Annotated in this window: 80 protein-coding genes and 1 riboswitch (1 of these 81 running past the window's edge); of the genes, 31 read left to right on the top strand and 49 right to left on the bottom strand. The window is 61.3% G+C overall.

Features of this window, described 5'->3' with window-relative positions:
* Nucleotides 1–101: 101 nt before the first annotated feature.
* The 5 genes from rhlE2 to ahcY all read right to left on the bottom strand — a co-directional run bounded on the left by rhlE2 (nucleotide 102) and on the right by ahcY (nucleotide 6,639).
* Entirely contained in the window at nucleotides 102–1,979 is a 1,878-nt protein-coding gene (rhlE2, locus tag QRN10_RS07020; protein WP_181080665.1) for an RNA helicase RhlE2, read from the bottom strand.
* Nucleotides 1,980–2,201: 222 nt separating this feature from the next.
* The gene (locus QRN10_RS07015) at nucleotides 2,202–2,993 is read right to left on the bottom strand and encodes a substrate-binding periplasmic protein (protein ID WP_285428074.1); all 792 of its coding nucleotides are present in this window, start codon (nucleotides 2,991–2,993) and stop codon (nucleotides 2,202–2,204) included.
* Nucleotides 2,994–3,056: 63 nt separating this feature from the next.
* The gene (locus QRN10_RS07010; protein WP_253509680.1) at nucleotides 3,057–4,136 is read right to left on the bottom strand and encodes a hypothetical protein; all 1,080 of its coding nucleotides are present in this window, start codon (nucleotides 4,134–4,136) and stop codon (nucleotides 3,057–3,059) included.
* A 78-nt stretch (nucleotides 4,137–4,214) separates the two neighbouring features.
* On the bottom strand, nucleotides 4,215–5,060 hold the full coding sequence (gene metF, locus QRN10_RS07005) for a methylenetetrahydrofolate reductase [NAD(P)H] (protein WP_181080668.1): 846 nt from the start codon (nucleotides 5,058–5,060) through the stop codon (nucleotides 4,215–4,217).
* A 169-nt stretch (nucleotides 5,061–5,229) separates the two neighbouring features.
* Nucleotides 5,230–6,639, bottom strand: a complete 1,410-nt coding sequence (gene ahcY, locus QRN10_RS07000) for an adenosylhomocysteinase (protein ID WP_181080669.1) — start codon at nucleotides 6,637–6,639, stop codon at nucleotides 5,230–5,232.
* 21 nt (nucleotides 6,640–6,660) lie between these two features.
* A riboswitch (S-adenosyl-L-homocysteine riboswitch) is annotated at nucleotides 6,661–6,768 on the bottom strand.
* Nucleotides 6,769–6,952: 184 nt separating this feature from the next.
* Here ahcY and QRN10_RS06995 point away from each other — a divergent pair.
* The 4 genes from QRN10_RS06995 to QRN10_RS06980 all read left to right on the top strand — a co-directional run bounded on the left by QRN10_RS06995 (nucleotide 6,953) and on the right by QRN10_RS06980 (nucleotide 10,864).
* Nucleotides 6,953–7,357 carry an acyl-CoA thioesterase gene (locus QRN10_RS06995; RefSeq protein ID WP_181080670.1) on the top strand — a complete coding sequence of 135 codons (405 nt, stop codon included), beginning with the start codon at nucleotides 6,953–6,955 and terminating at the stop codon, nucleotides 7,355–7,357.
* A 102-nt stretch (nucleotides 7,358–7,459) separates the two neighbouring features.
* Nucleotides 7,460–9,367: a patatin-like phospholipase family protein gene (locus tag QRN10_RS06990; RefSeq protein WP_285428073.1), complete on the top strand. Its 1,908-nt coding sequence runs from the start codon at nucleotides 7,460–7,462 to the stop codon at nucleotides 9,365–9,367.
* 71 nt (nucleotides 9,368–9,438) lie between these two features.
* Nucleotides 9,439–10,326, top strand: a complete 888-nt coding sequence (locus tag QRN10_RS06985) for a formate/nitrite transporter family protein (protein ID WP_181080672.1) — start codon at nucleotides 9,439–9,441, stop codon at nucleotides 10,324–10,326.
* Between the two features lie 151 nt (nucleotides 10,327–10,477).
* Complete coding sequence (locus tag QRN10_RS06980) at nucleotides 10,478–10,864, top strand: MAPEG family protein (RefSeq protein WP_181080673.1); 387 nt, start codon at nucleotides 10,478–10,480, stop codon at nucleotides 10,862–10,864.
* Between the two features lie 65 nt (nucleotides 10,865–10,929).
* On the opposite strand, the gene mltA is transcribed toward QRN10_RS06980, so the two are convergent.
* Complete coding sequence (mltA, locus tag QRN10_RS06975; protein WP_181080674.1) at nucleotides 10,930–12,126, bottom strand: murein transglycosylase A; 1,197 nt, start codon at nucleotides 12,124–12,126, stop codon at nucleotides 10,930–10,932.
* A gap of 128 nt (nucleotides 12,127–12,254) precedes the next feature.
* On the opposite strand from mltA, the gene QRN10_RS06970 reads away from it, so the two are divergent.
* A complete protein-coding gene (locus QRN10_RS06970; protein ID WP_253509678.1) occupies nucleotides 12,255–12,704 on the top strand; it encodes a c-type cytochrome in 450 nt (149 codons plus the stop codon).
* Between the two features lie 6 nt (nucleotides 12,705–12,710).
* Here the strand turns inward: QRN10_RS06970 and QRN10_RS06965 are convergent, their stop codons facing one another.
* The 4 genes from QRN10_RS06965 to QRN10_RS06950 form a co-directional block, all read right to left on the bottom strand.
* A complete protein-coding gene (locus QRN10_RS06965; protein WP_181080676.1) occupies nucleotides 12,711–13,106 on the bottom strand; it encodes a DUF1090 domain-containing protein in 396 nt (131 codons plus the stop codon).
* Nucleotides 13,107–13,173: 67 nt separating this feature from the next.
* Nucleotides 13,174–14,835, bottom strand: coding sequence for an NAD-dependent DNA ligase LigB (gene ligB / locus QRN10_RS06960; RefSeq protein ID WP_285428072.1), 1,662 nt, complete (start codon nucleotides 14,833–14,835; stop codon nucleotides 13,174–13,176).
* Nucleotides 14,836–15,134: 299 nt separating this feature from the next.
* Nucleotides 15,135–16,325 (bottom strand): methionine adenosyltransferase, encoded by a 1,191-nt coding sequence (metK, locus tag QRN10_RS06955; protein ID WP_034115338.1) that lies wholly within the window; start codon nucleotides 16,323–16,325, stop codon nucleotides 15,135–15,137.
* Nucleotides 16,326–16,344: 19 nt separating this feature from the next.
* Nucleotides 16,345–17,340, bottom strand: coding sequence for an ArsR/SmtB family transcription factor (locus tag QRN10_RS06950; RefSeq protein WP_181080678.1), 996 nt, complete (start codon nucleotides 17,338–17,340; stop codon nucleotides 16,345–16,347).
* A gap of 257 nt (nucleotides 17,341–17,597) precedes the next feature.
* Here QRN10_RS06950 and tkt point away from each other — a divergent pair, with 257 nt between their 5' ends.
* From tkt to fba, 6 genes are all read left to right on the top strand, one after another.
* Nucleotides 17,598–19,595 carry a transketolase gene (gene tkt, locus QRN10_RS06945; protein WP_181080679.1) on the top strand — a complete coding sequence of 666 codons (1,998 nt, stop codon included), beginning with the start codon at nucleotides 17,598–17,600 and terminating at the stop codon, nucleotides 19,593–19,595.
* 138 nt (nucleotides 19,596–19,733) lie between these two features.
* Nucleotides 19,734–20,789 (top strand): erythrose-4-phosphate dehydrogenase, encoded by a 1,056-nt coding sequence (epd, locus tag QRN10_RS06940; protein ID WP_181080680.1) that lies wholly within the window; start codon nucleotides 19,734–19,736, stop codon nucleotides 20,787–20,789.
* Between the two features lie 17 nt (nucleotides 20,790–20,806).
* A complete protein-coding gene (locus QRN10_RS06935; protein ID WP_253509676.1) occupies nucleotides 20,807–21,970 on the top strand; it encodes a phosphoglycerate kinase in 1,164 nt (387 codons plus the stop codon).
* A 29-nt stretch (nucleotides 21,971–21,999) separates the two neighbouring features.
* Entirely contained in the window at nucleotides 22,000–22,227 is a 228-nt protein-coding gene (locus tag QRN10_RS06930) for a hypothetical protein (RefSeq protein ID WP_253509675.1), read from the top strand.
* A 60-nt stretch (nucleotides 22,228–22,287) separates the two neighbouring features.
* The gene (locus tag QRN10_RS06925) at nucleotides 22,288–22,620 is read left to right on the top strand and encodes an MliC family protein (RefSeq protein WP_181080683.1); all 333 of its coding nucleotides are present in this window, start codon (nucleotides 22,288–22,290) and stop codon (nucleotides 22,618–22,620) included.
* 233 nt (nucleotides 22,621–22,853) lie between these two features.
* Nucleotides 22,854–23,918 (top strand): class II fructose-bisphosphate aldolase, encoded by a 1,065-nt coding sequence (fba, locus tag QRN10_RS06920; protein ID WP_003177554.1) that lies wholly within the window; start codon nucleotides 22,854–22,856, stop codon nucleotides 23,916–23,918.
* Nucleotides 23,919–24,055: 137 nt separating this feature from the next.
* Here fba and QRN10_RS06915 read toward each other — a convergent pair whose 3' ends face one another.
* Nucleotides 24,056–24,721: a polysaccharide lyase family 7 protein gene (locus QRN10_RS06915; protein WP_181080686.1), complete on the bottom strand. Its 666-nt coding sequence runs from the start codon at nucleotides 24,719–24,721 to the stop codon at nucleotides 24,056–24,058.
* A gap of 312 nt (nucleotides 24,722–25,033) precedes the next feature.
* Here QRN10_RS06915 and QRN10_RS06910 point away from each other — a divergent pair, with 312 nt between their 5' ends.
* Genes QRN10_RS06910 through QRN10_RS06900 form a run of 3 tightly spaced genes read left to right on the top strand, consistent with a single transcriptional unit; the run spans nucleotide 25,034 to nucleotide 27,997 of the window.
* Nucleotides 25,034–27,139, top strand: coding sequence for a putative bifunctional diguanylate cyclase/phosphodiesterase (locus tag QRN10_RS06910; RefSeq protein ID WP_181080687.1), 2,106 nt, complete (start codon nucleotides 25,034–25,036; stop codon nucleotides 27,137–27,139).
* Between the two features lie 41 nt (nucleotides 27,140–27,180).
* A complete protein-coding gene (locus QRN10_RS06905; RefSeq protein WP_181080688.1) occupies nucleotides 27,181–27,681 on the top strand; it encodes a M48 metallopeptidase family protein in 501 nt (166 codons plus the stop codon).
* A 19-nt stretch (nucleotides 27,682–27,700) separates the two neighbouring features.
* Nucleotides 27,701–27,997 (top strand): winged helix-turn-helix domain-containing protein, encoded by a 297-nt coding sequence (locus tag QRN10_RS06900; RefSeq protein ID WP_181080689.1) that lies wholly within the window; start codon nucleotides 27,701–27,703, stop codon nucleotides 27,995–27,997.
* Here the strand turns inward: QRN10_RS06900 and QRN10_RS06895 are convergent.
* Nucleotides 27,988–28,458, bottom strand: a complete 471-nt coding sequence (locus tag QRN10_RS06895) for a GNAT family N-acetyltransferase (protein ID WP_253509672.1) — start codon at nucleotides 28,456–28,458, stop codon at nucleotides 27,988–27,990. The two genes, QRN10_RS06900 and QRN10_RS06895, sit on opposite strands and share 10 nt — an antisense overlap.
* Nucleotides 28,459–28,648: 190 nt before the next feature.
* Here QRN10_RS06895 and QRN10_RS06890 point away from each other — a divergent pair, with 190 nt between their 5' ends.
* Nucleotides 28,649–29,386: a substrate-binding periplasmic protein gene (locus tag QRN10_RS06890; protein ID WP_285428071.1), complete on the top strand. Its 738-nt coding sequence runs from the start codon at nucleotides 28,649–28,651 to the stop codon at nucleotides 29,384–29,386.
* Nucleotides 29,387–29,389: 3 nt separating this feature from the next.
* Here the strand turns inward: QRN10_RS06890 and yccS are convergent, their stop codons facing one another.
* The 10 genes from yccS to betI all read right to left on the bottom strand — a co-directional run bounded on the left by yccS (nucleotide 29,390) and on the right by betI (nucleotide 44,114).
* Nucleotides 29,390–31,573: a YccS family putative transporter gene (gene yccS / locus QRN10_RS06885; protein ID WP_181080692.1), complete on the bottom strand. Its 2,184-nt coding sequence runs from the start codon at nucleotides 31,571–31,573 to the stop codon at nucleotides 29,390–29,392.
* Between the two features lie 154 nt (nucleotides 31,574–31,727).
* Nucleotides 31,728–32,906: a BaiN/RdsA family NAD(P)/FAD-dependent oxidoreductase gene (locus QRN10_RS06880; RefSeq protein WP_181080693.1), complete on the bottom strand. Its 1,179-nt coding sequence runs from the start codon at nucleotides 32,904–32,906 to the stop codon at nucleotides 31,728–31,730.
* 99 nt (nucleotides 32,907–33,005) lie between these two features.
* Nucleotides 33,006–34,343 (bottom strand): ATP-dependent RNA helicase DbpA, encoded by a 1,338-nt coding sequence (dbpA, locus tag QRN10_RS06875; protein WP_232289440.1) that lies wholly within the window; start codon nucleotides 34,341–34,343, stop codon nucleotides 33,006–33,008.
* A gap of 186 nt (nucleotides 34,344–34,529) precedes the next feature.
* A complete protein-coding gene (gene mdtD / locus QRN10_RS06870) occupies nucleotides 34,530–35,936 on the bottom strand; it encodes a multidrug transporter subunit MdtD (RefSeq protein WP_181080694.1) in 1,407 nt (468 codons plus the stop codon).
* Between the two features lie 35 nt (nucleotides 35,937–35,971).
* Nucleotides 35,972–36,862: an alpha/beta fold hydrolase gene (locus QRN10_RS06865; protein ID WP_253509669.1), complete on the bottom strand. Its 891-nt coding sequence runs from the start codon at nucleotides 36,860–36,862 to the stop codon at nucleotides 35,972–35,974.
* Nucleotides 36,863–37,156: 294 nt separating this feature from the next.
* Entirely contained in the window at nucleotides 37,157–38,473 is a 1,317-nt protein-coding gene (locus tag QRN10_RS06860) for a TldD/PmbA family protein (protein WP_285428070.1), read from the bottom strand.
* Nucleotides 38,473–39,915, bottom strand: a complete 1,443-nt coding sequence (locus tag QRN10_RS06855) for a TldD/PmbA family protein (RefSeq protein ID WP_285428069.1) — start codon at nucleotides 39,913–39,915, stop codon at nucleotides 38,473–38,475. The genes QRN10_RS06860 and QRN10_RS06855 overlap by 1 nt, the downstream gene beginning before the upstream one ends.
* Nucleotides 39,916–40,120: 205 nt before the next feature.
* Complete coding sequence (gene betA / locus QRN10_RS06850; protein ID WP_181080698.1) at nucleotides 40,121–41,824, bottom strand: choline dehydrogenase; 1,704 nt, start codon at nucleotides 41,822–41,824, stop codon at nucleotides 40,121–40,123.
* A gap of 114 nt (nucleotides 41,825–41,938) precedes the next feature.
* A complete protein-coding gene (gene betB, locus QRN10_RS06845) occupies nucleotides 41,939–43,411 on the bottom strand; it encodes a betaine-aldehyde dehydrogenase (protein WP_285428068.1) in 1,473 nt (490 codons plus the stop codon).
* Nucleotides 43,412–43,520: 109 nt separating this feature from the next.
* Nucleotides 43,521–44,114, bottom strand: a complete 594-nt coding sequence (gene betI, locus QRN10_RS06840; RefSeq protein ID WP_181080700.1) for a transcriptional regulator BetI — start codon at nucleotides 44,112–44,114, stop codon at nucleotides 43,521–43,523.
* Nucleotides 44,115–44,500: 386 nt separating this feature from the next.
* Here betI and QRN10_RS06835 point away from each other — a divergent pair, with 386 nt between their 5' ends.
* Nucleotides 44,501–46,435 (top strand): BCCT family transporter, encoded by a 1,935-nt coding sequence (locus QRN10_RS06835; protein WP_266247539.1) that lies wholly within the window; start codon nucleotides 44,501–44,503, stop codon nucleotides 46,433–46,435.
* 152 nt (nucleotides 46,436–46,587) lie between these two features.
* Here QRN10_RS06835 and choV read toward each other — a convergent pair whose 3' ends face one another.
* The 3 genes from choV to QRN10_RS06820 all read right to left on the bottom strand — a co-directional run bounded on the left by choV (nucleotide 46,588) and on the right by QRN10_RS06820 (nucleotide 49,625).
* Nucleotides 46,588–47,766, bottom strand: a complete 1,179-nt coding sequence (gene choV, locus QRN10_RS06830) for a choline ABC transporter ATP-binding protein (protein ID WP_266247203.1) — start codon at nucleotides 47,764–47,766, stop codon at nucleotides 46,588–46,590.
* Entirely contained in the window at nucleotides 47,763–48,608 is an 846-nt protein-coding gene (choW, locus tag QRN10_RS06825; protein WP_016972877.1) for a choline ABC transporter permease subunit, read from the bottom strand. Before choW ends, choV begins: the two co-directional genes overlap by 4 nt.
* Nucleotides 48,609–48,677: 69 nt before the next feature.
* Nucleotides 48,678–49,625 carry a choline ABC transporter substrate-binding protein gene (locus QRN10_RS06820; RefSeq protein WP_253509665.1) on the bottom strand — a complete coding sequence of 316 codons (948 nt, stop codon included), beginning with the start codon at nucleotides 49,623–49,625 and terminating at the stop codon, nucleotides 48,678–48,680.
* A gap of 416 nt (nucleotides 49,626–50,041) precedes the next feature.
* Here QRN10_RS06820 and QRN10_RS06815 point away from each other — a divergent pair, with 416 nt between their 5' ends.
* Entirely contained in the window at nucleotides 50,042–51,418 is a 1,377-nt protein-coding gene (locus QRN10_RS06815; protein ID WP_181080704.1) for an L-serine ammonia-lyase, read from the top strand.
* Between the two features lie 509 nt (nucleotides 51,419–51,927).
* Complete coding sequence (gbdR, locus tag QRN10_RS06810) at nucleotides 51,928–53,031, top strand: choline metabolism transcriptional regulator GbdR (protein ID WP_060753382.1); 1,104 nt, start codon at nucleotides 51,928–51,930, stop codon at nucleotides 53,029–53,031.
* Between the two features lie 95 nt (nucleotides 53,032–53,126).
* On the opposite strand, the gene QRN10_RS06805 is transcribed toward gbdR, so the two are convergent.
* From QRN10_RS06805 to QRN10_RS06785, 5 genes are all read right to left on the bottom strand, one after another.
* On the bottom strand, nucleotides 53,127–53,390 hold the full coding sequence (locus QRN10_RS06805) for a hypothetical protein (RefSeq protein WP_181080705.1): 264 nt from the start codon (nucleotides 53,388–53,390) through the stop codon (nucleotides 53,127–53,129).
* A 251-nt stretch (nucleotides 53,391–53,641) separates the two neighbouring features.
* Nucleotides 53,642–54,118: a thioesterase family protein gene (locus QRN10_RS06800; protein ID WP_253509662.1), complete on the bottom strand. Its 477-nt coding sequence runs from the start codon at nucleotides 54,116–54,118 to the stop codon at nucleotides 53,642–53,644.
* 13 nt (nucleotides 54,119–54,131) lie between these two features.
* Nucleotides 54,132–55,097: an L-carnitine dehydrogenase gene (locus QRN10_RS06795; protein ID WP_253509661.1), complete on the bottom strand. Its 966-nt coding sequence runs from the start codon at nucleotides 55,095–55,097 to the stop codon at nucleotides 54,132–54,134.
* Between the two features lie 48 nt (nucleotides 55,098–55,145).
* Nucleotides 55,146–56,033 carry a 3-dehydrocarnitine:acetyl-CoA trimethylamine transferase CdhC gene (gene cdhC, locus QRN10_RS06790; RefSeq protein ID WP_181080708.1) on the bottom strand — a complete coding sequence of 296 codons (888 nt, stop codon included), beginning with the start codon at nucleotides 56,031–56,033 and terminating at the stop codon, nucleotides 55,146–55,148.
* Nucleotides 56,034–56,107: 74 nt separating this feature from the next.
* Entirely contained in the window at nucleotides 56,108–57,052 is a 945-nt protein-coding gene (locus QRN10_RS06785) for a choline ABC transporter substrate-binding protein (RefSeq protein WP_253509660.1), read from the bottom strand.
* A 193-nt stretch (nucleotides 57,053–57,245) separates the two neighbouring features.
* On the opposite strand from QRN10_RS06785, the gene QRN10_RS06780 reads away from it, so the two are divergent.
* Together QRN10_RS06780 and QRN10_RS06775 are read left to right on the top strand one after the other, a co-directional pair.
* A complete protein-coding gene (locus tag QRN10_RS06780) occupies nucleotides 57,246–58,190 on the top strand; it encodes a GlxA family transcriptional regulator (protein ID WP_285428064.1) in 945 nt (314 codons plus the stop codon).
* 67 nt (nucleotides 58,191–58,257) lie between these two features.
* Nucleotides 58,258–59,436 carry an AAA family ATPase gene (locus tag QRN10_RS06775; protein WP_285428062.1) on the top strand — a complete coding sequence of 393 codons (1,179 nt, stop codon included), beginning with the start codon at nucleotides 58,258–58,260 and terminating at the stop codon, nucleotides 59,434–59,436.
* A gap of 123 nt (nucleotides 59,437–59,559) precedes the next feature.
* On the opposite strand, the gene QRN10_RS06770 is transcribed toward QRN10_RS06775, so the two are convergent.
* Nucleotides 59,560–59,976 (bottom strand): DUF3010 family protein, encoded by a 417-nt coding sequence (locus QRN10_RS06770; RefSeq protein WP_285428061.1) that lies wholly within the window; start codon nucleotides 59,974–59,976, stop codon nucleotides 59,560–59,562.
* 193 nt (nucleotides 59,977–60,169) lie between these two features.
* Here QRN10_RS06770 and QRN10_RS06765 point away from each other — a divergent pair, with 193 nt between their 5' ends.
* Complete coding sequence (locus tag QRN10_RS06765; RefSeq protein ID WP_181080712.1) at nucleotides 60,170–61,132, top strand: tyrosinase family protein; 963 nt, start codon at nucleotides 60,170–60,172, stop codon at nucleotides 61,130–61,132.
* 42 nt (nucleotides 61,133–61,174) lie between these two features.
* Here the strand turns inward: QRN10_RS06765 and QRN10_RS06760 are convergent, their stop codons facing one another.
* On the bottom strand, nucleotides 61,175–61,576 hold the full coding sequence (locus QRN10_RS06760; protein WP_181080713.1) for a lysozyme inhibitor LprI family protein: 402 nt from the start codon (nucleotides 61,574–61,576) through the stop codon (nucleotides 61,175–61,177).
* 219 nt (nucleotides 61,577–61,795) lie between these two features.
* Here QRN10_RS06760 and QRN10_RS06755 point away from each other — a divergent pair, with 219 nt between their 5' ends.
* From QRN10_RS06755 to etfB, 6 genes are all read left to right on the top strand, one after another.
* Nucleotides 61,796–62,773: a dipeptidase gene (locus tag QRN10_RS06755; protein ID WP_015373138.1), complete on the top strand. Its 978-nt coding sequence runs from the start codon at nucleotides 61,796–61,798 to the stop codon at nucleotides 62,771–62,773.
* Between the two features lie 78 nt (nucleotides 62,774–62,851).
* On the top strand, nucleotides 62,852–63,382 hold the full coding sequence (locus tag QRN10_RS06750) for a DUF5943 domain-containing protein (protein WP_008083165.1): 531 nt from the start codon (nucleotides 62,852–62,854) through the stop codon (nucleotides 63,380–63,382).
* 15 nt (nucleotides 63,383–63,397) lie between these two features.
* Nucleotides 63,398–65,458 (top strand): dimethylglycine demethylation protein DgcA, encoded by a 2,061-nt coding sequence (gene dgcA / locus QRN10_RS06745; protein WP_285428060.1) that lies wholly within the window; start codon nucleotides 63,398–63,400, stop codon nucleotides 65,456–65,458.
* Nucleotides 65,459–65,560: 102 nt separating this feature from the next.
* Nucleotides 65,561–67,504 (top strand): dimethylglycine demethylation protein DgcB, encoded by a 1,944-nt coding sequence (gene dgcB, locus QRN10_RS06740; protein ID WP_285428059.1) that lies wholly within the window; start codon nucleotides 65,561–65,563, stop codon nucleotides 67,502–67,504.
* A complete protein-coding gene (gene etfA, locus QRN10_RS06735; RefSeq protein ID WP_266247182.1) occupies nucleotides 67,504–68,724 on the top strand; it encodes an electron transfer flavoprotein subunit alpha in 1,221 nt (406 codons plus the stop codon). Before dgcB ends, etfA begins: the two co-directional genes overlap by 1 nt.
* 10 nt (nucleotides 68,725–68,734) lie before the next feature.
* Nucleotides 68,735–69,505, top strand: coding sequence for an electron transfer flavoprotein subunit beta (gene etfB, locus QRN10_RS06730; protein WP_285428058.1), 771 nt, complete (start codon nucleotides 68,735–68,737; stop codon nucleotides 69,503–69,505).
* 336 nt (nucleotides 69,506–69,841) lie between these two features.
* On the opposite strand, the gene QRN10_RS06725 is transcribed toward etfB, so the two are convergent.
* The 14 genes from QRN10_RS06725 to gbca all read right to left on the bottom strand — a co-directional run bounded on the left by QRN10_RS06725 (nucleotide 69,842) and on the right by gbca (nucleotide 83,046).
* Nucleotides 69,842–71,758 (bottom strand): secretin GspD/PilQ domain-containing protein, encoded by a 1,917-nt coding sequence (locus QRN10_RS06725; RefSeq protein WP_285428057.1) that lies wholly within the window; start codon nucleotides 71,756–71,758, stop codon nucleotides 69,842–69,844.
* A gap of 18 nt (nucleotides 71,759–71,776) precedes the next feature.
* On the bottom strand, nucleotides 71,777–72,265 hold the full coding sequence (locus tag QRN10_RS06720; protein ID WP_285428056.1) for a hypothetical protein: 489 nt from the start codon (nucleotides 72,263–72,265) through the stop codon (nucleotides 71,777–71,779).
* Entirely contained in the window at nucleotides 72,262–72,798 is a 537-nt protein-coding gene (locus QRN10_RS06715) for a hypothetical protein (protein WP_285428055.1), read from the bottom strand. The genes QRN10_RS06720 and QRN10_RS06715 overlap by 4 nt, the downstream gene beginning before the upstream one ends.
* A 6-nt stretch (nucleotides 72,799–72,804) precedes the next feature.
* The gene (locus QRN10_RS06710; protein ID WP_253509652.1) at nucleotides 72,805–73,359 is read right to left on the bottom strand and encodes a hypothetical protein; all 555 of its coding nucleotides are present in this window, start codon (nucleotides 73,357–73,359) and stop codon (nucleotides 72,805–72,807) included.
* Nucleotides 73,356–74,081: a hypothetical protein gene (locus tag QRN10_RS06705; protein ID WP_285428054.1), complete on the bottom strand. Its 726-nt coding sequence runs from the start codon at nucleotides 74,079–74,081 to the stop codon at nucleotides 73,356–73,358. The genes QRN10_RS06710 and QRN10_RS06705 overlap by 4 nt, the downstream gene beginning before the upstream one ends.
* Complete coding sequence (locus QRN10_RS06700; RefSeq protein ID WP_285428053.1) at nucleotides 74,062–75,699, bottom strand: GspE/PulE family protein; 1,638 nt, start codon at nucleotides 75,697–75,699, stop codon at nucleotides 74,062–74,064. Before QRN10_RS06700 ends, QRN10_RS06705 begins: the two co-directional genes overlap by 20 nt.
* Nucleotides 75,700–75,703: 4 nt before the next feature.
* Entirely contained in the window at nucleotides 75,704–76,888 is a 1,185-nt protein-coding gene (locus tag QRN10_RS06695) for a type II secretion system F family protein (protein ID WP_253509650.1), read from the bottom strand.
* Nucleotides 76,885–77,349 carry a transglycosylase SLT domain-containing protein gene (locus QRN10_RS06690; RefSeq protein WP_181080725.1) on the bottom strand — a complete coding sequence of 155 codons (465 nt, stop codon included), beginning with the start codon at nucleotides 77,347–77,349 and terminating at the stop codon, nucleotides 76,885–76,887. Before QRN10_RS06690 ends, QRN10_RS06695 begins: the two co-directional genes overlap by 4 nt.
* A gap of 1 nt (nucleotide 77,350) precedes the next feature.
* Nucleotides 77,351–77,782, bottom strand: coding sequence for a type II secretion system major pseudopilin GspG (gene gspG / locus QRN10_RS06685; RefSeq protein ID WP_285428052.1), 432 nt, complete (start codon nucleotides 77,780–77,782; stop codon nucleotides 77,351–77,353).
* A 181-nt stretch (nucleotides 77,783–77,963) separates the two neighbouring features.
* Complete coding sequence (locus tag QRN10_RS06680; protein WP_253509648.1) at nucleotides 77,964–79,541, bottom strand: lytic polysaccharide monooxygenase; 1,578 nt, start codon at nucleotides 79,539–79,541, stop codon at nucleotides 77,964–77,966.
* Between the two features lie 73 nt (nucleotides 79,542–79,614).
* Nucleotides 79,615–80,121 (bottom strand): type II secretion system protein, encoded by a 507-nt coding sequence (locus tag QRN10_RS06675; RefSeq protein ID WP_266247166.1) that lies wholly within the window; start codon nucleotides 80,119–80,121, stop codon nucleotides 79,615–79,617.
* On the bottom strand, nucleotides 80,108–80,488 hold the full coding sequence (locus tag QRN10_RS06670) for a type II secretion system protein (RefSeq protein ID WP_181080729.1): 381 nt from the start codon (nucleotides 80,486–80,488) through the stop codon (nucleotides 80,108–80,110). Before QRN10_RS06670 ends, QRN10_RS06675 begins: the two co-directional genes overlap by 14 nt.
* Complete coding sequence (locus QRN10_RS06665; protein WP_285428051.1) at nucleotides 80,463–80,957, bottom strand: prepilin-type N-terminal cleavage/methylation domain-containing protein; 495 nt, start codon at nucleotides 80,955–80,957, stop codon at nucleotides 80,463–80,465. Before QRN10_RS06665 ends, QRN10_RS06670 begins: the two co-directional genes overlap by 26 nt.
* Nucleotides 80,958–81,750: 793 nt before the next feature.
* Nucleotides 81,751–83,046, bottom strand: a complete 1,296-nt coding sequence (gene gbca / locus QRN10_RS06660) for a glycine betaine monooxygenase oxygenase subunit (RefSeq protein WP_253509646.1) — start codon at nucleotides 83,044–83,046, stop codon at nucleotides 81,751–81,753.
* A gap of 281 nt (nucleotides 83,047–83,327) precedes the next feature.
* On the opposite strand from gbca, the gene gbcB reads away from it, so the two are divergent.
* A complete protein-coding gene (gbcB, locus tag QRN10_RS06655) occupies nucleotides 83,328–84,428 on the top strand; it encodes a glycine betaine monooxygenase reductase subunit (protein WP_181080731.1) in 1,101 nt (366 codons plus the stop codon).
* An 857-nt stretch (nucleotides 84,429–85,285) separates the two neighbouring features.
* Here gbcB and QRN10_RS06650 read toward each other — a convergent pair.
* The 3 genes from QRN10_RS06650 to QRN10_RS06640 form a co-directional block, all read right to left on the bottom strand.
* On the bottom strand, nucleotides 85,286–85,819 hold the full coding sequence (locus QRN10_RS06650) for an REP-associated tyrosine transposase (protein ID WP_285428050.1): 534 nt from the start codon (nucleotides 85,817–85,819) through the stop codon (nucleotides 85,286–85,288).
* 85 nt (nucleotides 85,820–85,904) lie between these two features.
* Nucleotides 85,905–86,105: a hypothetical protein gene (locus QRN10_RS06645; RefSeq protein ID WP_181080173.1), complete on the bottom strand. Its 201-nt coding sequence runs from the start codon at nucleotides 86,103–86,105 to the stop codon at nucleotides 85,905–85,907.
* 182 nt (nucleotides 86,106–86,287) lie between these two features.
* Nucleotides 86,288–87,328, bottom strand: coding sequence for a threonine aldolase family protein (locus QRN10_RS06640; protein ID WP_253509645.1), 1,041 nt, complete (start codon nucleotides 87,326–87,328; stop codon nucleotides 86,288–86,290).
* A gap of 90 nt (nucleotides 87,329–87,418) precedes the next feature.
* Here QRN10_RS06640 and QRN10_RS06635 point away from each other — a divergent pair, with 90 nt between their 5' ends.
* The 3 genes from QRN10_RS06635 to QRN10_RS06625 all read left to right on the top strand — a co-directional run.
* Nucleotides 87,419–88,147 carry a TraX family protein gene (locus tag QRN10_RS06635; RefSeq protein WP_285428049.1) on the top strand — a complete coding sequence of 243 codons (729 nt, stop codon included), beginning with the start codon at nucleotides 87,419–87,421 and terminating at the stop codon, nucleotides 88,145–88,147.
* A gap of 154 nt (nucleotides 88,148–88,301) precedes the next feature.
* Nucleotides 88,302–89,555: a serine hydroxymethyltransferase gene (gene glyA, locus QRN10_RS06630; protein WP_181080176.1), complete on the top strand. Its 1,254-nt coding sequence runs from the start codon at nucleotides 88,302–88,304 to the stop codon at nucleotides 89,553–89,555.
* 22 nt (nucleotides 89,556–89,577) lie between these two features.
* Nucleotides 89,578–90,460: the 5' portion of a sarcosine oxidase subunit beta gene (locus QRN10_RS06625; RefSeq protein WP_010207084.1), read on the top strand. 368 nt of this gene lie beyond the right edge of the window; 883 of the gene's 1,251 nt are visible here — the first part of the coding sequence; it begins with the start codon at nucleotides 89,578–89,580; its stop codon lies off the right edge, out of view.

The raw sequence follows: 90,460 nt of genomic DNA, 5'->3' as shown, positions 1-90,460 counted from the left end.
TTTTTCATGAAGATCAAGAGCGTCTTTCCCGGCAATCCGTGAAGAACCAAAAAAATGCCCCGTCTCGAGAGAGCGGGGCATTTTTTATGCTGCGTAGAAACTCAGCGGTTGCGGGTCAGCAACGCTGGTTTCTCACCACGAGGGCGGCCTGGCAATTGATCCAACTGCTCTGGGGTCGGGAAGCGATCGACTTTCGACTCCTTGTGGATAATCTTCGGCGCCGGGCCACCGCGCGGGTTCTGCACGGCGGGCTCGGAGGAGCGTGGCTGGTCGTCACGGGCTGGACGGCGATTGCGCGAGTCTTCGCGACGGGCCTGGCCATCACGCGGTGCGCCGTTACGCGGGCCGCTGCGTTTGGCAGGTGGGGTGCCGGTGGTACCGCCGCTGCTGTTGCGTGGGCCATTCTGCCGTGCGCCCTGTGGCTGACCGCCACGAGGAGCGCCTGCACCCGCGCCCTGTGCCGGAGCACCTGGACGGCGGCCACGGCCCTGGGCCGGCTTGGCCTGGGGCACATAGTCAACGCGGTTACCGAAGTTATCCACATCGTCGTCGAGGAATTCGTCCGGGGCTCGGTCGGCGGCGGCGCGCGGTGGCTGGCTCGGCTGGCGCTGTTCGCGCGCCGGGCTGCCTTCACGGGGCTTCTGCTCACGGGCCGGGCGTTCGCCACGGCTGCTGCCGGCGGTTTTTTCCTTGCCCTTGTCCTTGCCTTTGTCGCGACGACCACCACCACCGCCGCCACCGTTCGGGCCATCGCCCTTCGGACCGCGTGGGTTGCGTGGGTTGCGCACATCCGGACGCTCGCGCGCTTCAGGCTTCTCGGCCTCCACGGTGCTGGCATCGAAGCCCATCAGGTCGCCGTCGGCGATTTTCTGCTTGGTCATGCGCTCGATGCTTTTCAGCAATTTTTCTTCGTCCGGTGCCACCAGGGAGATGGCTTCGCCCGAGCGACCCGCACGGCCGGTACGACCGATACGGTGCACGTAATCTTCATCGACGTTCGGCAGCTCGAAGTTGACGACGTGTGGCAACTGGTCGATATCCAGGCCGCGGGCGGCAATATCGGTGGCGACCAGAATGCGCACAGTGCCGGCCTTGAAATCGGCCAGGGCTTTGGTGCGCGCGTTCTGGCTCTTGTTACCGTGGATGGCCACGGCGGTCAGGCCGTGCTTGTCCAGGTACTCGGCCAGGCGGTTGGCGCCGTGTTTGGTGCGGGTGAACACCAGGACCTGTTCCCACGCGCCGGCGGTGATCAGGTGAGCCAGCAGCGCACGTTTGTGGCTGGCGGGCAGGCGGAACACGCGTTGCTCGATACGCTCGACCGTGGTGTTCGGCGGCGTGACTTCGATGCGCTCCGGGTTATGCAGCAGCTTGCCGGCCAGGGCAGTGATGTCCTGGGAGAACGTTGCCGAGAACAGCAGGTTCTGACGTTTGGCCGGCAGACGGGCAAGCACTTTTTTCACGTCATGGACAAAGCCCATGTCGAGCATGCGGTCGGCTTCGTCCAGTACGAGGATTTCCACGTGGGACAGATCGACGCTGCCCTGGCCACACAGGTCGAGCAAACGACCGGGGCAGGCCACCAGCACGTCGACACCGCGGGACATGGCCTGAACCTGTGGGTTCATGCCGACGCCGCCGAAGATGCAGGCGCTGACGAACTTCAAATCGCGGGCATACAGCTTGAAGCTGTCATGGACCTGGGCGGCAAGTTCGCGGGTAGGGGTCAGGACCAGGACGCGCGGTTGGCGCGGGCCGTGACGCTGGGATTTGTCCGGATGACCGTTGGGGAACAACCGCTCCAGGATAGGGAGGGCGAAACCGCCGGTTTTACCAGTACCTGTCTGGGCTGCAACCATCAGGTCGCGACCTTGCAACACGGCGGGAATGGCCCGCTGTTGCACGGGAGTAGGCTCGGTATAGCCCGCTGCCTCGATGGCGCGGACTAAAGCCTCGGAGAGACCGAGGGAAGCAAAGGACATGAGTAATCCTGTTTTAGTTAGGGCTTGGCCCAAAGGGATAATCTTGCCGGGCGTGAATGGCGCTTAGGGGAGCGAAATCCCGTCCGGTCCTGCTGCGTCCGGCGAGCACTCCACCGGCTCGCGCGGGCTGCAAAGCTGCGCTGTAGGGGGGTTGGGTGCCTTTTCCAGGACCTCAGCGGCCGGGCGTAAGCCTGGCGGAAAGGCCGGAGTATAACAGAGCAATCACGGCGCGCTGCTTTCCTGCTGCTCAACGGTGCGTTCTGCCGCTGCAATGCCGGCGTTTGTGCCGTACCTGGCGCTCAGTGCAGCGTAGCCTGGTTCTTGCTTGAAACGTTTTAATTCAGCGGCAAACCGCTGCACCAGCAGGTCCAGGCCCGCGCCACGGCGTACGGCAAGGTACTGCGGCTGGCGGCTGACCACCAGCGGGGCCTGGCTGACCTTGCCTTCCAGGCCCAATGTCTTGATCAAATGCTGGCCAACCCGGCGATCGGTGATCAGTAGATCGATGCGTCCGAGCAATAATTTGCCGAAGTTCGCCTCATGGCTGGGCGCCGATTCGCGGTAGAACAGCGCCGAATCGCTGAAATGAGCGCCGTACATGTAGCCCGGCGAGGTGCCGACCGTCAGTCCACGCAGGTCGTCCAGGCGCTGCGCCGGGTGAGGTCGCTCGTTGGCATAGAACAGCACGAAGTCCACGTCGGACAACGGTTCGCTGGGGTACAGCAACTGGGCGTCGCGCGCCTGGCTGTGGAAAATATCCAGCGCGCCATCAGCGTGGCCTTGATCCAGCATGGCCAGGCAGCGTTTCCAGGGCAGGAATTGCCACTGCACCTCGACCCCCAGGCGCTGGAACACGATGACGGTGGTTTCGTAGTCCAGCCCGCGCATGGTGCCTTGGTCTTCGTACACGTAGGGCGCCCACGGCTCGGTGACAATGCGCAGTTTCTCGCCGTAAGCGGCCAGGCTAAGGCAAGTGAAAAGCACAGCAGTCAACAACTTGAGAATGACGGGCATGCCCTGAGGTTACGATGCTGGCGCATTAAAGAGAAGCTCTGGCATGCGCATCCGCGGCGGCTGCTATTTGGCTGGCGATGTCATCAAGTGTTCGTAGATCGCCGTGCGCCGCTCGCCGAGAATCAGGCGTACCAGCGGGTTGGCAAACCAATGTTCCAGCTGGTGGGCATCGATTGGGCGTTTCTGCCGCTCCTCCTGGTTCTGTCGCGCCTTGTCCCACCACACCGGGCCGCATGCCTGGTCGAACTCATTCTTGTGCTCGTAGCAGCCGTAAAGAATTTCGCGGATGAACTGCTGCTGGTGCTTGGGCAGCGCCAGCGTGATCAACTTGTACATCAGGCGCTGCGCACGCGGTGGGCGCGGCAGGTGCGCGGAGACCTGGCGGGTGTCAGCCAGGGCCTGAGGGCTGGTGGGGGCCGCCTGGTGCTTGGCGATCCATGCCTTGACCTTGGCACGAAACAGTTGCTTGCGGCTCCAGTAGTGATGAATCAGGTCCGGACACTCCCGCACGTTGACCGTGCGGTAGGCGGCGATCGACAGGCAGAACTCTTCCAGGGTGTACGCGCCCTGAGCATGGGGGAACAGTTCGTCCATCAAGGCAATGGAGCGATCCAGGATAGGCGCGTCCTGCTGGGTCAGGCCCATGACGCCGGAGTTGAGCGTCATCATGTCATCGTCGGCCACTCCCATGTCCAACAGGCGCTGGCGCAGGGCGGTATAGAGGATGCTTTCGTGGTTATCGCCGTAGCGGGTGTAGAAGGCGTTGCACAGCAGCGTACCGGGCTGCACGCGTTCGAACAGTTCCAGGGGCGAGTGGTGGAAAAAGGTATCGGTGTCTATCAGCAGTGCTACCGGCGATTCTTGCAGTACCTGGCGCAACGCTACATGTTTGGTGCGGAAGTGATAGCCATGAGGTTCGCTCCAGCGTTTACGCGTGGCCTCGTCCAGCGGGCGGACGCGTACGGGCAGCAGGCGATAGGGCTCGGGGTCATCGCTGAATACCTGAATATCCACGGCATCGGGGGTTTCCTGCAGAAACGCCAGGGCACTGGCGATGCTGAACACGGCTTCCTGGTGGTAGGTCTGCGCACCGAAAACCAGATAGACCAGCTGCGGGCGGGAGGTCGTGGGCACTGTATTCATGGACTGCGGGTTTCCGTGGACATGTAAAACGACAAAGGCCCTCGTCGAAACGAGGGCCCTGGCTCAGCTGGGCAAACGTCAGCGTGGCAGCTTGAGGTTGTTCCAGATGGCAAGGCTGGGTTCAGCCTGGTTCAGGGTATAGAAGTGCAACCCTGGCGCGCCACCTTGTAACAAGCGCTCACACATTTCGGTGATGACGTGCTCGCCGAACGCCTGGATGCTCTTGACGTCGTCGCCATAGGCTTCCAATTGCTTGCGTACCCAGCGAGGGATCTCTGCGCCGCAGGCGTCGGAGAAACGCGCCAACTTGCTGTAGTTGGTGATCGGCATGATGCCCGGCACGATCGGGATGTTCACACCCATGGCCTGCACGCGCTCGACAAAGTAGAAGTAGCTGTCGGCGTTGAAGAAGTATTGGGTGATCGCGCTGTTGGCGCCGGCGTTGGCTTTGCGCACGAAGTTCTTCAAATCTTCTTCGAAATTGCGCGCCTGGGGATGCATTTCCGGGTAAGCCGCCACTTCAATATGGAAGTGATCGCCGCTTTCTTCGCGGATGAAACTCACCAGGTCATTGGCGTAGCGCAGCTCGCCGCTGGCCATGCCCATACCGGACGGCAAGTCGCCGCGCAGGGCGACAATACGCTTGATGCCAGCGCCTTTGTACTGGGTCAGCAGGCCGCGCAGGTCGGCCTTGCTGTCGCCCACGCACGACAAATGCGGCGCGGCGGGAATATTGACTTCGCTTTCCAGCTGCAACACGGTGTTGATCGTGCGGTCGCGGGTGGAACCGCCGGCACCGTAAGTGCAGGAGAAGAAATCGGGGTTGTAGCTGGCCAACTGCTTGGCAGTCGCCATGAGCTTTTCATGCCCAGCATCGGTCTTGGTCGGGAAGAACTCGAAGCTGAAGCGACGGTCTTGGGACATGGAGGCGGTCTCCAGCTGCAAGTTGCGAGCTTCAAGTTGCAAGAGGGCGGTGCGCCTGTTCTTGTAGCATGAAGCTCCCAACCCACAACTGCTTAAAGAGCAAGGAAGTAGCAAGCCTTCACACAAACGCTTTTACTTGCCGCTTGTAGTTGAAAGCTTGCCGCTGCTGTCAGTACCTATATGCGTGGGGCTTGAACGGACCTTCAACGGTCACGCCGATATAGTCGGCCTGGGTCTTGGTCAGTTGGGTCACCACGCCGCCGAAGCCGCGGACCATTTCCAGGGCTACTTCTTCGTCGAGTTTCTTCGGCAGTACTTCCACGGTCAGGCGCTCGGCTTTCTGCGCAGGCGACAGATCGGCGTACTTCTGTTGGAACAGGAAGATCTGCGCCAGCACCTGGTTGGCGAACGAACCGTCCATGATGCGGCTTGGGTGGCCGGTGGCGTTGCCCAGGTTAACCAGACGGCCTTCGGCCAGCAGGATCAGGTAGTCGTCGTTCTGCGGGTCGAAATCGCCGGCGCCGGTGCGGTGAACCTTGTGCACCTGCGGCTTCACTTCTTCCCATGCCCAGTTCTTGCGCATGAAAGCGGTGTCTATCTCGTTGTCGAAGTGACCGATGTTGCACACCACGGCACGCTTTTTCAGGGCCTTGAGCATGTTGGCGTCGCACACATTCACGTTGCCGGTGGTGGTCACGATCAGGTCGATCTTGCCCAGCAGGGCCTTGTCGATGCTGGCCTCGGTGCCGTCATTGACGCCGTCGATGAACGGCGAAACCACTTCGAAACCGTCCATGCAGGCTTGCATGGCGCAGATCGGGTCGACTTCGGACACTTTAACGATCATGCCTTCCTGACGCAGGGACTGGGACGAACCCTTGCCCACGTCACCGTAGCCGATTACCAGGGCTTGCTTGCCCGACAACAGGTGGTCGGTGCCGCGCTTGATGGCGTCGTTGAGGCTGTGACGGCAGCCGTACTTGTTGTCGTTCTTGCTCTTGGTCACCGAGTCGTTGACGTTGATGGCCGGGATTTTCAGCTCGCCCTTGGCCAGCATGTCCAGCAGACGGTGTACGCCGGTGGTGGTCTCTTCGGTCACGCCATGGACGCGGTCGAGGATCTGCGGGTATTTCTTGTGCAGCAGCTCGGTCAGGTCGCCGCCGTCGTCAAGGATCATGTTGGCATCCCAAGGCGCGCCATCTTTAAGGATGGTTTGCTCCAGGCACCACTCGTATTCCTCTTCGGTCTCGCCTTTCCAGGCGAACACCGGAATACCGGCGGCAGCGATAGCGGCAGCCGCCTGGTCTTGAGTCGAGAAAATGTTGCAGGACGACCAGCGCACTTCGGCACCCAGGGCAACCAGGGTTTCGATCAGCACGGCGGTCTGAATGGTCATGTGGATGCAACCGAGGATCTTCGCGCCTTTGAGCGGTTGCTCGGCGGCGTACTTGCGACGCAGGCCCATCAGGGCAGGCATTTCGGATTCGGCGATAAAGGTTTCGCGACGGCCCCAGGCAGCGAGGGACATGTCGGCGACTTTGTAGTCGGTGAAATCTGCAGGCGTGTTGACAGCGCTCATGAAGAGCCTCCATTCGTAGTGTGCGAATGGGCGCCGTTGTGCGTTTAGTATCAGGCCAGGGCAACCAGGCCGGACAACGCCCCATCCGAGCCTGACAGGTTGAACCCTGCTGCAGCGCCCCTCGGACAGGTGGCGGGAAAACGGCAGTAGCCGTTCTGAATCGGGGGCGATTATAGCTTTCTTTGGTTGGTTGGTGGCAAGCGACAAGCTGCAAGCTGCAAGCGGCAAGTAAGAGCGAATCGGCTTTTAACTTGCAGCTTGTCGCTTAAAACTTGAAGCTGGCGTCTCTCAAACACCTCGGAGTCCGCCCCCCATGAACTTCCACACCCGCAAATGGGTAAAACCCGAAGACCTCAACCCCAACGGCACGTTGTTCGGCGGCAGCCTGTTGCGCTGGATCGATGAAGAAGCGGCGATCTACGCGATTGTTCAACTGGGCAATCAGCGGGTGGTCACCAAGTACATCTCCGAAATCAACTTCGTCAGCGCCTCGCGCCAGGGCGATATCATCGAGCTGGGCATTACCGCCACTGAATTCGGCCGCACCTCCATTAGCCTGACGTGCGAAGTGCGCAACAAGATCACCCGCAAAAGCATCCTTACCGTGGAAAAAATGGTGTTCGTCAACCTTGGCGAAGATGGGTTGCCGGCGCCGCACGGGCGCACCGAGATTAAATACGTGAAGGACCAGTTCAAGGACGACACGCTTGCTGAGTAACGCCTTGGCGGGCGTCAGTTAAGTTACTGAATTATTCCGGATGGACTTTTTTGCGGCGTTCTGCTCACTCAGGATGACAACTGAAGTGAAAGGAGTCCGTATATGAAAGTGTCCAGCCCGCTCGTTCAGCATCAACCAACATTGCCCGCAAACATCGATCGGCATGCCCATGCGCCGTTAATCGTGGGGGCAGGTCCGCGCAAATTGGATCTCTATCGCGATGCCGGTGGTCGGGTGGATGTGTTTTTATCGCCCGCAGCACCTGAGCATCTCGTACTCAGCGGCGGCGGCGCCAAAGGCATTGCCTTTTCCGGCATGATGCGGGCACTTGAGGAGGCCGGGAAGCTGGAAGATATCAGGCTGGTTTCCGGCTCTTCAGCCGGGGCGATTTCCGGTGTGCTGATTGCCAGTGGCATGGGGGGCGACGCATTCGACGACCTGCTGGACCGTATTGACATGCCGAGTCTGCTTAACAGTCCGGACCCCGTAACGGCGTGGTTGCAAAGCGCCAGTTCGACTCTTGGCAACGTTATCCGCCACTTGCCGGGCGGTGGCATTTTGCAGTTGTTCATGACGCTGATGCCGCGTCTGCAGACTGAGGCGCCTGCATTGGAAGCGATGATGCGCGACCAGGCGCGCCAATCGATTCTCACCCATATTGCCGACACGCCCAGGTCTACCCGGCCTGCCGAAGTGATGAAGATTGCCGAGCGGCTGAGCGCCGGAAGCGGCCCTACGTTTGCCGACCTCGCCACGTTGAGTCGCCATATTCCTGCTATCAAGCAACTCAACATCACCGGCACCGGCATGTTCGACGGCCGCCCTCAATTGGTGGTGTTCAATGCCGATCTGACGCCGGACATGGGTATCGCCCGCGCCGCACATATCTCAGGGGCATTGCCTGTGCTGTTCAAGAGCCCGCTTGAGCAGGGGCATGCGTTCCAGGCGGCCACTGACGTCAGCGCTTTTCAGGACGGCGGACTGCTGGTCAACGTTCCGGCACCGGATGTGATTGAGCGTTCGTTTCCAGAATCCCCTCTGAGCAAGGACAAGTCGCTGATTGTTCAATTTGAATCCGAACAACCGTCGGAGCCAACGAGGACCGGCGGATTTTTCAGTCATCTGGTCGATACCTTCAGTGGAACCTCACATACGGCTGCCGACGCGTATCAAAATGATCGACTCATTGCACTTGCCGATCAGACGGTGACATTACCCATGAACACCGCCGAAGGTGACTTTCGCGGCATGCACGGTACTGTCAATTTCACCATGACGCCTGGACAGAAAGACCACTTGCAGGCCCAGGCGTACAAAGCGGTGGCGGCCCACCTCGAAAAGCACGCTACGGTCCGTGAGCATCATCACTTCGCCACATTGGAACAGGCGGTGCTAGCGATGGATGATGAAATGCTGGCCAGCGTGCAAGACTCGCTCAAGAACGAGCCTGCGGCCACGGATATCATGCGTTTTCGCAAGGAGGCGCAGCAGGCGCTGCAGCAACTGGACAGTGCGATTTGCGAGGCCAATCAATCGAGCAACACCCTGACGCTTACATCGAAATTGGCCTGCGCTCTGCGCAACCTGGATGCACTTGCCTGTCGTCCGGAGCGTGTTGAATGGTTGTCACGGCGCCTTAACGTGTCGGGGCAGCGCAATTTTCAGCAGCTTTTGCAAGTGTGTGCCAAGGGCGGATGGGATGACGCACCTCTGTCCAAGGTCATGAGAGCGGCGGTTATTGAAATGGGCAAGCGCGATATCGCGGTGAAGGCCGAGCGCTTCACCCGAGAAGTCATTTATCCCTCGCAATACCGCCTGGGCCAGCCAGACAGTAATGTCGACCTGTTGCAGCAAGCGGCCCGCGAAGTAGCCAAGGCAACCACGCCGGCCGAGTTCAACCAAGTGCTCGACGGCATCATTGGCAATTACAAGGCGCGCAACAAACCTTGGGCGAAACCGGGCAGCGCCACAACGGTTGAGATGGCCAAAGCCTGGCGTGTACCGGTTTAGTTGTCTGGCCACTGAACAGCCACTGTCGCGGCATGTCGTAGCTACAGGCATCCCTTGGACTCTGGTAAATCATGGCCACACACGCAGACGGCAAAACCCCCAACTTGTCGCAGGAAGAGCAGCAGGACGTCGACGACAATCAACCGCCCCGCGCGGCGGTACTGCACGAGATCATCCGCACCCAAGGCGATCAGGAGCTGGAGCGCAGCGTCGCTGCGTTATGGTGGTCGGCGCTGGCCGCCGGCCTGACCATGGGCCTTTCACTGATGGCCATGGGGCTGCTCAATTCGCGGCTGCCCGACGGTGAAGCGTTCAAGGTGATCGCCAGCTTCGGCTACTGCGCGGGCTTCCTGGCGGTGATCCTGGCGCGCCAGCAACTGTTTACGGAAAACACCCTTACGGCCGTGCTGCCGGTGATGAGCAAGCCGACGCTGGCCAACGCCGGTCGCCTGCTTAGGCTGTGGTCGGTGGTGCTGGTGGGTAACCTGTGCGGCACCTTGCTGGTGGCCTACGTGATGCTGCACCTGCCGATCTTCGACACCAAGACCGACCACGCCTTCCTGGAGATCGGGCGCAAGATCATGGAAAACGACGCGGGGCAGATGTTCGCCAAGGGCATCATCTCAGGCTGGATGATCGCCACCATGGTGTGGATGATTCCTTCCATGGAAAGCGCCAAGATGTGGATCATCATCTTGATCACCTACCTGATGGCGCTGGGCGATTTCACCCATATCGTGGTGGGCTCGGCGGAAGTCTCGTACCTGGTGTTTGCCGGCGAATTGTCGTGGCATGACTTCTGGCTGGTGTTCGCCGGACCGACCCTGGCCGGTAACATCATCGGCGGCAGCTTCATTTTTGCCCTGATCAGCCATGCGCAGATTCGCAGCGAAAGCAGTCTGCCGGACAAGAAGGCTGCAGATCCAAGGCATCCGCAGCGCATCGACAAGGGGCAGTGAGCCTGAGTCGTGGCGTGAGGTTGCACGGTCCCAGATAAGTGCGCGATAGAACCTTTCGATGTGCCACGGCTCAGAGCGGGTAGGTGCGGTTTTAAGTTTGTGGTGCTAGAACTTTCATCGCAGCATAAAAAACGACAAAAGGAATTAAGTCATGACAGTCGCTTTCTGGTGTGTGTTGATCGCCATTTTTCTGCCTTACCTGTGCACGGGGGTGGCCAAGTTCAGCGGCGGCAAGTTCGGGTTGCGCCATAACCATGACCCTCGGGCGTTCCTGGACGGCCTGGATGGTGTAGCCAAGCGTGCCCACAGCGCGCAGCTCAATGGTTTTGAAGTTACCCCGGCGTTTGCGGCAGCGGTGATTATTGCCCACCTGGCCGGGACGGCCGAACTGGTGACCATCAACGTGCTGGCGGTGCTGTTTATCACCAGTCGCCTGTTGTACATCATCTGCTACCTGGCGGACTGGGCGATCCTGCGCTCGCTGGTATGGGCGGTGGGGATGGCGTTGATCGCGAGTTTCTTCTTCGTCTCGATCTGAGACGTGGCGCAGATTCCAATGCGGGGAGAGGCTCGCCCCTCCCGCACTGGGTTTTTCAGCCTCGATCAGGACCCGACAGGCGCATCCGGGACCTGTGGCAGCGCAGCGCCCTTGGGCCAGAGCATCCAGATCTGGCCTTGCTGTTTCATATTCCCCGCCAACTCACCCGCCGCTTGGCCCGTGCCCCAGAACAAATCGGCACGGACTTCACCGGTAATGGCGCCTCCGGTGTCCTGGGCGGCGACCGGGCGGGTAATGGGCGAGCCATCCGGCCTGGTGGTCGCCAGCCATAACAGGCTGCCCAACGGAATCACCTTGCGATCCACCGCCACGCTGTAGCCGGCAGTCAGCGGCACATTCAGTGAGCCGCGCGGGCCTTCGTTGCTGTCGGGGCGGGCGCTGAAAAATACGTAGCTGGGGTTGCTCGCCAGCAGTTGCGGAATGCGTTGCGGGTGGGCCTTGGCCCAGGCGCTGATGGCGCCCATGCTGACCTCTTCCTTCTTCAGTTCGCCTTGCTCCACCAGCCAGCGGCCGATAGGACGATAGGGGTAGCCGTTCTGGTCGCCGTAACCGACACGCAGTTGGCGCCCACCCTTGAGTTGAATACGGCCCGAACCCTGGATCTGCAGGAATTGCAGGTCCATCGGGTCGGTGAGCCAGGCGATCGGCTTGGCGGTGGAGCCTTGGCCGTTGATCACACTGGCATCGTCATAAGGCTTGAGTACGCGGCCCTCCAGGCGTCCGCGCAGGCGCTTGCCCTTGAGTTCAGGGTAAATGCTTTCCAGATTGACGATGATCAGGTCATCCGGTACGCCGTACACCGGGACGTGGGCGGCGGCGGTCTGGGTCAGGCTGCCTGGGTAGACGGGCTCGTAGTAGCCGGTGATCAAGCCATCAGGGGTATTGTCGGCCGAGCGCAAGCCGAACACGTCCAGGCGCTCCTTGAGAAACCCCCGCACGGCCGCTGCGTCGCCCGGCACCGTCGCCGCTGCCGCGCAGGTCGTGCCCCAGACCGGGTCGGCCTTGAGGCGCTGGCAGGCGCTGCGCCAGGCTTCGAAGCCGGCCAGTAAATCGCTGTCGGACACCGCCGGCAACGCTTCCCACGGTGCGCTCACATAGGTGGCGACGGCGTGGGGTTTGACGGTTTCGTCCTTGGCTGCTTCTTTACCCGTGTCCTTGCCGGCGTCGCAGCCGGCCAGCAGCGCGACGAGGGGGAGAGCCCACGCCAGGCGGCGGCTCCAGGGTTTCAACGTGATAGTCATCCAAGCAATTCCTGAACTGATTGCCCGCGCCGTAGTGGCGCCGGGCAACCTTATTATTAATAGGGCTATTGGTCTTTAGGGACGGGGCGAGGATACTGGCCGCCGTTTCCCGTGACCTCGAAGCCATCATGACTTTTAAAAGACTGACCGTTGTATTGCTGGCCTGCCTCACTCTGTCCGCCTGTGGCGGGGTGGATCCCAATTCGCCCCTGGGGCTGCGCAAGGCGATCTTCAAGCAGATGCTCAAGACCGGCGAAGACCTGGGCGGCATGTTGCGTGGGCGTATACCGTTCGACGGCGCGAAGTTCGCCGAAGGCGCGACCCGACTCGATGCATTGGCCCATCAACCGTGGCAGCACTTTCCAAGCGTGCGGGAAGAAGACCACACCAGTGCCAAGGACGACGTATGGCAAAAACAGGCGCAGTTTCAGCAATTGGCGCGCGACCTGGAAGCGGCCACCGGCGAACTGGTGATCGCCAGCCAGGTCCTGCCTTACAAAGCCAGCAACCTGGGGCCTGCCGTGCAGAAAGTCGAAGATGCCTGCAGCGCCTGCCATAAACAGTTTCGGGACCATTGACCGGTCTTACTGATCGAGTTCTTCCACGGCGTCCTGCAATTCCTTGCGCGACTCGGCGAGCTTGTCCTTACGTTTGTTGATCTTGTCCGGGTCGCCTTTTTTCATGGCTTTATCGAGATCGGCCTGGCGGCGGCTGACTTCATGCTTGGCGTCGAGCACCTTGTTTTCACGTTCCCTCTTGAGCGATGCGTCGTTGCAGTTGGCGGTGACTTCGCTCAGGGCTTTTTCAAGGCCGGCTTGCTGTTCGCTGTTACCGTGGGCCTTGGCCTGTTCAATCTGAGTGCTGATGGCTTGGCGCTTGGCGGCGCAGCCGGTGAGGGGCTCGGCGTCTTCGGCCGCCAGCAACGGCATGGTCATCAGGCTTGCGACGGTCAATAAGGCAACAGGGGCTAAAAATTTCATCGTGAACTCCAGGGTCGCATGGGGCAGGGTGAATTCTGCCAACTGTTAAAACGGTGGCGGGCCGGGTTCAGAACCCGTCTATCCCGGCCATACGCAATGTTTCAGCCAAGGCCTTTACCTGTGGGTCGTGAAAAAAAGCGCTCAATTGCGCCGCACGCCCCGGGCCGATGCCATCTTCGGCCATCCAGGCTTGGGTGTCGCGGGCGACCAGCGTATGCCAGTCACCCTTGAGGTTGTTACGCGCCACAGGCGGCACGCCCAAGGCCTTGAGCCAGTGTGCGAAAGGCCGCTGCCGGGCGCGGTGGAGACTGTCGAGTACCCGCGCGCGGCTTTGCTCGCCAAAGCCATCAATGTTAGCAAGCTGCGCCGCATCCAGGGTTAACCAATCGAGAAAGCCTGCGATTAGACCGGCCTGGATCAATACGTTCCAGGTCTCTCGCCCCATATGTGGCAAAGCCAGGCCCTGGTTGCTGCTGAGCCAGGTGAGGCGGGCGAGCAATTGCTCTTCGCAGCCAGGGTCGAGCTGCCAGCAGCTCAAGGCATGAAAATTCCGAGGGTCGGGGACGGGCAGCTCGACTCGGGTGGGGTTGCGCAGGACGACCTGGTCCAGCCGTGGAATGACCTGGCCCGCGAGGGTGATGGACACCTGATCGCCGGGGCGAATATCCAAGGTTTGCCAGCGCTTCAAGGAGCCGGCGCTCACGCGGCTGATCTGCCGGTCGTCCAGTCGCACCGGCTCCAGCTCCAGGATCGGCGTGATCCGCCCGGTGCGGCCGATCTTGAACCGAACCTTGCGCACCAGCGCCAGGGCCCTGGTGGCCGGATATTTCCAGGCCACCGCCCAGTAGGGCGCACTGGCCTGCCAACGCTCGGCGGGTGCACGTAAAGCCTGGTGCAACACCACGCCATCGCTGGCGAAGGGCAGAGAATGGTTGTACCAGTAGGTACGCCAATGGGCGGCTTCGTCGAGGCTTTGGATGGGGTGACTGTAGCGCTGACTGTCGGTGAAGCCCCAGCGCGCCAGTGTGGCCAGGCGCTCGCTGAACGTGGCCGTACTGTCGGGCCAGGCCCATACGAACAGGCCGATACCGGCGGCATCGGCGTCGCTCAATTGGCGGCGATTCATCAGCCCGGCCACTTTGCCGCGAGCATTGAGCCCGCCCTGTGCCGATTGCACATGGTCGTCGAGACGCCAGTACAGTTCGCCTTGCAACACCAGATCGATGGGGTCGGGCAATTGCTGGACAATGCTGGGGATTTTACCTGCAGACGTCGACCAATCCTGGCCAAGCACACCGTCGCCACGGCTGATTACCTGCCGCAGGCGGCCCTTGCGGTACACCAGCGTCACCGCGACGCCATCCACCTTGGGTTGGACCCACACATCCTGACGCGTGGCCAGCCAAGCCCCAACGGCCTGGTCATCCAGTAGTTTTTCCAGGCCGGTATGGGCGACGGGATGGCGCAAGGTGCCTCGTGAGCTGGCCAGGGGCTGGTCGTCGGCCGCAGCAGGCGCAGGGAAACACTGGCGCCAATCAGCCAGACGCTGACGGGCTTGGTCATAGAGTTCGTCGCTGACCGGCGATTGGCCGAGGCGGTGGTAACTGTCGTCCCACCTTCGCACTTGTTCGGCCAGGGCATCCGCTTGTTGACGGGCTTCTTGCGGGCATGTTTCCGCTGCCACCCGGAAGGGCAGCGCAACGATGAATAGAGCAACCAGTAAACGCATCAGGAGCATCCTTGCTCGAAAAGGGCGCCCAGCCTAAATGATCCGTTTGCGGACAAAAAAGTCCCGGCCATGCGGGGCTTTTTACCGGGTGTTGCTGTTTGCCGAACAGACCACCGTGGAACCGCATTGCCTGATTACTGGCGGCCTGGTTTTGCTGCCCGATGTCGGCTTTGACGGTGGATTCAGTCAAAGTGTTTCAACTGGTGTAGCGCCTCCGACGGCGCTTTAAGCGTTGGCCGTGGGTGCAATAAAAAGCCCCGCAGGGCGAACCTGGCGGGGCTTTTTGCACATCGCTTCGCTTACAGGCCGGCGGCGGTACGCAGGTCGTTGGCGCGGTCGGTTTTTTCCCAGGTGAAGGTGGTGAAAGTGTCGTCACCCACGGTCTTCTGCTCAGGCGTACGACCGAAGTGGCCGTAGGCTGCGGTTTCCTGGTACATCGGGTGCAGCAGGTCGAGCATGGTCGTGATCGCGTAGGGACGCAGGTCGAAGACTTCGCGTACCAGCTTGACGATCTTGTCATCGCTGATCTTGCCGGTGCCGAAGGTGTTCAGCGAGATCGACGTAGGCTGAGCCACGCCGATAGCGTAGGAAACCTGGATCTCGCAACGCTCGGCCAGGCCGGCGGCCACGATGTTCTTGGCCACATAACGACCGGCGTAGGCGGCCGAACGGTCCACCTTGGACGGATCTTTGCCGGAGAACGCGCCACCGCCGTGACGGGCCATGCCGCCGTAGCTGTCGACAATGATCTTGCGACCGGTCAGGCCGCAGTCGCCCACCGGGCCACCGATGATGAACTGGCCGGTCGGGTTGATGTGGAACTGGGTGTCCTTGCTCAGCAGTTCGGCCGGCAACACGTGTTTGACGATCAGTTCCATCACGCCTTCGCGCAGATCGGCGTAGGACACATCCGGGTTGTGCTGAGTCGACAGCACCACCGCGTCGATGCCGACGACTTTGCCGCCTTCGTAACGGCAGGTTACCTGGGACTTGGCGTCCGGGCGCAGCCACGGCAGCAGGCCGGATTTACGGGCTTCGGCCTGGCGCTTGACCAACTGGTGGGAGAAGGTGATCGGAGCCGGCATCAGCACGTCGGTCTCGTTGCTGGCGTAGCCGAACATCAAGCCCTGATCGCCGGCGCCCTGGTCTTCCGGCTTGGCGCGGTCGACACCCTGGTTGATATCGGGCGATTGCTTGCCAATGATGTTCATCACGCCGCAGGTCGCGCCGTCGAAGCCAACGTCGGAGCTGTTGTAGCCGATGTCGGTGATCACGTCGCGGACCAGTTGTTCCAGGTCGACCCAGGCCGAGGTGGTCACTTCGCCGGCGATGATCGCTACACCGGTCTTCACCAGGGTCTCGCACGCCACGCGGGCGAACTTGTCTTCAGCGATGATGGCGTCCAGCACCGCGTCAGAAATCTGGTCGGCGATTTTGTCCGGATGCCCTTCAGACACGGACTCGGAGGTGAAAAGGGAGTATTCGCTCATCTCGATGTTTTCCTGATATTTACCGATGGTGAGTGTCGCCAGCCGGTCGCTGAAAGTGGCGGACCTGAATCTGGAAACCATTACGTAAACCTACATAGAGGCTTTCCCCGGGAACGAGTCCCGCAGCGGTGGCCCAACGGGCCAGATCGTCCTGTTCAAAACCCAACCAGAGATCACCGCAGGCCTCCCTGGCCCAATTCTGGTTGTGGCTGCATAAATCCGTCACCAGCAGGCTACCGCCGGGGTGCAGTAACCCGGCCATTTGCTTGAGGGCCTCGGCGGGCGCGGCGAAATGATGCAGGACCATATTCAGCACCACGCAGTCGGCTCGCAGGCGGGTGTCGTTCAAGGCATCGGCCAATTGCAGATCGACGTTGCTCAAGGCCTCGCGCTCGCAGAGCTGGCGCGCCAGTTCCAGCATTGCCGGGCTGTTGTCCAATGCCGTGACCTGCTGGAAGCGGCGCGCCAGTTCCGGCAGAAAACCGCCGTCGCCGGGGCCGACTTCCAGCGCCGTGGCCTCTTCACTGAAGCTCAGCTTGTCCAACAACGCCAGCACGCTGTCGCGGTATTGCGGCAAGCCGGCGATCAAATCCTGCTGGGCGCGAAACTTCTCGGCGACCCGTGCGAAAAAGTCCTGGCTGGCCGCAGCACGTTGTCCATGCACCTGGCCGATACGTGCCTGTACGTCGTTGGGCAGGCTCAGGTTATCCACTTCATCCAACAGGGCCGCGTGCAGCTTGCCGCCGAGCAGGTCGGTGTGGGGCAGGGCGCGGCGGTAGAAAATCGCATTACCTTCGCGGCGAGTGGCCACCAGGTCGGCCTGGGACAGCACTTTCAAATGGTGGCTCATGCCCGACTGGCCGATGGCGAAAATCCGCGCCAGCTCCAACACGCCAAAGGAGTCATTGGCCAATGCCCGCAAAACGTTCAGGCGCAAGGGGTCGCCGGCGGCCTTGCACAAGGCGGCCAGCTCTTCACCATCGTCGGAACGCAGGGAGGATGCGGGTAGGTTCATAAGGCCAGCAGTCTAGTGGTGGGACAGGGCGGTCGCAAGGTCAATATCAAAAAGTTTTGATATTGATCGATAAGTGGCGGTTATAAGCAGTCGCTATAGCCTTTCGGCGAACAGGTGAAAGGTTTGCGCAGACGATTGCCGTGCAAACCACAGGAAAAACCGCTTCAAGTGACTATCTGTCATTGCCCGCAGGCGGTGGCTGAGGGAAAATGCCGGTCCTTTTTTCCGTTTCTTTCCCTATCCGCAGGAGAACAGCGATGCCCAGCCGTCGTGAGCGTGCCAACGCCATTCGTGCCCTCAGCATGGATGCCGTGCAAAAAGCCAACAGCGGCCATCCCGGTGCCCCGATGGGCATGGCGGATATCGCCGAAGTGCTTTGGCGTGACTACCTGAAACACAACCCGAGCAACCCATCGTTCGCCGACCGTGACCGCTTCGTGCTGTCCAACGGCCACGGCTCGATGCTGATCTATTCGCTGCTGCACCTGACCGGCTACGACGTCACCATCGACGACCTCAAAAGCTTCCGCCAGCTGCACAGCCGCACCCCGGGCCACCCGGAATTCGGCTACACCCCAGGCGTCGAGACCACCACCGGTCCCCTGGGCCAGGGCCTGGCCAATGCCGTGGGCTTCGCCCTGGCTGAAAAAGTCCTGGGCGCGCAGTTCAACCGCCCCGGCCACGACATCGTCGATCACCACACCTATGTGTTCCTGGGTGATGGCTGCATGATGGAAGGCATTTCCCACGAAGTTGCGTCCCTGGCCGGCACCCTGGGCCTGGGCAAGCTGATCGCCTTCTACGATGACAACGGCATCTCCATCGACGGTGAAGTCGAAGGCTGGTTTACCGATGACACCCCGAAGCGTTTCGAAGCCTACAACTGGCAGGTGATCCGCAACGTCGACGGTCACGACCCGGAAGAGATCAAGACCGCCATCGACACCGCCCGCAAGAGCGCGCAGCCGACCCTGATCTGCTGCAAGACCACCATCGGCTTCGGTTCGCCGAACAAGCAAGGCAAGGAAGACTGCCACGGCGCCCCATTGGGTGACGCGGAAATCGCCCTGACCCGTGAAGCGTTGAAGTGGAACCACGGCCCGTTCGAAATCCCGGCCGACATCTACGCCGAATGGGATGCCAAGGAAAAAGGCCTGGCCACCGAAGCCGAGTGGGACCAGCGCTTCGCTGCCTACTCCGCCGAATTCCCGGAACTGGCCAACGAACTGGTTCGCCGCCTGGCCGGCGACCTGCCTGCCGACTTCTCGGAAAAAGCCTCGGCCTATATCGCCGAAGTCGCGGCCAAGGGCGAAACCATCGCCAGCCGTAAAGCCAGCCAGAACACTCTGAACGCCTTTGGCCCGCTGTTGCCTGAGTTCCTCGGCGGTTCGGCCGACCTGGCCGGGTCCAACCTGACGCTGTGGAAAGGCTGCAAAGGTGTCACGGCCGAAGACGCCAGCGGCAACTACATGTACTACGGCGTGCGCGAGTTCGGCATGAGCGCCATCATGAACGGCGTGTCCCTGCACGGTGGCCTGGTGCCTTACGGCGCAACGTTCCTGATGTTCATGGAATACGCGCGCAATGCCGTGCGCATGGCCGCGCTGATGAAGAAGCGCGTGATCCATGTGTACACCCACGACTCCATCGGCCTGGGCGAAGACGGTCCGACGCACCAGCCGGTCGAGCAATTGACCAGCCTGCGTACCACGCCGAACCTGGATTGCTGGCGCCCAGCCGACGCGGTGGAATCCGCCGTGGCCTGGAAGCACGCCATCGAGCGCAAGGACGGCCCTTCGGCGCTGATCTTCTCGCGCCAGAACCTGCAGCACCAGGCGCGTACCGACGCGCAGATCGCCGACATCAGCCGTGGCGGTTATGTGCTCAAGGACTGCGTGGGCGAGCCGGAGCTGATCCTGATCTCCACCGGTTCCGAAGTGGGCCTGACCGTTCAGGCTTACGACAAGCTGACTGAGCAGGGCCGCAATGTGCGCGTTGTATCCATGCCGTGCACCAGCGTGTTCGAAGCCCAGGACGCCGGCTACAAGCAATCGGTGCTGCCGTTGCAGGTCAGCGCGCGTATCGCCATCGAAGCGGCGCACGCCGACTACTGGTACAAGTACGTGGGCCTGGAAGGCCGCGTGATCGGCATGACCACCTACGGTGAGTCGGCGCCGGCGCCAGCCTTGTTCGAAGAGTTCGGCTTCACCCTGGAAAACATCCTGGGTCAGGCTGAGGAGCTGCTGGAAGACTAAGCCAGTCTGCGTTGTCTGTACTGGCGCTATCGCGGGCAAGCCCGCTTCCACATTTGGATCGCGGTCTGATGTGGGAGGGGGCTTGCCCGCGATGGCGTCAGAACGTTCAACACCGAACTAACCTTGACCGAGAACCCCATGCCCGAACTGCGTCCCTACAAAGTTGCACTCAACGGCTACGGCCGCATTGGTCGTTGCGTCTTGCGTGCTCTGTTCGAGCGAGGGGCGGCAGCCGGGTTTGAAATCGTTGCGATCAATGATCTGGCGGACATGGCCAGCATCGAATACCTGACACGCTTTGACTCCACCCATGGCCGATTCCCCGGCGAAGTGCGGGTCGACGGCGATTGTCTGCATATCAACGGCAACTGCGTGAAAGTGCTGCGCAGTGCCACCCCCGAGGGCATCGACTGGGCGGCGCTGGGCGTCGACCTGGTGTTGGAATGCTCCGGTGCTTATAACACCCGTGCCGATGGCCAGCGTTTTCTCGACGCCGGCGCGCCACGTGTGCTGTTTTCCCAGCCGATGGCCAGCGAGGCGGATGTCGACGCCACCATCGTCTATGGCATCAACCAGGATTGCCTGAGCGGCGATGAGCGGCTGGTGTCCAACGCTTCCTGCACCACCAACTGCAGCGTGCCGCTGTTGCGCCTGCTGGATCAGGCGATCGGCCTGGATTACGTGTCGATCACCACGATTCACTCGGCAATGAACGACCAGCCGGTGATCGACGCCTACCACCACGAAGACCTGCGTCGCACGCGTTCGGCGTTCCAGTCGGTGATTCCGGTGTCCACCGGCCTGGCACGCGGCATCGAACGCTTGTTGCCGGAACTTGCCGGGCGAATTCAGGCCAAAGCCGTACGTGTGCCGACGGTGAACGTGTCCTGCCTGGACATCACCATGCAAACCGTCAGCGACACCGATGCCGTGGAGGTCAACCGGATCCTGCGCGACGCCGCCACCCGCGGCCCGCTCAAAGGCTTGCTGGCCTACACCGAATTGCCTCACGCCAGTTGCGATTTCAACCATGACCCGCATTCGGCGATTGTCGATGCCAGCCAGACCCGTGTTTCCGGCCCCAGGCTGGTGAATATCCTGGCCTGGTTCGACAACGAGTGGGGCTTTGCCAACCGAATGCTGGACGTTGCAGAACACTATCTGCAAGTGGCCTCCAAACAACCTCAACAGTAATTCAGGAACTGCGACCCATGACCGTGTTGAAGATGACCGACCTCGATCTGCAAGGTAAGCGCGTACTGATTCGCGAAGACCTCAACGTCCCCGTCAAGGACGGTGTTGTCACCAGCGATGCGCGAATCCTGGCCTCGCTGCCGACCATCAAGCTGGCCCTGGAAAAAGGCGCGGCCGTGATGGTCTGCTCCCACCTGGGTCGCCCGACCGAAGGTGAGTTCTCCGCCGAAAACAGCCTCAAGCCGGTAGCCGACTACCTGAGCAAGGCCCTGGGCCGTGACGTGCCGCTGGTGGCTGACTACTTGAATGGCGTGGACGTGAAGGCCGGCGACATCGTGCTGTTCGAAAACGTGCGCTTTAACAAAGGCGAGAAAAAGAACAGCGACGAACTGGCCCAGCAATATGCTGGCCTGTGCGATGTGTTCGTGATGGACGCATTCGGCACCGCTCACCGCGCCGAAGGTTCGACCCACGGCGTGGCCAAGTTCGCCAAGGTCGCTGCTGCCGGCCCACTGCTGGCTGCTGAACTGGACGCGCTGGGCAAGGCCCTGGGCGCGCCGGCACAGCCGATGGCGGCCATCGTCGCCGGCTCCAAGGTGTCGACCAAGCTTGACGTGCTCAACAGCCTCAGCCAGATCTGCAACCAACTGATCGTCGGCGGCGGTATTGCCAACACGTTCCTGGCTGCCGCCGGTCATCCGGTGGGCAAGTCGCTGTACGAGCCGGACCTGCTCGACACCGCCCGTGCCATCGCCGCCAAAGTCAGCGTGCCGTTGCCGGTGGATGTGGTGGTGGCCAAGGAATTCGCCGAAAGCGCCGAAGCCACCGTCAAGCTGATCGCTGACGTGGCTGCCGACGACATGATCCTGGATATCGGCCCGCAGACTGCGGCCAATTTCGCTGAACTGTTGAAAGCGTCGCAGACCATTCTGTGGAACGGCCCGGTCGGCGTGTTCGAATTCGACCAATTCGGCAACGGCACCAAAGTGCTGGCCAAGGCCATCGCCGACAGCTCGGCATTCTCCATCGCCGGCGGCGGCGACACCCTGGCGGCCATCGACAAATATGGCGTGGCCGAGCAGATCTCCTACATTTCTACCGGTGGTGGCGCTTTCCTCGAATTCGTCGAAGGTAAAGTGCTGCCGGCCGTGGAAGTGCTGGAAAGCCGAGCCAAAGGCTGAAACGCGTGATCCGGAAAAGGAGCATTCCCATGATCAAGTTATTGGCACTGGTGTTCGCGGCGGGCCTGTTGGGCGGGTGCGGCAGCGCGCCCACTGCGGCATCGGCGCCCGAACAGCCTGCGGCGCAGCAGAAACAGAGCTGCTACCAGGCTGACTGGCAGGCCGAAACCATGCCGGTGATCAACAAGCGCATCGGCAACGAGCGGCTGGAGAAATACGACTCCGCGCCCAACGGTCAGGAACAGGGTTGCCCTTGACGGGTCTGATCAACTAACCGACAGCAGTCGCGGCCCTTGGGTCGCGTTCGAGGATTGGCAATGAAAGGCGTTTTCGCCCTGGCGGCACTGGCTCTGTTGGCGGGTTGCAGCAGCATGAACATGTTCAATAAGGCAGAACCTGCCGATAAGTGGACCACCTGGACCTGCGACAGCAAGGCCGAGGTCAACTGGCGCTTTGCCAATGCGGCCCGCAGCGAGGTGGATGTGCGCCTCGGCGGCTCGGACCAGGTCTACCGCCTTAAACAGGACGTTGCCGCCTCGGGCGTGCTGTACAGCAACGACCAGTTGGCGTTTCACACAAAAGGTGAGGAAGGCTTGGTTTACTGGGTCGCCACCGACGATTTGATCGGGCGTGGCTGCAAGGCCCAATGAGATTTCAAATTTGATGAGATCCAAATGTGGGAGGGGGCTTGCCCCCGATAGCGGTGGATCAGTCAACAGATTCATCACTGACAGGCTGTCATCGGGGGCAAGCCCCCTCCCACACTTGCAATAACGATTCAGCAGGCCAGGCATGTAAAACCTGGCCTGCAATAACTTGAATAGCAGTCGCCGCTACGGCAGGCTTGCACGATTAACGACCCTCGACCGGGAGAGACAACACAATGGCACTTATCAGCATGCGTCAAATGCTGGACCACGCAGCCGAGTTCGGCTATGGCGTCCCAGCCTTTAACGTCAACAACCTCGAGCAGATGCGCGCCATCATGGAAGCCGCTGACAAGACCGACTCCCCCGTGATCGTCCAGGCTTCGGCCGGTGCGCGCAAATACGCCGGTGCCCCGTTCCTGCGTCACCTGATCCTCGCCGCTATCGAAGAGTTCCCACACATCCCGGTGTGCATGCACCAGGACCACGGCACCAGCCCTGACGTGTGCCAGCGCTCCATTCAACTGGGCTTCAGTTCGGTGATGATGGACGGCTCTCTCGGCGAAGACGGCAAGACTCCGACCGACTACGAATACAACGTCCGCGTCACTCAACAAACCGTGGCCATGGCCCACGCCTGCGGCGTTTCGGTTGAAGGCGAGCTGGGCTGCCTGGGTTCCCTGGAAACCGGCATGGCCGGTGAAGAAGACGGCATCGGTGCCGAGGGCGTGCTGGATCACAGCCAGATGCTGACCGACCCGGAAGAGGCTGCCGACTTTGTGAAGAAAACCCAGGTGGACGCCCTGGCCATCGCCATCGGCACCAGCCACGGCGCCTACAAGTTCACCAAGCCACCGACCGGCGACGTACTGGCCATCGACCGCATCAAGGAAATCCACAAGCGCATCCCCAACACCCACCTGGTGATGCACGGTTCGTCCTCGGTACCGCAAGAATGGCTGGCGATCATCAACCAGTACGGCGGCGACATCAAGGAAACCTACGGCGTACCGGTTGAAGAAATCGTCGAAGGCATCAAGTACGGCGTGCGTAAGGTCAACATCGACACCGACCTGCGCCTGGCGTCCACCGGTGCCATGCGCCGCCTGATGGCCACCAACCCAAGCGAATTCGACCCACGCAAATTCTTCGGCGCCACCGTGACCGCCATGCGTGACGTGTGTATCGCTCGTTATGAAGCATTCGGCACGGCCGGCAATGCATCGAAGATCAAGCCGATCTCGTTGGAGGCGATGTACCAGCGTTATTTGAAAGGTGAGTTGAACGCTAAGGTGAACTAAGCCTCAGGCGTTACAAAAGAAGCCCGCAGCGATGCGGGCTTTTTTATGCTGTGAACGTGCGATGCGGTCAAAATGTGGGAGGAGGCTGGCGCCCTATTTCGGTGTGGCCGTCACCCGCTAAGTGAATGAGGCGGCGCTCACTCATGATCAATATCCAGCTTGTCGAACGTCACCTTCGCGCCTTCCTTGCTGTCCCCGCTGTTGTCCTGCACATAGGCGCCGGCCTTGAAGTACAGCGGTTTGGCGCCCCATGCCGCGCCGATGCGTTCGTTCCATTCGCCATCGGCGGCATACACGCTGAGTAATCCGGCCTTGTTGAGGTTGATTACGTAGGTAAAGCTCTTGTCCAGCGGCACGTTGGAGGCGACGGTGATCACGCGGCTTTCGTCCTCATCCGGGCGCATGCGCACTTTGGCGACGATGTTGCCGGTCTGGGTCTTTTCCTTGAATTGGTACTCGAGCTTGATCAGCGGTTTCTGGCTGTCATACGCGTGAATCTGGCCAATGACGATCTTGCCGCTGGAGGGCACCTGGTTGACGGCCAGGGTGGCGCGCAGAAAATTGTCGGCGTCGGGGTAGGTCCAGTTGCGCAAGCGGCCGTCGGCGTAGGTTTCGCGCAATTCGCTGCGGGGGTAGATCGCGTTCTCGGTGCGCGTGCCGGTGACGGGTGTCCAGAATTGCACGTTGCTGCCTTCGGCCTGGAAGTATTGGTCCTTGAAGCCGCTAAGCAGTTTGGGCGTGTCGATGGTCGCGGGGGGCGAGCCGACGGGAATGCTCAGGTTCCAAGTGGAGAGGTCAATCATGGCGTAGGCCTTTTACAGAAGGGTGTAGGCTATGGCCCTCAGGGCCAGTCAGGTTCTTTATAGGTGCTGTGCAGCGGATTGTTAAACAATTGCTGGCAATTTATTGGCGCCAAATGAATGCCAAAAAGCCATGTTGCCCATGAACCGTGGGTTGCAGGCACTGACCGTTAGTCGGCTTCCTGAAAATTGGCGCAATGATGGCACCGAGGTTACTTCTGCTTTTCCAGAACCGGGGCTAGAGTGAGGCCTCAGTGTTTGTCCGGGTTTTCTCTCAGAAATGACCGGAGCAGCGATCTAAGGAAGAGACGTAGCATGGAATGCGCTCCACACCACGGCGATGGCAGTTCGGTTCTTCTGGTGGTCGACGACTACCCGGAAAACCTGATCAGCATGCGTGCGCTTTTGCAGCGTGAGGATTGGCACGTGGTAACCGCCGCTTCCGGTGTGGAAGCCCTGGAGTTGCTGCTGCAGCACGATGTCGACCTGGTATTGCTGGACGTGATGATGCCGGGCATGGATGGCTTTGAAGTCGCCCGCCTGATGCGCGGCAGCCAGCGCACCCGCATGACCCCGATCATCTTTCTGAGCGCCAACGCCCAATCGCCCGCCGCCGTGCTGGAAGGCTACGCCAGTGGCGCCATCGATTACCTGTTCAAGCCGTTCGACCCGCATATTCTTAAACCCAAGGTCCAGGCACTGCTGGAGCACCAGCGTAATCGCCGTGCCTTGCAGCGCCTGAGCCATGACTTGGAGTCGGCTCGCGCGTTCAACGCCTCGGTGCTCGACAACGCCGCCGAAGGCATCCTGGTGGTGGGCGAAGAAGGCGTGATCCAGTACGCCAATCCGGCCATTTCGCGCTTACTCAATGCGACGCTCAACGAATTGCAGGGCCAGACGTTCCTGAGCTTTTTGCAAAAGCCCCACGTGCCCAGCTGGTTGGATTCGCAGATGTACGCCGGTTATCGCACCGGCCAGACCTGGCGCCTGCACGACGCCATGCTGCGCACCGGTCGCGGGCAGCAGGTTCCCGTGGCGTTGTCCTGCGCCCCATTGCCGTCCGAGCAGAAGGCTATGGTGGTGACCGTGCTGGATATGTCTGAAGTGCGCCACCTGCACCAGCAACTGGAGTTCCAGGCCGTTACCGACCCGCTCACCGGCCTGCTCAACCGTCGTGGGTTCTACCAGGCCGTGGAAAGCACCCTGTCGCGCAGCGAGCGCGTCGAGCAATCCCTGGTGCTGCTGTACCTGGACCTCGACGGCTTCAAGCGGGTCAACGACTCCCTGGGCCATGACGCGGGCGACCGGGTACTGCGCTGGGTATCGGAACAACTGCAAGGTTGCCTGCGTTCCTACGACATTGTCGGACGCATGGGCGGCGATGAATTTACCGCATTGCTGGAGCTGGACTTCCCTGAGCAGGCGGCGAAAATTTCGGAAAAACTGATCGAACGGGTGTCAGTCTGCCAACAGGTCGACGGTTTGGATGTGATGCTCGGCGTGAGTATTGGTATCGCCACGTTTCCTGACTGCGGCTCGGATTTGAATGGTCTGCTGCGCGCCGCTGATATTGCAATGTACGAAGCCAAGCGCGCCGGGCGTCAGCAATATCGCTATTTCGACCAGGAAATGAACGGCCGGGCTCGCTCGCGGCTGATGCTTGAAGACAGCGTGCGCACGGCCATTGAAAACAAAGAATTCATCCTGGTCTACCAACCGCAGGTGTCGTTGGAGGACGGGCGTCTGCGCGGCGTCGAGGCGTTGTTGCGTTGGCAGCACCCTAGTGTCGGCGACGTGCCGCCGGGGCTTTTCCTGCCGCTGCTGGAAGAGGCGCGGCTGATCAGCCAATTGAGCATCTGGATCTACCAGCAGGTCGCCGCACAGCGCCAGGCCTGGCACACCACCTTCGACGAGGAGCTGGTGCTGAGTGTGAGTCTGAGCAGCAGCCAGTTCAATATGCCCAACCTGGCCAACCAACTGCAGCAGATGCTGGAGCGCTACGGCTTGCAAGGGCGGCAGTTGGAGGTGGAAATCGGGGAGGACTGCCTGATGAGTAACCGTGAGGAGGCCATCAAACAGCTTAAGTTGCTGCGCCGCATTGGTGTGCGTATCGCCCTGGATGACTTTGGTTCCGGCCAGTGTTCCCTGGCGCACCTGCGTGATCTGGAATTCGACACCTTGAAGCTCGACCCCAAATTGGTGGCGCGTCTGCCGGGCTCGGCACGGGACGCGGCAATGGCGCGCAGCATTATCGAGTTGTGCGGGCATTTCGAGGTGCTGGTGGTGGCCGAAGGTGTGGAAACCCAGGAGCAGGCCCAATGGCTCAAAGCCCAGGGCTGCACGTTTATCCAGGGGCCATGGGCGGCGCAGCCGTTGATAGCCGAGGATGTCGCCGACTGGTCCCGCACCCGCGCACGTTGAATTGGTACACTGGCGCCCTTCAAATCTTGTTGCAGACCCTCATGACCGCGCTGAAATACCTCCAGGCCTACCCGGTTGCACTACAGGAGCAAGTGCGTCAGATGATCGCCACTGACCAGTTGGGCAATTATCTGGAGCAGCGTTATCCCGAGCGCCACGCGGTGCAGAGCGACAAGGCCTTGTACGCCTACGCGCTGGCCTTGAAGCAGGAACACCTGCGCAACGCGCCGGCCATCGACAAGGTCCTGTTCGATAACCGCCTGGACCTGACCCACCGCGCCCTCGGCCTGCACACCACGATTTCAAGGGTGCAGGGCGGCAACCTCAAGGCCAAGAAAGAAATCCGCATCGCCGCCTTGTTCAAAGAGGCCGCACCGGAATTTCTGCGCATGATCGTGGTGCATGAACTGGCGCACTTCAAGGAATCGGACCACAACAAGGCGTTCTATAAACTCTGCCAATACATGATGCCGGACTACCATCAGGTGGAATTCGACCTGCGGGTCTACCTCACGTATCGCGACCTGCTGGGCAAACCCTGACCGCACAAGGCCAATGACCATGGATGTGAGCAAGACCAAAAGCAGTTTCTACCGTCGCCTCTACGTCGCCTACCTGATCGACAGCGGCCAGGCCAGCAATGTACCGGCGCTGACCGACGCGACCGGCATGCCCCGGCGCACGGCCCAGGATACGATAGCGGCGCTCGCCGACCTGGATATTGTGTGTGAGTTCGAGCAGGAGGATGGCGCGCGTAACCATGCCGGGTGCTATCGGATTCGTAACTGGGGCGCGATTGATCGGCGCTGGATCGAGGCCAACCTGGCGTCGATCAAGCGCGTGCTGGGTTATCCCTGAGGGCTTTCTCCGGTGCGCCGCATGCCGATATGAGGAATGTCGTCCTCCAGGTATTGCTCTCCCGCCACCACGAACCCGTACCGCCCGTAGTAACCCTGTAAGTGCGCCTGGGCTGACAGAAAGATCGGGGTTTCAGGCCAGATATCGTCAATCTGCTTAAGGGTTTCTTCCATCATCCGATGGCCTAACCCGGTGCGTCGCGCCAGTGGGGCGATAATCACTCGGCCGATTACCACATCGCCGCCCTGGGACTCCGGGTCCAGCAGGCGCAGGTAGGCCACCAGCTTATCGTCCCGCCAGCCCATCAGGTGGTAGGTGTCACCGCTCAGGTCCTGGTCATCGATGTCCTGGTAGACGCATTTCTGCTCAACCACGAACACTTCGTTACGCAACCGCAGGATGGCGTAAAGCTGCTCCTTGCCCAGGTCATTATGGTGCTTGCAGACCCAATCAACAGTCATGGTGTGTTCTCGCTCGAATGTCTGTGCTTGATAGTAAGCGCGGCGGGCGGCTCTGTCTAAATGGTCTATTGTTGAGGATGAGGTCAATTAGCCACTATTGAGTGCGTGCCCCAGCCGTTTCTTTGTGTAATCTGAGCTACTGTTAACACCTCAGGTCTTGCCTGAGCTAAGCCCGCCAAGGATTTTGAGCATGCCGCGATTGTCTCGTGCCGTTGCTTTAATTGGAGTGTTGCTGCTGGCTCAACCGGCGTTTGCACAGCGTCTGCGCCTGGTCGCGGACGCCTGGCCACCCTTTACCGATGCCACGCTGATCAACGGCGGACTGGCCACCGACATCGTCACCACCGCCCTGGCCCGCGCCGGGTACGCCAGTGATTTCGAACAGGTGCCCTGGGCGCGTGCGTTGATGGGCATAGGCGATGGGCGTTATGACGTGCTGATCAATGCCTGGTACGACGAGGCGCGTACACAGCTGGGAGAATTCTCCAACGAATACCTGCTCAACCGCGTGCGCTTCATCAAGCGCCGCGACGACCCCATCGATTACCAGACGCTTAAGCAACTGCATGACGAACCCATCGCGGTGGTGCGCGGTTATGCCTACTCCGCGGCGTTCGACGGGGACACGCAGCTGCAGAAAGTGCCGGTGCATAACTTCGCCATGGCCGTGCGCATGCTGGCGGCGCAGCGAGTGCGGCTGACGGTGGAGGACGAGTATGTCGCGCGCTATTACCTGGCCCGTGAATCACCCCGGGTGCGCAATGCCATAGAGTTCCTGCCCAAGCCGCTGACTGAAAACAGCCTGCACATTCTGGTCAGCCTCAAGCACCCCGAACATGCACAGATCGTAGCGGGCTTTGACCGGGAGATAGCCAGAATGAAGGCCGATGGCAGTTACGAGCGATTGATGAAGGCCCATGGCATGTAAGGCCTAAGCCGCGCGAGTGTCCTTGATCAAATGCGCGGCCAATGTGCGCAGCGGCCCCAATTGCCGACAAATCAGCGCCAGCTGCGTTTGCACCAAGCGCTGCCCTTCGTCGATCTCATCCGGCATTTGCTCCAGGTCCGCCGCCAAGGCCTCCTCGGCATCGCTCTGAATCGCAATCGGCTGCTTGTTCGCCAGCCCCGTGGCGATTTCATCAATGCTCGCCGCCAGGCTATTGCCGGCGCCGTCGATCAGGTGTTCACGCACTTCGGCGGGCAGTTGCGTGTCACGGTGCGCGCCAAGCCCCGACAAATAGCTGAGCAAGGTGTGCGACAGCACCAGGAAGCGAAAGCCTACGTCGGCTTCTTTGCGAAAGTGCCCCGGCTCCATCAGCATGTTGGCCAAGGTGGTGGACAGCGCCGCATCGGCGTTGTGCGCGTTGCGCCTGGCCAGGCGATAGGCCAGGTCGTCGCTCTTGCCAGCGGCGTACTGCTGCATGATCTGCCGCAGGTAGATGCTGTTGCAGGTCAGGGTGTTGGCCAGCACTTTGTTCAGACGCCGGCCCTGCCAGTCCGGCAGGAACAGGAACACCGCCAGGCCCGCGATCAGGCTGCCGAGCAGGGTATCGAACAGCCGTGGCAGGAATAATCCGTAGCCATCGCCCACCTGGTTGAAGCAGAACAGCACCATCAGCGTGATCGCCGCGGTGGCCAGGGTATAGCGGGTGGTACGGTTGATAAAGAACACCAGGCCGGCGGCGATGGCGAACATCGATTGCACCAGCGGGCTGGGGAACAGGTCGAACAGCGCCCAGGCCACGGTCAGGCCGATGGCGGTGCCGACGATCCGTTGGCCAAGCTTGCGCCGTGTGGCGCCATAGTTGGGCTGGCACACGAACAGAGTGGTGAGGATGATCCAATAACCCTGGGACGCGTGAATCGCGTGCAAGGTGCCGTAGCCGACGGTCAGCGCCAACGACAGGCGCAATGCGTGGCGGAACAGCAACGAGGTCGGGGTCAGTTGAGTACGCAGCCGCGTCCACATTTCCTTGAGGTTGCGCGGGGCGCGATCGAGCAGGTTGCTGTCGGTGGCATCGGCCAGGGCGTCAGGGTTGCTGGCGTCGCCGAGCAGGCGGTCGAGGGTCGACAGGTTGGCCGCCAGGGCGCGCAACGAGCGCAGCAGGCCCCGCCAGGCCGGGTTGCTCTGGATGCGCAGGTGTTCCAGGGAGGCATTCAGGTCACCCAGGGCCTCGGCGAAGCTGTCATCGTAGACGAACGGCTGGCGCAACTGGATTGATTCGGCGAGGGCCTGGCAGGCCTTGCCTTGCTGGCGTAACAGGCGCTGGCAGCGGAACAGCACGTCGCTGTGGAAGAACGCCTCGGCCAGCGCGTTGTAGGGATAGTGCGAGGAGCTGGCGCGCTCGTGGATGTCCTGGGCCAGGAAGTACAACTTCAGGTAGCGGCTGACCTTCGAACCCGGGCGACCATTGCCCACGCGGTGCAGGATGATTTCCTTCGCCGCATTCAGCGCAGCGACTACGCGACCATTCTGCTGGGCCAGTTCCAGGCGACGGGCTTCTACATCCAGTTGGCGGATCGGTTCGAACAGCGACGATTTGAGCTTGAGGTAACGCCCCAACTCGCGGAACAAGCGCGCCAGGCTCTGTTGCACCGGCTGGTTGGAAAACAACACCTGCCACAGCACCGACAACGCGCCATACCAGGCGGCGCCGGCCACCAGCAGCAGCGGCTCGTGCCAGAAGTCCGACACCGCGCCACCACGCTGGTCCACGCCGATCATGGTGTAGACCGACAGAATCAGCGTCGCCGAGGCAATCGCGCCGTAACGCTCGCCAAGGGCGCCGAGCATGGTCAGGCAGAAGCTCGCCAGCGCCAGGGCAATCGCGAACAACCAAGGGTAGGGAAACAGCAATTCCACCGACAGCGCGGCGATGCTGAAGCACACCAGCGTCACCGCCAGGGCATTGAGGCGCCCTTGCCAGCTGTCGTCGGTCTCGGCCAGGGCGCTGGCGATAATCCCCAGGAACAGCGGGATCAGCAGGGTCATTTCATCCTGATACCAGCACAGCGCCATGCTGCCGGTGAGGGCGATGAATACCCGAACGCTATAGCTGAATTTATCCAGCGCCCATAGGCGCCGCATGGACTGCTTGAACGAGGTCGATGACATGAAGGCTGGGGTCTTCCGGGACGATGCCGCTAAATTGAGGCAGTAAGGACGCCACGGCAAGCGTGGTGATCACATCTCACAGCAAATTATTCCCCAGGCACACTACAAAATGGGGAGGGGGCAAGCACCCTTACACATTGTTGATCCGGTCTCGTCAGACGTATTGCGCGGCGGCGTAGCCCGATGCCCACGCCCACTGGAAGTTAAACCCGCCCAAATGCCCGGTCACATCCAGCACTTCCCCAATAAAGTACAGCCCCGGGCTTTTCAGCGACTCCATGGTCTTGGACGAGACTTCCCGCGTGTCTACACCGCCCAGCGTCACCTCGGCGGTGCGATAGCCCTCGGTGCCGGCGGGCACCAGCTGCCAGCTCGACAACTTCTGCGCAATGTCGGCGACTTCGGCATGGGTGTATTGCTTCATCGGCTTGGACGCGAACCAGGTGTCCGCCAGCAGGGTGGCCATTTTCTTGGTGAAGATCTCGCCCAGCAGCGTTTTCAACTCGCTGTTCGGCCGTTCGACCTGTTGTTGTTGCAGCCAGGTGTGGGCGTCGTGGTCGGGCAGCAGGTTGATCTCGACCGTGTCGCCCGGCTCCCAGTACGAGGAAATCTGCAGGATCGCCGGCCCGCTCAGGCCGCGATGAGTAAACAGCAGGTTCTCGCGAAAACTCTGGCCGTTGCAGCTGGCCACGCAGTCCACAGAAGTGCCGGACAACTCGGTACACAGTGCCTTGAGCTGGTCGGTGATGGTGAACGGCACCAATCCGGCGCGGGTCGGCAGCAGTTCATGACCGAATTGCCTGGCCACCTGATAGCCGAACCCGGTGGCGCCCAGGGTTGGGATCGACAGGCCGCCGGTGGCGATTACCAGGGATTCACAGCGCAGCTGACCGAGGGTGGTCTGCAACTGATAACCGCTGTCGAGCCTGGCGATTTCCTGGATGGAGGTGTCCAGGTGCAGGCTCACGCCGGTCTGGATGCACTCATCGAGCAGCATGCCGAGGATGTCGCTGGATTTGTTATCGCAGAACAGCTGGCCGAGCTTCTTCTCGTGGTACGGCACGCCGTGCTTGGCCACCAGGCCGATGAAATCCCACTGGGTGTAGCGAGCCAGGGCGGATTTGCAGAAATGTGCGTTGTGCGAGAGAAAATTGGCCGGCTCGGTGTACATATTGGTGAAATTGCAGCGGCCACCACCGGACATCAGGATCTTTTTGCCGGCCTTGTTCGCATGATCGATCAGCATCACCTTGCGCCCACGCCCGGCGGCGGTCAGTGCGCACATCAAGCCTGCGGCGCCGGCGCCAATGATCACAACTTCGGTCGAGCGCACAGCAATGTCCTCACAAATACGGGTCTGAAATGCAATCAAAACTGTAGGAGGGGGCAAGCCCCCTCCTACATTGGATCTTCATATAGGTCGCAGATCGGGTTACAGGATCCGCACGCGCAACGAGCGGCCCTTGATCTTGCCGTCGTTCAAACGCTGCAACGCCTGCTTGGCGATGCCGCGTTCCACGGCTACGAACGCCTGGAAATCAAAGATCGCGATCTTGCCGACCTGGGCGCCGGGGATACCGGCTTCGCCGGTCAGCGCGCCGAGGATGTCGCCTGGACGAACCTTGTCCTTGCGGCCCGCGGCAATGCACAGGGTGCTCATCTGCGGCAGCAGTGGACCACCGCTTTGCGGCTTGAGGTTGTCCAGTTGGTCCCAGTTCAGCGGCGATTTCTGCAGCTGCTCGATGGCCTGGGCACGGTGCGCCTCGGACGGCGCTACCAGGCTGATGGCAATCCCGGTCTCACCGGCGCGACCGGTACGGCCGACGCGGTGGATGTGGATTTCCGAGTCGCGGGCCAGTTCGACGTTGATCACCATGTCCAGCGAGTCGATGTCCAGGCCCCGTGCGGCGACGTCGGTCGCCACCAGCACTGAGGTGCTGCGGTTGGCGAACATCGCCAGAACCTGGTCACGGTCGCGCTGTTCCAGGTCGCCGTGCAGGCCGACGGCGGAGATGCCCTTGGCTGTCAGGTGGTCGACGGTTTCCTGCACCTGCTGCTTGGTAAAGCAGAACGCCACGCACGAGGCCGGACGGAAGTGCGCCAGGACTTTGGTCACCGCGTCCATGCGCTCTTCCGGGGAGATCTCGTAGAAACGCTGCTCGATCTGATCGTCGGAGTGGAACGCTTCGGCCTTCACTTGCTGCGGCGCGCGCATGAACTTGGATGCCAGTTGCTTGATGCTCACCGGGTAGGTGGCCGAGAACAGCAGGGTCTGGCGGCGCGGCGGAGTCTTGCTGATGATGTCTTCGATGGCGTCGTAGAAACCCATGTCGAGCATGCGGTCGGCTTCATCGAGGATCAGCGTGTTCAAGCCGTCCAGCACCAGCGAACCCTTGCGCAAATGCTGCTGGATGCGGCCCGGAGTGCCGACGATCACGTGGGCGCCGTGTTCCAGGGAGGCGATCTGTGGGCCGAGGGACACGCCGCCGCACAGGGTCAGCACCTTGATGTTGTCTTCGGCGCGGGCCAGGCGACGGATTTCCTTGGCCACCTGGTCGGCCAGCTCGCGGGTCGGGCACATCACCAGCGCCTGGCAACCGAAGTAACGCGGGTTGATCGGGTTCAACAGGCCGATGCCGAAGGCGGCGGTCTTGCCGCTGCCGGTCTTGGCCTGGGCAATCAGGTCCAGCCCCTTGAGGATCACCGGCAAGCTTTGCGCCTGGATCTGCGTCATCTCGACATAACCCAGCGAGTCGAGGTTAGCCAGCATGGCGGCGGACAGGGGCAAAGTATTAAAAGCGGTGGCGATGGTAGTCACGGGACTGGCTCTGCAAAACAAAATGTCGCGCAGTGTAGCAGCCCCCCGTAGGTTTTTTCGCATGGTTCAGACGAGGGGATGGGGGGCAGCGGCAAGTTATGAGCGGCAAGCGGCAAGCTTGAAGCTTTTCTTGCAGCTTCAAGCTTGCCGCTTGAGGCTGCCTTTAGGCTCCAGTTGCAGGAAGATCGCCGCCGCCAGCATTGCCATGACGCCCACGGTGAGGAAGGTCAACTGGAACGCGCCGAGCACGCTGTTGACGCCGTCGTTGCCGGCTTCGGCGGTGAACCCGCCCAGCAGCGCACCGGCGCAGGCCACGCCGAGGCTCAGGGACAGTTGCGCCACCACCGACAGCAGGCTGTTGCCGCTGCTGGCCTGGGCATCGTCAAGGTCGATCAGGGTCACGGTGTTCATCGCGGTGAACTGCAGGGAGTTGATCGCCCCGAGCACTGCCAGCATGCCCAGCAGCAGAGGGTAGGGTGTCTGCTCGCTGACCAGGCCCATGCTCGCCAGCATGATGCCCAGCGCCAATGTGTTGCCGGTCAGCACCACCCGATAGCCCAGGCGTTCGATCAGCGGCCGCGCCACGGACTTGGCGAACATCGCGGCCGCCGCCAACGGCAGCATGCTCATGCCCGCCTGCGACGGCGAATACCCCAGCGCCACCTGCAACAGTAGCGGCACCAGGAACGGCAGCGCGCCGCTGCCCAGGCGCGCGAACAGGTTGCCCAGAATGCCCACGGCAAAGGTGCGGGTCTTGAACAACACCGGCGAGAACAGCGGGTTGTCGATATGCCCGGCGCGCAGCCAGTACGCCGCCAGGCACGCCAGCCCGCCGAACAGCAGCAACATCACCCGCAGATGCGGCAGGTGCAGTTCGCCCAGGCCCTCCATGGCGATGGTGATCAGCACCATCGCCGCACCAAACAGCACAAAACCCAACCCGTCAAAGCGCGTGCGTTCACTGCCGCGCAGGTCCGGGATGAATTTCCACACGGCATAGCACCCGAGTATGCCCACCGGCAGGTTGATCAGAAAGATCCAGTGCCAGGTCAGGTATTGCACCATCCAGCCGCCCATGGTCGGGCCAAGCAGCGGGCCGAGCAGGCCAGGGATGGTAATGAAGCCCATGATCCGCACCAGCTCGGAGCGCGGGTAGGCGCGCAGCACCACCAGGCGCCCCACCGGCAGCATCAGTGCGCCGCCCAAACCCTGCACCACGCGCGCGCCCACCAGCATGGTCAGGCTGCTGGACAGCGCACACAGCAGCGAGCCGATGCTGAACAGCATGATCGCGCCGAAGAAAATCTTCTTGGTGCCGAAACGGTCGGCGATCCAACCCGACGCCGGGATCAGCAAGGCGACGGTGAGCATGTAGGCGATCACCACCCCCTGCATGCGCAACGGGTTTTCCGCGAGATCCCGGGCCATGGCCGGCAGGGCGGTGTTCAGAATCGTCCCATCCAGCGACTGCATGAAGAAGGCAATCGCCACCACCCAGGGGAGCCATCGGGCGGTCTTGGCATCGAGAGGGGCGCGATCGGGCATGGGGGACCTTTTGTCAGCCGGCTATGTGTCGGCGATTATGCGCCATCCGTGGCGCCTTTTCCCACTGGCGGTTCGTCTAAATCCGACAACACCGCGTGCTTGCCCACCAGGAAATCCAACAGCGCGCGATGCACCGCCAGGGCGGCTTCGCGCGATTCCAGATCCAGCAGGTGACCGGTGTGTTGCGCCACCGAATAGCTGCTGCGCCCCACATACTGCTTGAACAGTTGAGCGTCGGCAGCGGGGGTGTATTCGTCCAGCGCGCCGTTGAGGAAATGCACCGGCGTTTCGATTTGCCGCAGCGCCGGCAGGTAGTTGCCGTCGCCCATCGCCATTACCTGGTGGATATGAAAGCGCGCCTGGCGGTACTCGGTGGTCGCCATGCTCGACAGGTGCCGATGGTTGTTGCGCTTGAGGCGCGGCGACAAGTATTTGCCCACCGTTTCGTTGAGCAAATGGCCGACGGCGGACTTGTCATCGGCCTCGATCAGCACGCGCACGCGGTCCACGTAGTCGAGCATGGCCTGGTTGAGGTTAGGCGCCAGCGCCATCACTACAGAGCTTTTGATGGAGGGTGGGTTATGCGCCAGGGTCAGCAGGGTGGAAATGCCACCCCAGGAGGCCGACACCAGATGGTTGACCTCGAAGCGCTCCACCAGCGCCCGCAGGATCTGCACTTCGTCGTCCTTGGTGACCAGGTCGAGGTTGAGGTTGTGTTCGCGCGAATAACCGGAGAACGGCAGGTCGAACAGCAGCACATTAAAGTGCTCGGCCAGGCACTTGCCGGTACGCGCAAAGGAACGCGTGGTGGCGAGCGCTCCGTTGACCAGCAGGACGGTGTTCTTGTGTGGATCGTTTCCCAGTCGCTCTACGTGGACGTTGTAGTGCTTGTACAGCTGTTCAATGACAAAACTTCCATGGTTCATGTCAACGCTCCAGCTTGTCCTTCCCCGGACAAGGTCATGCAGTGCGTGCAGGCACGCGGGCGAGGTGGCGGGATGCCACTAACCCTTATAGCGAGGTTTTCCACAGGCGACAACAGGCCGCCCGCGCGCACGGTGCGCAAGAGAAATGGCCGTAGGAACGGGTAAAACCGAGCTGTCTGAAATCAGCACAAGACAATCTGGGAGGGTGCTTGCCTCCGACAGCGGCGTGTCAGTCAATGAGCACTTGGTTGAACACCGCTATCGGGAGCAAGCTCCCTCCCACAGGGAGAGTATTTACAACGTCAGGGTCAGACGTTTTATCAGCGCTCCCGGTAACAGATTGGAGGCTGTATTGCGTTGGCCGTAAGTACTGGCCGACAGCAACAACTCTCGCTCGGCGGTCAGTGCTTCCAATTGGGAACCGAGCAGGCTGTAGACGCTGTCATCAAAGCGCATGGTGCTGACGGGCGCCTTGATCTCGCCGTCCTCCACCCAGAACGTGGCGAAGCGTGTCATGCCGGTCAGGCGTGCGGCCGGCAGGTCCGAGTAGTTCAGGTACCACAGGTTGCTGATATACAACCCGGTGCCCAGCTGCTTGAGGATATCGGCCTGGGCCAGGCTTCCCGCCGCCATTTGCAGGGCGCTGGGGGATTCGTCGCTGCTGGCACCGTTGGCGCTCAGGCCGTATTCGGCGGCGCTGCGCGAATTGACCAGTTGGCCGCAGGCTTTACCGGCATTGATCAGCGTCACGTCGCTGCGCGGGTAGCCCTCTGTGGAGAACGCCTGGCTCAGGGAGCCGCTGATCTGTTCGCTTACCGTGACCAGCGGGCTCAGGTGTTGCTCACCGGCGTACAGCCGTTGCAGCGAGCTGCCTTTGCTGGCGATGGCTTGGGCGGAGAACCCGCCCCAGGTGATGATGCTGATGATTTCTTCCAGCGCGGCGGGCGCCAGGTAGGCGCGGTACTGGCCGGGCGGCAACGGGTGCAGCGCACGGTCGAGGAATGCCAATTGCTCGCGCGCCTGCTGCAGGCGCGCGGCGAATTCGACGCTGTCCCAGGTGTGCCCGGCATAGCTGGCTTTGACCGCTTCGCCATTGGCATGGAACAGGCTGAAATCGAAGTTGAAGCTATTGGCCTGGTGCCAGCCGAACGCTCCGTTTGAACTGGCAAAGCCACGACTGATAGGGCCGGCGGCATAGATGCCGACCAGGTCAACACCGTCGGCGGCCTGGCTGATGTCTTGCAGCACCCGAGCCAGCTCGGGCAACGGCCGAGCCTGCTCATTGCTGCTTTGCCAGGCGGTGGGGTTGAGTAGCAGGTACGGGTCCTGCGGCAACAACGGCAAGGTTTCGCGCAGTTGCTGCAAACCTTCGGCGAGGCGCTGACGGTCCAGCGCAGGTTCGCCGGCCAGGGTGATGGCGAGGTCGGCATGCCGGCCGTCGCTGATCAGTTTCAGATTGAGGCTGGCCTGCTGCACCTGCCCTGCCTGGCGCACCTTGGCATGATTGAAACGCACGAACTCGGAGGCTTCCGCCGCGTAGCCGAGGTGAAATTGTTCCTGGTCGGTGAGGGCCTGCTTGAGCCACTCCACCAATGCCTTGAAATCATGCATCAGGCAGCTCCCCCGAATACGTCGACATGACTGAATACGCAGGCCGGCGAGGCATGGCCGACACGAATCACCTGGTTGGGCTCGCCCTTGCCGCAGTTGGGCGTGCCCAGCACCTGGAAGGTACTGGCGTCGCCCACCGCGCTGAGGTTGCGCCAGAACTGCGCCGAAATCGCCCGGTAGTTTGGGTTCTTCACCACGCCTTTGAGTTCGCCGTTTTCGATCAACTGGCCCCATTCGCAGCCGAACTGGAACTTGTTGCGCGCGTCGTCAATGGACCACGAACGGTTGGTCGACATCAGGATGCCGCTTTCGATACCACCAACCAGCTGTGCCAGGCTCTGGTCGCCGGCCTCGATATTCAGGTTGGCCATGCGGTCGATCGGTGGGCGGTTCCAACTGCTGGCGCGGCTGTTGGCCACACCGCCCATGCCGGCGCGCAATTGCGACAACGCCCCGCCCAGCGGCTTGAGCAACAAGCCTTCGCGGATCAGGAATTGTTTGCTGGCGCGGGTGCCGTCGTCGTCATGGCTGTAGCTGGCGAGCTGTTCGGGGATGTTTGGGTCGAACGTCACGTTGAGCAGGCGAGAGCCGTATTGCAGGTGGCCGAAGTCGCTGGCTTTGACGAAGCTGGTGCCGGCGTAATTGCGCTCGTCGCCGAGGATGCGGTCCAGCTCCAGCGGATGGCCGATGGACTCGTGGATCTGCAGGATCATCTGGTCGGGCATCAGCAGCAGGTCGCGCGGGCCCTGGGGCGTATTGGGCGCCAGCAGCAGTTGCAGGGCTTCGTCGGCCACCCGTGGCGCGGCGCCGATCAGGCCGAAGCGGCTGATCACGTCATAACCGCCTTGCTGGCCGAAGTTGCTGCCGCCCAGGGTGCGGGTCTGGCTGTCATTGCTGTCGTAGGCGGTAACGCTCACGCCAGGGAACACAAAACGCTGAGCCTGGCGCAGCTCGGCGCCGGCGCTGTTGAGGTAGATCTGCTCGACGTGGGTCAGGCCGAGGCTGACGTCCCAACTGACCAGGCGATCGTCTTTCGGCACGGCGGCAGACTCGTCGCCCAGCAGTTGGTAGCAGTCGCTCAGGGAAGGGAAGGGCTGGTCGAGTTCGGGAGACAGGTAGTCGGCAACGTCGCTGGACGCGTGCTGGTCGCGCAGGTCGAGCAGCGCATGGGACTTGATCAGCAGGGCCTGTTGTTCGGCGCGTTCAAGAGCGGCTTGCAGGCCGGCCAGGGAAATATCGTGGGTCGCGGCGTAAGCCTCCACACCGTTGAGACGCACGGTGAGCATGACGCCCTCGTCGTGGTTCATGTGCGGCGGTTCGGCGACATTCTTGCGCACCGACAGGTATTGGCCGGACTCGCGTACGTAACGCAGGGAGAAGAAGTCAGCGGTGGTGCGCAGGGCACCGAAATGTTTTTTGAGTGTGGCGTGGTGGTCGAACATGGGGCCTTCCTTGTGGGCGGCTCGGTGCGGGCAGGCAACAGAGTAGGCCCGGGCTGGGGGCTGATCAAGGAAAGGTAATTCTTTGTGGTAAGTGCCCCTTGTGGCGAGCGGGCTTGTCCCGCGTTGGAGTGCGTAGCGCTCCCAAGATTTTTGGGGCCGCTGCGCAGCCCAACGCGGGGCAAGCCCGCTCGCCACAGGGAGTGGGTTACTGCGCAGTCGGCCCCACTTCACGCAACGGCTTGCCACGCACCGGCGCGTCGCCCGCCACGTAGTAGTCGGCGGTGCTGCGCGGCAGCGGCTGGCGGCCACGGATCTTGTCGGCGATTTTCTCGGCGATCATGATCGTCGGCGCGTTCAAGTTGCCGGTGGTGATGATCGGCATGATCGACGCGTCGACTACACGCAGGCCTTGCATGCCATGCACGCGGCCTTCGGCGTCCACCACCGCCATCTCGTCGGTGCCCATCTTGCACGAGCAGGACGGGTGGAAAGCGGTTTCGGCGTGCTCGCGGATGAACTTATCCAGTTGCTCGTCGGTTTGCACGTCGATGCCTGGGCTGATTTCGCGCCCACGGTAAGGGTCCAGCGCCGGCTGCTGCATGATTTCCCGGGTCAGGCGGATGCCGTCGCGGAATTCCTGCCAGTCCTGTTCGGTGGCCATGTAGTTGAAGAGGATGCTCGGGTAGTCCCGTGGGTTCTTCGACTTCAGCTGGACGCGGCCGCGGCTCGGCGAGCGCATGGAACCCATGTGCGCCTGGAAGCCGTGCTCTTTCACACCGTTGCTGCCGTTGTAGTTAATCGCCACCGGCAGGAAGTGGTACTGGATGTTCGGCCATTCGAACTCTTCACGGGTACGGATAAACCCGCCCGCTTCGAACTGGTTGCTGGCGCCGATACCGGTGCCGTTGAACAGCCATTCGGCACCGATGGCCGGCTGGTTGTACCAGAGCAGCGACGGGTACAGCGATACTGGCTGGGTGCAGGCGTATTGCAGGTACAGCTCAAGGTGATCCTGCAGGTTTTCGCCGACGCCGGGCAGGTCGTGGACCACCGGGATATCCAGGCTTTCCAGCAATTTGGCCGGGCCGACGCCGGAGCGTTGCAGCAACTGCGGCGAGGCGATGGCGCCGCTGCATACCAGCACTTCCTTGCGCGCGCGGGCTTCAACGCGTTCTTCGGCGGCGCCGATCAGGTAACGCACGCCCACCGCGCGCTTGCCTTCGAACAAGACTTTGTCGGTGAGGGCGTGAGTGACGATGGTCAGCGTCGAACGCTTTTTAGCCGTGTCCAGGTAACCGCGTGCAGTGCTGGCGCGACGGCCGTTCGGCGTGACGGTACGGTCCATGGGGCCGAAACCTTCCTGCTGGTAACCGTTCAAGTCTTCGGTACGCGGGTAACCGGCCTGCACGCCGGCTTCGACCATGGCGTGGAACAGCGGGTTATTGCCGGCCTTGGGCGTGGTCACGCTGACCGGACCGTCGCCACCGTGGTAATCGTTGGGGCCGATATCGCGGGTTTCGGCCTTGCGGAAGTACGGCAGGCAGTCGAGGTAGGTCCAGTTTTCCAGACCCGGCAGCTTCGCCCAGTTGTCGTAGTCCATGGCGTTGCCGCGGATGTAGCACATGCCGTTGATCAGCGACGAGCCACCCAGGCCCTTGCCGCGACCGCATTCCATCCGGCGGCCGTCCATGTGCGGCTCCGGATCCGTCTCGTAGGCCCAGTTGTAGCGACGGCCCTGCAGCGGGAACGCCAGGGCGGCTGGCATCTGGGTACGGAAATCCAGACGATAATCGGGGCCGCCGGCTTCCAGCAGCAGGACGGTGACGCCTTCGTCTTCGGTCAGGCGGGTTGCTAAAGTGTTGCCCGCAGAACCTGCGCCAACAATGATGTAGTCGTATTCTTGAGTCATGGGGTCTCCTTTAGAGCGGCAAGCTCTAAGCTTCAAGCTGCAAGAAAGAGCAGCGAGCGGTGTATCTGGGAGGTGCGGCGAGCTTGCAGCTTGAAGCTCGCCGCTTGAGGCTCATCAGAACACTGATGCGTAATCGCCCAGCTCAACCTGTACCGATTTGATGCGGGTGAAGTTGTTCAGCGAGCTGATGCCGTTCTCACGACCCACACCCGATTGCTTGTAGCCGCCCACCGGCATCTTCGCGTCGGATTCGCCCCAGGCGTTGATCCAGCAGATGCCCGCTTCCAGTTGATGAATCACGCGGTGGGCGCGGTTCAGGTCCTTGGTCACCAGGCCTGCGGCCAGGCCGAAGTCGGTGTCGTTGGCGCGGCGGATCACTTCTTCTTCGGTCTCGTAGGTGAGGATGCTCATCACCGGGCCGAAGATTTCTTCACGCACGATCACCATGTCATCGGTGCAGTCGGTGAACACGGTCGGAGCCACGAACGCGCCTTTGGCGAAATCGCCGTCGGTCAGGCGATCGCCGCCGCACAGCAGGCGCGCGCCTTGCTCTTTGCCCTTGGCGATGTAGCCCAGCACGCTTTCCATATGGGCGAAGCTGACCAGCGGGCCGAAGTTGGTGTTGTCATCCTGCGGGTCGCCAACACGGATGCGGGCTACGCGCTCGACGATCTTGGCTTCGAATGCCGCCTGCAGGTGCTTGGGCACGAACACGCGGGTGCCGTTGGTGCAGACCTGGCCGGAGCTGTAGAAGTTGGCCATCATCGCGATGTCGGCGGCGCGATCCAGGTCGGCATCGTCGAACACGATCAGCGGCGACTTGCCGCCCAGTTCCATGGTCACTTCCTTGAGCGACGAGCTCGACGCGCTGGCCATGACTTTCTTGCCGGTGTCGGTGCCGCCGGTGAACGAGACTTTCTCGATCCGCGGGTGCTCGGTCAGCCAGGTGCCGACTTCACGGCCGCTGCCGGTCAGTACGTTGAACACACCCGCTGGAACGCCGGCTTCGGTGTAGATCTCGGCCAGTTTCAGGGTGGTCAGGGAGGTGACTTCGCTCGGCTTGAAGATCATCGCGTTGCCGGCGGCCAGGGCCGGGGCGGATTTCCACAGGGCGATCTGAATCGGGTAGTTCCACGCGCCGATACCGGCGACCACGCCCAGTGGCTCGCGGCGGGTGTAGACGAACGAGGTGTCGCGCAGCGGGATCTGCTCGCCTTCGATGGCCGGCACCAGGCCAGCGTAGTACTCCAGCACGTCGGCGCCGGTGACGATGTCGACGTACTTGGTTTCGGAGAAGGCTTTACCGGTGTCCAGGGTTTCCAGTGCGGCCAGTTCATCGTTGCGCTCGCGCAGGATGTCGACGGCACGGCGCAGGATGCGCGAACGCTCCATGGCGGTCATGGCGGCCCAGATTTTCTGGCCTTTTTCAGCGCTGACCACGGCACGTTCAACGTCCTCGAACGTTGCACGTTGCACTTGGGCGAGAACTTCACCGTTAGCCGGGTTGATGGCTTCGAAGGTGGCATCGCTGCCGGCGTCGCTGTAGCCGCCGTCAATGTAGAGTTTTTGCAGGTCGAAACGGGCCATAAAGTCCTCGCAAGTGCATAAGTGGTTGGCGTTACCTGCCGACAGCGGGCCATGAGGGTGTGGCATCACTGCGTGGCAGACGTTCAGGGGTTGAGCATTTATAAGGGCTCTAACTCACCTGCTTGGCCAATTGGAAATCCATGTATTCGTAAGCGATGCGTTGCGCCTGCTCCGTGTCGAAAGCGTCTCCCGACAGGGCGCCGCGCAACCACAAACCGTCGATCAACGCCGCCAGGCCGCGGGCCGCGCTGCGTGCTTGCGGCAGCGGCAGCGCCCGGCGGAACTGGCAGCACAGGTTGGAATACAGACGTTGATCGTTGATCCGCTGCAACCTGTGCAATGACGGGTGGTGCATGCTGGCGGCCCAGAAGGCCAGCCAGGTTTTCATTGCCGGGCCATTGACCTGGCTGGCGTCGAAGTTGCCCGCGACGATCACCTGAAGGTGTGCCCGTGGGCTGTCATCCTCCAACGCAAGCCTGCGCTCGTGGACGTTCTCGATCAGCACGTTCATCAGGTAGCGCATCGTCGCGGCGATCAGGCCGTTCTTGTCCTGAAAGTAGTGACTGATGATGCCGTTCGAGACACCGGCCAGGCGGGCGATCAGCGCAATGCTGGCGTCTGCCATCCCCACTTGATCAATGGCCGTCAACGTGGCTTCGATCAACTGTTGACGGCGTATGGGTTGCATACCGACCTTGGGCATGTAGCACGTCTCCTTAGGCCTGCCGACGGGCGATCACGTCCATCGGCTTGAAGGCCAGTCTATTTTGTTTTGATTGAACGTTCAATCAACAAAGAATAAGCTCTGCGACAAATCGTCGCTGCTGGCAGGTTTTCAGCCCGTTCAGCCAGCGACATCCGACACCTGGAACATCCCTGCAAGGGCCCGCTCAAGGGCCTGCCGCGGTTTTGGCGCAGCGGGGATTTTCGGGGTGTCTTTATAACACCCGTCCGTCGACTGCCGAAAAATCGATGTCCCGGGATAACCGTTGCCTTGTGTTTCTCTTTCGCACTGCCCGGAGCATCTGCGCCATGAGTTCTGCCTCTCTAATAAAGACCCCGCCGGAAAAGGTCCGGGTCAACGGTTGGGTGTTTTACACCTCTACCGCGCTGATTCTGTTGTTGACCATTGTCCTGATCGCCGCCCCGCAGGAGGCCGGGCGCTTGCTCGGGATTGCCCAGGCCTGGCTGTCCAAAAGCTTCGGCTGGTACTACATGGTGGTCATCGCCGCGTACCTGGTGTTTGTGGTCGGGCTGGCGTTTTCGTCCTACGGCAAATTGAAACTGGGCAGCAAGGACGACACCCCGGACTTCAGCTACGGCGCCTGGGCCGGCATGTTGTTCTCCTCGGGGATCGGCATTTCGCTGCTGTACTTCGGTGCCTCGGAGCCGTTGGATCATTACTTCAACCCGCCAGAAGGCGTTGCCGGCAGCAACCTGGCCGCGCGCCAGGCGCTGCAACTGACCTTTCTGCACTGGGGCCTGCACGGCTGGGCGATCTACGCCCTGGTCGGCCTGGCCGTGGCGTATTTCGCGTATCGCCATAACCAGCCGCTGGCCCTGCGTTCGGCGCTCTACCCGCTGGTAGGCGAGCGCTGGGTGAAGGGCGCGGCCGGCCACGCGGTGGACGGTTTCGGCATGTTCGTGACGCTGCTGGGCCTGGTGACCAACCTGGGCATCGGCGCGATGCAGGTGTCGTCCGGCCTGGAGAACCTGTTCGGCATGCAGCACAGCAACACCAACCTGCTGATCGTGATCATCGTGATGAGCACCGTGGCCACCATCGCTGCGGTGTCGGGGGTGGAAAACGGCATCCGTCGCTTGTCCAACCTCAATATCGTGCTGTTCAGCGGTTTGTTGATCTTTGTGCTGTTGTTCGGCCCGACCCTGCACCTGCTCAACGGCTTCGTGCAGAACATCGGCGATTACATGAACGGCCTGGTGTTGAAAACCTTCGACCTGTACGTCTATGAAGGTGACGGCGCCAAGACCGAACGCTGGATGGGCCTGTGGACCCTGTTCTACTGGGCCTGGTGGATTTCCTGGGCGCCATTCGTAGGCATGTTCATTGCGCGGATTTCCCGTGGTCGCACGGTGCGTGAACTGGTGGCCGGGGTGCTGCTGATCCCGCTGGGCTTTACCCTGGCGTGGCTGTCGATCTTCGGCAACTCGGCACTGGATCTGGTGCTTAACCAGGGCGCGGTGGAGCTGGGTAAGACCGCGCTGGAACAGCCGTCCATGGCGATCTACCAGTTGCTGGAGCATTACCCGGCGTCGAAAGTCGTGATCGGTGTGTCGATCTTTGTGGGCTTTGTGCTGTTCCTGACTCCGGCGGATTCCGGCGCGGTGATGATGGCCAATCTGTCGTGCAAGGGCGGCAACGTCGATGAGGATGCGCCGCACTGGCTGCGGATCTTCTGGTCGGCAGTGATTACCCTGGTGACCATCGGCCTGCTGTTCGCCGGCAACTTCGAAGCCATGCAGACCATGGTGGTGCTGGCGGGGCTGCCGTTCTCGGTGGTGCTGGTTTTCTTCATGTTCGGTTTGCACAAGGCCATGCGCCAGGATGTGGCGATCGAACAGGAGCAGGCGCAACTGGCCGAACGCGGGCGTCGTGGGTTCAGCGAGCGTTTGACCGCGCTGGACCTGCAACCGAGCCAGGGCACGGTGCAGCGCTTTATGGACAAGCACGTTACGCCGGCGCTGGAAGAGGCTGCCGTCGCGTTGCGTGAGCAAGGGCTGCAAGTGCAGACGCTGCTGGGTAAATCCAAGCGTTGCATTGGCGTGCGTATCGAGATGGAAGAGGGCAACCCGTTCGTCTATGAGGTGAGCCTGGATGCTTACTCGTCGGCGCCGAGCGATGTGCCCGAAGAAGAGCGCACGCGTTATTACCGCGCCGAGGTGTACCTGCACAATGGGCCTCAGGAATACGACCTGATGGGCTTCACCTTGGAGCAGATCACTCGGGATGTGCTCGATCAGTTTGAAAGCCATCGGCAGCTCCTTGGCCGTGTCTATAGCTGATGTGTTGAAAGCCCGGTGGTGTCACTGACCTCACTGGGAAAAAAATGTGGGAGGGGGCTTGCCCCCGATTGCAGTGTGTCAGTCAGTCCATCTGCTACTGATACACCGCCATCGGGGGCAAGCTCCCTCCCACAGTTGTTTTGCAGTGTGTGTTAGCCCAGATTTTTGCCCAGCAGGGCATGGTAGAGCTCACTGTCGCCGAGGATCCCCACCACCTTGTTGTTGTCATGCAACACCAGCTTGTTCCCCGTCTGGTAACGAATCTGCAACGCATCGCGCATGCCGATATTGGAGTCCACCAAGGTCGGTACGCGGCCCAAACCTTCCACCGCTTGCCCTGGCGCCCAGTTCTGCAGGTTCATCACCACGCCATTCTGGCGCGCGCCCTGGATGGTGTTGCCTTCGGCCAGGTCCAGCCACGAATCGCCGCCCGGGTCCAGGCAGACCGAGCCATTGACCCGTGTGCAGTTATCCAGGGTACGCATCAGGCTGCGGCCGCACAGTACGTTCAGCGGGTTGGTGTGGGCCACGAACGTACGCACGTAGTCGTCCGCCGGGTTCAGCACGATCTCTTCCGGCACGCTGTACTGGATGATCTTGCCGTCCTTCATGATCGCGATACGGCTGCCCAGTTTGAGCGCTTCGTCCAGGTCATGGCTGACAAACACGATGGTCTTGCTCAGCTTGCGTTGCAGTTCCAGCAGCTCGTCCTGCAGGCCTTGGCGGATCAGCGGGTCGAGGGCGGAGAAGGGTTCGTCCATCAGCAGGATGTCGGCGTCCATCGCCAGCGCGCGGGCCAGGCCGACGCGTTGCTGCATGCCGCCGGACAGCTCGTCGGGCTTTTTATTGCGCCACTGGGACAGGCCCACCAGCTCAAGTTTCTCGTCCACCAGCGTGCGCCGTTCTTTCTCCGGGCGGCCCTGCATTTCCAGGCCGAAGCTGATGTTCTCGCGCACCGTCAGCCAAGGCATCAGGGCAAACTTCTGGAACACCATGGCGATGCGCTTGGTGCGCATCATTTTCAGCTCCGCGTCGGTGCAGGAAGCAATGTCGATCTGGCGACCTTCATGCTCCACGAACAGCTGGCCACGGCTGACGGTGTTGAGGCCGTTGATACAGCGCAGCAGGCTCGACTTGCCGGAGCCCGACAGGCCCATCAGCACGCAGATTTCGCCTTTCTCGATGTCCAGGCTGGCTTTTTCGACGCCGACGATCTGGCCGGTCTTTTTCAGGATTTCGTTACGGCTCATGCCCTGGTCCAGCAGCTTGAGCGCTTCGCGTGGGTCTTTGGAGAAGATCACGTCGACTTTGTCGAATCGGATAATGCTCATGCATCACCCCCTACTTTGGCATCGGGTTGTTTGCAGATGCGGTCGAGCATGATGGCCAGCAAGACGATTGCCAGGCCCGCTTCAAAGCCCAGGGCGATGTCGGCGGTGTTGAGTGCGTTGACCACCGGTTTACCGAGGCCGTCGGCGCCCACCAGGGCCGCGATCACCACCATCGACAACGACAGCATGATGCATTGGGTAATGCCGGCGGCAATGCTCGGCATGGCGTGGGGCAGTTCAATGCGCGAGAGCAACTGACGGCGCGAGCAGCCAAAGGCCTTGCCGGCGTCCATCAACTCTTGCGGTACATCGCGGATACCCAGGTAAGTCAGACGGATCGGCGCGGCAATCGCGAACACCACCGTGGAAATCAGCCCGGGCACCACACCCAGCCCGAAGAGGGTCAGGGTAGGGATGAGGTAGACGAAGGTCGGTACGGTCTGCATCAGATCGAGTACCGGCCGCATCATGGTGTAGAACAGTGGCTTGTGCGCGGCAACAATGCCCAGCGGCACGCCGATGACCACGCAGACCAGGGTGGCGAACAGCACCTGTGCGAGGGTCTCCATGGTTTCCTGCCAGTACCCCAGGTTGAGGATCAGCAGGAAGGAGGCGATGACAAAAACAGTCAGGCCCCATTTACGTTGAATAAAGTGAGCCAGCAGCGCAATCAGACCGATCAATGCCAGCGGATTGAACCAGGTCAGCGCAAACGTCACGCCGTGGATCATCGTTTCCAGTGTCGATGCGATTGCGTCGAAGTAGTTGGCGCCGTGTTGGGTCAACCATTCGACGAAGGCAGCGATGTACTGGCCTAGTGGGATTTTCTGTTCAGTCAGCATGGTAGTGAATGTCCACATGCGAAGGGGAAAACATCCCGGGGCAGCGCACCGCCCCGGGGTCAGCGGGTGTTATTTGGCGAGGTAAGCTTTGACGGCCTCAAGGCCGGGTTTGCCGTCGACGGTGTTGACGCCGGCGAGCCAGGTGTCGAGCACTTGCGGGTTCTTCTGCAGCCAGGCCTTGGCGGCGGCGTCGGGCTTCATTTTGTCGTCCAGGACGTTGCCCATCAGCGTGCTTTCCATGTTCAGGGTGAACACCAGGTTTTTCAGCAACTGACCGACATTGCTGCATTCCTGGGTGTAGCCCTTGCGCACGTTGGTGTAGATGGTTGCCTGGCCGTAGTTGGGGCCGAACGAGTCGTCGCCACCGGTCAGGTACTTCATCTTGAAGCGGGTGTTCATCGGGTGCGGTTCCCAGCCGAGGAACACGATGGCCTGGTCGCGCTTGGCGGCGCGGTCCACTTGGGACAGCATGCCGGCTTCGCTGGACTCGACCACCTTGAAACCTGCGTCTTTCAAGCCGAACGCGTTCTTGTCGATCAAGGTCTGGATGGTGCGGTTGCCATCGTTACCCGGCTCGATGCCGTAGATCTTGCCGCCCAGTTGGTCCTTGAACTTGGCAATATCGGCAAAGTCTTTAAGGCCCTTGTCGTACAGCGCCTCGGGCACCGCCAGGGTGTACTTGGCGTTTTCCAGGTTGGCGCGCACGGTTTCCACGGTGCCGGCATCACGGTACGGCTTGATGTCGTTTTCCATGGTCGGCATCCAGTTGCCGAGGAACACGTCCATGTTCTTGCCGTCGGCCAGGGACTTGTAGGTCACCGGTACGGAAATCATCGTGGTTTTGGTTTTGTAGCCGAGGGCCTTGAGGATTTCGCTGGTGGTCGCGGTGGTGACGGTGATGTCGGTCCAGCCGACATCGGAGAAGTTGACGGTCTTGCACTGTTCCGGTTCTGCCGCGTGCGCCAGGACTGGCAGACTCAGCATGGCGGCCAACAACAACGAGGGTGAAGCTTTCATGAGGCTAGACTCCTGTGTTTTTTCTGGCGGCATGTGCCGCGCTTTATCAGTGTTGCGGTTGGAGCGTGCGACGACAGCTCTGGCACGGTGCCTTGCAAACGAGTCGGAACTGATCATGTACCAGTGAAAATCAGACGCCTACAGGGGGCGTCGTATCCAGTACAGGGAGGGTCGTATCCAGTGTCGGTGACGTCGTTTACAGGTTTTTCCCAAGGCAAAACCGTGGATTTTGCCCATCTGCACCGCTAAAAACGGCCAAAACAGGCGATCGCGCGCGGGCGACGCTGGTGAGCATGGTTACGTCGGTGTGAGACGCCGTGGCAGCGAATAAAACCTTGATGATGCCGCCATCTGGGCGAACTGAGCGTAGCAGCTTGTTCATGCCTGGCCTGTGCTCAATGAGGAGTTTCACGGCAATGGCTATCAGCGTTTTCGACCTGTTCAAGATCGGCATCGGACCGTCCAGTTCCCACACCGTCGGGCCTATGCGCGCCGCGGCGTTGTTCGTCCAGGCACTGCGTGAACGTGAACGGTTGGAACAGGTGCGGCGCATCGAAGTTCAGCTCTACGGCTCGCTGTCGGCCACCGGCATCGGCCATGGCAGCGACACCGCCACCATCATGGGCTTGATGGGCGAATGGCCGGACGCGATCGATCCGTCGCAGATCGCCGGTCGCATCAGCACCCTGCGCGAAACCGACACACTGCTGCTCGATGGGCGCCTGCCGGTGCCATTCGTATGGGCGCGGGACATGCGCCTGCTCGACGAAAACCTGCCGTTCCATCCCAACGCCATGACCCTGGTGGCGTATGACGAACACGGCGAATTGCACCGTGATACCTATTATTCGGTCGGTGGCGGTTTCGTCGTGGATCAAGCCCAGGCGCGCAGCGGTGTGGCGGATATGGACCGCACCGAGTTGCCCTATGATTTTTCCAGCGCGGTGGAGCTGTTGCAGCTGTGCAAGACCCACCACTTGCGTGTCGCCGAACTGATGATGGCCAATGAAAAAGTGTGGCGTTCCGAAGAAGAAATCCGCAGCGGCCTGATGAAGCTCTGGCGTGCCATGCAGGACTGTGTGGAGCAGGGGCTCAAGCATGAAGGTATCCTGCCCGGCGGCCTCAACGTGCGCCGCCGCGCCGCCAAGTTGCACCGCAGCCTGCAGGAGTTGAACAAGCCCAATGTGATCGGGTCGACCTTGAGCGCCATGGAGTGGGTCAACCTGTTCGCCCTGGCCGTAAACGAAGAAAACGCCGCCGGCGGGCGGATGGTCACCGCGCCCACCAACGGCGCGGCGGGGATCATTCCGGCCGTGCTGCATTACTTCATGAAGTTCAGTGAAGAAGTCACCGAAGCCAACGTGGTCGACTACCTGCTCGGCGCCGCGGCGGTGGGCATTCTGTGCAAGAAAAACGCCTCCATCTCAGGTGCCGAGGTGGGTTGCCAGGGCGAGGTGGGTTCCGCCTGCGCAATGGCCGCCGCCGGGCTCGCGGAGATCCTCGGCGCGACGCCGGAGCAACTGTGCAACGCCGCCGAAATCGGCCTGGAGCATAACCTCGGCCTGACCTGCGACCCAGTGGGCGGGTTGGTGCAGGTGCCGTGCATCGAGCGCAATGCGATTGCAGCGGTCAAGGCGATCAACGCCGCGCAAATGGCCCTGCGCGGCGACGGCCAGCACTTCATCTCTCTGGACCGGGTGATCCGCACCATGCGCGATACCGGGGCGGATATGCATGACAAGTACAAAGAAACCTCGCGGGGTGGGTTGGCGGTCAGCGCGGTCGAGTGTTGAGACCGAGTCGCCTGCATCGGGGGCAAGCCCCCTCCCACATTTGATTTGTGAACACAGTCAAAGGTTGGAGGGGGCTTACCCCCGATAGCGGCAGTTCAAACAATACTGCTCAAAAAGTGAACACCAGCATCCCCGCGCGCCACCTTTTAGCGCGTCGCAAACAGATAAGTAGCTCGCGAACGATTTCCCCTCCGACCACCTGTCCCCTGTGCGTGCGGTGACAGAGTTTTCCTACGTGCTGAAAGCGCCTTCCCACAAGTGCTACCGATCTGCTCACACCCCTTGAGGGTAGCCGCTCCTACGTCCTTTTCCGGGCATATTCCGTACTTCACGCAAGGGCTACATAGACGCGTCAACAGGTCGTTTTCAGGAGTTATTGAATAGCCATTCAAATTTAGGCACGGCAATTGCTCTATCAATTCAAAGCCTCTCGCCATGTCAGGACGAAGAGTGCAATAACAAGAGCCTCGCCTGAGGCCATCACCCGCTTTGTGTGAGGAGATACCGCGATGACGTCGTTCAACTCAGGGGCCCAACCCCAGAACCGTGCGCCTCAATCCATCGGCTTTTTGCTGTTGGACAATTTCACGCTGATTTCCCTGGCGTCCGCAGTGGAACCCCTGCGCATGGCCAACCAGCTGTCCGGCCGTGAGCTGTACCGCTGGACCACACTGAGCGTCGACGGCAACCAGGTCTGGGCCAGCGACGGCCTGCAGATCACTCCCGACGCCGCCATGCATAAGGCCCCGGCCCTGGACACGGTGATCGTGTGCGGCGGCGTGGGCATCCAGCGCACCGTCACCCGTGAGCACGTGTCGTGGCTGCAAAGCCAGGCACGCCAATCCCGTCGCCTCGGCGCGGTGTGCACCGGCAGCTGGGCGTTGGCCTGTGCCGGCCTGCTGGATGGTTTCGATTGCAGCGTGCACTGGGAATGCCTGGCCTCGATGCAGGAAGCCTTCCCCCGTGTGTCCATGAGCACACGCCTGTTCACCCTCGACCGCAACCGCTTCACCAGTTCCGGCGGCACTGCGCCGTTGGACATGATGCTGCACCTGATCAGCCGCGATCACGGCCGTGAACTGTCGGCCGCGATCTCCGAGATGTTTGTGTACGAACGCATCCGCAACGAACAGGATCACCAGCGCGTGCCGCTCAAGCACATGCTCGGCACCAACCAGCCGAAGCTGCAGGAAATCGTCGCGCTGATGGAAGCCAACCTGGAAGAACCGATCGACCTGGACGAACTGGCGGTCTACGTCGCCGTATCCCGGCGTCAACTGGAGCGGCTGTTCCAGAAATACCTGCACTGTTCGCCGTCACGTTACTACCTCAAGTTGCGCCTGATCCGTGCGCGGCAGTTGCTCAAGCAAACGCCGATGTCGATCATCGAAGTCGCCTCGGTGTGCGGGTTCGTCTCCACGCCGCACTTCTCCAAGTGCTACCGCGAATACTTTGGCATTCCGCCGCGGGATGAGCGCGTAGGCTCCAACACCACCCAGCAGGTGGCGATGATGCCGATTCCGCAGGCGCTGGTGCTTTCACCGTTGTCGGGGCCGATGTCGGCGTTGAGCCAGGCGCGTAATGAGTCGACGTTTGCCAGTGTAAGGCTCTGAACCCAGGCGTCTGTATCGGGGGCAAGCCCCCCTCCCACATTTGATTTGTGAACACAGGCAAAGGTGGGAGGGGGCTTGCCCCCGATAGCCATCTGTCAGGCCCCGGAGTTCTGCTTGAACTGCATCAACGCCGGCAACAACTGCTTGTCGATGGCCTGACGCACCGCCGGCAAAATCGTCGCGCTGCCGCTGTACATCCGCTCGACCATGCCTTTAAGCGCCTTGGCCCGTGCTTCGCTCAAGCCGCGCACCGCGCACTCACACGCCTGTTCGGCGCTGGCGCCGCTGGATACCTCGAAACCCAGCGAGCGCAATTGGCTCAGCAGGTCATCCTGGTCAATCAAATCCGCGTGCATCATGACGTTTATCCTGGTTAGGGGAGCGGGGATCTGCCTGGATTCTGGTAGCCCCCGACCGCATCGGCAAGGGCGCGCCGCGCGGATGCCTCAGATGGCTATGAGCAGGTCGTTTTCGGGCCATTTGCCGATCGCACTAACCGGCACACTGGCCTCAGCAAGCAGCTTGAAGGTTTGGTCACCCTCGATATGCATCGCTCTCACAAGGCCCTCTGCCCCGATCCCGTCACGGCTGGATCGGGGCTTTTTTTGGCCTATTTCCTGGGCGGCAAACCGATGACACGGCCGAGCAGGGCCGGGCGCGGCAGGTCGGCCTGCTCGGTGCATAGGGCCGCGATTTTTTCCAGTGTCGCCTGGGCGAACGGCGCCGAGTGCGGCCCGGCCAGGTCGACATGCAAGAGCATCTGTTCGTTGCCGGCCAGTTCCTGCCCATCCCCGACCCGATGCAAGCTGTGATACAGGTGCAGGCGCTTGGCGTCATGGGCGATCAGTTGCGTATGCACTTCAACCTCGGCACCGAGTGTCACTTCGTGCAGGTAGTTCAAGTGCAGCTCCAGGGTGAACAGAGAATGGCCGCTGGCTTCGCGGTTTTCACTGTCCAGGCCGAGGGTGTCCATCAGTGCGTCGGTGGCGTAGCTGAAGATCAGCAGATAGAACGCGTCGCGCAGGTGGCCGTTGTAGTCCACCCAGTCGGGATGGATCTGTGTGGTGTAGGTCGTGAGTGCGGGCATTGTCTGCATTCCATTATTCGGCGAAGGTCATGCCGTGCCTGGCCTTGGTGGTTTTCACCGCTTCTAGCACCGCCAGCAGGCAATCATCACGATAGCGCTCCAGCGCCGCAATGCTGTGGGTACCCAGTTGAGCGCTGGTGCCATCGACCACGTCGTCGATCAGCTTGTCCGTCAGTTCCGGCGCCGGCAGGTAGGTCCACGGCAACTGCAGCGCCGGGCCGAACTGGGCCATGAAGTGGCGCATGCCCGCATCGCCGCCCGCCAGGGTATAGGTGAGGAAAGTGCCCATGAACGACCAGCGCAGGCCAGCGCCAAAACGGATCGCGTCGTCGATTTCGCCGGTGGTCGCCACGCCGTCGTTCACCAGGTGCAATGCCTCGCGCCACAACGCTTCAAGCAAACGGTCGGCGATAAACCCAGGGACTTCCTTGCGCACATGCAAGGGGCGCATGCCCAGGGATTCATACACCGTGATCGCCGCCTGCACCGCCTCGGGCGCCGTGTGTCTGCCGCCGACCACTTCCACCAGCGGCAGCAGGTAAACCGGGTTGAACGGGTGGCCGACCACGCAGCGCTCCGGGTGGGTCGAGCCCTCGTAGAACTCACTCGGCAACAGCCCCGAGGTGCTCGAACCAATCAGTGCATCGGGTTTGGCCGCCGCGCTGATCTGGCGGTGCAGTTGCAATTTCAGCTCCAGGCGTTCGGGGGCGCTTTCCTGGATGAAGTCGGCGTCTTTCACGCACGCTTCGATGGTGGCGACAAAGCGCAGGCGGTCCTGGGACGCGCCGGGGGCCAGACCGCTTTTCTCCAGAGCGCCCCAGGCATTGGCGACGCGTTTGCGCAACGCGGCTTCGGCGCCGGGCGCCGGGTCCCAGGCCACCACATCCAGCCCGTGAGCCAGGGCGCGGGCCACCCAACCGCTGCCGATAACACCGCTGCCGAGGGCGGCGAAGGTTTTGATCTCAGTGATAAAGCGCATGGCAAATTCCTAAAGAGTTCGATGATCGCGTGTGGCAGGGGCGGTGGGTCAGCCGCGCTGGGTGAGGCCCATCTTCACGCGCCCTTCGGCCGGGGTCATGACCCGCGCACCCAGGCGGCTGAGGATTTCGCCAGCGCGTTCGACCAGCTGGCCGTTGGTGGCGAGCACGCCTTTGTCCAGCCACAGATTGTCTTCCAGGCCTACCCGCACGTTGCCGCCCAGCAGCACCGCTTGGGCGGCCATCGGCATTTGCATGCGGCCGATGCCGAAGCCGGCCCACACCGCGTTGGCGGGCAGGTTGTCGACCATGGCCTTCATGGTGGTGGTGTCGGCCGGTGCGCCCCAGGGAATGCCCAGGCACAGCTGGAACAGCGGGTCGTCGAGCAGGCCTTCCTTGATCATCTGCTTGGCGAACCACAGGTGGCCGGTGTCGAAGATCTCCAGCTCGGCCTTCACGCCCAGTTCCTGGATACGTTTGGCGCCGGCGCGCAGCTGTGCCGGCGTGGACACATAAATCGTGTCGCCATCGCCGAAGTTCAGGGTGCCGCAGTCCAGGGTGCAGATTTCCGGCAACAACTCTTCGACATGGGCCAGACGCGTCAGCGGCCCGACCAGGTCGGTGTTGGGGCCGAATTCCATCGGGTTTTCGCCGCCGCCGATCTCCAGGTCGCCGCCCATGCCGGCGGTGAGGTTGACGATAATATCGATGTCGGCCTCGCGGATGCGCTCCATCACTTCGCGGTACAGCGCCACGTCGCGGCTGAATTTGCCGGTCTGCGGGTCACGCACATGGCAATGCACCACGGTGGCGCCGGCTTTGGCCGCTTCAACCGCCGCCGCGGCGATCTGTTTGGGGGTGACCGGCACGTGGGGGCTTCTGCTGGTCGTGTCGCCAGCACCGGTGAGTGCGCAGGTGATGATGACGTCGTGGTTCATGGGGCAGGTTCCTTACAGGCGTGGTGATGCCGTTCGCGGTCGTCAGTGACCGCGAAACGGTGATTCGAAAAAGGTTATTTGCTGGTCAATTGCAGGTTGGCCGCCGCTGGTTTGCCATCGAAGGTGGTCACGCCTTCCAGCCAGCGCGCCTGGTCCTGCGGGTGGTCCTTGAGCCACTGCCGGGCGGACGTGAGGGCGTCCTTGTGATCCAGCAACGGCTGCATCATCCGGCTCTCGTCGGCGGCGGTGAAGGTCAGGTTGGTCAACAGTTTGTGCACGTTGGGGCATTGTTCGGCGTAGTTGGGCGACGTGACGGTCCACACCGTGGCCATGCCTTCGTTCGGGCCCAGGGCGTCGTCGCTGCCGGTGAGGTAGGTCATGGCAACGTTGACGTTCATTGGGTGCGGCGCCCAGCCGAAGAACACCACGGCTTCCTTGCGGCGCACCGCGCGGTCGACGGCGGCGAGCATGCCGGCCTCGCTGGATTCCACCAGCTGGAACTTGCCCAGGCCGAACTGGTTCTTGGCGATCATCGCCTTGATCTGCGTATTGGCGCCCGAACCGGGCTCGATGCCGTAGATCTTGCCGCCCAGTTCCTTCTCGAACCTGGCGATGTCGGCGAAGCTCTTCAAGCCTTTGTCGGCCAGGTAGGTCGGCACGGCGAGGGTGGCGCGGGCGTCTTGCAGGCTGGGTTTGTCGAGCACCTTGACCTGCTTGGCGTCGACGAATGGGGTGATGGTCTGGGTCATCAACGGGTTCCAGTAACCGAGGAACAGGTCCAGGCGCTGGTCACGGATGCCGGCGAAGATAATTTGCTGGGAGGCGCTGGTTTGCTTGGTGGTGTAGCCGAGGCCATCGAGCAGCACTTGGGTCATGGCGCTGGTGGCGATCACATCGGTCCAGTTCACCACGCCCATGCGCACGTTCTTGCAGGAGGCGGCATCGGCCGCGAGAACGCTGGTGCTCAAGATGGCGCTGGCGCTGAGTGCGAACACGCAGCGGCGAATCAGTCGGTTCATGGTGGAGCCCTCGGCAGGTCGTTATTGTGGTTGCCGGTGTCTTTGTGCACCGTGATGCCACGTTACGCAGCTTGTGAGGCGACAAAACGCACGGCGGCGACCGACTCTTGCACTGCAGCGACCTGCCCCCTTGAAACCACCCCTGAACGGGAGTATCACAGTGCCACGCTGGCCGTCCGATGAGAGCGCCACCATGTCCCAGGATGTCTACTTTTTGCTGATGCCGGGTTTCTCGGCGATGGGCTTTATCTCGGCCCTTGAGCCGCTGCGGGTGGCCAACCGTTTTCGCGGTGAGCTGTACCGCTGGCATGTACTGAGCGCCGACGGCGGCGCGGTGCTGGCGAGCAACGGCATGTCAGTCAACGCCGACGCCGCGTTGGAACCGCTGAAAAAGGGCACCACGCTGCTGGTCGTCGCCGGTTTCGAGCCCCTTCAGTTCGCCACGCCTGCGTTGGCACACTGGCTGCGCCGTCTGGATCAAGACGGCGTGACCCTGGGCGGTATCGACACCGGTGCCTGTGTGCTGGCCGAAGCCGGCTTGCTTGACGGTCACCGCGTGACCCTGCACTGGGAAGCCATCGACGCCTTCAAAGAGTCCTATCCGCACCTGGCGGTGACCCAGGAGCTGTTCGAAATCGACCGGCGCCGCATCACCTGCGCCGGTGGCACCGCTTCCATCGACTTGATGCTCGACCTGATCGCCCAGGCCCACGGCGCCGACCTGGCGATTCAGGTGTCCGAGCAGTTCGTGCTGGGCCGCATTCGCCCACGCAAAGACCACCAGCGCATGCAGATCGCCACGCGCTACGGCATCAACAATCAGAAACTGGTGCAAGTGATCGGCGAGATGGAACAGCACACCGAACCGCCCCTGAGCACATTGGCTCTGGCCGAAGCGATCAAGGTCACGCGGCGGCAGTTGGAGCGATTGTTTCGCCTGCACCTGAACGACACGCCGAGCAACTTTTACCTGGGCCTGCGCCTGGAAAAAGCCCGGCAACTGCTGCGCCAAAGCGGTTTGAGCGTGTTGGAGGTGAGCATTGCCTGCGGGTTTGAGTCGCCGTCGTATTTCACGCGCAGTTACCGGGCGCGGTTTGCCAAATGCCCCAGGGAGGACCGGCGGCGGGAGCCGGTTTGACGGGCAATTATAGTCGATTATACTCGTGGCTATAATTTATAGGCGTTTCAATAATTTGGTATAAGCCATGTCCAAGCTCAGCGGTTTTGTGTTCCGCCGTCCCGCGCTGGCCAGCAGCATTGCCGATGGCCTGGTGGGCGCCGGCCTTCAGGATTTCACTTCTGGCCTGTTTCTCGCCGCGCCACGTCGCACTGGTAAAAGTACGTTCTTGCGCGAAGACCTGATCCCGGAGTGCCAGCTGCGCGGTTGGCTCACCGTGTATGTGGACCTGTGGGCCAACAAAGAAAAAGATCCCGCGGAGTTGATCGCCAGCGCCATTGCCGCCGCGCTTGCACCCTACGAAAAGTGCATTCGCAAGCTGGCCAAAAACCTTGGCATCGAAAGGTTGAGTTTTCTGCGGACCCTGTCCTGGGACTTCAGCAAGCCGCAATTGCCGGTGGGCGCGACCTTGACCCAGGCGTTGGAGTTGCTCCACCACGCGGCGGAAAAACCCGTCGTGCTGGTGATCGATGAAGCCCAGCATGCCTTGACCAGCGATTCGGGGATCAACGCCATGTTCGCGCTCAAGGCCGCCCGGGATCAGCTCAACCAAGGGCGTGACGAGGAGGGCAGCGGTCTGCATTTAGTCTTTACCGGTTCCAACCGCGACAAGCTGGCCTATCTGGTATTGGGTAAAAGCCAGCCGTTTTTTGGCTCCAGCATCACGCCGTTTCCGCTGCTGGGCAAAGCCTTCACCCAGGCGTACACCACACACCTCAACGCGAACCTGGCCCCGACCAACCAATTCAACGCGGCCGATATCGATGAAGCCTTCGAGTTGGTCGGCCGCCGACCTGAGATGCTGCGCACGATCATCGGTGAAGTAGCGCTGGAGTTGGGCGAGGCCAGCAACTTGGGCCAGTTGCTGCACAGTCGCGCCGAACTGCTGCGCGCAGGTGTGTGGACCGAATTCGAAAGCGCCTGGAACGCCCTGACCATCCCGCAACGCGCCGTCCTGCAGGTGATGGTGGAGCGCTCGCTGAACAACGAGCCTTTTGCGCCGTTTACCGACAGCACCCTCACTGCGGTCAGCAAGGCGTTGGAGGATATGGGCAGTGACGTGGTGCCGGGCACCCAGACCATCCAGGCCTGCATCGATGCTCTGCGCGACAAGGAACTGGTGTGGAAATCGGGTCGGGGCGGGTACGCGCTCGAAGACAAATCATTCGGCGAGTGGCTGCGCTACAAGCGCCATACCCAACACTAAAAACAACACATATCCAATGTGGGAGGGGGCTTGCCCCCGATGACGGACTGTCAGCTGATACAACGTTGGCTGACCCACCGCTATCGGGGACAAGCCCCCTCCCACATTGAATTTCGGTGTGGCTTATTTTTTTACCAACGCCGAACACGCAGCCTTATAGGCCTCATGCTGATACTTGTTCAGCGTCGCGGGGAGTTCAAAATTGTGCTTCTTGTTCTGCGCATTGATGGTCTGCGGCGACAGCAGTGTCACCTCCACACCGTCGAGCAACTGAAACACTCCCTCGATCTTGAACGTCGTCGGCCCACCGGCGAATTCACCTTTTTTGCTGCGTTTCTTGATGGCGATGCGAGTAATGGCATTGTCCTGCACAAACGCCTTCGCCTGCGCGGCGAAGGCTTTGACGTTAGTCGCGTCGTCGTCATCTTCCAGAGCGATTTTTTTGGTGGCCAGGGCGACATGGGTCAGCGCCTGGTTGTCGAGGGAGGCGAGGGCGATGATGGCTTCGCTGCCTTTGATTTCGATGCCGCAGAGAGTCATAACGTTGCCTTGGTAAATGTGGGTACCCAAGGTTACCAGGGTTCGCGTGGGCGCAAGACCGTCGGTCGTGAAGTACGTCTGACCTGTTATTTTTGACAGTAGACCGCGTTGCCACAATGCTCGTAGATTTTCTGAGTGAGCCAATTGGTGGCTTTCACGTTGTTCGGTGGCTTTCAGATAAGGGAGTTATGCAATGAACATTCGCAAGGAAATTCGAGCAATGACGGCTGCGGAGAAGCTCGAATTTACATTGACGTTACTGGAGATGAAGAAAAGTGGTGCTTATGACAAATATGTTCATTGGCATCATGAAGTCATGGTCCCCACGGTCTATCCAAATGAACCTCAAGACCCCAACTACCGTAATGGTGCTCATCGTGGCCCGGCATTCTTGCCGTGGCATCGTGAAATGTTGATGCAGTTTGAGAAGGACCTTCAAGCCATCAAGCCAGATATTACGCTGCCTTATTGGAACTGGACCCTGGACGCGCAAGCTCCGGAGCTTTCACCCCTGTGGGACCAGGGCTTCCTGGGTGGCAATGGCGACGCTGCTGATGAGTTTCGGGTGCAGGATGGGGTCTTTGCCCATAAATATGGGAATTGGAACGTGCCTTCTTACCCGAACGAAGGGTTGCCTGGGCCTGGGTTAAAGCGTCAGTTCGGCACAGTGATCGGCTCATTGCCCACCGAAGACGATTTGAGAATGGCTATGAGCGAGGCGCTTTATGACGAGCCGAATTACAATTCGGGGCCGTTCACCCGAGGGTTCAGAAACCGTCTGGAAGGCTGGATCGTGAAACGTGGTGACCCGAATGTCGTTACGCTCGGCTCGCAATTGCATAACCGAGTACATCTTTGGGTAGGGGGCAATATGTTACCCATGACCTCGCCCGACGATCCGGTTTTTTTCCTGCATCACTGCTTCGTCGACAAGATCTGGGCGGACTGGCAGGCGCAGAAAATGCTGGATGAACCGGATCTTGCCCCGCATTACTGCCCCATGGAGCAAGGCCCGCCCGGGCACAACTATGAGGATGTGCTCAAACCATGGACTCGGCGTATCAGCGAAGTGATGGATATTACGACGTTAGGCTACAGCTATGCACCAAGCCGACCATTGACGAAAAGTCCTTTTAAATCGCCTTTCATGGCGTGACCACTGCCTGTCGCTCCCGCGCTTTGGCTGCGGGAGTGGCGCTTACTCCTGCCCGATCGACTCCAAAAATTCCGACCGCTCGTCACTCATCCGCGCCAGGCAGTCGTTCTGCGCAATCGCGTAGTCCTTGGTGCCGGGCTTGGCCGGGAAGGTGTCCACGGCGCAATCGGCATCCCGCAGTTTTTCCCACTTCTGCTGGGCATCCTTCAGACGAGCGGTAATGTCGGCCAGTTGGGTCTTGTTGCTGCCATAGGTCGAACCCATGCGTTCGAGCAGGCTCTGGTAGTTGTCCTTGAGCAATTGCTCGGCGGTGGTCTTGTTGTAAGTGGCGCATTCCAGGGTTTGTTTGTCGTTCTCGATGCCGTCGCAGGGCGTGTTGTCGGTGTCTTCGGCCGCGTGGACGCCGGTTGCGATGAGTGCCAAAGCCAGGAAAATCGATTTCATTGCGCCGTCTCATATCAGTTGATGGCCGAATTCTGGCTCAAGCGTAAGACAAAGAACAGCCACCCGTCAGACGCGTCTATACAGCCTTTGTCGTGGATTGACGCTTTCGGCAATTCCCCTGTCGTTTTTGCACCCGGTCCGTTCAGCCCCTGGGCATATGCTGGCCCCAAAGCGCCGGCAGACGATTCGGCGCATGAATCGCCAATAAGGGGACGCCTGATGAGCCCAGCCGAATTGCACGCCGACAGCATCGTTATCGACGGGCTGATTATTGCCAAGTGGAACCGCGACCTGTTCGAGGACATGCGCAAAGGCGGCCTCACCGCCGCCAACTGCACCGTGTCTGTGTGGGAAGGCTTCCAGGCCACCATCAATAATATCGTGGCCAGCCAGACCCTGATTCGCGAGAACAGCGACCTGGTGATTCCGGTAAAAACCACCGCCGATATCCGCAAAGCCAAAGAGCAGGGCAAGACCGGCATCATCTTCGGCTTCCAGAATGCCCATGCGTTCGAAGATCAGCTCGGCTATGTGGAGATCTTCAAGCAGCTCGGCGTTGGCGTGGTGCAGATGTGCTACAACACCCAGAACCTGGTCGGCACCGGTTGCTACGAGCGCGACGGCGGCCTGTCGGGTTTCGGTCGTGAAATCGTCGGCGAGATGAACCGCGTCGGCATCATGTGCGACCTGTCCCACGTGGGCTCCAAGACCAGCGAAGAAGTCATCCTCGAATCGAAAAAACCGGTGTGCTACTCCCACTGTCTGCCGTCGGGCCTTAAGGAGCACCCGCGCAACAAGTCCGATGAAGAACTGAAGTTCATCGCCGACCATGGCGGTTTTGTCGGCGTGACCATGTTCGCGCCGTTCCTGGCCAAGGGCATCGACTCGACCATCGACGACTACGCCGAAGCCATCGAATACACCATGAACATCGTCGGCGAAGACGCGATCGGCATCGGCACCGACTTCACCCAGGGCCATGGCCAGGATTTCTTCGAAATGCTGACCCATGACAAAGGCTACGCCCGGCGCCTGACCAGCTTCGGCAAGATCATCAACCCGCTGGGCATCCGCACCGTGGGCGAGTTTCCCAACCTCACCGAAACCCTGCTCAAGCGCGGCCACAGCGAGCGCGTAGTGCGCAAGATCATGGGCGAGAACTGGGTCAACGTCCTTAAAGACGTGTGGGGCGAATAAGCCGCCGCTCTCCTTATCCTTAACCCGTTGCCAGTCGCGCAGCGGGCATCAACACGAATTTTCTGGAGTTAAGTTTCCATGGCCAAGATCGCCCCGCAATTGCCTATCGAAGTCGACAGCGAAACCGGTGTCTGGACGTCCGATGCCTTGCCGATGCTGTACGTGCCGCGTCATTTCTTCGTCAACAACCATATGGGCATCGAGGAGGTGCTGGGCGCCGAGGCCTATGCCGAGATCCTCTACAAGGCCGGCTACAAATCCGCCTGGCACTGGTGCGAAAAAGAAGCCGAGTGCCATGGCCTGGAAGGCGTCGCGGTGTTCGAGCACTACATGAAACGCCTGTCGCAGCGTGGCTGGGGCCTGTTCAAAATCCAGGACATCGACCTGGATAAAGGCACCGCCAGCGTCAAGCTGGAGCATTCGGCGTTCGTCTACGTCTACGGCAAGGTCGGGCGCAAGGTCGACTACATGTTCACCGGTTGGTTTGCCGGCGCCATGGACCAGATCCTTGAAGCACGCGGCAGCAAGATCCGCACCGTCGCCGAACAAGTCTACGGAGGCTCCGAAGAGGGCCACGATGATGGTTTGTTCACCGTCAAGCCGTTGTAAGCCGAGGACCGTGCCATGGCTTTCGAAGCAATGTTTGCGCCGATTCAGATCGGCAAACTGACCATCCGCAACCGCGTACTCAGCACTGCCCACGCCGAGGTGTATGCCACCGACGGCGGCATGACCACTGACCGCTATGTGAAGTACTACGAAGAGAAAGCCAAGGGCGGTATCGGCCTGGCGATCTGCGGCGGCTCCTCGGTGGTGGCCATCGACAGCCCCCAGGAATGGTGGAGCTCGGTGAACCTGTCCACCGATCGCATCATCCCGCACTTCCAGAACCTGGCCGACGCCATGCACAAGCATGGCGCCAAGATCATGATCCAGATTACCCACATGGGCCGTCGCTCGCGCTGGGACGGCTTCAACTGGCCGACCCTGATGTCGCCGTCCGGCGTGCGTGAGCCGGTGCACCGTGCCACGTGCAAAACCATCGAGCCGGAAGAGATCTGGCGCGTGATCGGCAACTACGCCCAGGCCGCGCGCCGCGCCAAGGCCGGTGGTCTGGACGGCGTGGAGTTGTCCGCCGTGCACCAGCACATGATCGACCAGTTCTGGAGCCCGCGCGTCAACAAGCGTACCGACGAATGGGGCGGCACTTTCGAAGGCCGCATGAAGTTCGGCCTGGAAGTGTTGAAGGCCGTGCGTGCCGAAGTGGGTGACGACTTCTGCGTGGGCATGCGCCTGTGCGGCGACGAGTTCCACCCGGACGGCCTGTCCCACGAGGACATGAAACAGATCGCCAAGTACTACGACGACACCGGCATGCTCGATTTCATCGGCGTGGTGGGCTCGGGTTGCGATACGCACAACACCCTGGCCAACGTGATCCCGAACATGAGTTACCCGCCGGAGCCGTTCCTGCACCTGGCGGCCGGGATCAAGGAAGTGGTCAAGGTCCCGGTGCTGCACGCGCAGAACATCAAGGACCCGAACCAGGCCACGCGTATCCTCGAAGGCGGCTACGTGGACATGGTCGGCATGACCCGTGCGCACATCGCCGACCCGCACCTGATCGCCAAGATCAAGATGGGCCAGATCGACCAGATCAAGCAGTGCGTCGGCGCCAACTACTGCATCGACCGCCAGTACCAGGGCCTGGACGTACTGTGCATCCAGAACGCCGCGACCTCCCGTGAATACATGGGCGTGCCGCACATCATCGAGAAATCCACCGGGCCGAAACGCAAGGTGGTCGTAGTGGGCGCCGGCCCGGCCGGGATGGAAGCGGCGCGCGTGGCCGCCGAACGTGGCCACGACGTAACCCTGCTGGAGAAAAAAGAATTTATCGGCGGGCAAATCACCACCGCCTCCAAAGCCCCGCAACGCGACCAGATCGCCGGTATTACCCGTTGGTTCCAACTGGAACTGGCGCGCTTGAAAGTCGACCTGCGTCTGGGCGTGGCGGCCGATGCCGAGACCATCCTGGACCTGCGTCCGGACGTGGTGGTGCTGGCCGTCGGCGGGCACCCGTACATCGAACAGAACGAACACTGGGGCGCCGCCGAAGGGTTGGTGGTCAGCAGCTGGGATGTGCTCGATGGCAAAGTCGCGCCGGGCAAGAACGTGCTGGTGTACGACACCATCTGTGAGTTCACCGGCATGTCGGTGGCGGACTTCCTGGCCGACAAAGGCTGCCAGGTGGAAATCGTCACCGACGACATCAAGCCGGGCGTAGCGATTGGCGGTACGTCGTTCCCGACCTACTACCGCAGCATGTACCCCAAGGAAGTGATCATGACCGGCGACATGATGCTGGAAAAGGTCTATCGCGAGGGCGACAAGCTGGTGGCGGTGCTGGAGAACGAATACACCGGCGCCAAAGAGGAGCGGGTGGTCGATCAGGTGGTGGTCGAGAACGGCGTGCGTCCGGACGAAGCCATTTACTACGGGCTCAAGGAAGGTTCGCGCAACAAAGGCCAGATCGACGTGGAAGCCTTGTTCGCGATCAAACCGCAACCGTGCCTGAGCGAACCGGGCGAGGGCTACTTGCTGTTCCGCATCGGTGACTGTGTGGCGCAGCGTAATACCCACGCTGCCATCTATGACGCCCTGCGCCTTTGCAAGGATTTTTAAAAACAGCCGCAAGCCACAAGCTTCAGGCAGCAAGAAAGAGCAATGGGTGACCGCTTTGACTTGCCGCTTGTAGCTTGAAACTTGCCGCTTGAGGCCACCTCAATGTTGAACACCTTGCTGCCTATTCTCTTGTTTGCCGCCCTGGGCCTCGCCGTCCTCGGCGCCCTGCGCCGGGTAAACATGTGGCGCCGTGGCCGCGCGTCCAAGGTCGACCTGCTGGGCGGCCTGCTGGCCATGCCCAAGCGCTACATGGTCGACCTGCACCATGTGGTCGCCCGCGACAAATACATCGCCAACACCCACGTCGCCACGGCGCTGGGCTTTGTGCTGTCGGCGCTGCTGGCGATCCTGGTGCACGGCTTCGGCCTGCACAATCGCATCCTCGGCTACGCCTTGCTGCTGGCTTCGGTGTTGATGTTTGTCGGCGCCACCTTCGTGTACCTGCGGCGGCGCAACCCGCCGTCGCGCCTGTCCAAAGGCCCGTGGATGCGCCTGCCGAAGAGCCTCATGGCATTCTCGGTGAGCTTCTTCCTGGTGACCCTGCCGGTGGCGGGCATCCTGCCGGCGGACTTCGGCGGTTGGTTGCTGGCTGCGCTGCTCAGCGTGGGCGTGCTGTGGGGCGTAAGCGAGATGTTCTTCGGCATGACCTGGGGCGGGCCGATGAAGCACGCCTTCGCCGGTGCCCTGCACCTGGCCTGGCACCGCCGCGCCGAACGCTTCGGCGGCGGTCGCTCCACCGGTTTGAAACCGCTGGACCTTAGCGATAAAACCGCGCCCCTGGGCGTGGAAAAGCCCAAGGATTTCACCTGGAACCAACTGCTCGGTTTCGACGCCTGCGTGCAGTGCGGCAAGTGCGAAGCGGCGTGCCCGGCGTTCGCCGCCGGCCAGCCGCTGAACCCGAAAAAGCTGATCCAGGACATGGTGGTCGGCCTGGCCGGCGGCACCGATGCCAGGTTTGCCGGCAGCCCGTATCCAGGCAAGCCGATTGGCGAACACAGCGGTAACCCGCACCAGCCCATCGTCAATGGCCTGGTGGACGCCGAGACCCTGTGGTCGTGCACCACCTGCCGCGCCTGTGTGGAAGAGTGCCCGATGATGATCGAGCACGTGGACGCCATCGTCGACATGCGCCGCCACCTCACCCTGGAAAAAGGTGCCACGCCGAACAAGGGCGCCGAAGTCCTGGAAAACCTGATCGCCACCGACAACCCCGGCGGTTTCGCCCCGGGCGGTCGCCTGAACTGGGCGGCGGATCTGAACCTGCCGCTGCTCAGCGAAAAAGGCAGCGCCGACGTGCTGTTCTGGGTCGGCGACGGCGCTTTCGACATGCGCAACCAGCGCACGCTGCGTGCGTTCGTCAAAGTGCTGAAAGCGGCCAAGGTCGACTTCGCGGTGCTCGGCCTGGAAGAACGCGACAGCGGCGACGTGGCCCGGCGCCTGGGCGATGAAGCGACCTTCCAACTGCTGGCTTCGCGCAATATCCAGACCCTGGCCAAGTACAGCTTCAAGCGCATCGTCACTTGCGACCCGCACAGTTTCCATGTGCTGAAAAACGAATACGGCGCCTTCAACGGCAACTACCTTGTGCAGCACCACAGTACGTTCATGGCCGAGCTGATCGGCGAGGGCGCGCTGAACCTGGGCCAGCACAAAGGCAACAGTGTGACCTACCACGACCCGTGCTATCTGGGCCGTTACAACGGTGAGTACGAGGCCCCGCGCCAAGTGCTGCGAGCCTTGGGCATTGAGGTCAAGGAGATGCAACGTTCGGGCTTCCGTTCTCGCTGCTGCGGCGGTGGCGGCGGCGCGCCGATTACCGACATCCCAGGCAAGCAACGGATCCCCGACATGCGCATGGAAGACATCCGCGAGACCGGCGCCGAACTGGTGGCGGTAGGGTGCCCGCAATGCACCGCGATGCTCGAAGGGGTGGTCGAGCCGCGCCCATTGATCAAGGACATCGCCGAACTGGTGGCCGACGCCTTGCTTGAGGAGGCTCAACCGGCCAAGTCACCGACCAAGCGTGAACCTGCGGAGGTGCACTGATGAGCGACATAATCCGCCGCGACCCACGGGCCGAATGGATCGCCCGCAACCGCCTGCACCCGCTGCATGCGGCGATGCAGCCGCTGCAACACAGCTGGATGGGGCCTAACGGCGTTATCCGCAAAAACGTTCATGGCGTTGGTTTTATTGGCCCCAACGGCATCAAGCGCATCGACCGCAGCGGCGCCCAGCAGGGCGGCGCCAGCAAGCGTACCGCGGCCGCCGAAGTGCAATTGCCGCTGCATCAGATTGCGGCGCCTGCGTTCTACATCAACGTAGTGCCGGACATGGTCGGCGGCCGCCTGAGCAGTCACGACCGCGACCTGCTTGGCCTGGCGCGGCAACTGGCCGGCAACGACGGCGCGGTGCTGGCGGTGGTATTTGGCGAACACAAGGAAAGCGCGTTTGCCACCGCCGGTGTCGACCGCCTGCTGGTGCTCGACGGTGCCGAATTCGACGGTTATTCGCCGGAACAGCGGGTGCAAGGCCTGCGGGCTGTGGATAACCAATTCAATCCACGCCACTGGCTGCTGCCGGACAGTCGCAGCGGTGGCGGTGAGCTGGGCCGGCGTTTTGCCGCCAGCCTCAAGGAACGCCCGGCCACGCGCGTCTGGCAGATCAAGGACAACACCTGCATCGGCCGCGCCGGTGCCGGCCAGGAGGATTTGGCGCGACCACTGCCACGCCTGGTTCTGGCCGCCGCCGAATGTGCCGACCCGGTCAGCGAAACCCGCCATGAAGTGTTGCCCGTGGAGTTATCCACAACCCTGGCGCGCAGCCTGCCGCGCATCGAGGATCTCGGCGCGGTGGCGGTGGACCCGGCGGCAATCCCCATGGCCGAAGCCGAGTTTATTTTCTCCGGCGGCAACGGCGTCAAGGACTGGGCCCTGTTCCACCAGACCGCCGCCGCCCTGGGTGCCACCGAAGGCGCCTCGCGGGTCGCCGTGGACGATGGCTTTATGGCGCGTGATCGCCAGGTCGGCGCCAGCGGCACCTGGGTAACGGCGCGGGTGTACGTAGCCGTGGGGATTTCCGGGGCGATCCAGCACCTGCAAGGCATCGGTGCCTGCGACAAGGTGGTGGCGATCAACCTCGACCCAGGTTGCGACATGATCAAGCGGGCCGACCTGTCGGTGATCGGCGAGAGCGCCGCGATACTGCATGCCTTGATCGATGCGGTCGAGGCCTACCGCAACGGCGCCAAGCGCGACGCGGCTTGAGGATATGAGCATGACCACGAATGTAATCAGCCTGGTGTCCGTCGGCGCCCACCCCACTTCCGGGCGCCCGCGCCGTGCGGAGCAGGATGCCCGTGCGGTCGAGCTGGGTCTGCAACTGGCTGGGGATAAGTTGCAGGTGCTGCATGCCGGCGACATCGCCGAGCCGACCCTGCGCAGCTACCTGGGCATGGGCTTGCCGCAGTTGCATGTGCTGGAACAACCGGAGGGCAGCGATGCGTTGCCGGCGCTCAGCGAGTACCTGCGCGATGCCGGTGCCCAGGTGGTGCTCACCGGCAGCCAGGCCGAAACCGGCGAAGGCTCGGGTATGTTGCCGTTTCTGCTCGCCGAGCAATTGGGCTGGCCGCTGATTGTCGGGCTGGCGCAGGTGGAATCCATCGACGGGGGCGTGGCCCATGTGCTGCAAGCCTTGCCACGCGGCCAGCGGCGGCGCTTGAAAGTACGCCTGCCGTTTCTGGCCACGGTGGACAACGCCGCGCCCAAACCTCGGCAAAGCGCCTACGGCCCGGCACAGCGCGGTGAGTTGGCAGCCCATGAGGTCGAGGTTCATGCCGATGAGTTATTCACAGGCGCCGTGCTGCAACCGGCCAAGCCTCGTCCAAAACGCCTGAAGGTGATCAAGGCCAAGAGCGGGGCTGACCGCATGAAGGCGGCGACGGCCAAGGCCAGTGGGGGCGGAGGGCAGGTGCTCAAAGGCGTCAGCGCAGAAGAAGGCGCCCAAGCCATCCTCAAACTGCTCATAGAAGAAGGCGTTGTGCGCTGACCCGCTGTGGGAGCCCAGTGAACCTCGTTCCCACGCTCTGCGTGGGAATGCCTCCATGGACGCTCCGCGTCCCGGCAAGCACGCAAGATTTGAACCTTGTGCATCTTGTGACGCAGAGCGTCACGGGCTGCGTTCCCACGCGGAGCGTGGGAACGATCGATGCTCAGAAGCCGAGGACGCTCCGCGTCCCGGCAAGCACGCAAGATTTGAACCTTGTGCATCTTTGTGACGCGGAGCGTCACGGGCTGCATTCCCACGCGGAGCGTGGGAACGATCTGCGCTCAGATACTGAGATTGAGCCCCCTCCCACATTGTGATCTCCATCAGAATCTTAGGTTAAGGGGGGGCTGGCGCAGGCTTGGGTACCAGGTCCGGCAGCGGCGGCGGCAGCGGCTGCCAGGTGGCATCCGGTTGTTGCATCGGCGGTGGCAGCGCCGGCGCAGGGTCGCCCCCAATTGGCTTGAGAATCATTTTTTCGGTGGTGTCGCGCAGGATCATGCCCTGCGTCGAACTGCGCGCCTCGGTGCCGCTGTGAAAGGTGCTGATCTGGGAAATCGGCAGGTCCAGGTTGCGTTCGATTCTCGGGGTCAGCAACAGGATAATCTCGGTTTTCTGCTGAGTGTTCTGGTTGGAGCCAAACAGCTTCTTACCGATCCACGGGATCTGGCTCAACCACGGCAAACCCGAGCCCTCGTCGACGTCCGCCGTGCGAATCAGCCCCGAGACGATCTGGGTTTCATTGTTGCGCGCGGTCAGCAAGGTCTTGGTGGCCCGTGAGCCGAGCTCGAACGTAGCCGGTACATGTTCCGAGCCGGCAATGCGCTTGGTGATATGGCTCATTTCCACGCTCAGCTCCAGGTTCACCTCATCGCTCAGGCTGATATTGGGCTTGACCGTGATCTGCAACCCCACGTCCTGGTAAGACACCGACGAGGTGGTGATCTGGTTGGCGGTGGTGGTGGTGACCACAGGGATCTTGTCACCGATGTTCACCTGGGCTTCTTCACGATTGCGCACCCGCACCCTGGGGTTGGCCAGGGTCACGGTGTTACCGCTGCGTTGCAGCATATTGATGCGTGCCGAGGTGCTGCCCGAGTCGAGCAGGATGTTGTCGCCATTGATCCCCCGCAACGCGCTGATCGGAATGCCCGCCAGCCCGGCAGGTACGTTGGCGAGGTTGCCCACGGATAAGCCGATGCTCTCCGGGTATTGGATGCCCAGGTTCAATTCGTCGGTCAGGCTGACCTCCAGCACCTGGATGTCGATGGTCACTTCCGACTGTGCGATATCGATGGCCTCCACCAGTTTTTCCACGGCGCTCAGGGTGTCGAGGCCGTCGCGCACAATCACGGCGTTCAAACGCTCATCCACCAGCACTTCCTTGGGCTTGAGGGCTTGCTTGATCTCGGCGCCCACCACCTTGGGGTCACTGTGGCTGAGGTAAAACGTGCGCACTGCCAGCTCGCGGTATTCACGTTCTTTGTCCGGGCGGCGCGGGTAGACCAGGATGGTGTTGGCGTTGAGGATCTTCTTCTCCAGGCCCTGGGTGGTCAGCAACAGGTTCAGTGCGTCCTCGGCGGTGGTGCGACTGGCGGTCATGCTGGCCGATGCGCTGGGATTGACGTCCTTGTCGATCACAAAATTGACCCCGGACAGCCGCGCGATCGTCTCGAAAATCGTGGACAGGCTCTGGGCGCTGAACTCCAGGCTCAAAGGTTTGCGCATGGCTTCGGAGAGGTCCGCGCTGAGATAGTCGGCGCTGACCAACTCACGGGTCAGGGCGTTACGAAAGTCCAGGGCCTCTCGGTAGTTAGGCTTTTGCGCGATGATCCGGCGCACCAGGTTGAGCGCTTCCACCGGGTTGGAACGCTTCATGTCATAGGCCCGCGCCAGCTGCGGGCGCAGGTGCTTCATCGCCTGGATGTTCTGGATTTCCTGGCGCGCGCCGAGGTTGCCGGGGTCATATTTGAGGATGGTTTCCAGGGCGCGGATGGCGGCGGTATCGTCGCCACGCATCAGCGCGGTGCTGGCTTCGCGGCTATATTGGGCCACCAGCAGTTCCAGCCTGCTGAACTGCGCGGTGCGCAGCTGAATATCGTCGGGATCCTGTTTGGCTTCGGCCTGCAGCACCTCGACCGAACGCACGATGTCGCCTTGTTTGCGTAACTCATCGCTTTGCCTGATCGCCCGCTGGGTGTCGCACGCACTCAGTGCGAACAGCGCCAGGCTCAAGGGAATCCATCTAAGCGGCATAAGCGTGCCCCTCCCGGGTCAGTGCTTGTCCAGGCGCAGGGTGCTGACCTGCTTCAACGGCAGGTAGGTCAGCACCACGGCGGTGTCGGTGAGTTTGTCCAAGCGGTAGTGGGCGTCCAGCATCTTGCCGGGCACGATGCGCCCGGGCACCGAGCATCGGTTGCACAGGGTGTACTGTTTGCCATTGCCGCTGAGCACGACGATGTTCGCCTGGTTCTCGTAGCGCCATTGCGCGCTGACCGTGAAGGGCAGCGCCGGCGGCGTGGGCGCTGTGTTAACCACCGGCGCGGGAGCAGGCGGTGGCGTCCAGGTTTGTACGGGGAACAAATCGATCTTCGCCAGGGGCGTTTCGGCAATGGCGGCGGGCGCCGGTCCAGTCGGCGCCGGTGTGGCGGTGACAGGGGCCGCAGCGTGGTCGGGAGGTGCGGGTTCGTCCTGCCAGAACAGCCAGGCGCAACCGATCAACGTCAGCAGCAGGAAGAGGCGCAGGTACACCGGCAGCTTCATTCCACCACCCCCAGGACGCTGATTTTAAGGTCGATGATGAGTAGGCCGCTGGCGATGTCCTTGCGCTCCAGGGTCAGGTTTTCGATGCGCACCGCCGGCTCCTTGGCGATATCCGTCAAGGCTTCGCGCAGGAGAAAGTAGGGGCCGGAAAGAGGGATCTGCGCATCCAGGCGCTGCAATCCGGTATCCCCCGGCGTGGAGTAGGCCAGGGTGGTTTGCTCAATGATGAAACCGCGCTGGCTCAGCAGGCCCAGCAGTTTTTCCAGGCGCGGGGCAAAATCGTGTGCCGTGGGTAATGCCTCGACCGCCGCCGGTTCAGTTACCTGAACCGCCTGGGGCTGTTCGTCGATACCCGCTTGCAGCGCCTGGCGTCGCTGGCTGTCGGCGCTGCTTGCCGGCTGAATCACCGCCACCTCAATCAGCAGCGTCGCTGCCATTCCCCCCACGGCCAGCAGGCCCCAGAAGCCCAGGCGCTGGCGCGTTTGCATCAGGTACCAACGCAGGCGCGGCAAGTGGCGAGTGAGGGCATCCATGGGCGGCTAGCCCGCGCCAACGGTGAGTTTGACCTGCACCGGATGCTGCGGGTCTTGGGTCTTCAGTGCGCTTTGTTGCAGGTTCACCTGCACCCCTGGCTGGGCCTTGAGCCGGTCCACGAAGCGAAACGCATCCCCCAGTTGCTTGGCTTCCAGGTCCAGGTGCACGACCTGGGCCTGGGTGTTGACCTCCACGCGGGTCAGGGCGATTTCCTTGGACCAGGCCTGCGCCACGCCATCCATCAGGGCAAACGGCGTGATCTTTTGCCGGGCAAAGCTCGCCAGCTGCTGTTTTTGCTGGGGTGACAAACGGATGGCGGCCTGGATCAGCTGCTCCTGGCGGCGGGTGAGTTGAATAAATTGCTGCTCCAGCACATCGGTCTGTTGCTGCTGCTGCACCATGCGCTGCCAGTGGTGCCAGGTGCTTGACAGCAACAGACCTGCGACCAGCCACAACCCGGCTACCAGGGCACGATGGGTGGGGGTGGGGCGTTGAAAATCAACGCTGGGCGCACGGGGCGCGCGCAGGTGTTGCCAGACACCCGCGAGCCTGGATTTCATGACGGCGACTCCTCCAGCCACGGATGCACGGGCCCCAGGCGATTGTCCACCGGGGCGTTGCTGACAACCCGCGTAGCCGAGGCATGTCGTTCTACCAGCAGGTCGGCGGTGAACAGGTTGTCGTTCAAGGTGCTGCCGGGCAGGGTGGGGATCACGCACACCTGATCGATCATGCCGTGGTGTCGGTACAGGCAACTGAGGCTGCCGGCCTCGGGCACGGCTACCACGCAATCGTCGGGCAGGTGCCGCCAGTACTGCCGGGCGACTGCCGTCAGCACGGGCGCGCAGGTCACCAGCGGCAAGCGGTTGAGCGTGAACAGCTCGCGCAGGTCCTGCAGCACATCCCGTGGCGTGGCGACCGCCAGGCGCGGTTGACCGAAAGGGCTATCGGCGACCTGCACCTGCCAGCGCTCGGCATCGATATTGGCCTGCTGGCCGAACGTCGCCTCGGCGAAGCCTTGCCAGTCCTGTGCGCTGTACAGCTCGGGGTGCCAGGGCAGCATCAGGTAATGCACATGGGGAAAACCCAGCAGCACCGTGGCACGGTCGAGAAACTTCACGCGCCCGCGTGGCGCCTGCTCCAGCAGTTCGGCACAGGCGGCCAGCGGCGCGCCCCGGCGTTGCGCGTGGCAGATGGGCGCGCCGCGCCAGCGGGCCCGCGTGGCCCATTCGGCGGCGTCGCTGTGCAGCCACACCACGTGCTCAATAAAGGGAGATGACACGGTGGACCTCCTTGAGCGTGGTGTCGCCCTGAGCCGCATGGGCCAGGGCAATGTCGCGGATGAACACATGGCCGGCTTCACGCGCCAGTTCACGCAGGGTGGAGGCGGAGCTGCGGTTGAGCAGGCCTTCCTTGATGCGGTCGGTCAGGGTCAATACTTCGGCCAATGCGAGCCGGCCGCGATAGCCGGTGTGGCGACAGGCCTCGCACCCCTTGCCCACGCGGTAATGACCCTGGTTCAACTGAGCCTCGGGCAGTTGGGCGAGGCGGGCAATGTTCGCGTCGGGCGCGGCCTCCTCGGCGCAGTCCGGGCAGACGCGTCGCACCAGGCGTTGGGCGACCACGCCGTTGAGCGCTTCGACGAAACTCGCCGGGTCGACGTCCATGTAGGTAAAACGCTCCAACACGCTGAACGCGCTGTTGGCATGCACCGACGACATCACCAGGTGCCCGGTCAGAGCGGCCTGCACCGCAATGCCGGCGGTTTCACCGTCGCGAATTTCGCCCACCAGGATCGTGTCCGGGTCATGCCGCAGGATCGAGCGCAGGCCGCGGGCGAAGGTCAGGCCCTTCTTGTCGTTGACCGGGATCTGCAGCACGCCGGGCAGTTCGTATTCCACCGGGTCTTCGATGGTGATGATTTTTTTCTCGCCGGTATTGGTCTCCGACAAGGCGGCATACAGCGTGGTGGATTTGCCGCTGCCGGTGGGGCCGGTGACCAGCAGCATGCCGTAGGGCTCGCTGGCCAGGACGCGAATGCGCGCGATAGTGTCGGCGGCCAGGCCCAGGGCCTCCAGGCTCAGGGATTCGCCGCGCTGGGATTTGTCGAGGATGCGCAACACCGCGTCTTCGCCATGAATGCTGGGCATGATCGACACGCGAAAATCCACTTCGCGGCTCTGGATCTTCATTTTGAAGCGCCCGTCCTGGGGCACCCGCCGCTCGCCGATATCCAGCTCCGACAGCACCTTGATCCGCGACAGCGCCTGCTCGGCCATGTCCAGGCCGTTGGCCTGGCCCATCTGCTGCAACACGCCGTCGATGCGGTACTTGATCACCAGGCCGGCGGGACTGGTTTCCACATGGATATCGCTGGCGCGGCTTTGCAGCGCGTCGAACAGCATGGAGTTGACCAGACGCACCACTGGGTTGTCGTCGCGGGCGATGCTGCTCAGGGAAATTTCCTGGGCGGCCTGGCTGATCGGTGCGTCTGGGTCGTCTGCGCCAAACGGCTGCATCACCCGCTGGCTGGCTTCGGCCTTGGTCAACCGGGTCTTGACGGCGCCGGGCAGGCTCATGGCCAGGGGCAATTGGCGCAAGGTGCTGGAGGACTGCAGCCAGTGTCGGCTTGTCAGGGTGAAGGGGTCGCCCAGTACCAGGCACGGCTGGCCCTCGTGGTCCAGGGGCAGCACGTTATGCACCAGTGCCTGAGGCAATGGCAGCAGGTCAAAGCGCCAGTGTTCATCGAGATTTTCCGGGGCAATGGCGAGCATTCCCAAAGTATGGGCGATCGTCGCCAGCTGTTCGGGCGCTGTGTGCAGCACCTCCAGCAGGTAATTGGATACGCTCAACCCGCGTTGCTCTGCGAGAGCCTGCCATTGCCGTGTCTGTTCGCTCATCGCACTACCCCTGAATGGAGCCCGCCAGTTCAAAGATCGGCATGTACAACATGAACACGATCAGGCCAATCAGCCCGCCCACCACCAGCATCAACACCGGCTCGAAGACCTTGCTGAACAGCTCGATGGCGCGCTCCAGCGCCTCATCGTGAAACTGCGCGATGCGCTCGCACATGGCCGCCAATTCGCCGCTTTGTTCACCGACCCGCAGCAGGCGTTCGGCGACGGCGGTGGTCAGTTGGTGACGGGCCAATGACGTGGACAGCGGCTGACCGGACTGGATATCGATCATGGCTTGGCGCAGGGCTGCCTGGCGTTCCACAGGCAGCAGGGCACCGGACAGTTCCACCGCTGTGACCACCGGCATTCCGCCCATCAACAGCATGCCGGCGGTGCGATAAAACCGCGCGAGTACAAACAGCGTGCGCTGGGCGCCCAGGCTGGGAATCTTCCAGAACAGCTCGGCCGCGCGACGTTTGAACGCGGCACTGCGAAACAGCAGCACCAGCGCGACGATTGCCAGCACCAGGCCGATCAGTAACTCCATGCCGCGCGCCTCCACCAGCGCGCCCCACCACACCATCAAACGCGCGGTGGCAGGCAGGTCGTTGACCGCGTCGAACACCGAAGCGAAGCGTGGGATCACGAAGAACAGCAGAAACAGCAGGATCAACGCACCCACGCTGAGCACCACCACGGGGTACATCAGGGCGCCGCTGACGCGTTTTTTCACGCTTTCCAAGTGCGCTTCAAAATGATGGTAGCGGCGCAGGGCCACGGCCAATTGGCCGCTGTGCTCGGAGGACGCCACGGTGGCGATCAACAGCGACGGGAACGTCTGCGGCTTGAGCTGCAGCGCTTTGGATAACGAGTTGCCCTCATACATCGACGCCAGCAGGTCGCTCATCACTTGCCGGTTGATGCCAGGCGGTGCCTTGTCGCGCAGGGTTTCCACGGCTTCCACCAGCACCAGGCCGGCGTCGAGCAGCACCACCAATTCCTGGATGAACAAGCCAAGGGCGAACCTGGACCGCCGGCTCGGTAATTTGAGTTGGCGACGGGCTTTCAACGAGATGACCTGGGCGCCGTCGGCCTGCAATTGCCGGCGCGCCTGGGCCAGGTCGGTGGCTTGCAGATGCAGGGACTGCAAGTGGCCATCGCGGATGATTCGCGCGTCGATGTCGATCATGGCGTTTGCCTGGCCAGTTGCTGGCGCTGCTGCAGCAGCTCGCCGTAATAACGCCACACGGCGCGAGCGTAGCGTGTGCGCCGCGCTTCACGCTCCGGCTTGGCGCCTGCGTTGTAAGCGCCCACGGCCTGCCAGCCATAACCTTTTTCGCGGATGAAACCGGCGAGAATCCATGCGCCGACCATCACGCTGGTGCAGGGTTGCTGGAGCAGGTGCCGTTCGGTGATGCCGAACGCGGCCAGCGCGGGCAAATGGCGGCTGTTGATTTGCATCAGGCCGATATCCTGGCTGCCGTCGGTGTTGATATTGCGCGCGTCAGGGTTGAGGCCGGACTCGACCTTGGCAATGGCATACAGCAGCAGTGGGTCGACGTGGTAGCGGCTGGCTGCCAGTTGCCAGCAGTTGGCCTGGGCTGTACCCGTGAGGCACAGGAGCGTCAGGACCAGCCGCAGCGTGCGCATGTCACAGACCGTACACAATGTCGGCGTAGGTGTTCACACCACCGGCCTTACCGTCGCGGCCCAGCGAGATGATTTCCGCATCGTTGGGCGGGGTGCCGGGGTTCTTGTAGCGATAAGCGTTGCCCCAAGGGTCTGGGGGTAACGTTTTCAAATACGGCCCCTGCCAATTGCCCGCATTGGCGGGCCGCGTGGTCAACGCATTCAGGCCGAGGGTTTCGTCGGGGTAGTTGCCATTGTCCAGACGGTACTGGTTCAAGGCATCGGCGAGGGACTTCATCTGGCCCTGGGCGGTTTGCACTTTGGCCAGTTCAAGGCGGTCGAACATCTTCGGGCCGACGTAGCCGGCGAGCAGGGCGATGATCAGCAGGACGACCAGCAGTTCAAGTAACGTAAAGCCGCCCTGAGGCGGGGCGATAAGCGTGCGTGCGCGCATGGCAATCCTCGACGGTTGGGAGTAACTCTCTGCCGGCCCGTTGGGGAAGCGGGCACCGCCGGTAGGACTGCGTTATAACCATTACTGCTTCCAATTGTAGCGGTGCGCGATATAAGGCGCCGTAAGGCGCCCTATAACGTTTGGCGCTTGCTGTTATCAAGTCAGCGCATATGCCGGTGACTCAAGGAACAACATCCCATGCGCGCTGCCAGAAAGTGGAGCCGGGTTTGCCGGGTTCATTTTCAATCTGCCCGCACCATGCGCCTGCTGATCCCTGTTTGCACCGATACTTCACTCCATGGTTGGAGACTTGTGAGCCGCTGTTGTAGGTGTAGGCAACTTCCGATAGCCACTGAGGGAAACCGTCATTGTGCCCAGCCTTTTTGATCACGAAGGTCGTTTCCTTCTGGCCGTTTTTCCGATTTTGCGCGTCATAAACGCCTAATTTAATGATGTAGTTAGGCTGCGGAGCGCCCGGAACGGGATCGACATACGGGCCCACCTTGAAGGAAAAGGTGCTCTGGTGGTTGGGTGGGGGCGAAGCATGGTCCGAAGCGTTTGTGGACCATATATACGTAAGAGGACCGTTGTGTCCGACTGAGCTTCTGCCGTCGAATGTGACGGTTTCACCTTCTTTGGCTTCGGTTGGGCCTTGGAAGTTGGCAGTAGGAGGGCGTTCATCAGGGGTTTCACCGCCGCCGGTAATGATCGACATCACCTGTTTGTAATGCGGGTTAGTGGCATAGGTTGCATTGGCCTGCGGGTTAGCAGAGTTGAACGTAACCGTACCATTGGCTTTTACGCCGATTTTGGCAATGGCAGGGGGGACCTGGTTGGCTATTTCCAGTCCCCATTTGGCCGGTGCCAAATTATCGGTTCGGATTTTCTGGGTGATATCCACCAATTCCGTTCCTTTGGCATCGACCCCAAAGATCCGGAAGTGGACGGAGTCGCCGACTTTGAGCGATTGCATATCGGGACCGATGTAAGGGCCGATATTTGTCAGCGGGTCCGGAACACCGCCACTTTGGAACCTTACATCTGAACAAGAAATGAAGAACTCGCCATTTGGATCATCCCTGACCCATATTCCTACCACCAATCCATTACCCGATGCGTTGCTGGGGATAGTCCGATTGATCACATAAAAACCTGCAAGCCCGGGGAGCAAGGCGGGTGGGTTCCAATTGGTGTACGCCTTTTCGAGTCTTTCGGGTCCCCCCAAGGCGATTAAATCACTCCATTTCAATACGTCAGTCGCGCTGTTAAAACCAGGCCTGGTTATAAACGCATAAAACGTGCTGGGCACATGAAGAATTGTGCCAACAAGGCGTATAGCCAGTGATTGACCTGGCACTACATTTTCCTTGTACTTTGTCCATAACGGAGTGGGGTAATCCAAGCTGGCTTTTTTCGGATCATTTGCTGCGCATATGTGGCCGTCCGGAATAATGGCCTTGATCTGATCCAACGTCGGATGGTTGATCTCCGGAATCTTCGCAACCTCGTGCCATTGATCGGCGGCAATTGCCCAGTCATTGGTGGAATTGAATGTTTTTGTAAAAGCCTCTCGACAGCCTTCATCTTTAATAGATGAGCCATTAGCAGAGCCCCAGTGTCCTCCCGTTACGTAACAGTTCAAAGCACGGGATGGAGGCGTTTCGACAGCCCCATGCCCCCATCCTGCTGCGGGTGCCAATAACACCGCTGCCAGGACCCACTTGAATAAGTCTCTCGCGTAGCTCTGTAAATTATTCATGCTCTAGTCCACCTTCAATTCAGATAAACAAGTTCCGAACTGCTGGAACGATCAGTGTGTTTACGTCGTTAAGTCATTGAGTCAGCTGATCTCCCATGGGAGCGGTGCGGGTTGCAGGGTTACTCTGTACAGAGCCATACAGAAACACCCACCCTTGATAACTGCCTTGCCCTGTAAAACGTTGGTTAATGACAGAAAAGTTGCCTTGTTTGAACGGTGTGCCTTCGGCCTGGCTGAATACGCCCATGATGGTTTCGCCCGGACCCGCGACCACGCCCCAATCGGTGGTGCCGGTCAGCGGGTCGGTGTAGACCCGGCGCAGATAGCGCTTGATGGTCGGTTGGCGGCGGTCGAGGACCAGATCTTCAAGTGATTTGGGAAAGGTGTTGCCGGCCGCATAGTACAAGCCGATGGCCCGTCGGATTTCATTGCCGCGCGCCAGCAGTTCCAGCTCGCGTTCGCGCTGCAGCACGCTGGACCACAGCGTGCCCACTTCCATCAGCATCACGGCCACTACGGCCACGGTCACCAACATGCCCATGAACACCGAGCCTTGCTGGTGCTGTTTACCAGTCGGCATAGGCGCTCCCGTCATTGGCGGTGCCGGGCGCGCCGCTGCGTACGTCGCCCAGGCCTTGTTCGTCGGAGGGCTGCAGTTGCCAGGTGTCGCGCTTGCCGGTCAGCGGGTCCAGGGGGATTTCACGCAGGTAACGGCGGTCCACCAGGGCTTGCAGGGAGGCGGGGTTTTCACCGTGGTCTTCACGGTATTGATCCAGTGCCTGGCGAATGGTGGAGAGGTTATGGCGCAGCACGGTCTCCTGGGCCTTGGCGTGCTGGCGAAAATATTGTGGCGTGACCAGCGTCATGAGTGTGGCGATGATTGCCATCACCACCAGCAATTCGATCAAGGTAAAACCGCGCTCACCACTGGCTGTATAACGTTCCATTCAAACTCTCCCGTGGGCTGCGGGATGAAACGTCGAATACATCTTCTCCCTCTTGTGGGTTGTCGGCGGTGCTCTTGTAACTGCGCAGTTGCCAGGTCTTTTCCGGCGCAAGTTCGGGGCACTCGCAAAGAGGGTCCCGAGGAATGCGCCGCAGAAAATAGAGTTTGTTGCCCTGCAGGTTGGTTTTGTCGGTGACGCCGTCGACCAATATCCGCAAGGAGGGCGGGTAACCACTGTCGGTGACGCTCTTCTCGATGCGTCCGTCGTCACTGGCTTCTTTGTAGGAATCAATGGCGCGGCGTATCTCTCGCAACGAACGTTGCAAGTCGAGTTCTCGGTCGCGTTTACCCATCAATGCTGTCAGCGGATAAGCCACTGTCGCCAGCGTGGCCAGAAAGGCCAGCGTCAGTAGTAATTCAATCAGCGTAAAACCTTTGGCGCAGTGATGGCTGGGCGTGCCCTGCCACATAACCGTTCTACCTCCCGATCAGGCTGCCAAGGACTTCCGCGTTAACCCAGGCCATGGAATTGACTGCAAAGGTGAGTGTAGATGCAGTGTGTTTTTTGTACAGGTATGCAGTTACCCACAAACGCTGTGAGCGCAGCTGTGGATAAGGTGTTCGTGGGTGCCCACAAGCCTCGTCAATCGAGGGCTACAGGCTCCTGTACGAAAATTGATCAAGCTAAGTCACGGTTTTTTGGTGCTTTTCCGTGTGGATAAAGGTCAGGCATCGGTTGGACTTGCCCCCAAAGTCTGTTGGCGCTTCTGTGGATAAGATGTTCGCTATCCGCTACAGGCCTTATAAAACGGGGTTCTTAATCGTTTGGTTGTTTATTGATCAAATCGCCGCTTAAACCAAAGAATGGCGCTGAAACCCTCGCGTTATGAAGGTTGTGCTCGGTTTTCCACAGCCTGGTAGAAGTTGCCCCCAAAGTCTGTTGGCGGTTCTGTGGATAAGGTGTTTGCGCACCGCTACAGGTCACGGTTTACGTGGCTTATAGGCTTGTGATTAATAAATGATCAATATATTGAGTGAGCCGTCAACTTGAATAAGTCACGGATTTTCTTCAGTTAATTTTGGCCGGCTAGCGCAGTTGCCCACAATTGCTGTGGGTGGGTTTGTGGATAAGTTGTTGGGTAAAGGCTGCAGGGCAGGCTGGCAGTGGCCTGCGAGAGATATGATCAAATGTTGAGCAGTGTGAGGATCAAATGTGGGAGGGGTAAGCCCCTCCCATCTGTTTTTTTGAGCTATGGGTATCGGTTATTCGTGTGCAGCCACGCCTTTGAGGTAAGGGGCTGGGGCTGCGCCGAGGTTGTTCAGCATGCGCTCGCTGTACCAGTCCACGAAGTTCACCACGCCGAACTCATAGGTCTTGGAGTAAGGCCCCGGCTGGTAGGCGGTGGAGTTGATGCCGCGCTGGTTCTCTTCGGCCAGGCGACGGTCCTGATCATTGGTGGCGTCCCACACCTGGCGCATGCGCTCCACGTCGTAGTCCACACCTTCCACGGCGTCCTTATGCACCAGCCACTTGGTGGTCACCATGGTTTCCTGGGCGCTGATCGGCCACACCGTGAACACGATGATGTGATCGCCCATGCAATGGTTCCACGAGTGCGGCAGGTGCAGGATGCGCATCGAGCCCAGATCAGGGTTTTTGATGCGGCCCATCAACTTGGCGCAGCCCTGCTTGCCGTCCAGGGTCATCGACACCGTGCCCTTGAGCAGCGGCATGCGCACGATACGGTTACGCAGGCCGAAGCTGGCGTGGGCATAAGGGATCTTCTCGGCATCCCAGGCGGCAGCGGAAGCGGCCACGTGGTCCTTGAAGGCCTGGTCGGCGCGTGGGTCGGTGACGTCGTCCCATTCCAACAGGGTTTTCAACAGCTCCGGGTGCGACGCGTTGCAGTGGTAGCACTCGCGGTTGTTTTCCAGCACCAGTTTCCAGTTGGCCTTTTCCATCAAGGTGGTCTGCACCGCCACCTTGGTGTTCTCCATGTCGTAGGGTTCCATGTAGTGGTTCAGCGTCGACAGGAAGTCATCGATGGCCGGCGGGTTCTCGGCCAGGCTGATGAAGATGTAGCCGCCGGCGGTCTTCACGTTCACGGGCTTGAGGCCGTACTGCTTCATGTCGAAGTCGGCGCCCATCTCGGTGCCGGCGAACAGCAGGCGACCGTCCAGTTCGTAGGTCCACTGGTGGTAGTGGCAGACCAATTTGGCCACCTTGCCTTTGTCGCTGGTGCACAGGCGCGAGCCACGGTGGCGACACACGTTATGGAACGCATGCACCACGCCCTCGGCGCCACGGATCACGATGATTGGGTTCTTGCCCACCTGCAGGGTCAGGTAGTTGCCTTTGGTGGGAATCTCGCAGGTCATGCCGGCGATCAGCCACTCTTTCTGGAAGATCTCCTGCATGTCGATTTCGAACAGCCGTTCATCAGAGTAGAACGGCTGCGGCAGCGAAAACGTGCGCTCGCGCTCTTGCAGCATTTGCGCGGTGGCCTTGCGTGCGGGTTCCAGCGGATCGCCCAAGCTCAGGGTTGCGGTGACGTCCATCGTGTGTGTCCTCATGGCCATTCTGTGTGGCCGGCGAATAGTGGCTGATCAGGTGTGCAGCAAGGCGTAAACAAAGCGTCGTTGTTGGGAGCGAGTGTGGGGCTGCTGATGTGCCGAACCTTATCCATGAGCGACATGGCCCACTCTGATCCCGACGCGCAAGCCCCGTGGTATGGGGGCTGGTCGCGATAAGTATGTGAATGTCGCAGATAGGTAAATGGGCGGTTCTCGCGTTACGCAGAATCGCCACCATAAGGCCGACGTCGGCGGTGGAGAACAACATGTCCAATAATTTCCTGAATCCGGTAACCACCCAGACCTGGGCCAATGGTCGGCACATCGTCCGTTGCGTCAAAGTCATCCAGGAAACCTGGGATGTGCGCACCTTTTGTTTCATGGCCGACCAGCCGATCCTGTTCTTTTTCAAGCCGGGGCAGTTCGTGACCCTGGAGCTGGAAATCGAAGGCCAGCCGATCATGCGTTCGTACACCATCTCCAGCTCGCCGTCGGTGCCCTACAGCTTTTCGGTGACCATCAAGCGCGTGCCGGGCGGCAAGGTGTCCAACTGGCTGCACGACACGTTGCATGAAGGCCAGGAGCTGGCAGTGCATGGGCCGGTCGGGCTGTTCAACGCCATCGATTACCCGAGCCCGAAGGTGCTGTACCTCAGCGGAGGTGTGGGTATTACGCCGGTGATGTCGATGGCGCGCTGGTTCTACGACACCAACGCCAATGTCGACATGACGTTTGTCCACAGCGCCCGCTCGCCCAAAGACATCATTTATCACCGCGAGCTGGAGCACATGGCATCGCGGATCGACAACTTCAGCCTGCACCTGATCTGCGAGAAGCATGGCCTGGGCGAGCCCTGGGCCGGGTATCGCGGCTACCTGAACCACAAGATGCTTGAGTTGATGGTGCCAGACTTCCTCGAGCGCGAAGTGTTCTGCTGCGGCCCCACACCGTACATGAGCGCGGTGAAACGCCTGCTGGAGGCGGCCGGTTTCGACATGACGCGCTACCACGAGGAGTCTTTCGGCGCCACGCCACCCGAAGCGCGGGCCGACGCCGTGGAGCAAGCTGAACAAGCTGCCGACGCGCCGGAAGTTGACCTGGCGGATCTGCACCAGGTGGAGTTCATCGCCTCGGGCAAAAGCATCCGCGTGGCGCCGGGCGAAACCGTGCACGCGGCCGCCGCCAAGCTTGGCCTGATGATCCCCAAGGCCTGCGGCATGGGTATCTGCGGTACGTGCAAGGTGATGAAGCTGGGCGGGGAAGTAGAGATGGAGCACAACGGCGGGATTACCGAGGAAGACGAGGCCGAAGGCTACATCCTGTCGTGCTGCAGCGTGCCGAAGGGTGATGTGCGTATCGAGTTCTGAGCGTAGATCGTTCCCACGCTCCGCGTGGGAATGCAGCCCGTGACGCTCCGCGTCACAAGATGCACAAGGTTCGAATCTTGCGTGCTTGGCGGGACGCGGAGCGTCCGGGGAGGCATTCCCACGCAGAGCGTGGGAACTAGGTTCACTGGGTTCTGAGCGTCGATCGTTCCCACGCTCCGCGTGGGAATGCAGCCCGTGACGCTCCGCGTCACAAGATGCACAAGGTTCAAGTCTTGCGTGTTTGCCAGGACGCGGAGCGTCCGGGGAGGCATTCCCACGCAGAGCGTGGGAACGAGGTTCACTGGGTTCTGAGCGTCGATCGTTCCCGCGCTCCGCGTGGGAATGCAGCCCTTGACGCTCCGCGTCACAAGGTGCACAAGGTTCAAGTCTTGCGTGTTTGCCGGGACGCGGAGCGTCCGGGGAGGCATTCCCACGCAGAGCGTGGGAACGAGGTTAATCGGCTTCTGAGCGTCGATCGTTCCCACGCTCCGCGTGGGAATGCAGCCCGTGACGCTCCGCGTCACAAGATGCACAAGGTTCGAATCTTGCGTGCTTGCCGGGACGCGGAGCGTCCGGGGAGGCATTCCCACGCAGAGCGTGGGAACGAGGTTCACTGGGTTCTGAGCGTCGATCGTTCCCACGCTCCGCGTGGGAATGCAGCCCGTGACGCTCCGCGTCACAAGATGCACAAGGTTCAAATCTTGCGTGCTTGGCGGGACGCGGAGCGTCCATGGAGGCATTCCCACGCAGAGCGTGGGAACGAGGTTAATCGGCTTCTGAGCGTAGATCGTTCCCATGCTCCGCGTGGGAATGCAGCCCGTGACGCTCCGCGTCACAAGGTGCATAGAACTTGATGTTCAGTGCCAGTGCTGGATGTCGATCAATCCTTGCATCCCTGAGTAGTCGCGAGCGCTGGAATACCGCCAGTGTTCTGCCTGATCCACATATCCTCGCTTCACCGGGTTGTGGTGGATGTAATCCAGCTTCTGGCGCATCACGGCGTCGCTATACACCAGCTCGGCATGTGAGCCTTCCTGCCACAGTTGATAAACCCGATCGGCTTTATGCGCACGTTTGCTGAAGCGCAGGCGCCGCAATACGCGCTCAGCGCCTTTACTCTGCAGGTCATCGATGATGGTACGGGCAGTGAAGGATTTGAATTGGCTGACGCACTTGCCCAAGTCAGGCGCTTGAGCGACGAAATGCAGGTGGTTTTCGAGGACGACGTAGGCGTAAAGGTTGAGCGCCTCATGGCGTTGTTGATATCGCCAGCAATCCAGGAGATGGCCGACGATGTAGTCGCGGGTAAACAGCGGTAGCCACTCCATGACGGTACAGGTCAGGAAATGCGGCTTCTCGGGTTCGGTGATGACATAGCGGCTTCTACCCATGGAATCATCCTTGGACAGGCGTGTGGCCCGGACGCGGAGCGTCCGTGGAGGCATTCCCACGCTGAGCGTGGGAATGGTCAGAAGGTTACTGGGCGTAGAGGTGGACTACGAAGTGCTGACCTGATGCTGTCAATTCATAGACTTTGTCATAGATCCTCAACGTCCTCGACGGCTCGCGGATGGTGTCGCCGATTTGGGCGGTCTTTCTGAACTCATCCCAGTCGATCACCGTGGTGCTGACACTGCCGTCGCTTTTGAGCATATTGCCGTTGCTTTGATATTCCATGATCAAACCTCTTCTGGATTTCCGTTTCCAGCCGATTGTCGGCGGGCGGTTGTGCCCGAAAGGTCGGCCGCTGCAGCGACCGTTTCCTTGCGGGTTCCAAGAGGCTAGCCAATGAAAACCCAGCGCGCTGCTGTCGGAAATACCAGATAACAGACTCGGCATTGCGCCAGTATTCGCCAAGCTCAGGCGTTCATCACTTCCCTGATATCCGCAGCCAGTTCTCTTACGCGTTCCTCTTCGGTATCCCACGCACACATAAAGCGCGCCCCACCTTTGCCGATGAAGGTGTAGAAGCGCCAGCCTTTTCCCGTCAGTGCGGCGATGGCGGGTTCCGAAAGCTGCAGGAACACGCCATTGGCCTGCACGGGGAACATCAGTTCGACGCCGGGAATATCGGCCACCAGGCTGCTCAGCAGTTGCGCGCAATGGTTGGCGTGGCGTGCGTGCTTGAGCCAGGCGTCGTTTTCCAGCAGGCCCACCCAGGGGGCGGACAAGAAGCGCATTTTCGAGGCCAACTGACCCGCCTGTTTGCAGCGGTAATCGAAGTCTTCGGCCAGCTTGTGGTTGAAGAACAGGATCGCTTCACCCACGGCCATGCCGTTCTTGGTGCCGCCAAAGCACAACACGTCCACCCCGGCTTTCCAGGTCAGGTCGGCCGGCGAGCAGCCGAGGAACGCACAGGCGTTGGCGAAGCGCGCGCCATCCATGTGCAGGTTCAGACCCAGTTCCTTGCAGGTGGCGCTGATGGCGCGGATTTCTTCGGGGGTGTACACGCTGCCGACTTCAGTGGCCTGGGTCAGGGTGACCACACGCGGTTTGGGGTAGTGGATGTCCTGTCGCTTGAGGGCGATCTCGCGGATCGATTCCGGGGTCAGCTTGCCGTTTTCGGTACGTGCGGTGAGCAGCTTGGAGCCGTTGGAGAAAAACTCCGGCGCGCCGCATTCATCGGTTTCGACGTGGGCGGTTTCCGAGCAAATCACGCTATGGTAGCTCTGGCACAAAGACGACAGCGCCAGCGAGTTGGCGGCGGTGCCGTTGAAGGCGAAGAACACTTCGCAGTCGGTTTCGAACAGGTTGCGGAAACCGTCGGCGGCGCGGTGGGTCCATTCATCATCGCCATAGGCGCGCTGGTGGCCGTGGTTGGCTTGTTCCATGGCGGCCCAGGCTTCCGGGCAGATGCCGGAATAGTTGTCACTGGCGAATTGTTGGCTCTTGTCGGTCATGGCCCGTTCCTGTGGTCGATGTTGGTGCGCACTGTAACCAAGATTGTTGGGCGCGCGCACGCTCTGTAAATGCAAAGTCATTGGGGATTTATGCACAGCGCTCACGCCTTGCCTGTCGGACCCGTCCGAGACGGCGCCCTGGACCTGCTCAAGTGGCTGGCGCTGCTGAGCATGGTGCTCGACCACCTGCGTTATGTCGGTTTGAGCCTGGATGGCCTGTATGTGCCGGGGCGTCTGGCGTTTCCGTGGTTTTGCCTGGCGATTGCGGCGAACCTGCATCGGGTCCGAAACGCGCCGGTAAGCGGTCAATGGCGCTACCTGGGGTGGTTGCTGCTGTTCAGTGTGATCAGCGAAGTGCCGTATCGCTTGTTTATCGAGGATGCCGATACGTTGAACGTGCTGCCCACCCTCGCACTGGGCCTGCTGGTTGCACGAGGATGGCAGCAGAAGACCACCATTGATCGAGGATTGGCGCTGATTGCCCTTGCCTTGGCGGCGGTGTTCTCCAGTCAGCTGATGTTCGGTTTTTTTGGCGTATTGCTGCCGCTGGCGATGTTGCTGGTGTTTCGCCTGCCCTGGTATTTCAGTGTGTTGCCAGGATTGGTCTGCGTGGCCGCCAATCAATGGCAGATCCTGCTCAATAGCGGCACAGCGGTGGCGCTGTTGGGGTTGGTCGCGTGCCTGATTGCGCCACGGGCGGGCTTAGTCTTATTGCGACATGCCCACCGCACCTCGCCGCCAGCAATGCGCCGCTGGGCCTACGCCCTGTATCCCATGCACTTCCTCCTGCTGCTGCTCCTGCGCCACATCATTGCCTAACCCCCTCCCACATTTATTCCGTGTTGTTTGAACAATGTCGTAAACGCACCTTTGCGTGGCGTGCGCAGGCATTTGACCTGTCTGCACCAGCCCTACCATCGCATCAAAGGGCCCTGCGAGGGCCTTAACAAGACGAAAGGCTGGGAGAGACGCGATGTTCAGCAAACAAGACCAGATCCAGGGATATGACGACGCACTGCTGGCGGCGATGAATGCCGAGGAGCAGCGCCAGGAAGATCATATCGAGCTGATCGCGTCAGAGAACTACACCAGCAAGCGTGTGATGCAAGCACAAGGCAGCGGCCTCACCAACAAGTACGCCGAAGGCTACCCAGGCAAGCGCTACTACGGCGGCTGCGAGCATGTGGATAAAGTCGAGGCCCTGGCCATCGAACGCGCCAAGCAACTGTTCGGCGCCGATTACGCCAACGTACAGCCGCACTCCGGTTCGTCCGCCAACAGCGCCGTGTACCTGGCGCTGATCAATGCCGGCGACACCATCCTCGGCATGAGCCTGGCCCACGGCGGTCACTTGACCCACGGCGCCAAGGTGTCGTCCTCGGGCAAGCTGTACAACGCGGTGCAGTACGGCATCAATACCGACACCGGCCTGATCGACTACGACGAAGTCGAGCGCCTGGCGGTGGAACACAAGCCGAAGATGGTGGTGGCCGGTTTCTCCGCCTACTCCAAGACCCTGGATTTCCCACGCTTCCGTCAGATCGCCGACAAGGTGGGCGCGCTGCTGTTCGTCGACATGGCCCACGTCGCCGGCCTGGTCGCCGCCGGGTTGTACCCGAACCCGCTGCCGTACGCCGATGTGGTCACCACCACCACCCACAAGACCCTGCGCGGTCCGCGTGGCGGCCTGATCCTGGCCAAGGCCAACGAAGAGATCGAGAAGAAACTCAACGCCGCCGTCTTCCCCGGTGCCCAGGGCGGCCCGCTGATGCACGTCATCGCCGGCAAAGCCGTGTGCTTCAAGGAAGCGCTGGAGCCCGGCTTCAAGGCCTATCAGCAGCAAGTGATCGACAACGCCCAGGCCATGGCCAGCGTGTTTATCAAGCGCGGCTACGATGTAGTGTCCGGCGGCACCGACAACCACCTGTTCCTAGTCAGCCTGATCCGTCAGGGCCTGACCGGCAAAGAGGCGGATGCCGCTCTCGGTCGCGCCCACATCACCGTCAACAAGAACGCGGTGCCGAATGACCCGCAGTCGCCGTTCGTGACCTCGGGCCTGCGCATCGGCACCCCGGCGGTGACCACGCGTGGTTTCAAAGTGCCGCAGTGCATCGAGCTGGCCGGCTGGATCTGCGACATCCTCGACAACCTCGGCGACGCCGATGTCGAGGCCAACGTGGCCAAGCACGTGTCTGCCCTGTGCGCTGATTTCCCGGTTTATCGCTGAGCGCGGTTTTGGAGTAATGACTATGCAACGCTACTCGGGCTTCGGCCTCTTCAAGCACTCACTCAGCCACCACGAAAACTGGCAGAAGATGTGGCGCACGCCGACCCCGAAAAAGGTCTACGACGTGGTCATCGTCGGCGGCGGCGGGCATGGTCTGGCGACTGCCTACTACCTGGCCAAAGAGCACGGCATCACCAACGTGGCCGTGGTCGAAAAAGGCTGGCTGGGCGGCGGTAACACCGCGCGCAACACCACCATCGTGCGTTCCAACTACCTGTGGGACGAGTCGGCGCACCTGTACGAACACGCGATGAAATTGTGGGAAGGCCTGTCCCAGGACCTGAACTACAACGTGATGTTCTCCCAGCGTGGCGTCTACAACCTGTGCCACACCCTGCAGGACATCCGTGACTCCGAGCGTCGCGTCAGCGCCAACCGTCTCAACGGTGTGGACGGCGAACTGCTCAACGCCAAGCAGGTTGCGGACGAAATTCCGTACCTGGATTGCTCGAAAAATACCCGCTACCCGGTGCTCGGCGCCACCGTGCAAAGGCGCGGCGGCGTGGCCCGCCACGATGCCGTGGCCTGGGGCTTTGCCCGCGCCGCCGACGCACTTGGCGTGGACTTGATCCAGCAGACCGAAGTGATCGGCTTCCGTAAGGAAAATGGCGTGTGCATCGGTGTGGAAACCAACAAGGGCTTTATCGGCGCCAAGCGCGTCGGTGTAGTGACTGCCGGTAACTCCGGTCACATGGCTTCGCTCGCCGGTTTCCGCCTGCCGATCGAATCCCACCCGCTGCAAGCACTGGTGTCGGAGCCGATCAAGCCGATTATCGACAGTGTGATCATGTCCAACGCCGTGCACGGTTACATCAGCCAGTCCGACAAGGGCGACCTGGTGATCG

The sequence above is a fragment of the Pseudomonas sp. lyk4-R2A-8 genome (assembly GCF_030209095.1).
In the GTDB taxonomy this organism is placed as follows: Bacteria; Pseudomonadota; Gammaproteobacteria; order Pseudomonadales; family Pseudomonadaceae; genus Aquipseudomonas; species Aquipseudomonas quebecensis.
Note: the sequence above shows the minus strand (reverse complement) of the source record. Positions and strands in the feature narration are given on the sequence as shown.

Bases quoted from the DNA above. Each gene is read 5' to 3' on its own strand.
- QRN10_RS06720 (WP_285428056.1), bottom strand. From the start codon at position 72,265: ATGAAGCTGCCGGTGTACCTGCGCCTCTTCCTGCTGCTGACGTTGATC.
- QRN10_RS06775 (WP_285428062.1), top strand. From the start codon at position 58,258: ATGTCCAAGCTCAGCGGTTTTGTGTTCCGCCGTCCCGCGCTGGCCAGC.
- QRN10_RS06710 (WP_253509652.1), bottom strand. From the start codon at position 73,359: ATGAAATCCAGGCTCGCGGGTGTCTGGCAACACCTGCGCGCGCCCCGT.
- QRN10_RS06855 (WP_285428069.1), bottom strand. From the start codon at position 39,915: ATGTTCGACCACCACGCCACACTCAAAAAACATTTCGGTGCCCTGCGC.
- choV (WP_266247203.1), bottom strand. From the start codon at position 47,766: ATGAGCATTATCCGATTCGACAAAGTCGACGTGATCTTCTCCAAAGAC.
- QRN10_RS06680 (WP_253509648.1), bottom strand. From the start codon at position 79,541: ATGAATAATTTACAGAGCTACGCGAGAGACTTATTCAAGTGGGTCCTG.
- QRN10_RS06795 (WP_253509661.1), bottom strand. From the start codon at position 55,097: ATGCGCTTTATCACTGAGATCAAAACCTTCGCCGCCCTCGGCAGCGGT.
- QRN10_RS06895 (WP_253509672.1), bottom strand. From the start codon at position 28,458: ATGACTGTTGATTGGGTCTGCAAGCACCATAATGACCTGGGCAAGGAG.
- QRN10_RS06910 (WP_181080687.1), top strand. From the start codon at position 25,034: ATGGAATGCGCTCCACACCACGGCGATGGCAGTTCGGTTCTTCTGGTG.
- QRN10_RS06905 (WP_181080688.1), top strand. From the start codon at position 27,181: ATGACCGCGCTGAAATACCTCCAGGCCTACCCGGTTGCACTACAGGAG.
- gspG (WP_285428052.1), bottom strand. From the start codon at position 77,782: ATGCGCGCACGCACGCTTATCGCCCCGCCTCAGGGCGGCTTTACGTTA.
- rhlE2 (WP_181080665.1), bottom strand. From the start codon at position 1,979: ATGTCCTTTGCTTCCCTCGGTCTCTCCGAGGCTTTAGTCCGCGCCATC.
- QRN10_RS06695 (WP_253509650.1), bottom strand. From the start codon at position 76,888: ATGATCGACATCGACGCGCGAATCATCCGCGATGGCCACTTGCAGTCC.
- QRN10_RS06665 (WP_285428051.1), bottom strand. From the start codon at position 80,957: ATGTGGCAGGGCACGCCCAGCCATCACTGCGCCAAAGGTTTTACGCTG.
- QRN10_RS06725 (WP_285428057.1), bottom strand. From the start codon at position 71,758: ATGCCGCTTAGATGGATTCCCTTGAGCCTGGCGCTGTTCGCACTGAGT.
- QRN10_RS06670 (WP_181080729.1), bottom strand. From the start codon at position 80,488: ATGGAACGTTATACAGCCAGTGGTGAGCGCGGTTTTACCTTGATCGAA.
- QRN10_RS06930 (WP_253509675.1), top strand. From the start codon at position 22,000: ATGATCAAGTTATTGGCACTGGTGTTCGCGGCGGGCCTGTTGGGCGGG.
- QRN10_RS06700 (WP_285428053.1), bottom strand. From the start codon at position 75,699: ATGAGCGAACAGACACGGCAATGGCAGGCTCTCGCAGAGCAACGCGGG.
- QRN10_RS06820 (WP_253509665.1), bottom strand. From the start codon at position 49,625: ATGAAAGCTTCACCCTCGTTGTTGTTGGCCGCCATGCTGAGTCTGCCA.
- QRN10_RS06900 (WP_181080689.1), top strand. From the start codon at position 27,701: ATGGATGTGAGCAAGACCAAAAGCAGTTTCTACCGTCGCCTCTACGTC.
- etfA (WP_266247182.1), top strand. From the start codon at position 67,504: ATGAGCGACATAATCCGCCGCGACCCACGGGCCGAATGGATCGCCCGC.
- QRN10_RS06755 (WP_015373138.1), top strand. From the start codon at position 61,796: ATGAGCCCAGCCGAATTGCACGCCGACAGCATCGTTATCGACGGGCTG.
- QRN10_RS07010 (WP_253509680.1), bottom strand. From the start codon at position 4,136: ATGAATACAGTGCCCACGACCTCCCGCCCGCAGCTGGTCTATCTGGTT.
- fba (WP_003177554.1), top strand. From the start codon at position 22,854: ATGGCACTTATCAGCATGCGTCAAATGCTGGACCACGCAGCCGAGTTC.
- QRN10_RS06865 (WP_253509669.1), bottom strand. From the start codon at position 36,862: ATGAACCATGGAAGTTTTGTCATTGAACAGCTGTACAAGCACTACAAC.
- QRN10_RS06690 (WP_181080725.1), bottom strand. From the start codon at position 77,349: ATGCGCACGCTGCGGCTGGTCCTGACGCTCCTGTGCCTCACGGGTACA.
- QRN10_RS06950 (WP_181080678.1), bottom strand. From the start codon at position 17,340: ATGAACCTACCCGCATCCTCCCTGCGTTCCGACGATGGTGAAGAGCTG.
- ahcY (WP_181080669.1), bottom strand. From the start codon at position 6,639: ATGAGCGCTGTCAACACGCCTGCAGATTTCACCGACTACAAAGTCGCC.
- dbpA (WP_232289440.1), bottom strand. From the start codon at position 34,343: ATGCTGGCTAACCTCGACTCGCTGGGTTATGTCGAGATGACGCAGATC.
- QRN10_RS06995 (WP_181080670.1), top strand. From the start codon at position 6,953: ATGAACTTCCACACCCGCAAATGGGTAAAACCCGAAGACCTCAACCCC.
- QRN10_RS06635 (WP_285428049.1), top strand. From the start codon at position 87,419: ATGCACAGCGCTCACGCCTTGCCTGTCGGACCCGTCCGAGACGGCGCC.
- glyA (WP_181080176.1), top strand. From the start codon at position 88,302: ATGTTCAGCAAACAAGACCAGATCCAGGGATATGACGACGCACTGCTG.
- choW (WP_016972877.1), bottom strand. From the start codon at position 48,608: ATGCTGACTGAACAGAAAATCCCACTAGGCCAGTACATCGCTGCCTTC.
- betA (WP_181080698.1), bottom strand. From the start codon at position 41,824: ATGACTCAAGAATACGACTACATCATTGTTGGCGCAGGTTCTGCGGGC.
- metK (WP_034115338.1), bottom strand. From the start codon at position 16,325: ATGAGCGAATACTCCCTTTTCACCTCCGAGTCCGTGTCTGAAGGGCAT.
- QRN10_RS06805 (WP_181080705.1), bottom strand. From the start codon at position 53,390: ATGATGCACGCGGATTTGATTGACCAGGATGACCTGCTGAGCCAATTG.
- betB (WP_285428068.1), bottom strand. From the start codon at position 43,411: ATGGCCCGTTTCGACCTGCAAAAACTCTACATTGACGGCGGCTACAGC.
- QRN10_RS06675 (WP_266247166.1), bottom strand. From the start codon at position 80,121: ATGCCGACTGGTAAACAGCACCAGCAAGGCTCGGTGTTCATGGGCATG.
- dgcA (WP_285428060.1), top strand. From the start codon at position 63,398: ATGGCTTTCGAAGCAATGTTTGCGCCGATTCAGATCGGCAAACTGACC.
- QRN10_RS06915 (WP_181080686.1), bottom strand. From the start codon at position 24,721: ATGATTGACCTCTCCACTTGGAACCTGAGCATTCCCGTCGGCTCGCCC.
- etfB (WP_285428058.1), top strand. From the start codon at position 68,735: ATGACCACGAATGTAATCAGCCTGGTGTCCGTCGGCGCCCACCCCACT.
- QRN10_RS06650 (WP_285428050.1), bottom strand. From the start codon at position 85,819: ATGGGTAGAAGCCGCTATGTCATCACCGAACCCGAGAAGCCGCATTTC.
- ligB (WP_285428072.1), bottom strand. From the start codon at position 14,835: ATGCGTTTACTGGTTGCTCTATTCATCGTTGCGCTGCCCTTCCGGGTG.
- QRN10_RS06645 (WP_181080173.1), bottom strand. From the start codon at position 86,105: ATGGAATATCAAAGCAACGGCAATATGCTCAAAAGCGACGGCAGTGTC.
- QRN10_RS06750 (WP_008083165.1), top strand. From the start codon at position 62,852: ATGGCCAAGATCGCCCCGCAATTGCCTATCGAAGTCGACAGCGAAACC.
- QRN10_RS06860 (WP_285428070.1), bottom strand. From the start codon at position 38,473: ATGCATGATTTCAAGGCATTGGTGGAGTGGCTCAAGCAGGCCCTCACC.
- gbcB (WP_181080731.1), top strand. From the start codon at position 83,328: ATGTCCAATAATTTCCTGAATCCGGTAACCACCCAGACCTGGGCCAAT.
- betI (WP_181080700.1), bottom strand. From the start codon at position 44,114: ATGCCCAAGGTCGGTATGCAACCCATACGCCGTCAACAGTTGATCGAA.
- epd (WP_181080680.1), top strand. From the start codon at position 19,734: ATGCCCGAACTGCGTCCCTACAAAGTTGCACTCAACGGCTACGGCCGC.
- dgcB (WP_285428059.1), top strand. From the start codon at position 65,561: ATGTTGAACACCTTGCTGCCTATTCTCTTGTTTGCCGCCCTGGGCCTC.
- QRN10_RS06890 (WP_285428071.1), top strand. From the start codon at position 28,649: ATGCCGCGATTGTCTCGTGCCGTTGCTTTAATTGGAGTGTTGCTGCTG.
- gbdR (WP_060753382.1), top strand. From the start codon at position 51,928: ATGACGTCGTTCAACTCAGGGGCCCAACCCCAGAACCGTGCGCCTCAA.
- QRN10_RS06990 (WP_285428073.1), top strand. From the start codon at position 7,460: ATGAAAGTGTCCAGCCCGCTCGTTCAGCATCAACCAACATTGCCCGCA.
- QRN10_RS06965 (WP_181080676.1), bottom strand. From the start codon at position 13,106: ATGAAATTTTTAGCCCCTGTTGCCTTATTGACCGTCGCAAGCCTGATG.
- QRN10_RS06985 (WP_181080672.1), top strand. From the start codon at position 9,439: ATGGCCACACACGCAGACGGCAAAACCCCCAACTTGTCGCAGGAAGAG.
- cdhC (WP_181080708.1), bottom strand. From the start codon at position 56,033: ATGAACCACGACGTCATCATCACCTGCGCACTCACCGGTGCTGGCGAC.
- QRN10_RS06785 (WP_253509660.1), bottom strand. From the start codon at position 57,052: ATGAACCGACTGATTCGCCGCTGCGTGTTCGCACTCAGCGCCAGCGCC.
- QRN10_RS06815 (WP_181080704.1), top strand. From the start codon at position 50,042: ATGGCTATCAGCGTTTTCGACCTGTTCAAGATCGGCATCGGACCGTCC.
- QRN10_RS06765 (WP_181080712.1), top strand. From the start codon at position 60,170: ATGAACATTCGCAAGGAAATTCGAGCAATGACGGCTGCGGAGAAGCTC.
- gbca (WP_253509646.1), bottom strand. From the start codon at position 83,046: ATGGACGTCACCGCAACCCTGAGCTTGGGCGATCCGCTGGAACCCGCA.
- metF (WP_181080668.1), bottom strand. From the start codon at position 5,060: ATGTCCCAAGACCGTCGCTTCAGCTTCGAGTTCTTCCCGACCAAGACC.
- yccS (WP_181080692.1), bottom strand. From the start codon at position 31,573: ATGTCATCGACCTCGTTCAAGCAGTCCATGCGGCGCCTATGGGCGCTG.
- QRN10_RS06800 (WP_253509662.1), bottom strand. From the start codon at position 54,118: ATGCCCGCACTCACGACCTACACCACACAGATCCATCCCGACTGGGTG.
- mdtD (WP_181080694.1), bottom strand. From the start codon at position 35,936: ATGCCCGATCGCGCCCCTCTCGATGCCAAGACCGCCCGATGGCTCCCC.
- QRN10_RS06925 (WP_181080683.1), top strand. From the start codon at position 22,288: ATGAAAGGCGTTTTCGCCCTGGCGGCACTGGCTCTGTTGGCGGGTTGC.
- QRN10_RS06935 (WP_253509676.1), top strand. From the start codon at position 20,807: ATGACCGTGTTGAAGATGACCGACCTCGATCTGCAAGGTAAGCGCGTA.
- QRN10_RS06715 (WP_285428055.1), bottom strand. From the start codon at position 72,798: ATGGATGCCCTCACTCGCCACTTGCCGCGCCTGCGTTGGTACCTGATG.
- tkt (WP_181080679.1), top strand. From the start codon at position 17,598: ATGCCCAGCCGTCGTGAGCGTGCCAACGCCATTCGTGCCCTCAGCATG.
- QRN10_RS06980 (WP_181080673.1), top strand. From the start codon at position 10,478: ATGACAGTCGCTTTCTGGTGTGTGTTGATCGCCATTTTTCTGCCTTAC.
- QRN10_RS06770 (WP_285428061.1), bottom strand. From the start codon at position 59,976: ATGACTCTCTGCGGCATCGAAATCAAAGGCAGCGAAGCCATCATCGCC.
- QRN10_RS07015 (WP_285428074.1), bottom strand. From the start codon at position 2,993: ATGCCCGTCATTCTCAAGTTGTTGACTGCTGTGCTTTTCACTTGCCTT.
- QRN10_RS06780 (WP_285428064.1), top strand. From the start codon at position 57,246: ATGTCCCAGGATGTCTACTTTTTGCTGATGCCGGGTTTCTCGGCGATG.
- mltA (WP_181080674.1), bottom strand. From the start codon at position 12,126: ATGACTATCACGTTGAAACCCTGGAGCCGCCGCCTGGCGTGGGCTCTC.
- QRN10_RS06970 (WP_253509678.1), top strand. From the start codon at position 12,255: ATGACTTTTAAAAGACTGACCGTTGTATTGCTGGCCTGCCTCACTCTG.
- QRN10_RS06640 (WP_253509645.1), bottom strand. From the start codon at position 87,328: ATGACCGACAAGAGCCAACAATTCGCCAGTGACAACTATTCCGGCATC.
- QRN10_RS06760 (WP_181080713.1), bottom strand. From the start codon at position 61,576: ATGAAATCGATTTTCCTGGCTTTGGCACTCATCGCAACCGGCGTCCAC.